This is a genomic window from Pyxidicoccus xibeiensis (assembly GCF_024198175.1).
In the GTDB taxonomy this organism is placed as follows: Bacteria; Myxococcota; Myxococcia; order Myxococcales; family Myxococcaceae; genus Myxococcus; species Myxococcus xibeiensis.
Genome location: NZ_JAJVKV010000002.1, coordinates 518,610 through 632,746, shown reverse-complemented (window position 1 = coordinate 632,746; position 114,137 = coordinate 518,610). Strand labels below are relative to the sequence as shown.

The 114,137-nt window shown below is 71.3% G+C and carries 95 protein-coding genes and 1 riboswitch (1 of these 96 only partly in view); of the genes, 46 read left to right on the top strand and 49 right to left on the bottom strand.

Features of this window, described 5'->3' with window-relative positions:
- Positions 1-12 precede the first annotated feature (12 nt).
- Entirely contained in the window at positions 13-678 is a 666-nt protein-coding gene (gene sitA6 / locus LXT23_RS10600; RefSeq protein ID WP_253979998.1) for a SitA6 family polymorphic toxin lipoprotein, read from the bottom strand.
- A 184-nt stretch (positions 679-862) separates the two neighbouring features.
- Between sitA6 and LXT23_RS10595 the strand changes: the two genes are divergently transcribed.
- Together LXT23_RS10595 and LXT23_RS10590 are read left to right on the top strand one after the other, a co-directional pair.
- Positions 863-3,325 (top strand): Ig-like domain-containing protein, encoded by a 2,463-nt coding sequence (locus LXT23_RS10595; RefSeq protein WP_253979997.1) that lies wholly within the window; start codon positions 863-865, stop codon positions 3,323-3,325.
- 181 nt (positions 3,326-3,506) lie between these two features.
- Positions 3,507-4,841, top strand: a complete 1,335-nt coding sequence (locus tag LXT23_RS10590) for an aminotransferase class V-fold PLP-dependent enzyme (RefSeq protein WP_253979996.1) — start codon at positions 3,507-3,509, stop codon at positions 4,839-4,841.
- Between the two features lie 76 nt (positions 4,842-4,917).
- On the opposite strand, the gene LXT23_RS10585 is transcribed toward LXT23_RS10590, so the two are convergent.
- Entirely contained in the window at positions 4,918-7,152 is a 2,235-nt protein-coding gene (locus tag LXT23_RS10585; protein ID WP_253979995.1) for a M9 family metallopeptidase, read from the bottom strand.
- Between the two features lie 352 nt (positions 7,153-7,504).
- On the opposite strand from LXT23_RS10585, the gene LXT23_RS10580 reads away from it, so the two are divergent.
- On the top strand, positions 7,505-8,020 hold the full coding sequence (locus tag LXT23_RS10580; protein ID WP_253979994.1) for a hypothetical protein: 516 nt from the start codon (positions 7,505-7,507) through the stop codon (positions 8,018-8,020).
- A 67-nt stretch (positions 8,021-8,087) separates the two neighbouring features.
- Here the strand turns inward: LXT23_RS10580 and LXT23_RS10575 are convergent, their stop codons facing one another.
- A complete protein-coding gene (locus tag LXT23_RS10575) occupies positions 8,088-10,118 on the bottom strand; it encodes a carotenoid oxygenase family protein (RefSeq protein ID WP_253979993.1) in 2,031 nt (676 codons plus the stop codon).
- A gap of 155 nt (positions 10,119-10,273) precedes the next feature.
- Between LXT23_RS10575 and mtgA the strand changes: the two genes are divergently transcribed.
- The 4 genes from mtgA (at position 10,274) to LXT23_RS10555 (ending at position 13,581) form a co-directional block, all read left to right on the top strand.
- Entirely contained in the window at positions 10,274-11,173 is a 900-nt protein-coding gene (gene mtgA / locus LXT23_RS10570) for a monofunctional biosynthetic peptidoglycan transglycosylase (RefSeq protein WP_253979992.1), read from the top strand.
- A gap of 167 nt (positions 11,174-11,340) precedes the next feature.
- Positions 11,341-11,697: a YciI family protein gene (locus LXT23_RS10565; protein ID WP_253979991.1), complete on the top strand. Its 357-nt coding sequence runs from the start codon at positions 11,341-11,343 to the stop codon at positions 11,695-11,697.
- Positions 11,698-11,755: 58 nt separating this feature from the next.
- A complete protein-coding gene (locus LXT23_RS10560) occupies positions 11,756-13,036 on the top strand; it encodes an RNA polymerase sigma factor (RefSeq protein WP_253979990.1) in 1,281 nt (426 codons plus the stop codon).
- A gap of 98 nt (positions 13,037-13,134) precedes the next feature.
- Positions 13,135-13,581 carry a DoxX family protein gene (locus LXT23_RS10555; protein WP_253979989.1) on the top strand — a complete coding sequence of 149 codons (447 nt, stop codon included), beginning with the start codon at positions 13,135-13,137 and terminating at the stop codon, positions 13,579-13,581.
- Positions 13,582-13,597: 16 nt separating this feature from the next.
- Here LXT23_RS10555 and LXT23_RS10550 read toward each other — a convergent pair whose 3' ends face one another.
- From LXT23_RS10550 to LXT23_RS10540, 3 genes are read right to left on the bottom strand one after another with little or no spacing between them, the layout of a single operon-like run.
- Positions 13,598-14,905, bottom strand: a complete 1,308-nt coding sequence (locus tag LXT23_RS10550) for an MFS transporter (protein ID WP_253979988.1) — start codon at positions 14,903-14,905, stop codon at positions 13,598-13,600.
- Between the two features lie 37 nt (positions 14,906-14,942).
- Positions 14,943-15,101 (bottom strand): hypothetical protein, encoded by a 159-nt coding sequence (locus tag LXT23_RS10545; RefSeq protein ID WP_253979987.1) that lies wholly within the window; start codon positions 15,099-15,101, stop codon positions 14,943-14,945.
- On the bottom strand, positions 15,079-15,954 hold the full coding sequence (locus LXT23_RS10540; protein WP_253979986.1) for a MerR family transcriptional regulator: 876 nt from the start codon (positions 15,952-15,954) through the stop codon (positions 15,079-15,081). Before LXT23_RS10540 ends, LXT23_RS10545 begins: the two co-directional genes overlap by 23 nt.
- A gap of 180 nt (positions 15,955-16,134) precedes the next feature.
- Between LXT23_RS10540 and LXT23_RS10535 the strand changes: the two genes are divergently transcribed.
- Positions 16,135-19,221: a tetratricopeptide repeat protein gene (locus LXT23_RS10535; RefSeq protein WP_253979985.1), complete on the top strand. Its 3,087-nt coding sequence runs from the start codon at positions 16,135-16,137 to the stop codon at positions 19,219-19,221.
- 34 nt (positions 19,222-19,255) lie between these two features.
- Here the strand turns inward: LXT23_RS10535 and LXT23_RS10530 are convergent, their stop codons facing one another.
- A complete protein-coding gene (locus tag LXT23_RS10530; RefSeq protein ID WP_253979984.1) occupies positions 19,256-20,473 on the bottom strand; it encodes an OmpA family protein in 1,218 nt (405 codons plus the stop codon).
- Positions 20,474-20,558: 85 nt separating this feature from the next.
- On the bottom strand, positions 20,559-21,815 hold the full coding sequence (locus LXT23_RS10525) for a cytochrome P450 (RefSeq protein ID WP_253979983.1): 1,257 nt from the start codon (positions 21,813-21,815) through the stop codon (positions 20,559-20,561).
- Positions 21,816-22,042: 227 nt separating this feature from the next.
- On the opposite strand from LXT23_RS10525, the gene LXT23_RS10520 reads away from it, so the two are divergent.
- A complete protein-coding gene (locus tag LXT23_RS10520; RefSeq protein ID WP_253979982.1) occupies positions 22,043-22,360 on the top strand; it encodes a hypothetical protein in 318 nt (105 codons plus the stop codon).
- Between the two features lie 118 nt (positions 22,361-22,478).
- Here LXT23_RS10520 and LXT23_RS10515 read toward each other — a convergent pair whose 3' ends face one another.
- The 4 genes from LXT23_RS10515 to LXT23_RS10500 form a co-directional block, all read right to left on the bottom strand.
- Entirely contained in the window at positions 22,479-25,688 is a 3,210-nt protein-coding gene (locus LXT23_RS10515; RefSeq protein ID WP_253979981.1) for a Kelch repeat-containing protein, read from the bottom strand.
- A gap of 55 nt (positions 25,689-25,743) precedes the next feature.
- A complete protein-coding gene (locus tag LXT23_RS10510) occupies positions 25,744-28,437 on the bottom strand; it encodes a hypothetical protein (RefSeq protein WP_253979980.1) in 2,694 nt (897 codons plus the stop codon).
- 71 nt (positions 28,438-28,508) lie between these two features.
- Complete coding sequence (locus tag LXT23_RS10505) at positions 28,509-29,234, bottom strand: class I SAM-dependent methyltransferase (RefSeq protein ID WP_253979979.1); 726 nt, start codon at positions 29,232-29,234, stop codon at positions 28,509-28,511.
- A 141-nt stretch (positions 29,235-29,375) separates the two neighbouring features.
- Positions 29,376-29,738 carry a hypothetical protein gene (locus tag LXT23_RS10500; RefSeq protein ID WP_253979978.1) on the bottom strand — a complete coding sequence of 121 codons (363 nt, stop codon included), beginning with the start codon at positions 29,736-29,738 and terminating at the stop codon, positions 29,376-29,378.
- Between the two features lie 296 nt (positions 29,739-30,034).
- On the opposite strand from LXT23_RS10500, the gene LXT23_RS10495 reads away from it, so the two are divergent.
- On the top strand, positions 30,035-30,424 hold the full coding sequence (locus tag LXT23_RS10495) for a hypothetical protein (protein ID WP_253979977.1): 390 nt from the start codon (positions 30,035-30,037) through the stop codon (positions 30,422-30,424).
- Between the two features lie 78 nt (positions 30,425-30,502).
- Here the strand turns inward: LXT23_RS10495 and LXT23_RS10490 are convergent, their stop codons facing one another.
- A complete protein-coding gene (locus LXT23_RS10490) occupies positions 30,503-32,380 on the bottom strand; it encodes a CBM96 family carbohydrate-binding protein (RefSeq protein WP_253979976.1) in 1,878 nt (625 codons plus the stop codon).
- Positions 32,381-32,974: 594 nt separating this feature from the next.
- Here LXT23_RS10490 and LXT23_RS10485 point away from each other — a divergent pair.
- Positions 32,975-33,124: a hypothetical protein gene (locus LXT23_RS10485; RefSeq protein ID WP_253979975.1), complete on the top strand. Its 150-nt coding sequence runs from the start codon at positions 32,975-32,977 to the stop codon at positions 33,122-33,124.
- 11 nt (positions 33,125-33,135) lie between these two features.
- Here LXT23_RS10485 and LXT23_RS10480 read toward each other — a convergent pair whose 3' ends face one another.
- Together LXT23_RS10480 and LXT23_RS10475 are read right to left on the bottom strand one after the other, a co-directional pair.
- Positions 33,136-36,216: a serine/threonine-protein kinase gene (locus tag LXT23_RS10480; RefSeq protein WP_253979974.1), complete on the bottom strand. Its 3,081-nt coding sequence runs from the start codon at positions 36,214-36,216 to the stop codon at positions 33,136-33,138.
- Between the two features lie 14 nt (positions 36,217-36,230).
- A complete protein-coding gene (locus LXT23_RS10475; RefSeq protein ID WP_253979973.1) occupies positions 36,231-37,115 on the bottom strand; it encodes a sigma-70 family RNA polymerase sigma factor in 885 nt (294 codons plus the stop codon).
- A gap of 433 nt (positions 37,116-37,548) precedes the next feature.
- Between LXT23_RS10475 and LXT23_RS10470 the strand changes: the two genes are divergently transcribed.
- Together LXT23_RS10470 and LXT23_RS10465 are read left to right on the top strand one after the other, a co-directional pair.
- Entirely contained in the window at positions 37,549-37,962 is a 414-nt protein-coding gene (locus LXT23_RS10470; protein ID WP_253979972.1) for an MAPEG family protein, read from the top strand.
- Between the two features lie 235 nt (positions 37,963-38,197).
- Positions 38,198-39,451, top strand: a complete 1,254-nt coding sequence (locus LXT23_RS10465; protein WP_253979971.1) for a C-type lectin domain-containing protein — start codon at positions 38,198-38,200, stop codon at positions 39,449-39,451.
- On the opposite strand, the gene LXT23_RS10460 is transcribed toward LXT23_RS10465, so the two are convergent.
- From LXT23_RS10460 to LXT23_RS10445, 4 genes are read right to left on the bottom strand one after another with little or no spacing between them, the layout of a single operon-like run.
- Positions 39,442-40,185, bottom strand: coding sequence for a tetratricopeptide repeat protein (locus LXT23_RS10460; protein WP_253979970.1), 744 nt, complete (start codon positions 40,183-40,185; stop codon positions 39,442-39,444). The two genes, LXT23_RS10465 and LXT23_RS10460, sit on opposite strands and share 10 nt — an antisense overlap.
- Positions 40,182-42,338, bottom strand: coding sequence for a serine/threonine-protein kinase (locus LXT23_RS10455; protein ID WP_253979969.1), 2,157 nt, complete (start codon positions 42,336-42,338; stop codon positions 40,182-40,184). Before LXT23_RS10455 ends, LXT23_RS10460 begins: the two co-directional genes overlap by 4 nt.
- Positions 42,339-42,376: 38 nt before the next feature.
- Positions 42,377-42,925: a latent transforming growth factor beta-binding protein gene (locus LXT23_RS10450; protein WP_253979968.1), complete on the bottom strand. Its 549-nt coding sequence runs from the start codon at positions 42,923-42,925 to the stop codon at positions 42,377-42,379.
- Between the two features lie 47 nt (positions 42,926-42,972).
- Entirely contained in the window at positions 42,973-44,712 is a 1,740-nt protein-coding gene (locus LXT23_RS10445; protein WP_253979967.1) for a sigma 54-interacting transcriptional regulator, read from the bottom strand.
- A gap of 73 nt (positions 44,713-44,785) precedes the next feature.
- On the opposite strand from LXT23_RS10445, the gene LXT23_RS10440 reads away from it, so the two are divergent.
- The gene (locus LXT23_RS10440; RefSeq protein WP_253979966.1) at positions 44,786-45,346 is read left to right on the top strand and encodes a GNAT family N-acetyltransferase; all 561 of its coding nucleotides are present in this window, start codon (positions 44,786-44,788) and stop codon (positions 45,344-45,346) included.
- 4 nt (positions 45,347-45,350) lie between these two features.
- Here the strand turns inward: LXT23_RS10440 and LXT23_RS10435 are convergent, their stop codons facing one another.
- Positions 45,351-46,121 carry an SDR family oxidoreductase gene (locus LXT23_RS10435; RefSeq protein ID WP_323378919.1) on the bottom strand — a complete coding sequence of 257 codons (771 nt, stop codon included), beginning with the start codon at positions 46,119-46,121 and terminating at the stop codon, positions 45,351-45,353.
- 163 nt (positions 46,122-46,284) lie between these two features.
- Here LXT23_RS10435 and LXT23_RS10430 point away from each other — a divergent pair, with 163 nt between their 5' ends.
- Entirely contained in the window at positions 46,285-47,496 is a 1,212-nt protein-coding gene (locus LXT23_RS10430; protein ID WP_253979964.1) for a metallophosphoesterase, read from the top strand.
- Between the two features lie 2 nt (positions 47,497-47,498).
- Here the strand turns inward: LXT23_RS10430 and LXT23_RS10425 are convergent, their stop codons facing one another.
- From LXT23_RS10425 to LXT23_RS10415, 3 genes are read right to left on the bottom strand one after another with little or no spacing between them, the layout of a single operon-like run.
- The gene (locus tag LXT23_RS10425) at positions 47,499-47,933 is read right to left on the bottom strand and encodes a hypothetical protein (protein WP_253979963.1); all 435 of its coding nucleotides are present in this window, start codon (positions 47,931-47,933) and stop codon (positions 47,499-47,501) included.
- A complete protein-coding gene (locus LXT23_RS10420; RefSeq protein WP_253979962.1) occupies positions 47,930-49,480 on the bottom strand; it encodes an alkaline phosphatase D family protein in 1,551 nt (516 codons plus the stop codon). The genes LXT23_RS10425 and LXT23_RS10420 overlap by 4 nt, the downstream gene beginning before the upstream one ends.
- Positions 49,481-49,536: 56 nt before the next feature.
- On the bottom strand, positions 49,537-50,061 hold the full coding sequence (locus LXT23_RS10415; RefSeq protein ID WP_253979961.1) for a hypothetical protein: 525 nt from the start codon (positions 50,059-50,061) through the stop codon (positions 49,537-49,539).
- 195 nt (positions 50,062-50,256) lie between these two features.
- On the opposite strand from LXT23_RS10415, the gene LXT23_RS10410 reads away from it, so the two are divergent.
- From LXT23_RS10410 to LXT23_RS10385, 6 genes are all read left to right on the top strand, one after another.
- Complete coding sequence (locus LXT23_RS10410; protein WP_253979960.1) at positions 50,257-51,060, top strand: tetratricopeptide repeat protein; 804 nt, start codon at positions 50,257-50,259, stop codon at positions 51,058-51,060.
- Between the two features lie 188 nt (positions 51,061-51,248).
- Complete coding sequence (locus LXT23_RS10405; RefSeq protein WP_253979959.1) at positions 51,249-52,361, top strand: S-(hydroxymethyl)glutathione dehydrogenase/class III alcohol dehydrogenase; 1,113 nt, start codon at positions 51,249-51,251, stop codon at positions 52,359-52,361.
- Positions 52,358-53,209 carry an S-formylglutathione hydrolase gene (fghA, locus tag LXT23_RS10400; RefSeq protein ID WP_253979958.1) on the top strand — a complete coding sequence of 284 codons (852 nt, stop codon included), beginning with the start codon at positions 52,358-52,360 and terminating at the stop codon, positions 53,207-53,209. The genes LXT23_RS10405 and fghA overlap by 4 nt, the downstream gene beginning before the upstream one ends.
- A 54-nt stretch (positions 53,210-53,263) precedes the next feature.
- Entirely contained in the window at positions 53,264-54,001 is a 738-nt protein-coding gene (locus LXT23_RS10395; RefSeq protein ID WP_253979957.1) for a hypothetical protein, read from the top strand.
- A 124-nt stretch (positions 54,002-54,125) separates the two neighbouring features.
- Entirely contained in the window at positions 54,126-55,079 is a 954-nt protein-coding gene (locus LXT23_RS10390; RefSeq protein ID WP_253979956.1) for a glycosyl hydrolase, read from the top strand.
- A gap of 150 nt (positions 55,080-55,229) precedes the next feature.
- On the top strand, positions 55,230-55,910 hold the full coding sequence (locus LXT23_RS10385) for a head GIN domain-containing protein (RefSeq protein ID WP_253979955.1): 681 nt from the start codon (positions 55,230-55,232) through the stop codon (positions 55,908-55,910).
- Positions 55,911-55,917: 7 nt separating this feature from the next.
- Here the strand turns inward: LXT23_RS10385 and LXT23_RS10380 are convergent, their stop codons facing one another.
- From LXT23_RS10380 to LXT23_RS10370, 3 genes are all read right to left on the bottom strand, one after another.
- Positions 55,918-56,136: a DUF3185 family protein gene (locus tag LXT23_RS10380; RefSeq protein WP_253979954.1), complete on the bottom strand. Its 219-nt coding sequence runs from the start codon at positions 56,134-56,136 to the stop codon at positions 55,918-55,920.
- Positions 56,137-56,543: 407 nt separating this feature from the next.
- Positions 56,544-60,170 (bottom strand): ribonuclease R, encoded by a 3,627-nt coding sequence (rnr, locus tag LXT23_RS10375; protein WP_253979953.1) that lies wholly within the window; start codon positions 60,168-60,170, stop codon positions 56,544-56,546.
- Between the two features lie 107 nt (positions 60,171-60,277).
- Positions 60,278-61,678 (bottom strand): protease inhibitor I42 family protein, encoded by a 1,401-nt coding sequence (locus tag LXT23_RS10370; RefSeq protein WP_253979952.1) that lies wholly within the window; start codon positions 61,676-61,678, stop codon positions 60,278-60,280.
- 199 nt (positions 61,679-61,877) lie between these two features.
- On the opposite strand from LXT23_RS10370, the gene LXT23_RS10365 reads away from it, so the two are divergent.
- The 3 genes from LXT23_RS10365 to LXT23_RS10355 all read left to right on the top strand — a co-directional run bounded on the left by LXT23_RS10365 (position 61,878) and on the right by LXT23_RS10355 (position 64,788).
- Positions 61,878-63,110 carry a molybdopterin molybdotransferase MoeA gene (locus LXT23_RS10365; RefSeq protein ID WP_253979951.1) on the top strand — a complete coding sequence of 411 codons (1,233 nt, stop codon included), beginning with the start codon at positions 61,878-61,880 and terminating at the stop codon, positions 63,108-63,110.
- Between the two features lie 117 nt (positions 63,111-63,227).
- Positions 63,228-63,905, top strand: a complete 678-nt coding sequence (gene ribA / locus LXT23_RS10360; RefSeq protein WP_253979950.1) for a GTP cyclohydrolase II — start codon at positions 63,228-63,230, stop codon at positions 63,903-63,905.
- A gap of 49 nt (positions 63,906-63,954) precedes the next feature.
- Positions 63,955-64,788 (top strand): MBL fold metallo-hydrolase, encoded by an 834-nt coding sequence (locus tag LXT23_RS10355; protein ID WP_253980425.1) that lies wholly within the window; start codon positions 63,955-63,957, stop codon positions 64,786-64,788.
- A 5-nt stretch (positions 64,789-64,793) separates the two neighbouring features.
- Here LXT23_RS10355 and lipB read toward each other — a convergent pair whose 3' ends face one another.
- The 5 genes from lipB to lpdA form a co-directional block, all read right to left on the bottom strand.
- On the bottom strand, positions 64,794-65,873 hold the full coding sequence (gene lipB, locus LXT23_RS10350) for a lipoyl(octanoyl) transferase LipB (protein ID WP_253979949.1): 1,080 nt from the start codon (positions 65,871-65,873) through the stop codon (positions 64,794-64,796).
- Positions 65,870-67,447, bottom strand: coding sequence for a ClpX C4-type zinc finger protein (locus tag LXT23_RS10345; protein WP_253979948.1), 1,578 nt, complete (start codon positions 67,445-67,447; stop codon positions 65,870-65,872). Before LXT23_RS10345 ends, lipB begins: the two co-directional genes overlap by 4 nt.
- Positions 67,448-67,834: 387 nt before the next feature.
- Positions 67,835-69,112: a dihydrolipoamide acetyltransferase family protein gene (locus LXT23_RS10340; protein WP_253979947.1), complete on the bottom strand. Its 1,278-nt coding sequence runs from the start codon at positions 69,110-69,112 to the stop codon at positions 67,835-67,837.
- A gap of 80 nt (positions 69,113-69,192) precedes the next feature.
- Positions 69,193-70,122, bottom strand: coding sequence for a lipoyl synthase (lipA, locus tag LXT23_RS10335; protein WP_253979946.1), 930 nt, complete (start codon positions 70,120-70,122; stop codon positions 69,193-69,195).
- 286 nt (positions 70,123-70,408) lie between these two features.
- On the bottom strand, positions 70,409-71,806 hold the full coding sequence (gene lpdA / locus LXT23_RS10330; protein WP_253979945.1) for a dihydrolipoyl dehydrogenase: 1,398 nt from the start codon (positions 71,804-71,806) through the stop codon (positions 70,409-70,411).
- Positions 71,807-71,886: 80 nt separating this feature from the next.
- On the opposite strand from lpdA, the gene LXT23_RS49645 reads away from it, so the two are divergent.
- Positions 71,887-73,029: a hypothetical protein gene (locus LXT23_RS49645; protein ID WP_323378877.1), complete on the top strand. Its 1,143-nt coding sequence runs from the start codon at positions 71,887-71,889 to the stop codon at positions 73,027-73,029.
- Positions 73,030-73,048: 19 nt separating this feature from the next.
- On the opposite strand, the gene LXT23_RS10320 is transcribed toward LXT23_RS49645, so the two are convergent.
- From LXT23_RS10320 to hisG, 10 genes are all read right to left on the bottom strand, one after another.
- Positions 73,049-73,498: a DofB protein gene (locus LXT23_RS10320; protein WP_253979944.1), complete on the bottom strand. Its 450-nt coding sequence runs from the start codon at positions 73,496-73,498 to the stop codon at positions 73,049-73,051.
- 284 nt (positions 73,499-73,782) lie between these two features.
- Positions 73,783-74,388 carry a bifunctional phosphoribosyl-AMP cyclohydrolase/phosphoribosyl-ATP diphosphatase HisIE gene (hisIE, locus tag LXT23_RS10315; RefSeq protein ID WP_407692883.1) on the bottom strand — a complete coding sequence of 202 codons (606 nt, stop codon included), beginning with the start codon at positions 74,386-74,388 and terminating at the stop codon, positions 73,783-73,785.
- An 8-nt stretch (positions 74,389-74,396) separates the two neighbouring features.
- On the bottom strand, positions 74,397-75,179 hold the full coding sequence (hisN, locus tag LXT23_RS10310; RefSeq protein WP_253979942.1) for a histidinol-phosphatase: 783 nt from the start codon (positions 75,177-75,179) through the stop codon (positions 74,397-74,399).
- Complete coding sequence (hisF, locus tag LXT23_RS10305) at positions 75,176-75,937, bottom strand: imidazole glycerol phosphate synthase subunit HisF (protein ID WP_253979941.1); 762 nt, start codon at positions 75,935-75,937, stop codon at positions 75,176-75,178. The genes hisN and hisF overlap by 4 nt, the downstream gene beginning before the upstream one ends.
- On the bottom strand, positions 75,937-76,473 hold the full coding sequence (locus LXT23_RS10300) for an imidazoleglycerol-phosphate dehydratase (RefSeq protein WP_253979940.1): 537 nt from the start codon (positions 76,471-76,473) through the stop codon (positions 75,937-75,939). Before LXT23_RS10300 ends, hisF begins: the two co-directional genes overlap by 1 nt.
- Positions 76,470-77,186 (bottom strand): 1-(5-phosphoribosyl)-5-[(5-phosphoribosylamino)methylideneamino]imidazole-4-carboxamide isomerase, encoded by a 717-nt coding sequence (locus tag LXT23_RS10295; protein ID WP_253979939.1) that lies wholly within the window; start codon positions 77,184-77,186, stop codon positions 76,470-76,472. The genes LXT23_RS10300 and LXT23_RS10295 overlap by 4 nt, the downstream gene beginning before the upstream one ends.
- Positions 77,183-77,776 (bottom strand): imidazole glycerol phosphate synthase subunit HisH, encoded by a 594-nt coding sequence (hisH, locus tag LXT23_RS10290; protein ID WP_253979938.1) that lies wholly within the window; start codon positions 77,774-77,776, stop codon positions 77,183-77,185. The genes LXT23_RS10295 and hisH overlap by 4 nt, the downstream gene beginning before the upstream one ends.
- Positions 77,773-78,813: a pyridoxal phosphate-dependent aminotransferase gene (locus LXT23_RS10285; protein ID WP_253979937.1), complete on the bottom strand. Its 1,041-nt coding sequence runs from the start codon at positions 78,811-78,813 to the stop codon at positions 77,773-77,775. The genes hisH and LXT23_RS10285 overlap by 4 nt, the downstream gene beginning before the upstream one ends.
- Positions 78,810-80,120 (bottom strand): histidinol dehydrogenase, encoded by a 1,311-nt coding sequence (hisD, locus tag LXT23_RS10280; protein WP_253980424.1) that lies wholly within the window; start codon positions 80,118-80,120, stop codon positions 78,810-78,812. Before hisD ends, LXT23_RS10285 begins: the two co-directional genes overlap by 4 nt.
- Positions 80,120-80,980 carry an ATP phosphoribosyltransferase gene (gene hisG / locus LXT23_RS10275; protein WP_253979936.1) on the bottom strand — a complete coding sequence of 287 codons (861 nt, stop codon included), beginning with the start codon at positions 80,978-80,980 and terminating at the stop codon, positions 80,120-80,122. The genes hisD and hisG overlap by 1 nt, the downstream gene beginning before the upstream one ends.
- 325 nt (positions 80,981-81,305) lie before the next feature.
- Here hisG and thiO point away from each other — a divergent pair, with 325 nt between their 5' ends.
- From thiO to moaA, 3 genes are all read left to right on the top strand, one after another.
- Complete coding sequence (gene thiO, locus LXT23_RS10270) at positions 81,306-82,424, top strand: glycine oxidase ThiO (protein ID WP_253979935.1); 1,119 nt, start codon at positions 81,306-81,308, stop codon at positions 82,422-82,424.
- Positions 82,425-82,694: 270 nt separating this feature from the next.
- Positions 82,695-83,936 carry an HD-GYP domain-containing protein gene (locus LXT23_RS10265; RefSeq protein ID WP_253979934.1) on the top strand — a complete coding sequence of 414 codons (1,242 nt, stop codon included), beginning with the start codon at positions 82,695-82,697 and terminating at the stop codon, positions 83,934-83,936.
- A 60-nt stretch (positions 83,937-83,996) separates the two neighbouring features.
- A complete protein-coding gene (gene moaA, locus LXT23_RS10260; protein WP_253979933.1) occupies positions 83,997-85,016 on the top strand; it encodes a GTP 3',8-cyclase MoaA in 1,020 nt (339 codons plus the stop codon).
- A gap of 105 nt (positions 85,017-85,121) precedes the next feature.
- Here the strand turns inward: moaA and LXT23_RS10255 are convergent, their stop codons facing one another.
- Complete coding sequence (locus LXT23_RS10255) at positions 85,122-85,511, bottom strand: DUF4870 domain-containing protein (protein WP_253979932.1); 390 nt, start codon at positions 85,509-85,511, stop codon at positions 85,122-85,124.
- Between the two features lie 141 nt (positions 85,512-85,652).
- The gene (thiC, locus tag LXT23_RS10250; protein WP_253979931.1) at positions 85,653-87,527 is read right to left on the bottom strand and encodes a phosphomethylpyrimidine synthase ThiC; all 1,875 of its coding nucleotides are present in this window, start codon (positions 87,525-87,527) and stop codon (positions 85,653-85,655) included.
- 44 nt (positions 87,528-87,571) lie between these two features.
- A riboswitch (TPP riboswitch) is annotated at positions 87,572-87,681 on the bottom strand.
- A gap of 204 nt (positions 87,682-87,885) precedes the next feature.
- Between thiC and LXT23_RS10245 the strand changes: the two genes are divergently transcribed.
- The 8 genes from LXT23_RS10245 (at position 87,886) to LXT23_RS10210 (ending at position 95,823) form a co-directional block, all read left to right on the top strand.
- Positions 87,886-88,317: a CBS domain-containing protein gene (locus LXT23_RS10245; protein WP_253979930.1), complete on the top strand. Its 432-nt coding sequence runs from the start codon at positions 87,886-87,888 to the stop codon at positions 88,315-88,317.
- A 93-nt stretch (positions 88,318-88,410) separates the two neighbouring features.
- On the top strand, positions 88,411-89,817 hold the full coding sequence (locus tag LXT23_RS10240; protein WP_253979929.1) for an SLC13 family permease: 1,407 nt from the start codon (positions 88,411-88,413) through the stop codon (positions 89,815-89,817).
- A gap of 117 nt (positions 89,818-89,934) precedes the next feature.
- Positions 89,935-90,438, top strand: a complete 504-nt coding sequence (locus tag LXT23_RS10235) for an OsmC family protein (RefSeq protein WP_253979928.1) — start codon at positions 89,935-89,937, stop codon at positions 90,436-90,438.
- Positions 90,439-90,455: 17 nt separating this feature from the next.
- Positions 90,456-91,877, top strand: coding sequence for a sigma-54-dependent transcriptional regulator (locus tag LXT23_RS10230; RefSeq protein ID WP_253979927.1), 1,422 nt, complete (start codon positions 90,456-90,458; stop codon positions 91,875-91,877).
- A 65-nt stretch (positions 91,878-91,942) separates the two neighbouring features.
- Positions 91,943-93,076 (top strand): hypothetical protein, encoded by a 1,134-nt coding sequence (locus LXT23_RS10225; protein ID WP_253979926.1) that lies wholly within the window; start codon positions 91,943-91,945, stop codon positions 93,074-93,076.
- A gap of 21 nt (positions 93,077-93,097) precedes the next feature.
- Positions 93,098-93,403 carry a hypothetical protein gene (locus LXT23_RS10220; RefSeq protein WP_253979925.1) on the top strand — a complete coding sequence of 102 codons (306 nt, stop codon included), beginning with the start codon at positions 93,098-93,100 and terminating at the stop codon, positions 93,401-93,403.
- A 125-nt stretch (positions 93,404-93,528) separates the two neighbouring features.
- Positions 93,529-93,924 (top strand): BlaI/MecI/CopY family transcriptional regulator, encoded by a 396-nt coding sequence (locus LXT23_RS10215; protein WP_253979924.1) that lies wholly within the window; start codon positions 93,529-93,531, stop codon positions 93,922-93,924.
- 3 nt (positions 93,925-93,927) lie between these two features.
- Positions 93,928-95,823 carry a M56 family metallopeptidase gene (locus LXT23_RS10210; RefSeq protein WP_253979923.1) on the top strand — a complete coding sequence of 632 codons (1,896 nt, stop codon included), beginning with the start codon at positions 93,928-93,930 and terminating at the stop codon, positions 95,821-95,823.
- Between the two features lie 18 nt (positions 95,824-95,841).
- Here LXT23_RS10210 and LXT23_RS50095 read toward each other — a convergent pair whose 3' ends face one another.
- The 4 genes from LXT23_RS50095 to LXT23_RS10185 form a co-directional block, all read right to left on the bottom strand.
- On the bottom strand, positions 95,842-96,945 hold the full coding sequence (locus LXT23_RS50095) for an ATP-binding protein (RefSeq protein WP_267146689.1): 1,104 nt from the start codon (positions 96,943-96,945) through the stop codon (positions 95,842-95,844).
- Positions 96,942-97,655 (bottom strand): response regulator, encoded by a 714-nt coding sequence (locus tag LXT23_RS10195; RefSeq protein ID WP_253979922.1) that lies wholly within the window; start codon positions 97,653-97,655, stop codon positions 96,942-96,944. The genes LXT23_RS50095 and LXT23_RS10195 overlap by 4 nt, the downstream gene beginning before the upstream one ends.
- Positions 97,630-98,820: a protoglobin domain-containing protein gene (locus tag LXT23_RS10190; RefSeq protein ID WP_253979921.1), complete on the bottom strand. Its 1,191-nt coding sequence runs from the start codon at positions 98,818-98,820 to the stop codon at positions 97,630-97,632. Before LXT23_RS10190 ends, LXT23_RS10195 begins: the two co-directional genes overlap by 26 nt.
- A gap of 80 nt (positions 98,821-98,900) precedes the next feature.
- Complete coding sequence (locus LXT23_RS10185; protein ID WP_253979920.1) at positions 98,901-99,737, bottom strand: hypothetical protein; 837 nt, start codon at positions 99,735-99,737, stop codon at positions 98,901-98,903.
- A gap of 256 nt (positions 99,738-99,993) precedes the next feature.
- On the opposite strand from LXT23_RS10185, the gene LXT23_RS10180 reads away from it, so the two are divergent.
- A complete protein-coding gene (locus tag LXT23_RS10180) occupies positions 99,994-101,823 on the top strand; it encodes a sensor histidine kinase (RefSeq protein ID WP_253980422.1) in 1,830 nt (609 codons plus the stop codon).
- A 14-nt stretch (positions 101,824-101,837) separates the two neighbouring features.
- On the opposite strand, the gene LXT23_RS10175 is transcribed toward LXT23_RS10180, so the two are convergent.
- Together LXT23_RS10175 and LXT23_RS10170 are read right to left on the bottom strand one after the other, a co-directional pair.
- Positions 101,838-102,983: a TPM domain-containing protein gene (locus LXT23_RS10175; RefSeq protein ID WP_253979919.1), complete on the bottom strand. Its 1,146-nt coding sequence runs from the start codon at positions 102,981-102,983 to the stop codon at positions 101,838-101,840.
- A 60-nt stretch (positions 102,984-103,043) separates the two neighbouring features.
- Positions 103,044-104,225: an SRPBCC family protein gene (locus tag LXT23_RS10170; RefSeq protein WP_253979918.1), complete on the bottom strand. Its 1,182-nt coding sequence runs from the start codon at positions 104,223-104,225 to the stop codon at positions 103,044-103,046.
- Between the two features lie 235 nt (positions 104,226-104,460).
- Here LXT23_RS10170 and LXT23_RS10165 point away from each other — a divergent pair, with 235 nt between their 5' ends.
- The 9 genes from LXT23_RS10165 to LXT23_RS10125 all read left to right on the top strand — a co-directional run.
- The gene (locus tag LXT23_RS10165) at positions 104,461-104,700 is read left to right on the top strand and encodes a hypothetical protein (protein WP_253979917.1); all 240 of its coding nucleotides are present in this window, start codon (positions 104,461-104,463) and stop codon (positions 104,698-104,700) included.
- A 143-nt stretch (positions 104,701-104,843) separates the two neighbouring features.
- Positions 104,844-105,527, top strand: coding sequence for a phosphoribosyltransferase (locus tag LXT23_RS10160; protein WP_253979916.1), 684 nt, complete (start codon positions 104,844-104,846; stop codon positions 105,525-105,527).
- A 61-nt stretch (positions 105,528-105,588) separates the two neighbouring features.
- Positions 105,589-106,398, top strand: coding sequence for a hypothetical protein (locus LXT23_RS10155; RefSeq protein WP_253979915.1), 810 nt, complete (start codon positions 105,589-105,591; stop codon positions 106,396-106,398).
- Positions 106,395-107,315, top strand: a complete 921-nt coding sequence (locus tag LXT23_RS10150) for a type VI immunity family protein (protein WP_253979914.1) — start codon at positions 106,395-106,397, stop codon at positions 107,313-107,315. Before LXT23_RS10155 ends, LXT23_RS10150 begins: the two co-directional genes overlap by 4 nt.
- A 121-nt stretch (positions 107,316-107,436) precedes the next feature.
- The gene (locus tag LXT23_RS10145) at positions 107,437-109,560 is read left to right on the top strand and encodes a PAS domain-containing sensor histidine kinase (RefSeq protein WP_253979913.1); all 2,124 of its coding nucleotides are present in this window, start codon (positions 107,437-107,439) and stop codon (positions 109,558-109,560) included.
- Complete coding sequence (locus tag LXT23_RS10140; RefSeq protein ID WP_253979912.1) at positions 109,557-110,918, top strand: sigma-54-dependent transcriptional regulator; 1,362 nt, start codon at positions 109,557-109,559, stop codon at positions 110,916-110,918. The genes LXT23_RS10145 and LXT23_RS10140 overlap by 4 nt, the downstream gene beginning before the upstream one ends.
- Positions 110,919-111,026: 108 nt before the next feature.
- Positions 111,027-111,410: a response regulator gene (locus tag LXT23_RS10135; RefSeq protein ID WP_253979911.1), complete on the top strand. Its 384-nt coding sequence runs from the start codon at positions 111,027-111,029 to the stop codon at positions 111,408-111,410.
- Positions 111,411-111,414: 4 nt separating this feature from the next.
- Entirely contained in the window at positions 111,415-113,397 is a 1,983-nt protein-coding gene (locus tag LXT23_RS10130; RefSeq protein WP_253979910.1) for an OmpA family protein, read from the top strand.
- Positions 113,394-114,137, top strand: partial view of a FecR family protein gene (locus LXT23_RS10125; RefSeq protein WP_253979909.1) — the 5' portion only. The gene runs 426 nt beyond the window's last position; only the first 744 of its 1,170 coding nucleotides appear in the window; its start codon is at positions 113,394-113,396; the stop codon falls past the right edge of the window. The genes LXT23_RS10130 and LXT23_RS10125 overlap by 4 nt, the downstream gene beginning before the upstream one ends.

Sequence of the window (114,137 nt, the reverse complement as noted above, 5' to 3'; positions counted from 1 at the left end):
TGTCTAAAGTCCTCATGCCCCGGGGCGGACATGGTAGGGCCTGACGGGGCCACCCATTAGCTCGAAGCGGTGGATGAGCTCTCCCGCGTGCTTGTAGATATCCTCGGGGCTGGCGTTCCCGTTTCGGGCCTTGAACTCGCGCCAGGCTTGGTTCCACGGCCCTCCACGCCCGTCAGTGCCGTGAATCCTCCGGTGGAGGTCGCGCGGAATGAGGAGGGTGTAGTCGTGAACCGTGACCCCTTGCAACTTGAACCAGTCCGCCAGCCCCTTGGCCTGGGGGAAGATGTGGTGCTTCTCCCAGCGTCCGGCCGTGAGCTGGCGTGAAGGGGGGATGATTCTCTCTGGGCCGCCGTTCCAGTTGGGGAAGACCATGACGGCGCCACCGGGCAGCTTCCCCGCGCCTCCCCAGTTCCTCCGCGGGCCACTGCCCGGCGCCGCCGCTGGAGACCGAGCCCCTGGGAAGCGTGCCAGCTCGACGTCGCTGGGCATGTCCTCGCAGCGGTAGAAGCAGCAGGCATCACCCAGGCACAGGAGGGTGACGCACGGGCCCTCCTCGACGTCGTCGCACTCCACCGCAGCCTCGTCCCACGACTGCTGCAAAGGAGCGCGAGGAGTCGTGGAGCAGCCCAGCAACGACGCGGCCAGTAGCGAAAACCACAAAACGTGACGAGTTCGCATTGCCAGCGAACCCTAGCACCCTGGCGTCGCTGCCATGGACGCCCAGTGCGAGAGGTGCCCCCACCCACCCGTCCCTCCCGGACCCAATACCTGCGCGGGCCTGGCGAACCTCCTGGACTGAACGGTGAAGATTTCCGCCCGTCACCGTTGTAGGGGTGCCACCCGCTTCACTCCCGAGTGAACCGTGCCCCCACGTCCGACACCTCCGCGCTACCTGCTGGCACTCCTGGTGGCCCTGGCCGCCTGCTCCGACTCCAACAACGGCGGCGACAAGGACCCCGATGACCCGGACGCCGGCTCCGACAACGCGAAGGTGGACCGCATCTTCGTCACCCCGAACCAGGGCTTCCTGTGGGTGGGGGAGCAGCTGACGCTGGCGGCATTCGCCTACGACGAGGACGGCACGCTGCTGGAGGACGTGAGCTTCACCTGGTCCAGCACCGACGCCGCGGTGGCGGGCCTCGAGGACGGGCGCGTCCAGGGCACCTCCAGCGGCATGTCGCTGGTGAGCGCTTCCGCCGGTGGCACCGCCAGCCCGCCGGTGGCGGTGCTGGTCTTCGACGCCCCGGAGGACAGGCGGACCACCGAGGAGGCCCTCGCCGAGGCCGCCGAGGCCGGGCTCCTGACGCCGCACGAGCTGCTCACGTACCGCGTCTATGCCACCTTCTCCGACCCGCGCCTGCCGCTCCAGTACAAGGGCCGCGCGACGGGCGCCTTCGAGACGGAGGTCCTCCAGGACGTCATCGACCAGTACGACACGCTGCCCGCGGAGACGAAGGCCGCGCTGGCCCCGTTCCTGGTGCCGCCCGCCGACGGCGCGAGCTGGCTCGCACCTCCCGGCAGTGGCGGCCAGGGGCTCGGCAACAGCCGCCCCACCTGCAAGGCCAGCACCGATGGGTGGACCTTCGTCAACTCGACGCAGGCGAAGGTCAACGTCTGGTACCAGTTCGCCGTCACCGGCCACAAGGAGAAGGCCGCGCTGGTGTCGGAGGCCATCGAGAAGGAGATCTGGCCCAAGCTCTTCGGGACGCTCGGCTTCCCCGAGCCCCTTTCGGACCTGGGCACGGGCTGCCCGCTCAACAGCCCGAAGCTCGACGTGTTCCTCGTGCGCAACGTCGACTTCCGCGGCCTCTCCGTCCCCGAGTTCGGCGCGCCCCATCAGTCCTCCGTCTTCATCATGCTGAATGAGTCGCTGCCGCCCGACGAGCTGAAGGCCGCCGCCGCGCACGAGCTGATGCACGCCAGCCACTGGGCATACCGGACACAGTCATTCCAGATGAGCTACGGGTGGCTTCGCGACGCGGTCGCCAACTGGGCCATCGACGCCGTGTACGGCAAGAGCCTCCAGCTCGAGCAGGACTTCGCGAGCTGCTACCTGAGCTCGGTGGAGCTTCCGCTCCAGGACCGCTCCAAGGGCCACTGCAGCGCGAGCAAGGCCGGCGTGGAGCGCGACTACGGCGCCTACCTCTGGTTCCAGTATGTCGCCAACACGCTGGGCCCGTCAGCGGTGAAGAGCATCCTCGCGGCGACACAGTCCGTGGACACCGGCGTGGAGGCCATCGACAACGTGGTGCCCGGAGGCTTCCAGAAGCACTGGCCCCTCTTCGGGAAGATGCTGTGGAACCAGGCTCCGGTGGACTCGAAGCCCGCGTCCTTCACCACGTGGGACACGCTGAACGAGGTGGTGAAGAGCGTGGACGCGAGTGGAGACCTGGGCGGCGCGGCGGAGAAGAAGAACGAGCTGGAGGCGGAGCTGAAGAACCTCTCGCACCGCGTCTACTACTTCGACTTCAAGGACCCCCAGACGCGCTCGGTGCTCTTCTACAACGGCTTCTTCGAGCCGAAGAAGGCGGGCAAGCACCTCAAGGTGCAGGCGATGTGGATGGACGGCGCCGGCGCCTGGCACGAGGAGGACTGGTCAGACTACGAGTACGTCGGGCTCTGCCGGGACCTGAAGGGCCAGCGCGCGCAGCACCTGGTCCTCGTCGTGAGCAACGCGGAGACGCAGGAGGGCGGCAGCGTGACGGCCCCCCGGGCGCCCTACCTGAAGCGCAACAACGTGGGGTGCTGGAAGATCCAGGGAGTGGTGAACGCCATCAACATGCAGTCGGGCTGGACGGGGCTGGGGCGCAGGGGCGTGTCCACGGTGAGCTTCGAGGTGGACAGCGCTGCGACGCAGCTGGACTTCAAGAGCCCGCTGCTCCCGGACACGCTCCGTGTCGGGGCGAACCTGCTCATCTCCCCCCGCGGCACCTTCACCTTCGAGGTGGCCTACGGCGACGGTGGGTGCGCATACAGCTTCGGCCCGGCCAACTTCACGCTGGCTCCACTCTCCGGCTTCTTGATGACGAACCCCTTTCCCGAGCTGCACAGCCCCGACGCCGCGGCGGCGGCGTGGCTGAAGACGCCGGCGCGTGCGTACTCCGGCGTGCTGTTCGACCACACGGGGTTCGTGGAGCGGGTCTCGGGCCCGGGCTGCCACACGGCCCAGCAAGACGTCCCGGGAGGACTCCTCACCACCAATGATGTGCAGAACGACGTGCACGTGAATCCGCCCACCGTGCTGCCGGATGGGCGCTTCATGCAGACCTTCTCCGAATCGGGGTTCACCTTCGACTGGAGCTTCACCCCCCAGACGCAGCCGTGAGCTTCACGGGTATCATCTCCCGTGTCTGCTGAGCGTCACCCGCTTCTGTGGACAGGTTGACGACGCTGCCTGCCGCCGCACCTCAGCCGTTCGTTCGTCCTCGGCGGGACTGACGCGCGGCGTTGCCCCCGCGGGCGGTATGGTGTGACTCCTCACGTCAGTCCAGACCAGGAGTCATGTCATGATGAGTCGGCGCAACTTCCTCGTGACCGGTGCGCTCGCGGCGGGGGCGGGCGCGGTGCCCACCACCGGAATTGCCGCGGACAAGAAGCCGCGGCCCTCCGCCAATGACTTGCGGGACTGGGGGGCCGTGCGGCGGCAGTTCGCGCTCGACCCGGCGTACACGCACCTGGGTCTGTTCTACATGGCCGCGCACCCGCGCCCGGTGCGTGACGCCATCGAGGACTACCGGCGGCAACTGGACGCCAACCCCTTCCGCACCGTCGAGCACCTGGTCTTCGAGAACGCCGAGCCGCAGCGCATGACCGCCAAGGTGTGCGGCGCCATCGCCTCTTACATCGGTGGCCGGGCCGACGACATCGCGCTGACACACAACACCACCACCGGTCTGGCGCTCCTCTACCAGGGCCTGCCGCTGAAGCCGGGCGACGAAATCCTCGTCACCACGCACGACCACTTCGTGCACCACGAGTCCATCCGCCTCGCCTCGGAGCGCAGCGGCGCGTCCTGGCGGAAGGTCCCGCTGTTCGACACGCATGACGCCATCGACGCGGACGCCATGGTGGAGCGCCTGCGCAAGGCGCTGCGTCCCAACACGCGCGTGCTGGGTGTCACCTGGGTGCACTCGGGCACCGGGCTGAAGCTGCCCATCCGGCGCATCGCCGACGTCGTCGCCGAGGCCAACCGCGACCGGCCGCCGGACCGCCGGCTCCTGCTCATCGTGGACGGCGTGCATGGGCTTGGCGTGGAGTCCCCGGACATCGTTGCCATGGGCATGGATGCCTTCGCCGCCGGGACGCACAAGTGGATGTTCGGCCCGCGCGGTACCGGCTTCGTGTGGGCGAAGCCGGAGGTCTGGGCCACGATGAGACCGCTGCTCCCCAGCTTCTCCGCCGATGAGCTGTTCGCCGCGTGGGGCCAGGACAAGGCGCCGGCCCAGCCCGCGCGGGCGTCCTGGTTCTCGCCGGGCGGGTTCCAGGCCTACGAGCACTTCTGGGCGCTGCCGGCGGCGTTCGAATTCCACCGGACCGTCGGCTCCCAGCGCATCACCCGGCGCATCCACGAGCTCAACGGGCAGATGCGCGAGGGCCTGGCGAAGCTGCCGCACGTGACGCTGTACACGCCACGCACGGAAGCCCTCTCCTCCGGCATGGTCTGCTTCGACGTGAAGGGGATGACCCCGAAGCAGGTCATGCAGCGGCTGCTCGACAAGCACCGCATCATCGCCTCGACGACGCCCTACGCCGTGTCCTACGCGCGGGTGGCCTTCGGCATCCAGAACACGCCGGAGGAAGTCGAGAAGACGCTCGCCGCGATTCGCGCCATGGCCGCCTGACCCCCTTCCGTCTCGTGCCAGTGTGCCCGCCGGTGTCCATGACCGTGGATGACAGGCGGGCCCCTGCATATCCGCGTCAGGGTGTCCTGTCGAAGCGGGCCTCCAGCTTCACGTCCGAATAGGGCGTGCGGGCCACGAGCATGAGGTAGTAGTAGCCGCCAGTCGCAGGGGTGGGGATTTCCACCGCCTCGTCATTGCCTGGCAGGTAGGGCCGGTAGTCATACGCAGAGCTCGTGGGCCACGTGCCAGCACGGACGTACAGGTCCGCGTTGCCGGTGCCGCCGCTGGCCTGGAAGCGCAGGTTGCGCGCCCCGGTGGGCACATAGAGATAGAAGTAGAGCACGCTGCCGGTGGAGGCGAGCGGTCCCCGGTAGCAACCATTGTCGAGCTTCCGGAGATCGGAAGCCGTGCAGGGCGGGGTCGTGCCAGGGCCAGGCCCGGGTGGCACGCAGGTGCTCGGGTCCGGGGCCGTCGCGACGCAGTCAATCCACTGGTGGAACTCCGCGTCGTTCGCCGTGCCCAGCGCATCCAGGGACTGGCGATAGGCGCTGTAGTCGCCCGCGCGGAACTGCGCGAGGAAGGTGCCCACCTGGTCCGCGTGCCGCTCGAACATGAAGCGCGCGGCCAGATAGCCCCACGAGTACACGCGGTCGGTGCCGCTGTTGTAGTCATTGCGCAGGACCTGGCTGAGCTGGAAGGCCTTGCTCGTGCCCAGCGCCACCGCGCTGGCGTTGTCATTCTTCCTGGAGAGGTACTCGGCCAGGCCCTCAATCCACCAGACCGTGGGCTGGCTGGTGCTCGTGGTGAAGTCTCCCTTCATGTCGAAGCGGCCGTCCAGATAGTGGACGTACTCGTGGCTCAGGTTCCAGATTTCGAAGGCGGGCCGCAGCCACTCCGCCTCGTAGGCGATGAAGCGGGCCTGATTGCCGGAGGCGGCGGGATTTCCCTCCAGGTACATGCCGCCATTGTTGGTGCTGATGCCGAACAGCACGCCAGCGTACGACTGGTAGTCAAACCTGCTGTCGAAGACGACCATCTCCAGGGACGTGTTGTTGTCGCTGGCCACCGGCATGCGGTTCGTCTTCAACGTGTCGTGGAAGTACGCCTCCTGCGTGGCGAGCTGGCTGCAGCTCTGCGCGAGCTGCGAGGCCGTCATGTCCTGCACGCGCATGCGCAGGGTGGCGCCGCAGGGATGGGTGATGCCGAGCACCGTCTGCTCCAGCGTCCGGCGGAAGTCGCAGATGCCGTAGTAGGCGCAATTGGCTCCATCGTAGTATTCGGCCATCTCCGCCGAGCCCACCCAGAGCCCCGCCGTGGGGCCCGTCATCGAGTGGTTGTCGATGACCGCCTTCACCATGAGGCGCGTCTTGCTCTGGAGGGGTCCGGAGTGCTGGAGGAAGCGGGCCAGCTCGCGTGCCGCGTTGACGGTGAGGTACTGGTTGGAGGTGGCCAGCAGGTGCCCGGTGCGGGTGATGAAGGACTCGAGCGAGTCGAGGATGGACGCGTCCGCCCGCACGGCCGCCACGAAGTCCGTGTTGTAGTGGCCCCGATAGAGGCCATTGAAGACGTTGTTGGTGGCGCCACGCATGTACGAGGAAGCCACGGTGGTGTCATTGAAGCGGTCCAGCAGGCCTCGGAAGGTGCCCAGGTGCTGGGCGGTCTCTCCGGCGCTGTCGATGAGGGTGACGAACTCCCGCAGCACCGTGCCGTGCGCATCGTTGACGTCCGTGAAGTGGCTGTTGGCGATGAAGGCCGCGAGCGCGGGACGGATGGCATTGCGCAGCGGGGTGCCGTAGCTGCCCACCGCGCCCGACTGGTAGAACTGCACGTAGTAGCCGGCTCGCAGGAACAGGATGAGCTGGAGCGTCTGGACGGTGTTGTCGCCCACGTACTGCTGCGCATTGGAGGTGAGCGCGTTGGCGACGGTGACCATCTTGCTCTCGATGAAGACCTGGCCTGCCTGGGTTCCCGTGACATGGAACAGCGTGTTGAGGCAGTCCGCCGTGGAGCCCTTCACCCGCGAGACGAGCTCGACGCCACTGGCGGATGCGAAGCTCGCCGTGTCACAGGCCAGCAGGGCCCGTGAGCGAGTGTCGGAGGTGTGCTGCCGGTGCAGTTGTTCGGGGGCGACATCTGGTTCGCGCTCGTGAGGCTGGATGCGTTGATGGGTGTGCTCCAGCCCGTGGACCTTCCAGTCGGACTCCGCGGGCGGCGGACTCCGCGGGCGGGCGAGCGCTCCCGTCGCGATGAGGGTGAGACCGACAGCCAAGGCGATGCGACAGTGATACCCATCCGTGACAGGACAGCGCATGGACTCATGCTCCTCGGGGGGAACTGCTGCGCGATGTCAGCCGTTCCGGCCGACTCGGCTTGCGTTGGAGAAATTCGTGACAAACCAGTATTAACAACAGGGTCTGACATGCCAGCGCAGGCCGATGCCGGCCACCTGGATCACGCCGTCCAGCGAGACCTGCTCGATGAGCTTGAGCTTTCTCAGTCGCGGGTGCCAGGCGCCGTCGACCTCGGGAAACGTTCCTGAACCCACCCCTGCCACCGCGGCCTCTCGCGGGCGACGGTTTCGGCCGCCTGTTCGCTGTAACCGATTGCGAGGGTACGACGTACCGGGCTCACAACCCAGCGAGGGGCGACCTCGGAGGCAGCGTATGAGCTTGAAGCGTTGGAGTCTCGTGGCGGCAGTGACCTGCTCGATGGCGGCGTGCGGCGGTGCGGAGTCGCCCGAGGAGATGGTGGACGAGTCGATGACGGTGGAGATGGACGCGTCCGCGCCGGACTTCGCGATGGACGAGGCGGGGGTCCAGGCTTCGGCGGAGGCAGCCAGGGGCAACGGCCCATGCGGTGACGCGTACACGCGGCTCGTGCGGCACACGCCCATCGGGGACCTTGCCCACCTCGACATCTATTACTCGCCTTCCAACGACCGGTACTGTGCCGTGAACATGGCGACGGCCAATACCTGGGACTCGCGGCGCGGCCGCTCCATCGCAGTCCGTGAGGGGCGCAATCCCTCGCGCCAGTCCGACTCCGGGCGCTACCTCATCTATGCAGGGCCCATCTACGTCAGCAAGGCGGCCTCGGGCTGCATCAAGCTCGCGGCCAGCGTCCAGGTCACGCCCACGTCGGACCTCGGGATCGGGTCGTACGCGCGCGTCTGCGACTGACGCACGGCCGGGCTGCCGCCCGGACGTGCCGTGGAGGCCGAGGCCGTAATGAGCATGTGACACCCGGTCAGCGCTCCAGCAGTTGCTGAAGGGCACGGCGCAGGAAGCTGCCCGCCATCACCCCGGTCTCCGCGACCTTGACGTAGAGCGGCAGGTCGACGATGGCCGTGCGCAGCTCGGGGCGCGACCATGCGTCGATGCCGGTGCGGTCCACCCAGGAGCCGTGCAGCGGGAAGCCGGGGCGCAGCCCTCGCTCCCCGGGCGCCGGCATGAGCTTCGAGACGGGCCCCACCGACAGCGGCTGCTGCCCATCGAAGATCCACACCTCGACATGCGACGCGTCCGGCCCCCACACGCAGCCGATGAGCCAGCCGTCCTTCATCGTCGTTCCGCCCGCGCGTGGCACCCAGACGGGCGCCCCCATGAGCCAGCCGGGCGGGAACGCATACGCACTCTCGAGCGCGAGGTCCGCGTCGAGCCGGAACAGCTTCGTCGTGTTCGATGAGTCGACGAGCCGCTCGAGGTACTCGGCCTCGGGGACGAGGCGCTCACCCGGCACCCGGTGACGGCGAAAGTCGTCGAAGGGGCGGACCGCCAGGGTCTCCGGCAGGTACCCGCCCGCGACCCAGTAGGTGTGGGTCTGCACCCGGGTCTGCGCCGCGAGGCTGCTCGCCGCGCTCGCGCCGCCAGCGCGCTCGTAGGCAAGCGGCTGACACGGCGGCAGCAGGTTCACGCCGAAGCGGAAGTCGCTCGCGCGCGTGGGGTCCGGGAACGCGTGGGTGGAGCCCAGCACCGCCGAGGTCTTGCTCACGTGCACGACGTGCTTGCGCACCTGGTTCAGGTCCGTGGAGCTCGTGAAGAGCCCGAGATAGTCGGGGTGGACGCGGTCGCCGGTCGCGAGCACGTCCTCCTCATGGAGCTGATCCGCGGGGTCGGCACCGAGGTTGTGCTGCGCGTAGATTCTGAGCTGCCCCGCGGTGTCGTCCCAGTCCACCAGGGCGTGGCTGAGCTCGCCCGGGAGCCGGACGCGGAGTGCGTCGACGCGGCGTGCCCCCCTCGCAATCGCGCCGCGCAGCGCGTCCTTGCGGATGACGTAGAGGTCGCAGTGCGTGCTCGGGACCGGCGGGCGCATGAAGTGCTCGAGCGGCTTCCAGAGCGCGTCGAGCTTGGGCCGCGCGAGCGCGGGCAGCTTCCGCCGCAGCTCCTCCGTGAGCAGCCCGAGAATCGGCTCGACGAGCGCCCAGGTGTTGAGCACGAGGTTCGAGTTGAAGACGAGCAGGTGGTCGCGCGTGAGGCTCAGCTGGTGCGCCGACGCCTGCTCCATCGTGACCGGCTCGCCATCGACATGGACGCGCAACGGGCGCGCCGGCCCGTGCGAGCTGCCGTCCCACGTCGTCACAAACAAATCGCCCCGCACGGCGCGCTGGGAGCTCGGGGTCAGGAAGTCGAGCACGCGCGGCACGACGTTGGTGAAGAGGAGCGCCGGCCGTCCAGAGTCGAAGTCGGGGTCGTAGACCGGGTGCCCCGTCGTCAGGATCATCGGGCTGAACGAGCTGCCGACGGAGGACTCGTAGTCCTGCGTGCCGCCCACCGGCCCCACCTGCGAGAGCTCGCGGGGGTTCACTTCGGTGGGGCGCCCCGCGTCGTACGAGACCACCAGGCGGCGCCCGCCCGAGCCAATCTCGAAGGTCGGAATGGGCGCCGTGTTCACGAGGTTCGCGATGCCCAGCCAGCTCACCTCGGCGAAGTCGGTGCGCACCGACGCCGCGGGCGCGAGTGCGCGCAGGTGCTGGGACTGCACGTCGAGAAAGCGCGTCGCGAGCACGTGCTCGCCGTCCACACCGGCATCGAGGTCGATGGACAACAAGCGCCCCGGGGCCGTCAGCAGGTGCGGGTTGGCGAAGCGCGCGGTGTTGACGTCGAAGATGGCCGCATGGGGGAACGCGGTGAAGAGCACGCGCCCCGAGAGCCCGGCGGGCAACGGCGACGTCGGCACATACCGCGTGACGCGGTCCGCGAGCTCACCGTGATAGACGTGCTTCAGTCCCGCGGCCATGGCTGCGCGGTAGGCGGGCTCGGGGATTGGGATGGGCGGCATGGGTTCTGCATTCGCGTAACACAGGCCCCAGCGCCATGACCCCGGGCGCCGACGACGACGTCACGTGCACAACGGCGACGGGGTGAAGCCCGGCGTGGCCGCCCCGGCCGTCTTCTGGACAGCAGGCGCTTACCGGGGCAGATGTGTGCACACCGATGGCCTCCCGTCCGCCCTCCACGCGCAACTCTACCGTCCGGACGCAGAAGACGAAGCAGCTCCCCACTGCCGCCCGGCGCGTCGTGGCGAAGCGCTCTGGCCCGAGCTGGGGTCGCTGGGCGCTCGGCGGGTGGCTGCTACTCGTCCTCTGGCTCAGCGTGGAGTTCGCGCGGCTGCCCGACGTGAGCCTCCTGCAGACGCAGAACCCGCGCACCACCGCGCTCATGGCGCAGCGAGCCGAGGAGGCGCACGAGGCGGGCAAGAAGCCTCGCGTGCGCCAGGCCTGGGTGTCCCTCGGCGCGGTGGCCCCGCACGCGGTGGACGCCGTGCTGACCTCCGAGGATGCGCGCTTCTACAAGCACGAGGGCGTGGACTGGACGGAGGTGGAGAACGCCCTCGAGCAGTCGGTGCGCGAGGCGCGCCTGGGGCGCGGCGCGTCCACCCTCACCCAGCAGCTGGCGAAGAACCTCTACCTCTCCACGGACCGCAGCCTGCTGCGCAAGGGCAAGGAGCTGCTGCTCGCGCGCCAGCTGGAGACCCACCTGTCCAAGCAGCGCATCCTCGCGCTGTATGTGAACGTCGTGGAGTGGGGAGACGGCGTGTACGGCATCGAGGCGGCGGCGCGCGAGCACTTCGGCACCTCGGCGCGGGCGCTCAGCGTGGCGCAGGGCGCGATGCTCGCGGGCATGCTGCCCGCCCCGCGCCGCTGGCTGCCCGCCCAGCGCCCCGAGGCCCTGCGCAACCGCGCCGGCATCATCATCGGGAGGCTGGAGCGTGAGGGGCGCATCACGGGTGCGCAAGCCCGCGAGGCCCAGGCCGAGCTCGCACGCTTCTTCGGCGCCCCTCCCCTGCCCGGCTCCGTGGCGGGGGCCATCGCCGGGTTGCCCGCGGGAAGCTGAGCCGCACGCCCCGCCGCTGCCCTCCGCAGGTGTCCAGGCCTGCTGCCCATGAGCGGCAAGGTGAAGAAAAATGCCGGCCCCTGTCGATTTCGAGGGGGCTCGTTTGACGTCATTCCAGGGACCCCGATGTTTCGCCGCACCCAGACCCGGGGGTCCGAGGAAAGACCATGAAATTCCTGATGATTTTCGAGGCCAACCCCAGCGCGCCTCCTCCCTCGCCCGAGACTCTCGCCAGGCTCGGGGCCTACACCGAGAAGATGCTCGCGTCGGGAAAGGTCGTACTGACGGGCGGGCTCGTGCGGCCCTCGCGCGGCCTCCAGATCAAGAACGAGGGCGGCAAGGTGACCGTGACGGACGGGCCGTTCACCGAGAGCAAGGAGCTCATCGACGGCTTCGCGGTGGTCAACGTGAACAGCCGGGAAGAAGCCATCGCGCTCTCCACCGAGTTCCTGCACATCGCTGGGGATGGGAAGGGAGAAATCCTGCAGCTCTTCGAGCCCGGCGGTCCGCCGCCCGCGAAGTAGGAACCGGCCGCACCGGGCGCGCCTTGTCCCTCCCGGCCTCGGATGGTGTAGTCGCACAGTGTCTGCTTCGAAGGCGCACGAGGCGCTCGCCGAGGTCTGGAAGAACGAGTCGGTGAAGCTCATCGCAGTGCTCGCGAGGTGCGTGCGCGACCTCGGACTCGCCGAGGAGCTTGCGCACGACGCGCTGGTGGCGGCGCTGGAGCAGTGGCCCGCCACCGGCGTTCCCGAGCGCCCCGGGGCGTGGCTGATGACCGCCGCCAGGAACCGCGCACTCAATCTGCTCCGCCACCGGCGGATGGCGATGGACACCCACGAGAGGTCGGGACCGGGGCTCGACTCCCACCTGCCTCTCGAAGCCGTCGAAGCGGCACTGGAGGCGGCCATGGACGAGGATGTCCACGACGACGTGCTCCGGCTGGTGTTCACGGCCTGCCATCCCGTGCTGTCCAGGGAGGCCCGCGTCGCGCTGACACTGCGGCTCCTCGGCAATCTCTCCACCGGGGAGATTGCCCGCGCGTTCCTCGCGACCGAGCCCGCCATCGCGCAGCGAATCGTGCGCGCCAAGCACACGCTGGCCGAGGCGAAGGTCCCCTTCGAGGTGCCGCGTGGCCCCGAGCTGGGTGAGCGGCTCGCGTCGGTGCTCGAGGTCGTCTACCTCATCTTCAACGAGGGCTATCTCGCCAGCGCGGGGGACGACGTGATGCGCCCGGCCCTCCTGGGGGAAGCGCTGCGCCTCGGGCAGTTGCTGGCGGAGCTCGCGCCCGAGGAGCCCGAGGTGCTCGGCCTGCTGGCGCTGATGGAGCTCCAGGCCTCGCGCGCCGGGGCGCGCACCGACGCGAGCGGCGAGCCGGTGCTCCTCATGGAGCAGGACCGCGCGCGGTGGGACCGGGCCCGCATCGAGCGCGGACTCCTCGCGCTGGAGCGCGCAGGAGGACTCGGCGGCGTGGCCGGGCCGTACCAGCTCCAGGCGGCGATTGCCGCGTGCCACGCCCGGGCACTCACGCCCGAGCAGACCGACTGGCCCCGCATTGCCTCGCTCTACGCGGAGCTCGCCGAGCGCCACCCTTCGCCGGTGGTCCACCTGAACCACGCCATCGCGGTGTCTCGCGCCGTGGGGCCCCTGGAGGGCTTGCGCCTGCTGGACGCCCTGGAAGCCCAGCCTGCGCTGGCGCGCTACCACCTCCTGCCCAGCGCTCGCGCGGACCTCCTCGAACGGCTGGGGCGGCACGAGGAAGCACGGGCGTCGTTCGAGCTCGCGGCGTCGCTCACCGACAACGCCCGCCAGCGCCAACGCCTGCGCTGGCGCGCCGCCACCTGCACCCGCGCGGGCAGGGGGTAACGCCCGCTCCCAATAAATTCGAGGCACCGTGTCGATTCCGGCGGACCCCGGGTGTCGTGCTCCAGACGGCACTCGGCCGTCCCTACTCCGGAGCCCACATGAGCCTCTCCAGCAGCCGAATCGACACGTCTTCTGCCCCCCGCAGCCCCGAGGTGCTCGCCCCCAGCACCCGGGTCCGCTGGACGGCACGCATCCTGACGGGCCTGGCGGTGGCGTTGCTCAGCTTCGACACCGCGCTCAAGGTCTTCCAGCTCGCGCCTGCGGTCGCTTCGGCCGCGGAGCTCGGCTTCACGCCGGGCGCGTTCTGGTGGATTGGGCTGTTCGAGGTGGGTTGCCTCGCGCTCTACCTGATTCCCCGCACCGCCCCACTGGGTGCGCTCCTCTGGACGGGCTTCCTCGGTGGGGCGATTGCGACGCATGTCCGGCTGGACAACCCTCTCTTCAGCCACGTCCTCTTTCCCATCTACGTGGCCATCCTGCTGTGGTTGCCGCTCTGGCTGCGCGACGCACGGGTCCGAGCCATGGCCGGGCCCGTTGCCCGCTGAGCCACCGGGAACGGCGTCAGGGACGCCCGCCGACGGACACGGGCGCATCCGAGATGTCGCGGATGCGCGAGGTGGCGAGCGCCACCAGCACGGCGCCCACGAGGCAGCAGCCACTGACCGCGAAGACCTGCGCCAGCGCCACGCCGCGCATCACCCACCCCGTCACCGCCGCGGAGATGGGCGCCAGCCCCATGAAGATGAACATGAAGATGCTCATCGCGCGGCCCAGCATGGCGGGCGGCACCCGGCGTTGAATCCAGGTGAAGACGGCCACGTGCATGAACCCGCTCAGCAGGCCGATGCCCAGCAGCAGCGCGGCGCCCTGCCACAGCGCGGTGACGAACCCCATGGGGATGAACAGCACCCCGACCACCGCATCCACCAGCAACAGCGTGGTGCCGAGGTTCCGGACCCGCATGGAGGGCCGTGCGCCGGCCACGGCCATTCCGGCCAGCGTGCCCGCGCCGTGCGCCCCCATCAGCAGGCCGAAGCCCGCCGCGCTCGAGCCGGGCAGCTGGCTGGCGAGCACCGGCAGCGCAATCTGGATGGGTCCGGTGATGAGCAGCGCGACCGCCGACCAGTAGAAGAAGCACATGCGCAAATCACGGTCGTTCCAGCACCAGCGCAGGCCCTGCACCACCGACTGCCACACCGCCTGCCCCACGGGAGCGCCGGCGGGACTCGCGGGCGCGGTCGTCCTCACCCGCGACAGCGTCCAGGCGGACACGGCGAAGCTCGCGGCATCCAGGAGGAAGGCGACGCCCAGGCCCCGGTTGTCCGACACCCTCTCGGTGCGGCCGTCACCGAACGCGGCGATGAGCCCGCCGGCCAGCAGGGGGCCCGCGAACATCGTCAACTGGCGCAGGCCCAGCAGCACGCCGTTGGCTGCCTGGAGCTGCTGGGGCGGCACCACGTGCGGCAGCAGTGAGGTGCCCGAGGGAATGCTGAAGGCCATGGCCAGGCCGAGGCCGAACGCGAGCAGGTAGAGCGCCGGGAGCGAGATGCGGCCCGCCAGCACCAGGCCGGCCAGCACCAGGAGCAGCCCCGTGCTCACATGCTTGGTCCACATCAACACCCGCTTGGGCGAGTGCCGGTCCACCACCGCGCCGCCCACCAGCATGAACACCGCGCGCGGCACGCTCATCACCCCCAGCACCAGGCCCAGCGCCAGCGTGTCGCCGGTCATCATGAGCACCAGCCACGGCAGGGCGATGGTGGTGAACTGGTCGCCCAGCATCGAGATGAAGCTGCCGCTCAGCATCCAGGTGAAGTTGCGGTCCCGGAACAGGCCGGCGGGGGCGGTATCGCTGCGTCCTCGAGTCATGAGGTCTCTGGCTCCTTGAGGGACGCAGCCTCCAGCCTCACGCAGCGACAGGGTCAAGCGCCGAATGAATCGCCTGCCGCAGGTACTGTCGGGCCGGGGCATCCAGCATCGAGCCGGCGGCCACCACCGGCTCATGGCGGTGGGCCGCCAGCAGCTTGTCGCGCAGCACGGTGTCATGGCCCGCCATGCGGTCCATCAGGCCCAGCCACTCCCGCCCGAGCGCTCGCGCCCGGAGGCCGTCGGGCGGCACGCGCTTTCGCATCAGCCCCCCCCACCGCCCGGTACAGCGCCTCCCACTCCTCGGGGGGCACGCGCTTCATGCGCATCATCTCGTCGATGCTCAGGTGCCGGCCGAGCGCCGCCAGGCGGAGCTCGATGGCCCGGTCCACGTACTCGACCATGCGCAGGTCGGGGCCCTGTTCGGAATGGACCGACGGCTCGCGCTTGTACATGTCACCCCAGCGGCGGATGAGGTCGAAGTTCCCATCCATCCAGAGGCCCATCAGCATCATCCAGCGGTGCGCGAGCGGCTGCACCTCCAGGCTGTCGGCCGGAATGCCAGCCTTCATGGCCTGGCGCACCTGGGCCATCAACGCCTGCAGCTCGGGGGCGATGCGCTGCCAGTTGCCGAAGATGGTCTTCAGCTCGTCGGTGCTGAAGTACTTGTCGCAGGCGGTCATCATCCGGATGGTGGCGAGCCAGTCGCGCGACTCCGGCACGTGGCCGTCCGACAGCTTGGCCTGGAGCAGCTCCAGCCGCGTGCGGAGCTTCTCCGCCTGCGCTATCTGCCTGTCGAGCGCCCGCAGCTGCTGTTCCACGATGACGGGGAGCGGGGCGCCGCCTCCGTCCAGCAGCCGGCCGACGTCCTCCAGCGCCAGGCCCAGCTGGCGCATGGCCTGGATGGCATGCAGCCGCGCGATGTCGGCCTGCCCGTAGAGGCGATATCCGCCCCCGGAGCGCGCCGACGGCTTGAGCAGGCCGATGGCGTCGTAGTGGTGCAGCGTCCGCACCGTCAGCCCGGCGTGCCGGGCCAGCTCCCCGATTCGCATCCCGTGTCCTCCCATCCTGGCCGCCAGGATGAACCCTGACGTTACGTCAGGCTCAAGTCCTGGAAGCAAGTCGCAGTGCCCAGGTGGGAAGCCGGGACTGACCCGCCGAGCAGGCGGCCCACTCGCACGGTGAAACCGTCGGCCGGGGAAGAAAGGGAATCCTGGTACGTTTGCCACCGGATGACGCAGTGCCCGGGCGAGACGACGCTGAGTGATTTGCTGGCGGGGCTGCTGCCGGAGGAGCAGCGCGCCGAGGTGCTGGCACACGTGGAGCGCTGTGCCTCATGCCAGCGGGTGCTGGCGGTGGGGGACTCCGCCAGCCCGGAGGAGGCCTCACCGGACGTGGCGGCCACGCCGCTGGCGCGCGGCGCCACGCTGGCGCGCTACGTGGTGCTGGAGCGCATCGGCGCGGGGGCCATGGGCGTGGTGTACGCAGCCTATGACCCGGAGCTGGACCGGCAGGTGGCCCTCAAGGTGCTGCGCCCGGCGGGCCGTGGCGTGGAGGAGCTGCGGCTGCGGCTGCTGCAGGAGGCTCAGTCCCTGGCCCGCCTGTCCCACGCCCACGTCGTCGCCGTGCATGACGTGGGCACGTACGGCAGTGGCGTCTTCCTGGCCATGGAGCTGGTGGATGGAACCACGCTGGCGGAGTGGCTGCGCCAGCCCCACACCTGGGAAGAGGTGCTGCGCGTCTTCCGGGAGGCGGGACAGGGGCTGGCGGCCGCACACGCGGCGGGGCTGGTGCACCGCGACTTCAAGCCCGCCAACGTCCTCGTCGGCCGCGACGGCCGCGCGCGGGTGACGGACTTCGGCATGGCCCGTCCCCTCAACCGCGAGGCCAGCGCCCGGACGGCGGCCTCGCGGGAGCCGGGTGGGGTCGACGCCAGTCCGCTGACGCGCACGGGCGTGCTGCTGGGCACCCCGGCGTACATGGCGCCGGAGCTGCTGGAGGGCCAGCGGGCCGACGCGCGCTCCGACCAGTTCAGCTTCTGCGTTGCGCTGTACGAGGCCCTCCACGGCATGCGCCCCTTCGAGGGGGACAGCCTGGAGGCGCTGGCCCAGGCCGCGCGCGAGGGCCGGGTGCGGCCCGCGGGCCGCGAGGTGCGGGTGCCCGACTGGGTGCGGCGCGCGGTGCTGCGGGGGCTGCGGGCCCGCCCGGAGGAGCGCTTTCCCAGCATGGAGGCCCTGCTGGCGGCACTCGTCCCGGCGCCCCGGCGCCTGCGGGCCCGGGTGGCGGCGGCGGTCGGCGCGGCGGCCCTGCTGGGCGCGGCGGGCGCCTACGGCGTGGCCCACCGGAACGAAGCGCGCTGCGCCCGGGAGGTGGAGAAGCTCGCCGTGGCCTGGGGCCCCGAGCAGCGCGGGCGAGTGCACGCGGCCTTCCTCGCCACGGGCGCGCCCTTCGCGGCGGTGGCCTGGGAGAAGACCTCCGCCGCGCTGGATGCCTATGCCGCCCAGTGGCGCGAGCTGCGCGCCGAGGCGTGCGTCGCCGCTGGCTCCAGCCCCACGAGCACCGGGTGGCAGACGACCGCGTGCCTCGACACGCGGCTGTGGCAGCTGGCCTCCGTCACCGAGGTGCTGGAGCGGGCCGACGCGCGAACGGTGCAGCACGCACAGCAGCTCGCCGCCTCGCTGGAGGGGCTCAGCGGCTGCCGGGACGCTCCCGCGCTCTCCACGAGCCCGCAGCCCCCGGACGCGCTGCGTCCCCAGGTGGACGCGGCCCGGCGGAAGCTGGTCGACGCCCAGGCCCAGCTCACCGCGGGTCGCTACGCCGAGGGGCTGAAGCGCACCTCGGCGCTGCTCGAGGAGGTGCGCACGCTGGACTACCGGCCGCTGGAGGCCGAGGTGCTGCTCACCCACGGCCACCTCCAGGCCCAGGACGGCCGGCCGAAGGATGCGGAGGACCTCCTCTACAAGGCGCTCTGGGCCGCGGAGGCCGGGCGCGACGACGAGACGGCGGCGCGCGCGTGGAACCTCCTGCTGTGGGTGGTGGGAGACCAGCTGGCGCGCCCGGCGGACGCGGAGCGCATCGCCCGGCACGCCGAGGCCGCGGTGGACCGCCTGGGCCGCGAGCGCTTTCCGGGCCTCGCCGCGGACCTGCACCTGCGGCTGACCGCGGTGCTCCTCCAGCAGGGCAAGTACCAGCAGGCGGACGCGGAGGCCGTCCGCGGACTGGAGCTGGCGCGCCGGGCCCATGGCCCGGAGTGCCTGCGCACCGCCCACTTCCTCCATGGGCTGGGACGGGTCCGCTACCGCCAGCGGCGGCTGGAGGAGGCCGTGACGCTGCACCGCCAGGCCCTGGAGATGAGCGAGCACATCCTCGGCCCCAATCACCCGGAGCTCGCCGCCTTCCTCAACGGCCTCGCCGCCAACCTCGAGCGGCAGGGCCACACCGAGGAGGCCATCGCCGCCCTGCGCCGTGCCATCGCCCTCCAGCAGAGCGCCGGGGCGACGGACCAACCCGCCGCGGGCTTCCCCCTGGTCACCCTCGCGTCCCTGCTGGAGTCGCGGGGCGAGCTGGCCGAGTCCCGCGGGCACCTGGAGCGGGCGCTCGCCCTCTTCGAGCGCAGCTACGGGGCCGACCATCCCCAGACGGCCATCACCCTCGCCAACCTGGGCCGGCTCGCCAGTGAGGAGGACCGCCTCGACGACGCCCTCGGCCTCTTCCAGCGCTCGCTGGAGCGCTTCCAGCGCTCGCTGGGCGCGGACACGCCCCGGCGCGCCACGGTGCTGCTGCTGCGCTCGAATGCGTTCGTGCGCGCGGGCCGCTACGCCGAGGCACGCCGGGACAGCATGGAGGCGCTGGCGGTGCTGGAGAAGGCGCACGGCCCCGACAGCGTCAACGCCGCCATGGCGCTGGGCCTGCTGTCCGACGTGGACCTGGCCAGCGGCGCGCCCCGGCAGGCACTCGCCCACTGCCAGCGCGCCCTGCGAATCCATGAGCGGCTCCAGGGCGGACCCGACTCCATGGCGGTGGCGAAGTACCGCACCTGCATCGCCGAGGCACACCTGGGGCTCGGGGCACCGGACAAGGCCCTTCCGCTGCTGGAGGAGGCCCGGGAGCGCTTCGGCACCACCTCCCTCGAGGCGCGAAACCACGCGCAGGCCTCCCTCCTCCTGGCGCGGGCCCTGGTGGCGCGGCGTCCCCCGGACCGCGCGCGCGCCGAGGCGCTGGCCGAGGAGGCCCGGCGGAGCCTCGAGCCCCTGGGCGTCCTGGGGCGCCCGGAGCTGGAGAAGGTGCGGGCCTTCCAGCGGCGCGAGGGCCTCCGGTGAGCGGACGCTGGCGGCAACACCCCCACCCGTCCAGCTACCCGCCCGAGCGCACCACCTCCACGCGGCGGTTGGCGGCGCGTCCGGCCTCCGTGTCGTTGGGCATCGTCGGCTTGCTCATGCCCAGGCCCTCCGTCTGCAGCTGCTTGTCCGGGATGCCCTTGCCCACCAGCCACTTCTTCACGCTGGCGGCGCGCTTGTCGGACAGGCCCTTGTTGAAGGCCTCCCCTCCCCGGTCATCCGTGTGGCCCTCGATGCGGTAGGACACGTCCGGCGTCTCCTTCATCGCCGCGGCCAGCGCCTCCAGCACCGGCACGGACTCGCCACGAATCGTGTCCTTGCCCGTGTCGAAGAGGATGCCGTGCAGCACCACCCTCCCCTTGTTCTTGAGCTCCTCGCTCAGCCCCGCCTCCGGCCGGGTGCAGGTGATGGTGGCCTTCGCCAGCTTCTCCCCGTCCCACCGCGTGTTGCTCTCCGACTTCCCGCTGCCATACACCCCCGCCAGCCCACCCTCCTGGGTGAGCGCGAAGGCGATGGGGCCCGAGCGGTCGTTGCCGCCGTCCTGTACCTCGCGCCAGAGGCCGAAGAAGACGGTGCCCTCCAGCGTGCCATCCACCGTGTTGTTGCCCGCCTTGCTGCCTGTCTGGCCATAGCAGCCCGTGATGCGCTGGCCCGTCTGGGTCAGCTGCATCTCGCCATAGGCCGTCCGCCACGTTCCGGTGAAGTCAATCTTCCGGGCCTCCGAGCGCTGGCCCCATGCCCGCAGCGCGCTCAGGCCAATCCACTCCTTGCTGCCGTGGTTGGCCACCAGCGTCACCCGCAGGTAGCGCACCTTCTTCGCCGACACTGGCTTGGACTGCGGCTCGCGCCCCTTCTTCAGCTCCAGCTCGGCCAGCGGCTGCCAGGGGCCCTTGTGGCTCGGGCCGTGCTCCACGCGCAGCGTCTTCACGGAGATGCCCGGGTAGTTCTTCTCGTCCTTGGAGTTGATGACCTCCAGGCGCGTCAGGTCGAACGGCTCGGCCAGCTCGATGACCCGCGGCGGATTGCTGGAGACGGCGGGGTCGTACTGGCTGTCCAGCTCGCCATCGAGCATCCCGTAGGCGTCGTTCGTCGGCCGGCCCTGGCCATCCAGCACCCTGGCTCCCGTCAGCAGGGCCAGGGCATTGACCTCCGGGGCGGCGGCGGCGGGCTCGGGCGACGCGGCCGAGGCTTGGAGGGTGAGCAGCAGGGCAGGCAGCAGGGCGAGGCGAACCATGGAGTGAACCTCGGTGAAGGTGGCTGTAGAGGCCCTACATGGTAGCGAAGCGCGCCCGAATGCAACCTCCTTCGCGCCCGTGCCGCTAGGCCGGCACGTCCCAGGCGATGGGCAGGTGCTCGAAGCCGCGCAGCATGAGGTACGGCCGGCGCACCGCGGGTTCATCCGTGCGCAGCCGCAGGTTGGGCAGGCGCTGCAGGAGCAGCTCGAAGGCAATCCGTGCCTCCAGCCTCGCCAGCGCGGCGCCCACACAGAAGTGGATGCCCTTGCCAAACGCCAGGTGGTTCTTCGCGTCGGCGCGGCGGATGTCGAAGCGGTCCGGCTCGGAGAAGCGCGTCTCGTCGTGGTTGCCGGACTCGTACAGGATGAACGTCCGCGCACCCTTCGGAAGGGAGGCTCCGCCGAGCGTCGTGTCCCGCGTCACCTGGCGGAAGAAGCCACGGACGGGTGGCTCCTTGCGCAGCATCTCCTCGATGGCGTTGGGCAGCAGGGTCGGGTCCTCCCGCACGGCCTTCAGCTGCTCGGGAGACTCGAGCAAAAGCCACATGCCGCCGCCGAGGAGGCTCGTGGTCGTCTCGTGGCCGGCGGAGAACAGGTCCATGGCGTTGCAGACCGCCTCCTGCTCGCTCAGGGGCGCGGTGCCGCCCATCGACTGCGGCACGAGCATCGTGAGCAGGTCCTCGCGCGGCTTGCGGCTGCGCGCCTGGAGCAGCTCCTTGAAGTAGCGCTCCATGGCGATGAAGCCGTGCGCGCTCTCGACCTGCTGCGCGATGGGCGCCGTCGCCGACATCAGCAGCGTCTTGTCGTCCGACCAGCCCTTGAGCTGCTGCATGTCCGAGCGCGGCACGCCGAGCAGGTCGCAGATGACGAAGCCGGGCAGCGCGAAGGCGAACTGCTGAATCAGGTCTCCCTGCCCGTCGCGCACGAAGCCGTCGATGAGCCCGTTCGCCGTCGCCCGGATGGAGGGCTCCATCGCGGCGATACGCTGGGGGCTCAAGGCCCGGCCGAACACGGCGCGCATGCGAGCGTGGTCCGGCGGGTCGCTCTGCACGAGCGAGAGGAACTGGGGGTAGCCCTGCTTCAGGATGTCGCGCACCTGGGGGTGCGGCTCGGCGCGCGCGTCGAGCGCTCCCACCGAGGAGAAGCGCTCGGTGTCCTTCTCCACCTCGGAGATGTCCGCGTACCGGGTGACGACCCACAGGTCGAGCATCGGGCTGTAGAAGACGGGCCGCTCCTGGCGCAGCCGCGTGTACAGCGGGTACGGGTTCTCTATCTGCTCGGGGGCCATCGGGTTGAAGGCCGCGGCAACATCGTCCTCGGGGTGCATGTTCTGGGAGGGCATCTCCTTCCACCATAGAACGCCGGACCTGCGGGATTCACCAGGAGTCGCCATCCGCCAGGGCTTGGGCTCCCAGCAGCCGTTGGCTTCAGGCGGGCACCGCACTGGATATTTTCATCCTGACTGGCCCGTCCCGAGAGAGGGGGTCAAGCCGACCCGGCGTCCAGGCAAGGCCCTGCCCGGTCGACGCCGCCGGTGATGACCGAAATCGTGGTGCTAGGGTCTGGCGCATGGCTCCCGTTGCTCCGCTTGGCAAGAACCACGCGCTCGCGCTGCTGCGGGCGGGAAAGCTGCCGTTCTCCTTCGGCTCACCGCACCCCTTCGTCGCCATCCTCGAGCAGGACGGCGTCTTCCGCGTGCGGGAGCTGGTCGTCGACCCCGCCGAGGCCTCGGCGGCCGCAAAGGCAGCCATGGCCGCGGGCGGTGCCTGGATGCCGGAGCACCACTACGACCTCGGCAAGCCGACCGGGCGCGTGTTCCTCGAGGCGCCAACGCGCGAGGTGCTCGCCGAGAAAATCGAGGCGTATCCGTGGCCGCGGGACTGGTGACGTCTGGAGTTGGCTATTGACAGACATCGCCCCCCCCGCTGAGCGCGGACACCGGAACGGCCGCCTCGCGCGAGAGGCGAAGCGACCGTTCCAGGCATGAGCAGGTCCTGTTTCCGCTTCAGTACAACTCGGCGCTCGCGAGGTAGGGAATGGCGGTGCCGTTCTCGCCGCCCACCACGAGCACCCTGCCATTGGGAAGCAGCGTCGCCGTGTGGCCGCGGCGGACATGGAGCAGCGAGCCGCTGGCGGTCCACAGGCCGGTGGCCGGGTCATACAGCTCGGCGGTGCCGAGGATGGCGGGGGTTCCCGTCCCACCCACCACGAGCACCTTGCCATTGGGAAGCAGCGTCGCCGTGAAGCGGGCCCGGGCTTGATTGAGCATCTGCGGTGCGGCGTCTGCAGGGTTCCCGAAGAACGGAGCGTACACTTGGGCCGTGGCCAGGGAGCCGCTGGCGCCCGTCCCGCCCGCTACGAACAGCCTGTTGCCGGGCAGCAGCGTCGCGGTGTGTGAGTACCGAGCCTGGGGCGTGGAGGTGGTGCGCGATTCGAACCAGGTGCCGGTGGACGGACTGTACTCCTCGGCCGTGGCGAGGGCGGCGGTTCCATAACCTCCCACCACGAGGACCTTCCCCTGAGACGAGGGCCCGGAGTTGGGCGAGGGCACCAGCGTTGCAGTGTGGCTGTGGCGGGCCGCGGTCATCGAGCCGGTGGCGGTCCAGATGCCCGTCGCCGGGTCATACACCTGGGCCGTGGCGAGGGAGCCGCTGGCACCCGAGCCGCCCGCCACGAGCACCCTGCCATCCGAGAGCCGCGTCGCGCTGTGGGCATGACGGGCCGTGGCCAGCGAGCCCGTAGCCGTCCAGACGCCAGTGGCCGGGTCATACACCTGGGCCGTGGCGAGCCGGGCAGTGGCACCATGGCCGGCTGCCACGAGCACCCTGCCGTCGGTCAGCAGCGTCGCGGTGTGACTGTGCCGGGCCTGGGCGAGCGCCCCCGTGGGCGTCCAGGTGCCGGTGGCCGGGTCATACAGCTCGGACGTCGCGAGGACACCGCTGCCCCCCTGCCCTCCCACCACGAGCACCCTGCCGTCGAGCAACAACGTGGCCGTGTGGTAGCGGCGGCCCTGCACGAGCGAGCCGGTGGTGCCCCACGCCTCGGACGCCGGGTCATAGGCCTGGAAGCTGAGCATGATACCGCTGGGGCCCAGCCCGCCCGCCACGAGCACCTTGCCGCTGGGCAGCAGCGTCACCGTGTGCTGCGCACGGCTCTGTGCCAGCGGAAGGAGTGAGCGCCAGGCGCCCAGGGCCGGCTCGAAGCGCTCGGTGGTGGCGAGGAAGCCGGTGGGGCCCTTGCCGCCCGTCACGAGCACGTGGCCATCGGGCAGCAGCGTCGCGGTGTGGTGGGAGCGGGCCGTCGCCAGCGGGCCTGTCGCGGTCCACGCGCCGGTGGCCGGGTCATAGAGCTGGGCGGTGGCCAGGGGTGCGCTGGCGCCAGCGCCTCCCGCGACGAGCACCTTGCCGTTGGCCAACAGCGTCGCCGTGTGGTGGGAGCGGGCCGCCAGTGCCCCGGTCGCGGCCCAGACGCCAGTGGCCGGGTTGTAGAGCTGGGCGGTGGCCAGCGGGGCCGTGGCGTTCCTGCCGCCGGCGACGAGCACCTTGCCGTTGACCAGCAGCGTCGCCGTGTGGCTGTGGCGGACCGCGGCCAGCGAGCCCGTGGAGCTCCAGGTACCGGTGGCCGGGTCATACACCTCGGACGTCGCGAGGGGCGCGGTGGGACCTTGACCCGCGACGACGAGCACCCTGCCGTCGGGCAGCAGCGTGGCCGCGTGGTAGCGACGAGCCTGTGTGAGCGAGCCCGTCGAGGCCCAGGTGCCGGTGGCCGGGTCATACACCTCGCAAGTCGCGAGCGGTCCGCTGGCATCCTGGCCACCGGTGACGAGCACCCGGCCATCGGGCAGCAGCGTCGCCGTGTGGCTGTCGCGGGCCTGGGCGAGCGCACCGCTGACGGAGCGGGTGCCGGTGGCGGGGTCCAGGAGCTCGGTGCTGGCGGTGGCGCCGCCAGGCCCCGCCCCTCCCACCAGGAGCACCTGCCCATCGTACAGCGTCGTCGCCGTGTGCAGCTGACGGGCCTCGGAGAGGACGGGCGTCGGAGCCCAGGCGCCCGTGGCCGGGTCATACACCTCGGACGTCGCAAGCGGGCCGCGGAGGCCGGCGCCGCCCACGATGAGCACCCTGCCATCCTGCAGCACCGTCGCCGTGTGGCCGCGGCGGAGCTGCTCGAGCCTGCCGGTGACGGAGACACCCGTCGCCGGGTCATACACGAGGACACTGTCCACGAAGTTGCCGAGGGTGGCGTCGCTTCCACCCACGAGGAGCACCCTGCCATTGGGCAGCAGCGTCGCCGTGTGGCTCATGCGGACCTGGGTGATGGAGGCAGTGGCGGCCCAGGTGCCGGCGGTCGGGTTGTACGCCACCGCGGTGGCAAGCGCGGGGTTCGTCTGGGTCCCCCCCGTCACGAGCACCCGGCCATCGGCCAGCAGCGTCTGGGCGGCGTTGCTGCGGTAGTGGGGAAGCGCGCCCGTCGCCGCCCAGGTGCCCGTCGCCGGATTGTAGAGCAGGCACGAGGAGTAGATGCCCGTGGCGGCGCCCCCGCCCACGACGAGCACCTTGCCGTTGGTGAGCAGCGTCGCCTTGTGACTGTAGCGGACGCCCGGGAGCGAGCCGGTGTTGGCCCAGGTGCCGGTGACCGGGTCGTACAGCTCGGCCGTGGCGAGGGCGGTGTTGGTCCCGGTGGCGCTGACGCCATGTCCGCCCGCCACGAGCACCTTTCCGTTGGGCAGCAACGTCGCCGTGTGCATGATGCGCGCCTGCGCGAGCGGGGGGGCGGCGGACCAGGCGCCGGTGGCCGGGTCATACAGCTCCGCGGTGCCGAGGCGCAGGCTGCCGTCATCCCCACCCGCGACGAGCACCCTGCCGTCGGGCAGCAGCGTCGCCGTGTGGCTGTAGCGGCCCTGGCCGAGCGCGCCCGTGGGGGACCAGGTGCCGGTGGAAGGGTCGTACAGCTCCGCGCTGGCGAGCGGGGTATAGACAGGCAGGCCGCCAGGCTCGGACGTGGTGCTGATGAACCCACCCACGACGAGCACCCTGCCATCGGCCAGGCGCGTGGCGGTGTGACCCACACGGGCCGTTGTCAGGGGCGCCGTGAGGGGGCGCGCCGCGGTCCCGCCCTCGGTCCACGTGCCCTCGTAGGCCAGGTCGGGTCCGCAGGCGACGAGTGCGAGCGCGAGTGCTGCGGTCAGGTGCGTCAACGTGAGTTGTCGAATCATCATGGTGCTGCCTCCTGAACGGATGACACAGGCAGGCGCTCGGACGTCGCGGGAAATCTCACGGAGCCTTGGCGGCGGCCTCGCGCAGCGCGCGCTCCAGCGCGTCGATGGTGGACTGGTGCTCGGGGCCCAGCTGCTGGCGCATCCCGTTCAGCACGGCCAGCCACTGGCCCTGGTCCTGGGCAAGGCCTCCCGTGGCCGCGAGGTTGCCGAGCACCGCGAGGGTGCTGTCGGGAGGGTACGCGGAGCTCGAGGCCATGGTGCTCAGCGCCTGGAACGCGGCCTCCCCCTCCAGGCCGAACGCCTGGGCCAGCTTCACGAAGGAGTCCAGGGAGGTGCCCCTGCCGCTCTCCAACAGCCATGGGTACTGCAGCGCGAGGCGCTGGACGTCGGCGGGGGCGATCTTCAGCTTGGTGGCCAGGTTCCTGACGAGCGTGGGGTCCGCGCCCAGGAGGATCTGCAGCAGCGGGTCCCTCACGCCCGCCTTCTCGAGGAACTCGCGGCGCTGCGCCTCGAACTCACCCTGCTCCAGGCCCCAGCTGATGCTCTCCCCCAGGAAGGTGATGGCCGCGGCGATACCACTCACCAGCACCCCCACCGGCTGGCCGCCGGGGATGAGCTCGACGGCGGCGCCGAGCACGCCCACTGCGTCCCCCACCAGCGCGATGAGCTTGCCGACGTTGGGTTCGTCCTGGAGGTCCTGCAGGCGCAGGCCGAGGGAGGTGGCGCTGGCCACCAGGCCCAGCACCGGCGCCAGGCGGGTCGCGAAGGAGGCGAAGCTGCGCGCCGTGGCCCCGTGGTCCACCCCGAACAGGGCGAACTTCCCGGCGTCGGCGAGCGCCTCCGTGGTCTCGGCAAGCATGGAGAGACCGCCCTTGGAGCTCGCGGCAATCTCCTTGAGCACCGTCCCGTAGTCGCCTTCCCTGCCGGCGTTGACGGCCGCCATCCCTCCGAAGGCTACGCCCGCGATGCCCAGCGCCTTCACCCAGCCGCTGCAGCTCTCCCACTTGCCCGCCAGGTCCTCCAGCGCGCCGAGGTCCCCGCCGGCCATCTTCCGGAGCTCCACCATCCCCTCGAGGATGTCGCCGCCAGCACCGGTGGTGTCGGCGAAGGCGAGCTTGAAGGGCGTCAGCAGTCCCTCGAGCTGCTGGAGCCCGTCCTGGGGGTTGTCGAGCTGGCTGAGGATGTCCACGGCCGCGTTGGGGATGGCTTCCTGGATGGCCTTCGTCTCGAAGTCGGGGAAGCCCATGAACGTCCGGGCAAGCACCGAGTCTGCGGGGGTGACGAGACGGCCCGCGACCTCCAAGGCCACCCTGGCCCGCGGTGAGTCGGCGAGCTGTATCAGCGCGGTGTTCAGCGCCTGCCCATCCGTGGCCGGACGGCTGATGGCCGCGGTGCGGAGGGCCGCCTCGTTGCGCTCCACCACGTTGGCCAGGTTCTCCGTGGCCGCCGTCAGCGCGTCATAGATGCGCTTGTTGTCCGGGTGCTGCTGGAAGGCCTGGATGTAGGCGGAGCGCTGCTCGTTCGTCAGCGCGGGACCGAAGGCGGCCAGCTGCTTCGCCAGCTCCTCGTCCCGCCCCGCGGCGCTCGCCTTCGCGCTCTCGTAGACGCCGGACGCCGCGTTCAGCTCGCGCACCGCCGCATCCGCACCGAGCGGGGGCGCCACCGGGCTCGCGTTCATCGCCCGCTTCACCTCGCCCCAGGGGGACGGGCCCCACCCCGCGTACCGCTGCAGGTCCGCGGCGGTGAAGGTGCCGGCGTCGCGCGCGGCCTTCAGCGCGTCGATGAACGTCTGGCGCTGCCCGAGCTGCTCCGCGGACAGCCCTTGCGCACCCCCGAAGAAGAGGCTGGCCCCGACGTTGAAGAGCACGCTGTCACGGCCGCCCTGTGCCATCAGCGAGATGAGGTGGGCCTGGTAGTCCGGGTCGTGCTTGTGCTCCTCGAGCATCCGGGCCACCTCCGGCCCATGCGCCAGGGGGGACATGCTCGCCAGGCGCTGGTAGTCCGCCTCCGCATGGGCCTTCGAGCCGGCGTTGAGCTCCCGTGGAGCGGCGGCAAGGCCCGGGGCCGGCGGGTCCGCCACCAGCATGTGCTGGAGCGCGTCCGGCACCTTCGCCTGGGCAATGGCCCGCGCCCGCTCCGCGCTGCCCGGAGGCGCCGCGAAGATGCGCGCGGCCTGGGGGCCCCTGAGGCTGCCCACCTCCTTGTACTGGGGCTGCGCCTTGCGGAAGGCCTCCATGTCCGCGTAGCTCTTCCCGGTGGACGGGTCGTAGATGCTGTTGCCCTGGCGGATGACGACATGGCCGCTCTGCCCCTCCACCCCACCCCGGGTGTCCTTCAGGAAGACCAGCTCCGAGCGGGCGCGCAGCTCCGGGCTGGCCTTCGCCAGCCAGTCCGCGGCCACATCCAGGCAGTTGGCCTTTCCGTCCCTGGCGTTCTCGGTGAGCAGCGTGCTGGCGGGCGCCGTGGTGCCTCCATCCAGCTGCATGGGCTGCTTGGACGCGCCCGCGTCGAAGCCCGAGGTCGTGAACCGCGACGACCGCGCAATCTGGCGAAGGGCCTCCGCTGCCTTGCGCGAGGCCTCTTCCGTCGCCTTGCGCGCGGCCTCCTCCGCTGCCCTGCGCGCGGCCTCCTCCGCTGCCCTGCGCGCGGCCTCCTCCGCTGCCCTGCGCGCAGCCTCTTCCGCCGCCTTCCGCGCGGCATCCGCCACCACTGCACCGCCCCCGAATCCGTCAATCCGCTGATTGGACATGTCTCTGCCTCCCCAAAGGGATGACAGAGGCACGCGAATGGACGTCGCGGGAAATCGACCGGGGGCGCGTCTCAGCCCGCGGAGCCGGGCTCGAAGCGCGAGAGGAAGACCTTGAACTGCAGCGAGACGAAGAGCGGACGCGGCGCCACCAGTCCGACCTGGGCGAACATCGCGGCCAGGGCAGCATCCGACGCAATGGGTTGCATCGTCGCCATCGCCTGGCGGCGACGCTCCAGGTCATCCGGCTGGATGCCGTACGCACGCCACCGCCGCAGCTCCACCCTGGACAGCTCGGGGTCCTTGCCGACGCGGCAGCCCAGGACGAGGGGCGCTCCGGGCTTCAGCCGCCGGGTCACCTCGCGCAGCAGCGCGAGCCGGGCCTCTTCGCCCTCCACATGGTGCAACACCCCCATCAGCTGCGCCCCGTCGAATGGAGGGCCGGGAGGCAGGGTGTGCAGCTCGCCGAGGTGCAGGTGTGTCCGGGAGAGCAGTCCCTCGGCGTCCAGGCGCGTCCGGGCGACGGCGAGCATGCCCTCGGAGGGCTCCACCCCCGTGAAGCGCCAGCCCGGCACGTCGAAGCGGTTGTAGGGCACCAGCTCCGCGCCCGTGCCCACCCCCACGAAGAGCAGCGACGCCGCGTCCTGGCCATCGAGCATCGCGGTCAGCGCGCTGACGCCGAGCTCGTAGGCATTGCCCGCGAGCATGACGGACGCCTGGGCGTCATAGTGGGCGGCGCGGTCTGCGCCGAAGCCCGGTACGTAGGGGTGGGCCGCGTGGTGGGCGTGTTCGTGGGCCATGAGGTGTCCTCCAGAGGCTCGCGCGAGGCGGGCGGTATGACTGGAAGATGCGCGCGGAGCCGAGGCCGCGGCAGAGCGGGGATTCTCGCGGAATCGGCGGGGATTCGGGTCACCCCCACGAGCAGCGACGGCAGGCCTGGACTACGGCGCGGGAGGCACCGTGCCGGACGGGTCGCGCCAGCGCGCCGGGCCAATGACCGTTCCCGGCGGCCCGTCCAGGTGCAGCGTGCGCCCCTGGCTGTCGACGGCGAGGGCCCCCATGGGCGGGCGGCCCAGGGCACGGCCCCTTTCGAGGTCGACCACGAGCCACCGGCCATCTGGCGCCACCGCCCGCAGCCAGAAGGGAGCCGCCGTGCCGATGGCCTCGCCCGAGGGCAGCGCGGCTGGCGGCAGCACGGGTGCGGCCGAAGCAGTCTTCCGTGGCTCGGCCGTGCGGCACCCCGCGAGCAGCAGGCCCAGTGCCGCTACCGCGAGGCCTATTGCATACCCCGCAGCGCCCCGCATCGAATCTCCCGCGCATGCCGACCCCATGACGCCACGACGCCGGCCGCACGCACGATGCGGGCATGTCGCTCGACGGGGCGCATCCGAAGGCCCTCAAACGGAAAGTAACGCCGGCTTCCGCTGAAGCCGCACCGGCCGGGTGCCCACCGCGCCTGCACTTTCAATGCATGGCAGGCGCGGGTCCTCCAGACCACGAAACGGACCGGGCGCGGCCTCGGCGTCAGTGCAACCCTGATACCCTTGCCGCGGCCCTCAGGCCCCGCACCGTCGCGGGGCTGGCCTCGAAGGAGTCCTCCATGTCCCCCCGTCGTGCCCTCCCCTGGAGCTTCGCCCTCCTCCTGTCGTTCGCCGCCGCCGTCTCGGCGGAGCCCTCCACCACGGAGGCCAGCCAGTCCGAGCCCGCGCTCTACTCCAGCGAGGAGCTGCGCTCGGAGACGAGCGAGCCCCAGGACGCCTCCAGCCTCATCTGCCTCTCCGTCCGGTGTTCGTCCGCGAGCGAGTGCTGGAATGCCTGTCCGAGCGCGAGCAGCGTGAGCTGCACCTTCAATGCGTGCCGCTACACCTATCCCGGCGGTGGAGGTGGAGGTGGCGGTCCGACCTGCCCGTCGTCGCGCTGCATCGACGACTCCGACTGCGTGTGCAGCGGGCGGCAGGGTTACTGCGATATGCGGGCCTGCCGGTACTGACTGCCCTCCTCGAAGGACGCAGAGCGGACAGCCTGCACGCCGCCCGCAGGCAATCCTTCGAGGAGGTCCGGAATGGCGTCAGGGTGCGGGGGTGATGGTCACCGCCGCGCTGCCGCTGGAGGGGATATTGACCTTGGCGAGGACGGCCGTCTTCGAGCCCGGCACGTCGTACTGCGCCTCCACCGTCGCTCCCGACAGGGCGTACCGGCCCCGGGCCATCACGAACTTGACGCGCCCGTTGTAGAAGTTGAGTGGCAGGCCGTTGGTCACCCGCGCCACGTTCGTCGTCTGCGTGCCGTCATTGGCCCGGTCGAACGCGAGCGACACCTTCGGCGCGCCCCAGTCACCGTAGAGCGTGAAGACATTCTTCCCCGTGCCGTGGTTGGTGGCCTGCGGGGCCTGCCAGCCGCCCGCCGGGGTCCGCTCGAAGTTGAAGAAGGCCGAGGTGTAGTAGTTCTGGGCCGAGCCGACGCTGAGCTTCGGGAAGGGCGACGTCCCGAGGACGGTGGTGCTGTGGTTGTGCCCCACGAGCAGCAGGTTCGCGGGGTACGTGGCATCCGCCACGTCAATCCACGCATCCGGGTAGTGCTGCGCGACGAGCCGGTACTTCACGGTGGGGTCCGAGAAGGTCGCCTGGAAGTCCGCCTTCGCCCAGTCGTAGTAGTCCCGATACGTCAGCTCGTTGGACATGACGTAGAACGAGCCCATCCGGAACGAGTAGACGCGCTGGCCGATTTCACGCTCGTACACCGGACGCCACTCGGCGCTGAAGATGTAGCTCGAGTACCCCACGTCGTGGTTGCCCGTCGTCGAGGCGGTGGCGACGCGCCAGGTCCTGAGCCCCTCACGCCACATCCGCAGGCGCCGGGTGGACAGGTCCATCCCTCCCCACCCGGTCGCATTGTAATAGACGTGACTGTTATCACCCGTGATGAGGACGAAGCGGGGGTTGATGACATTGAAGACGGGGGCGGCCCACTTCATCGCGTCCACGCTGCCGTTGCCCGGGCCGGTGGCCCCGTTGGGGCTGACGGCGGTGACGTCCCCCACGTGCTGGTCGCTGATGTGGAGGATGTAGAACGGCTCCTCGAAGCTCTTCACCGCCTGCAGCGAGCGCTCGGACTTCGTGCCCGGGCCCGTGGCGTGGACGACCTCCACGTCGAACAGCTCGGGCGGCAGGTCCGCCGGGACGGCCAGGGTCAGCCGCCAGCCGTTCTCCTTGCCGTGGTGGATGGGGCCGTACGTGGCGGCCGTCACCGCCGCGGGCCAGCTCCGCAGCTCGTTGCGCAGGGCCGCGGCAAACCCGGTGGGCGACAGCGTGGCAGGCCCCCGGACCTCCGCCGAGAAGCTGCCTCCCGGCGTCGCGAAGGCCGGGTTGTGCGGCCGGGGCACCCAGAGGTCCAGCGCGCCCGCCGCGCACACGCCGCAGTCCGCGGGGCACCCGGTGCAGGCCTCCCCCGCCGAGCACGTCTGGTCGCCGCAGCCCTGGGCCGCATCGTCGGTGACGACCACGAGCTGCGGGCTCTGCGCCCCCGTACGCGACGAGAAGTCCGCCCCGTCCTGGGACATGGGGATGAGCGCGAAGTCGATGCTGCTCCTGCCGCGCACCTGCGCCGTGACGTCGTACTCCACCCAGGTGTTCAACGTGACGGCGCCCAGGTCTCCCACGGCGGCGCCGACACGCGCGGGCCGCTGGTTCCAGGTGATGCCCGTCTCCGTCCAGCCCGCACCTGCGAGGAAGAGCTGCGGTCCATCCGGGGACGGGTCGACGACGTAGAGCCGCAGCGTGGCCCGCTGGATGGGCGCCGTCCCACCCGCCAGGTTGAAGCGCAGGAAGGACTCGTAGGCGATGGCGGCCTGGTCCACCAGCAGCGTGGGGGTGGTGCCGAAGTTGGTGTCCGGGTTCGAGGCGTCCACCGTGGCATCCGCCACGGGCTGCAGCACGGTCGTGCTCACGCCTTGCGAGACAGCCTCCACGGACGAGGGGGCCTCCGGCGCTTCCGCCGGAGAACAACCTGCCAGGAGACTGAATGAGAGGGAGAATGAGAGGAATTGCCTGACAGGGGTGTGCTTCCGATGTCCGAGCATGATGCCTCCTGAGGGGCATGAACCGGGGGGGCGAAAACTAGAAACACGTGAACAACCTGTCAATCGCTCACATGAAATCCATTGCTCTTGCACTTGTGAAACACGACACCCTCCGCGGCAGTACTGACCGGCGCCCGAGAAACCGCGGCCGGGCTCACTCCGTATCGGTCATCTGGCCGAGCTGTACACTTGCAGGTGGATTGCGTGCATACTTCCGGTACGGGCGGCGGCAGTCAGGCTCAGTCCGCTCATGAACCGCAGTCGCAGAGGGGGAAGCAGATGTCGAATCGGATTTCGCAGGGAGGCACTTTCCAACCCGCGCTGTTGAAGAAGGCTGACGGTCCCAGCGCGCCCTCGTCGGCGACGCGCCCGACTCCGCAGCCAGGCGTGCAACCCGCGCCCACTTCACCGTCCGATGGGTTCGACCTCGGTGGGCCCGTCGACTTCTCAAAGGTGCTCGGGATGCCCACCTCCGCGGTGGGGGGCGGAGTCCAGGCCGCCTGCGGCCGCGGTGGCCACGTCACGGGCCCCAAGGACGGGAAGTCCAGCGACACCAACATCAGCGATACCGGGCAGAGCGGCGTCTGCACCTTGCCGCCCATTGCCCATTGATGAGTCCCAGGTCAGCGCGGTGGTACGCGCGCCGACAGCCACTTCGCCACATCGGCGGCGGCCAGGTCGTGCCGCTGACGTGACCGCCCGTAGTCGGTCACCGCGCCGCGCGCCTCATCCAGCGCGGCGCTGCGCTGCCCGTTGAGCCAGAGCGCCCGGGCCAGGACGAAGCGCGTCTCGGCCACGTCGGCGGGGTCGGCGCCTTGGGTGCCCCACAAACCGAGGGCCCGCCGCGCGGACTGCTCGGCCGCCGCGCCCTGCCCCTGCTCCACCTGCGTCCGCGCCAGCCCGGTGAGGATGTCCGGCAGCGATCCGCCTCCCGAGGCAGCCGCCGCCTGCTTCATCCGGGCTGCCGACTCGAACAACCGCTGCGCCTCCGCCCATCGCCCGCGCGCCGACAGCGCATGTGCGAGCACGGACTCGTAGTACGTGAAGTCCACGTGCCCCTCGGGAAGCTTCGCGCGCGCCATGCGCAGCGCACGCTCCGCATACTCGAGCGCCTGAGCGAACTCGCGGCCGCGCAGCTCCACCAGCGACAGCTCGGCGTAGGCTTCCGCGACCTCCAGGCTGTCGTCACCGGAGCCCCGGCGCGCGAGCTCCAGCACCCGGCGCAGGTCGACACGGGCCTCGTCAAAGAGCCCCATGTCCTGGAGCAGGATGGAGCGGTTGGTCAGGGGGATGGCCAGGTCCGGGTGGTCCGGGCCATCCAGCGCCTCCAGGAGCCGAATCGACCGGTCGTAGTACGCCCTTCCCGCGGAAGCATCGCCCTGGCGCCGTGCCACACGGCCCAGGCTGGAGAGCAGCGACCCCACCGCCGGGTGGCTGGGCCCCACCGAGCGCTCCAACGCGGAGAGCGCCTGCTGGAAGACCTCCTTTGCCTCCGCGTCGCGATTGGCGGCGTAGAGCAGCGTGCCCCACTGAAGGAGGGCCCGCGCCGTGTCCGGGTGCTCATCGCCCAGCAGCCGGCGGTAGGCGGCGACGGCCTCCGCGTTGAGCTTCACCGCCTCCTCCGCGTTCCCCTGCGCCGACTCGAGCCCGGCGCGGTTGGTGAGCAGCCGCGCCGCGAGGACCGGCTCTCCGCCCACGCGCTCGAGCGCCGCCGCCGCGAGCTCGACCGCCAGCCGCGCCTCGTCGAAGCGCTTGAGCCGCCGCCCCGTCGTGAACACGTAGTCCGTCCACGCTCTCGCCGCGAGCAGCTCGTGCCGCCCCGCCTCCGCCGCCACCGCCGCGCGCCGCAGCGTCTCCACCGCGTCGCGGACGAGCCCCGCATCGTGCTGCGCCAGCGCGTGCAGGTGCAGCACCTCCGCCTCCACCGGCCGGTAGCCCAGGGCCTCCACGTCCTTGCGCAGCGCCTGGACGGGCTCCATCACCTGGCGGAAGCGCCCTGCTTCGCGCTGCGCACGCAGCTCGACCAGAGCCAGGCGCGCCTCCTCCACCTTCGTCCGCAGCGCGGCGTCGGAAGGAGGGGGCGTGGGCGAGGCGGTGAGCACCGCCACCTCGCCACACGCGTCCAGGTCCGGGAGCGCATGGGCCATGCTCAGCGAGCGGGAGACGACCTCCCGGTCCGCCGCGCGGTACAGCGAGGACAGGGACTTCAGCGCCTGAAGGCTCCGCGCGAGGCAACGGTCCTGCTGCCAGAGCGTCTCTTCGGGCAGCCGGTCCTCCACCGCGGCGCGGCACACGTCCCGGCGCAGGCCCAGCCACCGGTCCGCGTAGCCGCCCACCACGTCCCGCGCGGCGCCCCAGGCCGCGTCCGCGTGGGGCAGCCGGGTGCCGGAGAACGCCTGGGTGATGGCACCCACCGCCGCCGAGTCCCAGATGCCACCGAGCGCCTGCTGCTGCGAGTCGCAGGCCGCCAGCCGGCTGTGCCGCGAGTACTCCGGCGCGGCAAAGGCGGTGGCGGCCCCGAGCACCACCACCCCGGCGACCGCGAGCCGCGCGCGCCTGCGCCCCGCGTCCCGAGAGAGCTGCCGCAGCAGCTCGTGCATCGACGGATGACGGCGCGACGGGTCCGGGACCAGCCCCCGCAGCACCACGGCCTTCAGCCAGCCGGGGACCCGGGCCCCCTTCCCCGCCGGAACGGCGCTGACCCTGCCGAGCGTGATGTTCTGGCAGACCTCGTCCACGCTGTCGCCGCTGAAGGGGCGCGCGTCGAAGAGGGCTTCGAAGAGCGACGCGCAGAAGCTGAACTGGTCGGAGAGCGCGTCGACGGTGCGCCCCGCGAGCTGCTCGGGCGGCATGTAGGCCGGCGTCCCCATGATGCGCCCGGGACGGGTGAGCTTGAGGTCCAGCGCGCCCGAGCTGGCTCCGGCGACGGCGGGCTCGGGGCGCGCGGCGTGGGCCCCCGAGGCCTGCAGCACCAGCCCGAAGTCGGTGAGGCGCGCGCGGCCGTCCTCCCCCACCAGCAGGTTGTCCGGCTTGATGTCGCGGTGAATCAGCCCGTGGGCGTGCGCGGCCTCGAGCCCCCGTCCGACCTGCACGAAGACGTCCACCACCTCGCGCCAGCCTCGCGGCGCCTGGAGCAGCCACTCGCGCAGGTTCCCTCCGCGCACGTACTCCATGGCGATGAACAGGCCACCGTCCCACGTCCCCACGTCGTGGATGCCCACCACGTTGGGATGCGCCACCCGCGCCATGGCCTGGGCCTCACGCTGGAGCCGCGGCTGCGCCTCGTCCCCCAGCAGCGCGACCAGCTCGCTTCGCAGCAGCTTGACGCACACGGTGCGGTCCAGCTCGGGGTCCCACGCGGTGTAGACCACCCCCATCCCGCCCTCCCCCAGCGGCCGCAGCACGACGTAGCGACCTATCCGGGTGCCCTGCGCCAGTCCCCCGCGCGGGGCCTGCGAGGGCTCACGGGCACTGTCGGGGATGGCGGCCGGCCGGGCCCTGCGCGCGCGCCCCGGCGACAGCGGCACCGTGCGCTCCGGGTCCCCCGTGTCGTCCACGTCAGCAGCGCCGGCATTCAGCCACTGCGCCAGCAGCTCGCGGCAGGAGGCACAGGAAGCGACGTGCGCGTCGATTTCCGCGCGCGTCGCTTCAGACAGGTGGCCACCGGCGTAGTCCAGCAGCGCGTTTTCATCGAGGCAGCCCATGGGTGCGCGCGGGCCTACCGCTGGAACAGCTGACTCATGCGCAGGTCCAGGTCGCTGCGCAGCAGGCGGATGATGCTCTGCAGCTCCGCGGGGCTCAGCCGGTAGCGGTCCTTCATCAGGCGCAGCGTGTGCTTCACCATGGCCTCGCGGGCCGAGCCCAGCCGGCGGCTCATCGTGGCGCGGTGCACCTGGTAGTACTGCGCGAGCTGCTCCACCCCCACGCCATCCGCGAAGTGGAGCCGCAGGAGCGTCTTCTCCTGCGGGTCCAGTGCCTCCAACGCGGCCCGGAAGCACTCGGCGAACTCGCGCTGGTGACGGCGGCGGAGGTAGTCGAGCTCCGGGTCCGCGCGGTCCGCCGGGAGGTTGAGCAGCGCGTCATCTCCCTCCTGCTGGCGGGCGGGGCCCTTCAGGTTCAGCGCGTCGCGGATGACCGCGGCCCGCACCCAGCCCACCAGCGGGCCGCGGCCCGAGTAGTCCAGGATGCGGGGCCGCTCGCCCACGAACAGCTTCTGCCGGAGCTGCTGGGTGAGCTCCTCCCGAAACTCGGGTGACGTGGCCATCCGCTCCGCGGCCCTGACGGCTTGTGCCAGGACCTTCTCGTCGAAGCGGCGCAGGGCCAGCGGCACCTTCCGCGCGCACGCGAAGGCGAGCAGCAGGTCTCCCACGTGCAGGGTATCGAGGCTCTGCTCCACCGGAGTACCGGGCAGGAGCCGCTCCGCCATGAAGGCGACGAAGTCCCCCGCGGGAACCTCCAACTCCGGCCACGCCTCCGCCGCCTGGGTGAGCCGGGCCTGGAGCCGGGCCTCGAGCGCCGCGCCGTCGAGGCCGGTGGGGGCCACACCGTCCGGGAGGTGTTCGGCGAAGACGGCTGCCAGGTTCTGGGCCGGCGTGGGGAGCACGGCCGCACTCTAGTGGATGCGAGGCCGGCACCTGCAGGAGCCTGGGCGCCCTGCCGTACAAGCCGCGCTGAGGCCGCGGAACCCACGAGGTCACCCCGGCACGGGCGTTCAGGCAATCCTGAGGAGGCGGTTAATTCTTCCGCCTCTGCTAAAACTTGACACCCGAGATGAACTCGATTTCACTTGGAACTTCCAACGGTGCAGGCAGCTCGCTGCGCTGTTGGAAATTGCAGTCCCACACCAGGCAAGGAGCATCCCATGCAGATCAAGACCAAGGTTCGCGGCGGTCCCCGTAGCTGTGGCGGCACCCTCTGCCCCAACTGCCAGATCCCGTAGTCTGCGGCGCGGGAAACCGCGCATGTAGCGCAGTTCAGTCGCCGGTGGGCCTCGTGCCTGCCGGCGACTTCGCTTTTTCAGGCCCGAGGGGCACACCATGGACAGTCCTCTACTCGGAACGGCCCTGTTCGCCGTCCCCGTTACGGCGCTCTACGGGGCGCTCAACGCCTTCCTCACGATGGGCCTCGGCGTCAACGTCAGCCGCGTGCGCGGCAAGTACAAGACGTTCCGCGGGGACGGTGGCCATGCCGAGCTGCAGGCCGCCATCCGCGCGCACGGCAACAACGTGGAGCACGTTCCCCTGGCGCTCTTCCTGCTGTTGGTGGCCGAGCTGAGCGGCGGAGGCTCGGCGGTGCTCCATGTCTTCGGCGGCGCGCTGCTCGTCGCGCGGCTGGCGCATGCCTTCGGCCTGCTCAGGACCAGCCGCGTGCAGGTGGTGGGCGCGCTGCTCACCCTCCTCGTCCAGGCGGGGCTCGCCGGCTACGCGCTCTGGCTGCGGCCCTGGGGCTGAGCGCGGCCGCCTCCCGGCGCGAGCTGACGCGCCGCGAAGGGCTCTGACACGCGTGTCCCCAGTGGAGAGGGCTCGCGCGTGCCAGGGCTGGCACGTTCCCCGCCACGCCGGAGCGCTGCCTCCGGCGCGTGCGCGCTCAAGTCCCCGGAAACGCGGCTCCGCGCGGCCATGAAGGCTCCTGGCACCGACCTTGCCCTGGGCAGGGCTCAGCACCCCAACCCAGGAGCGACACACGATGCGCAGAGACAGAACCGGAACCTCCCCGAACCCCCGCTGGACGTCGGGCCTTGCCCTGCTGATGGGCGCGGCCGCCCTGTGGGGCTGCGACGGAAGCGGCGCCGCGAGCGCCGTGCCCTACGGCCAGGAGGAGGTTCGCACGACGTCCCAGCGGCTGAGCTACGGCGACCACACCTATGTCATCTCCGCCACGCCGAAGGCCTGGCCCGACGCGGTGAAGGCCTGCGCCGACCTGGACATGGGGCTGTTGACGCTCGACAACGTCGAGGAGGAACAGTGGGTGGCGACGCAGGCGGCCACGGTCTCCAGCGAGCTCTGGACCGGGTTCAACGACCGCGGCAGGGAGGGCACGTGGACGTGGTCGGAGGCCCCGTCGAGCTACGTCCACTGGACCCCGGGCGAGCCCAACGGCGGCACGAACGAGAGCTGCGCAGTCCTCCTCACTGCCACGGGCACGTGGAACGACCTCCCCTGCACCGCCCCCCGGCCCTTCATCTGCGAGAGCGCTCCCCCCACGCCCGCGCAGTTCAACGGGCACCCGTACCTCTTCTACACGCTGAAGAAGCCCTGGGCGCAGGCGCGGACCACCTGCCTGAACCAGGGCTACGACCTCGTCTCCATCAACGACGGCGCGGAAGACACCTGGCTGAAGTCGCAGGTCCCCGCCGGTCAGGCGTCGTGGATCGGCTTCAATGACCAGTTCAGGGAAGGGACCTGGCGGTGGTCGGACGGAATGGCGCCGACCTATCTCAACTGGCGCCGGAACGAGCCCAACAACACGGGCGGCTACGAGCACTGCGCCGTCAACAACGTGCCGCCCGTGGGCACGATTCCGGGGGGCGGCTGGAACGACATCCACTGCGGCGAATACACCACCTTCGTCTGCGAGCGCTCCAATCCGCCCGAGGGCTACGAGCACTTCGTCTACGAGGCCACGGGGACTGCGTCGGCGACCCAGGCCACGGCGGACTTCGAGTTCCTGCTCGAGGCCGGACAGACGCTGGAGATTGGCACCTGCGGCATACCGACCGCGTCTTCGACGGGCGACACCTTCCTGCGCATGCTGGGACCGGACGGCCTGGAGGTGACGGCGAATGACGACGACTGCAAGAGCGGGGGCTCGCGAATCCGCTACCGGGTGCCCGCCTGCGGCACCGGTGCCTACGTGCTGAAGGCCGGCTGCTTCGAGAACGGCACGTGCAGCGGGCGGCTCGTCTTCCGGGTCCTCCCGCCGCCGCAGCCTCAGCCCTGAGGGCCTCGCGGCGCGACCGGCTCGGGCGTCAGGACGAGCCCGTCCAGGACGCCATAGGCGTAGAGCGCCGCGAAGGCATAGGCCCCGACGAGGTAGGAGATGTTGAGCCCCCGGGCCGTGCGCGCGTCCTCGGCGGAGTACCTGCCGTCGGGGCCTCGCAGCGACAGCGCCGTGCCCAGCGAGGCCGCGGACACGGCGAAGGTGAGCCCCTGCGTCACGGCCAGCACCGTGCCCTTCGTGGGCCGGCCGTGAATCAGGTGTCCCACGCCGAAGGGCACCAGGTACCAGCCACGCGAGGGCGGACGTGGTTGGTACAGGGCCATGCTCGTCGTCGCTGGCCGGGGCCTCACGGTGGCCGGGGGCGGTACGAGCACGGGCGGACGGCGCTGGGCCGCCCGGTCGGAGATGCGTTGCCGGTGTACGGTGCGCACGCGCTCGACGAAGGCAATGAAGTCGGGCGGGTATACCAGTGGGTCCAGCTTCGCGTCGGGGTCCACCGCGAGCCCCTCCACCACTTCCTGCTCTGCCCGGGCCGGGTCTTCACCCGCGTGGTACGTGGCGGCCAACAGCAGGTGGGCCTCGGCCTCCTCGGTGGGGTTCTTCAGCTGGAGGGGGTGGAGCAGCGCCTCCAGCGCCGTGCGGGCCCGCGCCAGCTCACCGGACTGATACGCCTCGCGGGCGGGCCCGAGAGCAGAGGAGGACGCCAGCACCAGGGCGACGACGAGTCCCGTCATGGCCCGCGCCCCAGCACCACTTCGGTCCGCGCGCCCGCGACCACCTCGATGTCCTTTCTCAGCACCGCTCCTCCAGGTCCCCGGGCCGAGACCACGTGCCCCCCATGCCCGAGCCGCACGGGCCCGCGAAGCGGCGCCACGCCGACTTCCACTCCGTCGACGAAGACCCGCGCACCGGCGGGCGCGAGGATGGACACCTCCGCCTTGAGTACCTGGAGGTTGAGCTCTCGCGACACCGTCTCTCTGGCCGAGACCTGGATGACCTCCTCCACGGCTTCACACAGCGGGTTCTCGAAGCGAAGCCGGTGCGTGCCCGGCGACAGGCGCACCTCGCGGACGCGGGGCGTGTAGCCCCGACTCTGGCCGTCCACGAAGACCTCCGCCCACGGACGTGCCACCACGGTCAGCGTCGCATACGCCTGCGGCTCGGTGAGCGGAGGAGCGACAGGTGCCGCAGCCGGCTCCACCGCGCGAGGGTCGATGGGCGCTGACGCCACGGACTCGGGACGGCTGGGCTCCGCTCCCGCTGGCGGCGTGCGCGAGGAACGGGACGTGCGTGATGGCTGGGTGTGCGAGGCCAGCTTCGTGGGAGCGGGAGTGGACCGGACCGGCGCGGCCGTGAGCGGCGGCACGGGCTCCGTGGGGCGACCCGTGGCGCGGTCCGGCGTGAGCGAGGGAGTGGCTTGGACCGGCGCGGCCGTATGCGGCGGCGTAGTCTCCGTGGGGCGACCTGTAGCGTGAGAGGGGGCTGGCTCCGTCGTCGCGCGAGTCGCTCGCTCCGGAGCGAGCGTAAGCCCCAATGAGTTCCCCTCTGTGTCCACGCGAGGAGCCGGGTCCGCACCTGGAACGCGAGGCGAGGCGTCCCCTTCCCCGGATGTGCCATGCGCCGACCCTGACGAGCGCACGGGCGGCGAGGTGCCCTCTCCAGCATGCGTGCCACGGTCCGACTCCGACGCGGGAACCCGCGGCGACACAGTCTCCATGGCAGCAGACGCGAGAGCCTGCGCAGGCGGAGCGAGCGGCTCCGTCCCGCCGCGCCACGGCCCCCATCCCCAGACCGCGAGCGTCGCGAGAAGTCCTACCAGCGCGACGCTCCCACCGAGCACCTTCGTCCTGCGCATGCCCGGCCGCGTGCGCAGGAGCGCCAGCACCTCGGACGCGCCTGGACGGAGCATCAGCGCTGCGTTGAGGAGCCTCGCGGCGCGGGCGCCCTCCCCGGCGGCCAGCAGCGCCCTTCCCTCCCCCACCAGTCGCTGGAACCGGGCCTCCCGCCACCGGGCGGCGTGCGCCTCAGGCTCCAGGAAGAAGCCTCGTGAGACCTCGGCGGGAGGGCCGGCCAGCCGCGCCACCACCGCCTCCAGGCCCGCGGCCAGCTCCGCGCCATTCGCGGGCCGGTCGCGCGAGTCCCGCGCGAGACACCTGTCCACCAGCGCCGTCAGCGGCTCGGGAGTTCCCGGTGCAGCCTCGGCCAGCGGCGGCGCGTCCCGGGTCATCACGGAGACCGCGAGGTGCGCGCTGCCCTTGCCCGCATGAGGCGTCGTGCCGGTGCACAGCTCGAAGAGAATCACTCCCACCGCGTACACGTCCGACGCCGGAGACCACGCGCCCGTGTCGATGCGCTCGGGCGCCATGTACGCCAGCGAGCCCGTGATGGCCCCGGTGCTGGTGAACCGCTCCTGGTCCTCCAGCGCGGCGATGCCGAAGTCGGCGAGCTTCAGCGGGCCACCCTTCGACACCAGCACGTTCTCCGGCTTCACGTCCCGGTGCACCACGCCGCGCGCATGCGCGGCCTCCAGCGCCCGGGCCAGCTCCCAGCCCACCACCGCCGCCGCCTCGGGCGGCACGGGCGCGAGCCGCCGCGCCAGCTCGCGCAGGCTCTCTCCCTGGACCCACTCACACACGAGGAAGGGGCCTCGCGCGGCGTCCTCGCCGAAGTCGTGGACCTCCAGGACGTTGGGGTGCTTGAGCGAGGCCACCAGCTCCGCTTCACGGCGGAAGCGCTCGGCGCGCCGGCCATCCTCGCCCGGGTGCATCACCTTCACCGCCACCCGGCGCGCCAGCCGGAGGTCCCTGGCCAGGAAGACGGTGGCCATGCCCCCACGCCCCAGTTCCTGCTCCAACTGGTAGCGCCCGGCCAGCAGTTCGTCCTTCATCGCGAGCGGAGTCTAGAGACGTCGTGCCAGGGGGGCAATCACGGGGCCCCTTGCCCAAGTCGGCAGACGCGGAGGCTGCTCCGAGGTATCAGCTCGCACGAGCCCGGCGTGCCGCCGGGACAGTCCCCATCCGAACTGCAGGGCTGGTGGCACCGCTTCGCGCCGCCCGCGTCCGCGACGCAGAAGCCGCAGCGGGTGCAGTCCATGGAGGTCTCACAGTAGTCGCCCAGCGTCTCCGGAACTCCAGAGGTGCACTCCTCGACGCAGAGGTTCTCCGGGCCGCACCGGTAGCCTGGTGGGCAGCCGTACGAGCAGCTCATCTCGCAGCGGCTCTCCTCGCAGCTCGCGTACGGCTGGCACGAGCCGAAGCCCGAGCACGTCTCGGTGAGTCTCGGCCCCGGCACGCACACGTCTTCCAAGCCGTCGCAGCGCTGGTCGTCCGGACACTCCGCGTCCGCGACGCATGACGTCCCACAGGGCTCGTCTTCGCAGACCAGGTCCTCTTCGCGCACCTCGATGTCGAGCGGACACCCGAGCAGCGTCAGCAGGGCGAGGCACGCGAGGAGCGACAGGACGGGGTTGCGCATGAGGAGGACAGGAGTATTCCAGGCCACGGGAGGAAGGACAGCCCCGGTCACTCCTCCTCGCCCAGGTAGCGAAACACGGACCGCAGCCCGATGCCGAGCGCCCGTGCCGCCTCCTTCTTGCTGCCCCCATTCCGGGCAATGGCCTCGCGCACATAGCGCAGCACGAAGGCATCCCTCGCCTCGTCCAGGGGCAGCAGGGGCGCGGCGTCCGCCGTCAGCTCCAGGTCCTCGACGCCGATGAGCTCCGTCGAGGAGAGGATGGCCGCGCGCTTCACCCGGGACACCAGCTCGCGCACATTGCCCGGGAAGGGGTGACCCCGCAGCGCCTCGGTGGCCTTCTGGGTGAAGCCCCTCGCGCGCCGGTCCTCCTGCTTCAGCACGTGGTGGGCGATGAGGAGCACGTCGTCCCCGCGCTCGCGCAGGGGAGGCACGTCTACGCGCACCTCGTCCAGCCGGTAGAGGAGGTCCTCCCGGAAGGTGCCCTGTGCAACGCGCGCCTTGAGGGGCTGGTGCGTGGCGGAGATGACGCGCATGTCCACCTTGCGCGGCCGGCTCTCTCCCAGCCGCGTCACCTCGCGCTCCTGGACCACGCGCAGCAGGCGGGACTGGAGGGCGAAGGGCATGTCGCCGATTTCATCCAGGAAGAGCGTGCCGCCGTCCGCCGCCTCCACCAGCCCCGCCCGGTCCGTCCCCGCTCCGGAGAAGGCGCCCCGCGTATGGCCGAACAGCTCGCGCTCGATAAGGGACTCGGGCAGGGCCGCGCAGTTGATGGCCACCAGTCGCCCACGCCGCCCGCTGCGCCGGTGCAGCGCGCGCGCCACCTCCTCCTTGCCGGTGCCCGTCTCTCCCTGGATGAGCACGTGGAGGGACGTGGGGCCCAGGCGCTCCACCTGCCGGTAGAGGTGGCGCATGGCGTCGGACTCGCCGATGAGCCCTTCGAAGGTGGCCGCGGCGATGCGCTGTGTGAGGTTGTCCACGCGCGCACGCAGCTCCGTCAGCTCGTGCGAGGTGGCCAGCAGCAGCGCGGCCAGCGAGGACAGGGCCATGGCCTCCTCCAGGTGCACGGAGGAGAACGGAGCCGTGCCCACGCGGCGGCCGAGGTACACGGCGCGAAGCGGGGCCGCGCCCACGCGCAGCGGGAGCACCAGGGCGGAGGTCAGGCGCAGGGCCACCACGCTGGGCGCCCCGGCCAGCGCCGCATCCGCGGCCACGTCCTCCACCAGCACCGGCGTGCCCGAGGCCATGACCTGCTCCACCAGGCTGTCCGCCACCGCCGCCTCCGGCACCGGGCCCGTGGCGCACAGCACCTGGCGCCGGGGTCCCTCCACCGACACCAGGAAGCCCACGTCCGCGCCCGTCACCTCGGCGAGCCCGCGCATGGTGGCGTCCAGCAGTTCCTCCGCGGGGCGCTGCGCGAGCAGTCGGGAGGCAAAGCCTGTCAGCACCGCCACGAGCTGCCCGCGCGGCGCGGCCTCTCCGGGGCCACCGCGTGCCGGTGGAGGTGCCTCGCCGGAGGAGCCGAGGGTCAGCGTGGCCCGTCCCACGACGAAGGTGTCTCCAGGCACCAGGGGGGCCAGGTCCACGCGCTTGCCCCGCACGCGCACGTCACAGCCCTTGCCGGCGGTGGACACCGACCAGCCGCGCTCGTCCCGGAACAGCAGGGCGTGGCTGGCCTTCAGGCCATGCGCCGGCAGGACGATGTCACAGGCCGGGTCGGCGCCCACGGACACCACGGGCTTGTCCAGGGCGACCTGACGGCCACCGGGCAGGGTCAGCAGGAACGGCATGGCAGGTATATCGCACGGACGGGCGGGCCGCGGCACCGGCCCCGGGAGCGCGGACACGGTAGAGTGCGTCCCCATGTCCACCCGATTCTTCGACACGTACCCCGAGCTCGTGACCGACAAGTTCCGGCTGCGCCAACCCACGCTGGAGGATGTCGAGCCGCTGGCCGCCATCTACTTCCAGTCCGTGTTCGGCCGGTACATCATCGGCGACCCGCCGGGTGGCGTCGCGAAGATGCACGAGAAGGTGGCGCGGGACCTGGAAGCCATGAAGCGCGGCGAGGTCTTCCGCTGGGTCCTGTGCGAGCGCGGCCAGGAGGTACCCCTGGGAAACCTGGGGCTGTTCAACTGGAACCAGCACAACCGGAGCGCCGAGATAGGCTACGTCATCAGCATGTCCCTTTGGGGACAGGGCGTGATGAAGGAGCTGATGTCGGCGGTCCTCCGGTTCGGCTTCGAGGACATCGGGCTCCACCGCGTCGAGGCCCATGTGGATCCGAGCAACGGCGCCTCGCTGCGTGTCCTCACCCGGGCGGGCTTCCAGCAGGAGGGCGTGCTGCGGGAGAGCTTCGCCGTGACAGGGGGCTACCGCGACACCGTCGTGCTCGGAATGCTGGAGCAGGATTGGCAGCGCTGAGGCTTCAGCGCCGGAAGCGGGCGGCGGCCTCCTTCTCGTATGCCCCCACGTCGCGGTAGTAGCGCTCCACCTCCGCCTGCATCGCGGGCTGGGTGTAGACCTCCGGGCGTGGGTGCTCGATGGCGTCGAGGATGACCTTCGTCGCGTCCTCGACGCTCTGCGCTCCCGGGAGCACGCGCGAGTCCGGGCCTCCGCCCAGCGCATTGCTGCCGAACTCCGTGGCGACGATGCCCGGCATCACCACGGTCACGGTGATGCCCGGGTGTGTCGCCTGGAGCTCCATCCGCAGGCACGCGCTGAGGGCGTTGAGCGCATGCTTCGCCGCGCTGTACGCGGAGCGGTGCGGCACGGTGGGCAGCCGCGCCAGTCCGCTGGAGATGTTGACGAGCTGCCCGGCGTTGCGTGACTGGAAGTGCGGTAGCGCCGCCTGCATTCCGTAGAGCGCGCTGTTCACGTTGGCGCGCCACATGGAGTCGAGGTCCTCGTCCGTCAGCTCCGCCACGGAGCGGGTGATGCCGCGCCCGGCGTTGTTCACCCAGACGTCGATGCGGCCGAAGCGCGCCAGGGCCGCGTCGCGCAGCCGCTCCATGTCCGCGCGCCGGGTGGCATCGGTGACCACCGCGAGCGCTTCGCTTCCAGAACGGGCGGCGACCGCCTCCAGCTCCTGTTGACGGCGCGCGGCGAGGACCAGCCTCGCGCCCTTCCCTCCCGCCTGCCGCGCCAGCTCCTCGCCGATGCCCGCACTCGCTCCGGTGATGACGATGACCTTGTCCATGAACGGAATGTAGCCACGCGAGCAGGCACGCAGCGGTGCTTCGATGCCCCGGCAGGCGTGCATCCGGCGTCACTGTCCATTACCCACACCCGGCACGGGAGCCCGGAGCAGGCCACGTCGCCGTGGTACCCTCCGCTCACGCCTCACCCGAGGATGACGCCGCATGCCGTTCCGCCTCTTCTCCTTCTCTCTGCTCATCGGGCTCGGTGCCGTGCTGGGCCACCTCTACCTCTACCGGAGGCTGGTGCGGCAGCTCCTGCACGGCCGCCTGCCGAGGTTCCTGGCAATCGGGGTCTTCGTGCTGATGACGGGGGTGCTGGGTTTCCGGCGCACGTTGCTGGACGCCCTCCCCGAGGGCATCGCGGGCACCGTCACCATGGCGACCTACACGTGGATGGGCGTGGCGCTCTGTCTGGTCATCGCGCTCCTGACGCTGGACGTGGGACGGGGCCTCGTCGCCGTGGTGCGACGACTCCGGGCCCGGCCGGCCGCGGCTGCCGCTGAAGTTCCACGGGAGCCCTCGGAACCGCCTGCCGTGGATGAGGAGCGGCGGCGCTTCCTCGGACAGGCGCTGGCGGGCGGGGCCTTCGTCGCGGGTGGCGGGCTGGCCGCGTACGGGAGCTGGCGGGCCTTCTCGCCGCCGCTGGTGACCGAGCTGGCGGTGAAGATTCCGAAGCTGCCCAAGGCGCTGGACGGGCTCAGCATCGTGCAGCTCACCGACATCCACGTGGGCCACTTCATCCAGCAGCGGTACATGGACGCGCTGGTCCAGCAGACCAACGCGCTCCGCCCGGACCTCGTCGCCATCACCGGCGACCTGGTGGACGGAGACGTCCACTCTTTGGGCGGGTTCGTGTCCTCGCTCGGGAGGCTGAAGTCGCGCTTCGGCAGCTACTTCGTCACCGGCAATCACGACTACTACTCCGGTGATGACGAGTGGACGGCGTTCCTCCAGTCGCTCGGCATCCAGGTGCTGCGCAACCGCCACGTGTCCATCGGTGACGCGGGCGGCTCGTTCGACCTGGTGGGCGTGGATGACTGGAGCGGCGGGCGAAGGCGCAACAAGAAGGGCTATGACCTGAACCTGGCGCTCCAGGGGCGGGACCCGGACCGGGCCTCGGTGCTGCTCGCGCACCAGCCGGCGAACTTCAAGGTCGCGGCGGAGCGCGGCGTGGACCTCCAGGTCTCCGGCCACACCCATGGCGGGCAGCTCGCGCCGATGACGCTCTTCATCGGGCTGGCCTGGGAGCACTCGGCCGGGCTCTACCGGCACGCCGACTCACACATCTACGTCAGCCGGGGCTGCGGCTTCTGGGGGCCGCCGATGCGCGTCGGCAGCCCGCCGGAGATCGTGAAGCTGGTGCTGACGGCCTGAGCTCAGGATGCGCGCACGCGGGGCGTGTAGCGCCAGAACCGCTGCTTGTGCCCGCAGCTCCCGCATGAAATCCGTACGACGAACTCGCCGCCCTGCACGTGCGTGGCGGGCGACAGCGTCTGGCTGACCTCGTCGACTGCGTCGTGCCCGCACTTCTCGCAGGTGACACGGCGCGAGGTGGCGGTCATCGCGTGGCGAATCACGGCGCCGTGCTCGCACGCCCCGCACCACCAGACGTGATAGTCCGCCGTGCCGAGCCGCTCCTCGTGCCGCTGACCTTCGTCCAGGTGCGGGTCCTCCGACTCCTCGTCGAGGAGCACGCGCGCCTTCCCACACCGGTCGCAGCGGCTCGGGTCCGGAGTCGTGCTCCGGGAGCGCTTCCACAGCACGCCGATGACGCCCGCGGTCGCGACGGCCAGCACCGCCGCCAGCATCATGACAGGGGCTCCAGCTCCACCTGGTGCAGCGCCGCGCCGGTGAGGTCGTGGAGCGCCACCGTGAGGGCGCCCGTCTTCCCGGCGATGCGCACGCTCCCGAAGTATTGCTGCCCATCCCAGGGCGCAGCGTTCATCACAGTGCCGGGACGGTGCCAGCGCACCTCCGGGCCAAACGTCTCATCCAGCGGGTTGGGGCCGAAGGTGCCCGCGTGCAGCGGCCCCGCGACGAACTCCCAGAACGGGTCGAAGTCGCGGAAGCGCGCGCGGTCCGGGTGGTAGTGGTGCGCGGCCGGGTAGTGCACGTCCGCCGTGAGGAAGAGCACGTTGCGCACCTTGCGCGCCTTGAGGAACGACAGCAGCTCGGCCAGCTCCAGCTCGCGTCCCAGGGGCGCGCCAGGGCCGTTGGCCCACGCCTCCATGTGGTGGCCGTCCTCGTGCTTGCCGTCCGCGACAATCAGCCCCAGCGGCATGCTGGTGGCAATCACCTTCCACGTCGCGGTGGACGCGGCCAGGGCCGCCTTCAGTCCGTCCAGCTGCGCGCGGCCCAGGAAGGTCGTCTCCGGCCCGGGGCGCTCCTGACGGTTCGTCGTGTTCGGCCCCCGGAAGGCGCGCACGTCCGGGATGAACACGTCCAGGTGCGGCCCATACGCGAGCTGCCGGTGGATGCGCCCCTCGGCGCGCGCCGCACCGCCCACGGGGGCGTAGTCGAAGAACGCCTGCCGGGCCCGCGCCCCCAGCACGCCCTCGTCCGAGACCTGCGTGTAGCGCGGGTCCGCCGCGAGGCTGCGGCCCGGGTACCAGTTGTTGCGCACCTCGTGGTCATCCCACTGGTACGCGATGGGCACCTCCTTCACGAAGGCGCGCAGGTGCTCGTCCAGCAGGTTGTAGGCGAAGTTGCCGCGCAGCTCGTCCAGCGTCTCCGCCACCTTCGACTTCGCGGGGGTGACATGGTTCTTCCACACGCGGCCATCCGGCAGGCGCACCTCGGGCAGCAGCGGGTTGTCCGCGTAGATGGCGTCCCCCACGTGCAGGAAGAAGTCGGGGCGCAGCGCACGCACGGCCGCGTAGCCCCGGTACCCACCCCACTCCGGGTTGATGCCCCACCCCTGCCCGCACACGTCCGCGCTCCAGGCGAAGTGCACGTCCCTCGCCGCGTCCGGCGCCGTGAGGAAGCGCCCCTGCCACGCCTCGCCCGCGCGGCCACCGTCCTCCGCGAGCACCCGCACGTGGAGCTCGCGCCCGGCGGGCAGTCCCGTGAGGTCCACCACGCCGGTGAAGTCCGACGCACCCGTCAGCGCCGGGCCCTCCACGCGACGCACGCCCTTCAGGAGCCGGGGGTCCTCGCTCCACTCCACCACCAGCCGCGAGGCCCGGTCCGCCTTCCCCCACACCGTGACGGCCCCGGCACGGGCGTCTCCCAGCTGGGCCCCCAGCGGCAGTCCCGGCCCGGGGCGAGGTGCGGGCGCGCGGGTCGCGGACGGAGCCGCGCAGCCGGCGGCGGCGACCACGAGCCCCTGGAGCACGGTGCGGCGGGGAAGCACAGGCATGGTGCGGGCCTCCAATCGAGAGGTTCACAGGTTAACAGCCGTGCCTTCTCCTGGGCTCACCAGTCGTCCCTGGCGTTGCCGAACTTCTCCCCCGGAAACGCCTGGTCGGTCAGCTGACCCAGCAACGGGAATTTGAAGGTGCCGCCGTCGAGGCCCTCCCGCTTCTCGTTGAAGAACAGGACCTCCCCGCAGGTGAAGCACACCACCGCGTCCACCCAGGTGTCCCCCCGCTGGAAGCGCAGGGCGATGTCGTGGCTGAAGGAGCACATCAGCCTGCCCCGCTTGTCCTTCTTGACGTCCTGCGGCGGCACCCAGCTCTTCGCGAGGGCCTGACGCTCCGCCTCCGTGAGCACCGGGCCCTCGTGGGTGAAGCCGAACGAGCCCGCGCGGGTCCACTTCACCGGCTGGGTCCCGGCGTCCTGCCCCGGGGGCACGGGCACCGGCCGGGCGCTGAAGATGCGCACCGTCTCCGGCTCCCGGATGAACCGGGCCAGCTTTGCATCGGGGCCGTCTGCATCCGCACCCGGGGTGGGCGTGCAGGCCAGACAGAGCGCGAGGACGACAAGGGGGGAAATCTTCATGGTGCCAGGAGCCTGTCACGCCGGAGCGCCCGGAAACCAGGGGAGCAGGCTCGGACATGGGGGTCGGCAGACGAGCGACTTCGGGTATGCTCCCGCCACCATCAGGACCCGTGAGGGCGGGTCCGCTGGACACTCTCAATGGCAGTGCGGAACCGGGTCGGGGGGCATCTCCAGGCCCGCTCGAAAGGCTCACACATGAAGCGACTGGGAAGCGTCGGTCTGATTCTCGGAGTTCTCGCCCTGGGTCCCGTGGGATGTAAGGACGAGAAGGCGGAGGCCGCGAAGTCGCATCGCATCCGCGGCACCGACCACCTCAGCAAGAAGGAGTACGACAAGGCCACCGCCGAGTATGCCCTGTCGCTCCAGGCGGATCCCACGCAGGAGAAGGTCTGGGAGAAGAAGGCCTTCGCCCACCTCCAGCTCGGTCAGATGAAGGAGGCCGAGGAGGCCGTCCTGAAGATCCTGGCGATGAAGGCCACGCCGGCGGAGAAGGCCGAGACGTACCGGACGCTGGCCAGCATGCACATGACGGGCGGCACCACCGAGGATGCCGAGCGCAACTTCAACAAGGCGCTGGAGATCGACCCGAAGGACGAGGCCTCGCTGGGGTGGATCGCGGAGATCTACGCGCAGCGCGGCGGCGCCCGTTCCATGACGGCGGCCATCGTCAAGGCGGACCTGGAGAAGTCGCTCAACTATTACGACCAGGTCCTGGCCATCAACTCCAACTCCGCCAACACGTACCTCAACAAGCGCGTGGTGATGGGCCGCCTCATGGAGTACGAGCGCCAGCAGAAGGAGATGGCGCTGTCCGAGGCCGCGGAGAACGCCAAGGACAAGGCCGTCGTCGACGAGGCCAACGCCCGCGCCGCGGAGCACCAGAAGCGCATGGACGAGTTCCAGGTGCAGTTCGCGGAGATGACCAAGAAGTTCAGCGAGGCCCAGAAGGCCGCGAAGACCGGCGGCGCCCAGCCGGCCACGGCGACCAACAAGCCGTAGCCGTCCAAGCCGACGCCGCCACACCGGAGGGCCTGGGACCGCGAGCCGGTACCAGGCCCTTCGTTCATTGCGCGCCCTGCCCGCCCGCGCGAATGTCCACTCATCGAGCCTTGCAGAATTCTTCCCGCCTCCCCGCGCGTGCACGGCCTACGCTTTGAGGCTCAACAACCTCGCAGGGAGCCAGGCGAATGGACATCCGAGCAGCGGTGGCGCTCGCGGCGGGAAAGCCGCTGAGCATCGAGACGGTGCACCTCGAAGGACCGAAGGCGGGCGAGGTGCTCGTCGAGCTGAAGGCCACCGGCATCTGCCACACGGATGAGTTCACCCTGTCTGGCAATGACCCGGAGGGGCTGTTCCCCGCCATCCTCGGCCACGAAGGCGCGGGCGTGGTGGTGGACGTGGGGGCCGGCGTGACGTCCGTGAAGAAGGGCGACCACGTCATCCCGCTGTACACGCCCGAGTGCCGCCAGTGCAAGTCGTGCCTGTCGCGCAAGACGAACCTGTGCACGGCCATCCGCGCCACGCAGGGCCGCGGGCTGATGCCGGACGGCACCAGCCGCTTCCGACTGGGCCGCGAGCCGGTGCACCACTACATGGGCACGTCCACCTTCGCGCAGTACACGGTGCTGCCGGAGATTGCCGTGGCGAAGATTCGCGAGGACGCCCCGTTCGACAAGGTCTGCTACATCGGCTGCGGCGTGACGACGGGCATCGGCGCCGTCGTGTACACCGCGAAGGTGGAGGCGGGCAGCAAGGTGGTGGTGTTCGGCCTGGGCGGCATCGGGCTCAACGTCGTGCAGGCGGCGCGCATGGTGGGCGCGGACCAGATTGTCGGCGTGGACATCAACCCGGCGCGCAAGGCCATGGCGGAGAAGTTCGGCCTCACCCACTTCGTCAACCCCAAGGAGGTGGAGGGCGACCTGGTGCCGTACCTCGTCAACCTCACGGGCGGCGGCGCGGACTACAGCTTCGAGTGCATCGGCAACGTGAACACGATGCGGCAGGCGCTGGAGTGCTGCCACCGGGGCTGGGGGGAGAGCATCATCATCGGCGTGGCCGGCGCGGGGCAGGAGATCAAGACGCGCCCCTTCCAGCTCGTCACCGGGCGCGTGTGGAAGGGCAGCGCCTTCGGCGGCGCGCGCGGCCGCACGGACGTGCCGAAGATCGTCGACTGGTACATGGAGGGGAAGATCAACGTCGACGACCTCATCACCCACACGCTGCCGCTGGAGGACATCAACAAGGGCTTCGACCTGATGCACCGGGGCGAGTCCATCCGCAGCGTGGTGAAGTACTCATGACGGCCGCGCCCACGCTGCTCAGCGAGCACCGCTGCTTCGGGGGCACCGTCGGCTTCTACCGCCACGCCTCGGAAGCGTGCGGCGGCGACATGCGCTTCGGCGTCTTCGTCCCGCCCCAGGCGCGGGAGCGGAAGGTGCCCGTCCTCTACTACCTCGCGGGCCTCACCTGCACGGAGGACACGTTCCTCATCAAGGGAGGCGCGCAGCGCGTCGCGGCGGAGCTGGGGCTGATGCTGGTGGCCCCGGACACCAGCCCGCGCGGCGCCGGCTACCCCGGCGAGGACGCGTCCTGGGACTTCGGCGTGGGCGCGGGCTTCTACCTGGATGCCACGCAGGCGCCGTGGTCCTCGCGCTACCGGATGGCGACGTACGTCACCCAGGAGCTGCCCGCGCTCATCGCCCTGCACTTCCCGGCCCGGGCGGACCGAGAGGGCATCTTCGGCCACTCCATGGGCGGCCATGGCGCGCTGGTGTCCGCGCTGCGCAACCCCGGGCGCTACCGCTCCGTGTCCGCCTTCGCCCCCATCACCGCGCCCATGCGCGTGCCGTGGGGACAGAAGGCGTTCCGGGGCTACCTGGGCGAGGACGCGCAGGCGTGGCGCCAGTACGACGCCACCGAGCTGCTGCGCGGCTCGAAGACGCGCCTGCCCCTGCTGCTGGTGGACCAGGGGACGGGGGACAAGTTCCTCCAGGAGCAGCTCAAGCCGGAGCTGCTGCGCGAGGCCTGCGAGGCCGTGGGCCAGCCTCTGAACCTGCGCATCCACGAGGGGTACGACCACGGCTACTACTTCGTCTCCACCTTCATGGAGGACCACCTGCGCCACCACGCCGCGGCGCTGAACGCGTAGCACAGCGGGCCGGGCAAGGCTGCGGCCCTGCCCGGCTTGCGGGATGATGGGGGCATGAGGAAGAAGCAGTCCCGGACGGTGGACGTCTCGCAGGTCCTGCGCGAGAAGCTGAGGAACGCCAGGGGGCCCGTCGTCCCCCTCTCCCACGAGGGCGCGCACCCCAGCACGCAGTGGATTGCGTACGCCGTCTTCGGAGCATTCGCGGCCGGCGCCGCCGTGTTCGGGCTCCTCGTGCTCTTCGTGATGTACAGCATGCCGAGGGAAGGCGGCTACGTGCTGCTGGGGTTCAGCGCGCTCATCTTCGCCGTGCTCGTGGCGGACTGGCGCAAGAGGAAGCGCGAGGGCGTTCGGACCGCCGAGTCGCTGTTCGGGGGACGGCGCTCCCCGGAGATACAAGCCGCCGTGGAGCGCTTCCGCGCCGCCACGGACGTGCCGCTGTGCGTCGCCGTGCGGAACCACGTCCCCGGTATCGCGGCGGGCACGCTGCGCATCTTCGAGCAGCGCCAGGCCGACGGAGCCCTGGACGCGCGAGGCGTCCTCATCGTCCTGTCGGCGGCCTCGGGTGGGTATGCCCTCTGCCTCGGTGAGGCGCTCGCGAAGCAAGAGCCCGAGCTGAAGGAGCTGCTCTACTCCACGGTGAGGTTCGCACAGGGGAGACACGCAGCAGCCGTGGCGGCCTGGCTCGACGTGCTCGGCCCGCAGGCGGGCCACTTCTGGCCCGTGCGCCCGGACGTGCCACGCAAGCAGGAGGCCGTGCTCGACATCGAGGCCCCGGGGCCGCCGCCGGGCTAGCCGAGGATGACGTCGCCCTCCCCGAGCGCGTCACTGGCCTCCCTCCACCGCGGTTCCTGCCAGCGCATTGACCTGGGCAGGACGATGTTTCTTCGCCACTCGAACAAAGACTAAAGTGGCGCGCATGAACCGCTCCCTCGCGTTCTCATCGCTCGTGGTGTTCATGCTGCTGGGTTGTGACCCTGCCGGGTCCGGCCCGGAGGGCTCGAAGCCGGGAGATGCGGGAACCCAGGTGCAGGTGGATGCGGGCACGGACGCCGGCACGCAGCCGACCGATGGCGGCACTCCGCCGCCACCGCCGGCCAAGAGCGCCAAGCGCGGCATCGCCTTCGACCTGGCGACGCCGGCGGACCTGGCCGCCGTCTCTCCCGGAGTGAGCTGGTGGTACAACTGGAGCCCGGAGCCCCATCGGAACGTGCCCGCGGACTACCGGACCCGCTACGGCATGGACTTCATTCCGATGCTCTGGAACGGGAACTTCGACGCCGCGCGCATCGAAGGCATCCTCAAGGCCAATCCCCACATCCAGTACCTGCTGCTCCTCAACGAGCCCAACCTGTCGGACCAGGCCAACATGTCGCCCCAGGACGCGGCGCGGCTGTGGCCCCGGTACGAGGCCGTGGCGGCCAATACCGGCGTCAAGCTCGTCGGCCCGGCGATGAACTGGGGAACCGTTCCGGGCTATTCGGACCCGGTGGTCTGGCTGGATGCGTTCTACGCGACCTACCGCGCGGAGAATGGCAACCGCGCCCCCCGCATCGATTACCTCGCGTTCCATTGGTACGACTACGGGCTCGCGGGCCAGTTGGACCGGCTCAAGAAGTACGGCAAGCCGTTCTGGGTCACCGAGTTCGCCAACTGCCACACCCAGCGGGACGGCGCGCAGATTGACTCGGTGGCGAAGCAGAAGGCCCAGATGGCGGAGATGGTGGCCGTCTGCGAGAGCCGGGACGACGTGTTCCGCTACGCCTGGTTCACGGGACGGTGGACGAATGACCCGTGCTTCGCGAGCCTCCTCGGGGCGCCGGGAGCGCTGTCGGAGCTGGGCACCCACTACCTCACCCTGCCCTTCGAGTGACGCGCGAGGCCGGGTGACAGTTCCCGGCAAGGGCGGTGTTCCCTTCCCAGCGTCGGCCCTGGTGGCCGGGCGCCGGGAGAGCTGGAACATGCGCATGGACAGGCACGGAGTCTGGGCGGGCCTCGCACTGCTGGCCGCGGTCATCACCGGGTGTGTGGACGGCCCTATGTCGAGGGCAGCGGCCACGTGGTGGTGGAGGAGCGGCAGACCTCGGACTTCAAGGGCCTCGTGGTCGAGGACGGCATCGAGGCCGTCGTCATCGTGGAGCCCGGGCAGCCGACCCAGGTCCGCCTCGTGGGCGATGACAACCTGGTGGCGCTGCTCCGCACGGAGTCCCGGTACGGAGATGAGCTCCGCGTGCACTTCGCGCCCGGGGACGTCGGCGCATGGGACTCGCGCAACCCGCTGCGCGTCGAGGTGAAGGTGCCCCGGCTGGAGTCCGTTACCCGCTCGGGTGGAGGCGTGATGGACATCGGCGGGACGCTCGACTCCGAGTCCTTCTCGCTCACGGCGAGCGGGGGCGGGAAGCTCCGCGTGAGCGGCCTGGACACGCACGACCTCGACCTGGTCCTGAGTGGCGGGGTCGACGTCACACTGGAGGGCGAGGCCACCGAGGTGACGAGCGTCATGTCGGGAGCGAGCACGCTGCGCGCCCGGGAGCTCTCCGCCCATGAGGCCACGCTGCAGTGCAGCGGCGGTGGGGACATCCAGCTGCGCGTCTCGGACACCCTGCAGCTGAGCGCCTCGGGCGCCAGCAAGGTGCGCATCGTCGGGCAGCCCACCGTGCTCTCACGAGAGCTCAGTGGGTCCTCCAGCCTCACGTTCGAGTAGCCCGGGCCTACCGGCGCCGCCGGCCTCCGCCGAAGAGCACCATCAGGATGCCACCCGCCAGGGCGGCGCCTCCGCCCGCGAGGTACAGCGTGGTCTTCTCGGTGTTGCGGCCGGTCAGGACCTGGGTGGCCCGCTCCGCGAGCGAGTCCCTCGCCTGCAGCCCGGTCCACAGCAAGACCCCACCCGCGACGGCGAGCATCACTCCCACGAGCCGGACAACTCCCACGGTGCCTCCTTGACGTTCGCGCTGAGCATACCCGGGATGCTCCTCCTGCATGCTCCGCGCGGACAGAAGAAGCCTGGGTGGGCGGTGCTTCCGTCCCTGACACGGCTTCGCTGCCTCGCGAGCGACGGCCCGGCGCGGGCCCGTCCTCCTGCGTGCTCCGCGCGGACAGAAGAAGCCTGGGTGGGCGGAGCTTTTATCCCTGACGTGGCTTCGATGCCTCGCGAGCGACGGCCCGGCGCGGGCCCATCCTCCTTCGTGCTCCGCGGTGATTGACAGAACACGCGTGGATGGGCGGTGCGTCCGTCCCTGACGGGCTTGGGTGCATTGTGAGCGACGGCCCGGCCCGGGCCCGTCCTCTTCCAGGGAGGAGGATGGGGCCCCGAGGCGACCCGGCCGTCTGGCCCCACTCAACGCTTGCGGCGCGCCGCCGTCTTCTTGCTCGAGGTCTTGCCCCCGGCGGTGCGCGTCTTCGCGGTCTTCGCGACGCGCGCCTTGGGGGCCTTCGGGGCTGATGCCTTCGCGGGCTTCTTCGCGGCCTTGCCCGCCGCCTTCTTCGCGACCTTCGCCGCGGCCTTTTTCGCCGCCTTCTTCACGGCCTTGGCGGGCTGCTTGCGAGAAGCAGCCCCCTTCCGCGTTCCAGCAGTGGTCTTCTTGCTCGCGGCCTTCCGCTTCGGGCCACGGACGGGCGCCTCCTCGGAAACCACGGGCGAGGCGGAGCCCGCCTCCGGATCCGACACCGGCTCGGGCGCAGCGGACACGCGCGCGGGAGGCGTCGGAGCGGCCTCGTCCGTGTGAGCGGTGGGCCTGGCCCTGTGCGCAGCCGGCCGGGTCTCGGCAGCCGCGGGCCGCGCTTCGACCGCGCTCGGCCTCGACTCACTCACCACGGGTCTCGACTCCGGAACAGGGTGCCTCGACTCGGGTGCCACGGTCCTGGGCTCGACCGCGGCCGGCGACGCCTCGGGCGCAGCGGGTCCTGACTCAGCGGTCATGGGCCTCGCCTCGGGCGCGGGGGGCCTGGGCACCTGCGCATTGGGGCGTCCCTGACCAGGCTTGGGCTTGTGATGCGACGCGCCCCGAGCATCGGGGCGTCCACCCTTGCGCTGAGAGGCCAGCGCCCGGATGCGGTCGAACCCGGGATGCGGAGACCGCGAGCCCTCGTCACCACCGGCCTCGGCAGCCCCACCCGAGAACTCCCACGGCGCAACGGGCGTCTGCGCTTCCTGCACCTCGGGGGCGCTCACGTTCTCGGGCCCCTGGCTCAGCGGCTGGCGCTCCTCCCCCTCCGTCGGAGGAATGGAGGGGTGCTCGGGCCGCAGGAACATCCGGCGCTTCGGCCCCTGCGGCAAGCGCGCGTCCGGACCGGTAGCCGGCTTCGCACCCTCGTCATTCCACGGGCGCTGGAACCTGGACCCGCCGGCCCGGCTGGGCGCGGCCTCCTCGCGGCGACCTTCACGCACGAAGCGGCCTCGCGGGCCAGCCCGAGCGGGCTCCTCCCGCGGCCCCTTCTGCCACGGCGGAGCACCCTCACGCTCCCGGCGTCCGGGACGCCCCGCACGCTCGTGGCCCTGGCCACGCGGCGCTTCCGCCTCCCACTCGCGGCGGCGCTTCGGTGCGCCTCCCTCGGCGCGGGCCAGCGGCGCTTCCCCTTCGAACTGGAGCGCCTCGAAGTCGATCTTCCGCGCCGACGGATTCACCGACGACAGCCGCACGCGCAGCTTCTGGCCCACGCGGACGCGGCGCCCGCCGGCGTACACCAGCGAGTGCGTCAGCTTGTCCAGCTTGGCCGACGGGCCGAGCGTCTCCGCCTTCACCAGCCCCTCGACGTGCACCTCGTCCAGCTCGACGAAGAAGCCGAAGTCGGTGATGGCCGCAACCGTCGCGGCGAACTCCTCCCCCACCCGGTCCTTCAGCAGGAGGCACGCGTAGAAGGACACCACCTCGCGCTCCACCTGCATGGCCGCGCGCTCCCGCTCGGAGCACTGCACCGCCATGTCCTCGAGCTGGGTCTCCTCGCGCTCCAGCATCGACTCGGTGGGCTTGCGTCCCTTCCGGGCCCAGTGCGCCTTCAAGAGCCGGTGCACCAGCAGGTCCGGGTAGCGGCGGATGGGCGACGTGAAGTGGAGGTAGTGCTCCGCGGCCAGGCCGTAGTGGCCCACCCGCGTGGGCGTGTACACGGCCTGCATCATCGAGCGCAGCAGCAGCTGGTTCAGCGCCCGCTGCTCGGGATGGCCCGCCAGCTGGCTGACGAAGGCATCCAGCTCCTTGGACGTCACCCCGTCCTCGAAGCGCAGCTTGAAGCCATACGCCTGCGCGAGCGCCGCGAAGTTGGCGAGCTTCTCCGGGTCCGGCTCGCCGTGGAACCGGTACACCGTGGGCAGCCCCTCGTCGTTGAAGAACCGCGCCACCGCCTCGTTGGCGGCGAGCATGCACTCCTCGATGAGCCGGTGGCTGTCCTTGCGCTCACGCTTGTCCATGCGCACCGGCAGGCCGTCCTTGCCGAGCACCACCTTGTGCTCGGGCAGGTCGAAGTCGATGGCGCCGCGCTCCTTGCGCATCTTCGTCAGCACGCGCGCCAGCGCCATCAGCTGCTCGAACTGGGGCTTGAAGGCGTTGCGGTGCGGCACGTCCTTGCCGTCCAGGACGTCCTGCACCTCGTTGTACGTGCAGCGCGCCGCGCTGCGCATCACCGCCGGGTACAGCTCCGACGAGAGCCGCTGGCCCTGGCGGTCGAACGTCATGTCCGCCACCATGCACAGCCGGTCCTCGTCCGGCTTCAGCGAGCAGATGCCGTTGCTCAGCCGCTCCGGAAGCATGGGCAGCACGCGGTCGGGCAGGTACACGGACGTCGCCCGCCGCAGGCCCTCCGCGTTGAGCGCGGTGCCCTCGCGCACGTAGTGCGTCACGTCGGCGATGGCCACCACCAGCCGCCAGCCGCTGCCGTGCGGCTCCGTGTACACCGCGTCGTCGAAGTCGCGCGCGTCCTCACCGTCGATGGTGATGAGCGGCATGGAGCGCAGGTCGCGCCGGACCTCGCCGCGCGCCTCCTCCTGCGCCACCTGGACGGAGAAGCGGTCCGCCTCGTCCATGACCTCGGGAGGGAACTCGTCGGAGAAGCCCTGGGAGAACGCGGTGGCCAGCACCTCGGCGCTGGGCTCCCCCGGCTTGCCGAGCGAGCCGGCCACCTCGCCGAAGAGGTCCTTCGAGGGGTCCAGGAGCTGCGCGCCCACGCCCAGGCGCACCTTCACCAGGTCGCCCTCCTGCGCCATCTGCGTGAGGGGCACGCGGATGGGGCCCGGCAGGCTCGTGTCCGTGGGCAGCACCAGCCCGTGCCGGCCCTGCACCGTGTACGTGCCAACGGCCAGCTCGCGCCGGCGCGTCACCACCCGCAGGAGCTCTCCTTCGTACCGGCCGGGGCGCCCCGACACGCGCACCACCACCCGGTCATTGTCGAGCGCCCGCTGCGCCTCGCCCGGCGGCAGGAAGATGTTCTCTCCCTCTCCGGAGACGGGGTGCACGAAGCCGAAGCCGTCGCGGTGCACGTGGAGGATGCCCTCCACCGTGGGCAGTCCCGAGTCCTCGAGGTCTCCACCGCGGCGCCCGCGGGGGCTGAAGCGCTCTGCCCCACCGCCCTTGCGGAAGCCTCCGCGCCCTCCGCCGTCCTGGCCGAAGGAGGGCCGGCGGTCACGGCCCCGGCCGAAGTCGCGGCCCGGCCGCTCCGGCTCCCGGCCGCGTGCGCGGAAGCCCTGGGGCTGGGAGCCCTGAGGCGCCCGGCCCGCCGGCGGACCCTTCTGCTGCCAGGGGTTGGGCGGGCGCACGTCCGCTCCGCCATCCCCACGCCGGGTGGGGGCCTGCATGGCGACGAAGCGCTTGCCGTCCTTGGTGGCGTCGCCCTTGCGGACGAGCTCCCTCAGCGCTCGCTTGAGCTCGGTCTGCTGCCCGGGGTGCAGTCCGGCGAGCCGCAGGAGTTCCTTGATGCCCAGCGGGTGGTCGGCGTCTGCGAGGATCTGCTTGAGTTGGTCTGGAGAGAGGCTCACGGTGGGGTCGCGGCTCGGCCGCTACGGGAACGGGTAAGCCCGGAACGTCCGGACGGGAACCCCCCGGCGACCGGCCGCCTCCCGGAGCCTGCTCCGGGCGACGCCCCTCAGGGCTTGACCGTGACGTTGATCTTGAAGGAGCGGTCCACCAGGCCGGGGGCAAGTGCCTTGGCCAGGAAGAACTCCACCTCGAAGGTGCCCGGGTTGCGGGGAGTGAAGAAGAACTCGCGGGTGGCCGGGCCGCCGTTGGGGCCGGGCTCGAAGTTGGCCTCGCGCAGGCCCACGCGCTTGGCCACGGTGGGCTCGATGGCCCAGGTGAAGCCGGGCTGCTCGGGCAGCCGCACGGTGAGGCCGTGGTTGAGCTTCACGTCCACGGACGTGGGCACCTCGCCCTCGATGTGGACCAGTTCCATCTCGTCGCGAGACACGGCGCGGGCCTCGGACGGACGCGGCTCCACGTTCTCCGCGACAATCCTCCCGCCCCAGCCGGACGTCTTGTCCACGACACCCTGAATCTGGAGGGTGTGGCCCACGTGCTTGCGCAGGCCCTTGCCGGTGGCCTTGCCCTCGATGAGGAAGGACACCTGCTGGCGCGTGCCGCCGTTGGAGACGACGAGGACGAACTCCTCGCCCGTCATCTCCAGGTTGCCGCGGATGGTGGCGAAGCCCTTGACGCCCGCGCCCATGCCGGCGGCCGTCACCATGGAGACCTCGCCGGGCGACAGGTAGCGCAGCCTCGGCTCCGTGTCCGGAGGCGCGACCTCCACCACCTCGGCCTCGGGCTTCTTCGCCGAGTACTTGCGCACGTCCACCACGCCGCCGTGGTTGGTCGTCTTGCGGATCATCCCGCTGACGGAGACCTTGTGGTCCACGTAGGCCGGAAGGACCTCCTGATCAGGCCCCTGGAGGAGGAAGGTGAGCTCGCGCTTGTCGCGTCCCACCACCACCAGGTGAGGCATGTCCTGGGTCAGCACGAGGCGGCCCTTGAGGCTGCCCTCGCCCATGACGCCACGGCCCTCGCCGGCGGTGAGCAACTGCTCCATCTCCCGCTTGGTGAGCGGCTCGCCCGGCGGGGGAAGCTTGGTGGCCCGAGGCTTCGGCCGGTCCACGGCGGGCACCGAGGAGGCGCCACCGCCCGACTTCGAGCCCTTCCCTCCGGCCTTCGCGGCCGGAGCCGCCTTGCCAGCGGGAGCAGCGCCCTTCGCGGCCGGAGCCGCCTTCTTCGCCGCGGGCGCCGGCTCCGGCGCGGCCTTCTTGGCCGCGGGGGCCTTCTCCACGGGAGCCTTCTCGGTGGGTGCCTTCTCCGGCGCGGCCTTCTTCGCCGCTCCCTTGGCACCCTTCGCCACGTCCACCGCCGCCTTCACCACTTTGGTCGCCGCCTTTGCCACTCGTTTGGACGCGTTCTTGATCAGGTCCAGCCGGGCGGTGTTGTGCTTCTTCGCAGCGGGCTTTGCGCCAGCCTTGCCAGCGGGAGTCGTCTTCTTGGCCCCGGACTTGGGCTTGGCCATCGACGCAGTCTCCTGTGAGAGTTCCCGTGTCCTTTCAACGGGTTGGCGGGCCGGCCACAGACGGGCAGGCAAGCCTCGCGATCACGGCTGCTTGTAACGGTGATCAGATGGGCTGTCAAACTAACACTTGATTTTCTCACGGACTTTGTCTGGGCAAAGCCCCCGAGCCACGGGCCCGGCGCATGGCTATAAGCCGGGCATGAACGACGCAGTTCCATTGCTGCCCGTCGAGGAGGCCCGCGCGCGGGTGCTGGCCCTGGCCGCCCCGCTTCCCGCCGAGTGGGTGTCCCTGGAAGCCGCCCTGGGGCGGACGCTGGCCGAGGACGTCACGGCGCAGCGCACCCTGCCCCCCTGGGACAACTCGGCCATGGACGGGTACGCGGTGCGCAGCGCGGACCTGGCGGGGCCGCCGCCCGTGCGGCTGGTGGTGGGGGAGACTGTCTACGCGGGGGCGACGCCGAGCCGGGAGGTCGTCCCCGGGACGTGCGCGCGGATCATGACGGGGGCCCCGCTGCCCCCCGGCGCCGACGCGGTGGTGATGCGCGAGCGCGTGAGGCCGGTGCCCGACGGCGGGGTGGATCAGGTGGACATCCTGGAGCCGGTGGGGCCGGGGAACTTCGTGCGCCCCCGGGGCGAGGACGCGCGGGAAGGCCAGGTGCTGCTGCCACGGGGGACGCCGCTGGGCATCCCCGAGCTGGGGCTGCTCTGGGCGCAGGGCCTGCTGTCCGCGCCGGTGCCCCGCCCTCCCCGGGTGGCTATCCTCTCCACCGGCGACGAGCTGTGCCGCGCGGACGAGCCGCCCCGGGGCCGCATCGTCGACACCAACGCCCCCTCGCTGGCGCTGGCGGTGCGGCGCGCGGGGGGGCTGCCCACGCTGCTGGGCATCGCCCGGGACACGCGGGACTCGGTGCACGAGGCCCTGTCCCGGCTGGACGGCTTCGACGTGGTTCTCACCAGCGCGGGCGTGTCCGTGGGCGAGCGCGACTACGTGAAGGAGGTGCTCGCGGCCCTGGGCGTGGAGCAGCACTTCTGGCGCGTGGCCATCAAGCCCGGCAAGCCGCTGCTGGTGGGACGGCGCGCGGGCACCCTCTTCTTCGGGCTGCCTGGCAACCCGACGTCGTCGCTGGTCACCTTCGAGCTGTTCGTCCGCCCCGCCCTGCGCCGGCTGCTGGGGCACACCGACGTGGAGCCGGGCCGGGTGTCCGGCCGCCTGGAGGGCAGCCTGTCGAAGCAGCCGGGAGTGGCCCACTTCGTCCGCGTCACGGCCGCCTGGAGGGAGGGCGGCCTGTGGGCCCGTCCGCTGGCAACCCAGACCTCGGGTGTTCTGAGGTCGGCGGCGGCGGCCACCCACCTGCTGCACTTTCCCAGAGAGGCCAGAAGCCTGGCTCATGGGGACGCGGTAGAACTGCTTCCGCTCTCCTGGGTGGCCTGAGGAACGTACAACCGGTCAGTGCATCTTTGTGCTGATCCCGCGATGCAGCATTGAGGCCGCCTTGACTTGCGAACGTGGGGACTCCAAAGAGGAGCCCTGCACCGGAGACAACTCGATATGTCGGATACTCGCTCACCCCAGGTCCTTCCGACCCGAAAGCCGACGCAGCACCTGGAGCGCTTCTCGGAGGCGGACGTCCCCACGGAGCGTGGGACGCTGAGGACCATCGTCTTCCGGGACAAGCGCAATGGCCGCGAGCACGTCGCGCTGGTGGTGGGTGACGTCACGGGCGTGGAGGGGGTGCCGGTGCGCATCCACTCCGAGTGCCTGACGAGCGAGGTCTTCGGCAGCCTGAAGTGCGACTGCCGCCAGCAGCTGGACCGGGCGCTGGACTTCATCACCCAGGGGGGCCTGGGGGTCGTCCTCTACCTCCGCCAGGAGGGGCGCGGCATCGGCCTGGGGAACAAGATCAAGGCGTACGCCCTGCAGGCCAAGGGCCTGGATACCTACGAGGCCAACAGGCAGCTGGGCTTCGCTGACGATTTGCGCTCGTACGACATCGCGGCGGAGATGCTCCGCAGCCTGGACGTACGCTCAGTGGACCTGATCACCAACAACCCGCTCAAGATCGCGGGCATGGTGGAAGAGGGCGTGCCCGTCCTTCGTCGAATCCCTTCCCGGACAGAGCACAATCCGCATAACGTCGACTACCTGAGGACGAAGCGCGAGCGCACGGGGCACCTCATTGAGCTCTTCGCCGACGAGGACGACGACACGGAAGCCAAGGCCGGCTGAGAAGCCGCCGGCACGGCGGAGCAATGCCGTCGTGCGCAGCAAGGCCCGGGTGCCCTTCGAGGTGCGCTTCTGGGGTGTGCGGGGCTCCATCCCCGCGCCGGGTCCGCAGACGAAGCGCTACGGTGGCAACACCCCGTGCGTGGAGGTCCGCTGCGGGGACGAGCTGCTGATCTTCGACCTGGGCTCCGGCGCGCGTGCTCTGGGCGACTCGCTGCTGTCGGAGAAGAGCCCGGTGCGGGGCTCCATCTTCATCTCGCACTACCACTACGACCACCTGCAGGGGCTGCCCTTCTTCGGCCCCATCTTCGTGCCGACGAGCACGCTGACGCTCTATGGCTCGCCCCGGAACGGGCAGTCGCTGAAGCAGATCCTCGGCGGGCAGATGGTGCAGCCGTACTTCCCGGTGACGGCGGAGGGCACGTTCCGGGCGAAGCTGACGTACACGGACCTGACGCCGAGCGACACGCTGCAGGTGGGCCCGGCGAAGGTGACGATGCTGGAGCTGAACCACCCGGGCGGCAACCTGGGCTACCGCGTGGACTGCGAGGGCCGCTCGGTGGTGTACGCCACGGACGTGGAGCACGGCAGCACGCTGGATACGGGCCTCTTCGACTTCGCGCGCGGAGCGGACCTGCTCATCTACGACTCCATGTACACGGATGACGAGTACCACGGCCGCATCGGTCCGGCCCGCACGGGCTGGGGCCACTCCACGTGGCAGGCCGCGGTGCGCGCGGCGGACGCGGCCGACGTGAAGACGCTGGTGCTCTTCCACCATGACCCCGGGCGCGACGACGCGAGCATGGACAAGCTGCTGCGCCAGGTGCGCAAGCACCGCCCCGAGGCGATTGCCGCCAAGGAGTCGATGGTCATCGCGCTGTAGCCGCGCTACCCGCGGGCCACCGCGCGCTTCACCGTCTCGCGCAGGCCGCGGAAGGGCAGCCGCTCCAGGGCAGTGGGTACGTCCACCCACTCGAAGGTGTCGTGCTCGGGGCCCAGGCGCACCTCGGTGTCCGGGGCGCACTGGACGGCGAAGCCGTGCTCCTCCACCAGCTTCGGCGGGAGCGCCTCGCCCAGGGCGAAGGCGTGGCGGTAGTCCAGGTCCACCGGCGCCAGGCGCAGCCCCGTCTCCTCCTCCAGCTCGCGCGCGGCGGCCTGGGCGGGAGACTCGCCCGCCTCCACGCGGCCGGTGATGACCTGCCAGAAGCCTCCGCGCGCGGGCGTCCTTCGCACGAGCAGCACGCGGGCCTCCGGGCCATGGCCGCGCACCACCGCGACGCTGACCGTCCTCATGGGCGGCGGCGCCTCCACGCGCTCGCTGTCGAAGACCTGGCAGAAGCTCTGGGCCATCGCGTCCTCCACGTGCGCCATGGGGATGGGCTGGCCCAGCTCGCGCTGCATGGACGTGACGCCCGCCTCGCGGATGCCGCAGGGGACGATGAGCTGGAAGTGCTCCAGGTGCGTATTCACGTTGAGCGCGAAGCCGTGCGTGGTGAGCCAGCGGGACAGGTGCACGCCGATGGCGGCGACCTTTCGCGCATCCGGGGAGCCCTCCTCGCCAATCCACACGCCGGGCCACTTGGGGATGGGGCCAGCAGTGATGCCGTATTGCGCCAGCACCTGCATGACGGAGCGCTCCACGTCGCGGACATAGCGGCGCACGTCCCGGCGCTCGGGAGGGAGGAGGAAGATGGGGTAGCCCACGAGCTGCCCGGGCCCGTGGTAGGTGACGTCGCCGCCGCGGTTGGTCTCGAAGATTTCAGCGCCCTCGGCGGCGAGGCGCTCGTCACTGGCAACGATGTTCTCCCGCTTCGCGGCGCGGCCCAGCGTGAGCACGGGCGGGTGCTCCAGGAGGAGGAGCACGTCTCCGGAGAGCCCCTGGCGCCGCGACTCGCTGAAGAGGCGCATCAGCGTGAGGCCGTCCTCGTACTCCACCCGCCCGAGCCGGTAGACGGTGATGGTGTTCATGGACTCCCCTTGCGCCGGCCCTTCTGGGGCCGGGCGGGCTTCGTCGCGCTCTCGAGGCTCCACGCTCCGGTGGGAACGCGCTGGAGGAGCGCATGCAGCTCATGCCCGGCGCGTGGCGAGCGCACGGCCTCGGCCGCAAAGGCGGCGAGCACGTCCTCGGACAGGGAGACCGCGGGCTCACGCAGGGCAAGGCGCTTCCGGGCAATCTCCACGTACTCGCCCTGGGTGGGCGCCTGAAGGGGCAGCAGCACCTGGACGTGCTCCAGGAGGCTGATGGGCACGGCTCCGCGCACAGCTTGAGTGAGCGCGGCCGTGGTGGGCACCGGCAGCCGGCCCGAGGCCCCGCGCAGCACGGGCCCGAGCGGCTCGGGACGGAGGCCGCGCGCACTGAGCAGCACGGTGTGCCGGGGGTGCCGGGTGAGAAAGGCGGCGAGGACGGAGTGCCCTTCGGCGTCCAGCCGGTCCACGTCCTCCACGAGGACGGGGCGCGACGAGGCGGGCGGCTCCAGGTCGGCGAGCGACGTCGGTGTGCCCCGGCCCTGCCGCTGCAGTTGCTGGAACCAGGTGCTCTTGCCGCAGCCCTCGGGCCCGACGACGAGCAGGCACCGCGCACCGGATTGGAGCCCGGCGTCCAGCAGGGTCCGGGCCTCCGCCTGCCCCACCAGCTCCATGAAGGCGCCGGGGGAGGGCTCTTCGCGCGGACGCGCGGGCGGAGGGACAGGAGTGACGTCGCCCAGGAGGGACACGGACTCGGCCAGGCAGCCGGCACAGATGAAGGCTCCGGCGGGACCGGCGACCAGCGCGCCGACCTCGTCACGGGGCCGGCAGCAGAAGGAACACCACGCATCCAGCGCCGCGTCCGCGCGCGTCGGGCCCCGCTCGATGAGGCGCTTCTCGCGGCGGCGACGGGGTGCGGCCTCGGGAGCGGCCTCCTCCGGCAGGTATGCGTCGAGACTCGTGTCCCGCTCCAACGGGGGAGCGGATGTAGCGGGGCTATCGCGAGCAACTCCTGATGGCGCCACCGCGGTCGCAGCCGCCTTCACGGCCTCCACCGGAGCCACCCCTACCCCACCGGCCAGCTCCACCTCGGAGGTGTCGACGGAAGCAGCCACGCGGGCGAGCTGGGCCTCCAGCCGGTGCAGGTCCTCGGCCACCTCGGTCTCGATGACCCACGTCTTGACCTCGCCGGGAGCCTCCGCCTCGGCCGCGCGCATGCCGGCTTCACGGAGCGCGTCCTCGATGAGCCGCTGTCGCCGTGCCAGCTCCGGCAGGGGCTCGCCTTCCAGGGAGCGCTCCAGCTCCGAGGCAAGACGCGAGTCTTCATCGTCCTCCCGCCCGGGGCGCGCGAGCAGCGTCTCCGGCATCCACTCCAGCCGCTGGACCTCCTCGGCGATGTCCACGCGACTTCCGTCCAACCTGCGCGCATGACGGAGGAGCTGAAGGGCGCGGGTCGCATTGCCGGCCTTCCGGTAGACCTCCGCCGCCTTCTTCAGACAGTCCACCGCGCGGTCCACGTCCCCTTGCAGCTCGGCGGACTGCGCGGCACGCAACAGGTCGCGAGGGTTCTCAGCCATACGACGAGAGCCTAACCGTCTCGGGCCAGCGCCGCGCGGCTTCCCAGGGCAGTGAGCAATTCCGAGCGCTGCGCGGCCAGGCGCCAGGGCATCCGGGCGTCCACGGCGGCGGCGCCTCGGAGCTGGCGGCCACCGAAAGAGACGCCCCCCAGAAGGGCGCGGCCATTCGAAGGAGGCGCCCCCAGAACGTGGCGGCCCCTCAAACGAGGCGACCTCGCGGGAGGAGGCGGCCACCTGAAGGAGACGACTCCCCAGAAGGACGCGGCCACCCGCCGCGTCACCCTTCGCGTCCGTCCCGCGGCACCGCGCCATCGCCCGCCGGAGCGCGATCCGCGCTCCAGACAACAGCACGCCTTCCGCGGCGCTCACGGGCGGGGCCGGCGCACCTCACGCCATGGCGAGGAACAGCAGGTCCGGCTTCTCCAGGTACTTGATGACCTCGTACACGAAGTCCGCCGCCACCGAGCCGTCGATGACGCGGTGGTCGCACGACAGCGACAGGTTCATCATGTCGCGCACGACGACCAGGCCGTCCTTCACCGCCGGGCGCTGCTTCAGCTTGTGCACGCCCATGATGCCCACTTCAGGGTGGTTGATGATGGGCGTGGCGAAGAGGCCGCCGCTCTGGCCCAGCGACGTAATCGTGAAGGTGCCGCCCGTCAGCTCCTCCATCTTCAGCTTCCGCTCGCGCGCGGCGGCGCCCAGGCGCGCCGTCTCCTGCGCCAGCTCGGCCAGCGTCAGCCGGTCCGCGTCCTTCACCACCGCCACGGTGAGGCCGTCCGGCGTCGCCACCGCCATGCCGATGTTGTACTCGCCGCGCACCACCAGCTCCTGCGAGGCCTCGTCGAAGTTCGCGTTGAGGTGCGGGAACTTCTTCAGCGCCGCGATGGTCGCCTTGATGATGAACGGCAGGTAGTTGAGCTTCGTCTTCTCACCGGCCGCTGCCAGCTGCGCATTGAGCCGCGCGCGCAGGGCCACCAACTCCGTGGCGTCCACCTCCTCCACGAAGGCGAAGTGCGGCATCGTGAACTTCGACCGCACCATCTTCTCGGCGATCTTCTTGCGCAGGCCGCGCAGCGGGACGCGCTCGTCCGCGCGACCAGTGGACACGGCCGGCGCCGCGGGACGGGCCGCCTGGGGCGCCTTCTCCGCCACCACGTTCTTCTCCGAGCCACCCTCCAGCGCCGCCACCACGTCCGCCTTCGTCACCCGCCCCTGCGGGCCCGAGCCGGCGATGGTCGACAGGTCCAGCCCATGCTCACGCGCCATGCGCCGCGTCACCGGCGTCGCCAGCACCTTCGTCGCCGGAGCACCCGCGCCATTCGCCCCCGCCGCCGCAGCGGCCGCAGGAGCCGCCACCGCCGCGGCCGGAGCCGCCGCCGCGCCATGCGCACCGTGGCCCGCGGACTGGGCCGGCGCAGCGCCTTCGATCTCAAGGGTGACGAGCAGCTGGTGGACCTTGGCAATCTCCCCTTCCTTGCCGTGCGTCTTCACGACACGGCCCGCCTTGGGGCTGGGGACGGTGACGGTGGCCTTGTCCGTCATGACCTCGGCGAGCACCTGGTCCTCCTTGACCGGGTCGCCCTCCTTCACGTGCCACTTCACCAGCTCGCCCTCCATCACGCCTTCACCGAGGTCGGGGAGCTTGAATTCGAAGATCGCCATGGGGTCGTCTTTCCGCGAGGGATGGGGTGTGCGTCAAGCCACGAATCGAAAGGTCTCGTCCACGCGCGGCCACGCCCCGGTCAGCCGAGGCGTTCGATGCGCTCGCGCTCCATCAGGCCCTTCATGAAGAACTCCGCCGCGCGGTAGCTGGAGCGCACGAGCGGACCGGAGGCCACGTAGAGGAACCCGTAGGACTCGGCCAGCTTCTTGTACGACTCGAACTGGGCCGGAGTGACGAAGCGCTCCACCCGCAGGTGGTACTGCGACGGCTGGAGGTACTGCCCCAGCGTCAGCACGTCCACGCCCACGCCGCGCAGGTCCTTGAAGGTCTGCTCCAGCTCCGCGTCCGTCTCGCCCAGGCCCACCATGACGGACGTCTTGGTGTAGAGCCCCTCGGGGCGATTCTTGAGGTACTCCAGCACGCGCAGCGACTGGCGGTAGGTGGCGCGGCGGTCTCTCACCGTCGGGGTGAGGCGCTCCACCGTCTCCACGTTGTGGGCCACCACGTGCGGCCTGGCCTCGGCCACCGTGGTCAGGTCCTTCTCCACGCCCTTGAAGTCGGGGATGAGCACCTCGACGATGGTCTTCGGGCTCTCGCGGCGCAGCTCGCGGATGGCGGACGCGAAGTGGCTGGCGCCACCGTCCGGCCGGTCGTCACGGTTCACCGATGTGACGACGATGTACTCCAGGTTCATCTCCTTCACCGCCTGGGCCAGATGGATGGGCTCCATCGGGTCCAGCGGCGGAGGCGCGCCCACCTTCACATGGCAGAAGCGGCACGCGCGCGTGCACACCTCGCCCATCAGCATGACGGTGGCCGTGCCGCCGCCCCAGCACTCGGCGATGTTCGGGCAGCGGGCCTCCTCGCACACCGTGGCCAGCTTCGTGCGCTTCACGATGGCTTTGACCCGCTCGTACCCCTCACCGTGCGGGAGCCGCACCTTCAGCCACTCCGGCTTGCGGGTGGTCTCAGTCACCTGGGGGAGAGGAAACCGGTCGGGAGTCGCCATGGATCGCGGGCCTTCTATGGGTTGGGCGAAAGACGTTCAAGCGGGAAGCCTCTAACGCGAGGCGTCAGCACCCGCCAGCGGCTTCCATGTTGTCGTCTCCCTACTAATGCCCTGGCGGCGGGCAGGCAGCCCAGGCGGGGGAAGCACCGCCACGCCCGGATGCCCAGGCTGCGGGCAGGGCCTGCCGGTGCACGTGCCCCCGGAAATGGACAGGCCGCCCGCGGGCGTGGAGCCCGGGACGGCCTGATGGACCCACCTGGGGGCCCGGAAGCGGCGCGGCGCGCGACTAGAAGTGGCGCGGGTGGCCCAGCGTGGCCTCGGCGCCCTCGTGCATGATCTCCGACAGGGTCGGGTGCGCGTGGATGGTGCCCGCCAGCTCCTCGGTGGTGATCTCCAGCTTCAGCGCGACGCACGCCTCGGCCAGCAGCTCGGTGGCGTGCGGGCCGATGAGGTGCACGCCCAGCACCTCGTCGTACTTCTTGTCGGAGATGATCTTGATCATCCCGATGGACTCGTTGGAGATGGCCGACTTCGTCACCGCGCCGAACGGGGCGACGGTGAACTTCACGTCGTAGCCGCGCTCCTTGGCCTTCTTCTCCGTCAGGCCCACCGAGGCGACCTCGGGGTAGCAGTACGTGGCGGACGGGGTCAGGTCGTAGTTGATGGGCTGCGGGTTCTTCCCGGCGATGTGCTCCACCGCCACCACGCACTCGGCGCTGGCCATGTGGGCGAGCATCGGCGTGGGGATGACGTCACCGACCGCGTACACATTGGGCTCGGTGGTGCGCATCATCGAGTCGACCTTGATGTAGCCGCGCTCGGGCTTGATGCTCGTCTTGTCCAGACCGCAGTCCTCGGTGACGGGCGCGCGGCCCACCGCCGACAGCAGCAGCTCCGCCTCCAGCGTCTTCGTCTCGCTGCCCACCTTCATGGTGACGCGAACGCCATCCGCCGTGTGCTCCACCTTCTCCACCGCGGAGCCGGTGTGCACGTCGATGCCGCGGCGCTTGAAGATCTTCTCCAGCTCCTTGGAGATGTCCGCGTCCTCGATGGGCAGCAGCGCGGGCATGTACTCCACGATGGAGGTCTTGCTGCCCACGTGGTTGAAGACGGAGGCGAACTCGCAGCCCACCGCGCCGGCGCCCAGGACGATGATGCTCTTGGGGATGCGGTCGATCTCCAGGATGGAGTCGCTGTTCATCACCCGCTTGTGGTCCACCGGGACGTTGGGCAGGGACTTGGGGACGGAGCCGGTGGCGATGATGATGTTCTTCGCCTCGAGGACCTGCTTGGTGCCGTCCTCGGCCGTCACTTCCACCTTGCCCTTGCCGGCGATGCGGCCATGGCCCTTGACCACCGTCACCTTGTTCTTCTTCATCAGGAAGTCGATGCCGCCGGCTCCCTTGGTGACCACCTTGTTCTTGTGCTTCATCGCGTTCGCCCAGTTGATGGTCGGGCTGGAAACGTCGATGCCGAAGTCGGCCGCCTCCTTGACGTGGTGGAACAGCTCCGCGGTCCACAGGAGGGACTTGGTGGGGATGCAGCCCCGGTGGAGGCAGGTGCCGCCCAGCCGCTTGTCCTTCTCGATGATGGCCGTCTTCAATCCGAGCTGACCCGCGCGGATGGCGCCCACGTAGCCGCCAGGGCCCGAACCGATGATCACCACGTCGAACGTCTCAGCCACGCACGCCTCCGTAACTCTTGCGGATGTAACCCGGGGGGGCTGATAACCCCCGGTCCCGGTAGGAATCAAGGAGTTTGCTCGTGCGCCGTTTCCCGCTCCGAACCCTCCTCTTGATGTTGGTAGCGCTCATCGCTTTCGGACGCCTGTGGTGGGTGACGCACCAGGATGTGACGCCTGGGCCACGGCCAGAGGAGCGCGCCCCGAAGACCGCCACCGGCGACGCCTCCCAGGCCGCCCCCCTCGTCCCCTCCCCCGAGTGTCGCCCCCTGGAGCGCGCCCTGGACGCCGCCCTGCGTGCCCCCCAGGACGCCCGCGTCCAGGCCGAGGCCCGCCAGCGGATGGACGCCTGCCCCCAGCCGCCCCCCCGCGCCTGTGAGCTCGGCACCGCGCTCTCCGTGCGAGCGCCCCTCGCCGCGGGTGAGGACGCCCCCTTGAGGGGGCTGCTGGCCTCGCTCTGCGAGCGCTGCCCGGCCACCGCCAACCACTGCGCCCAGAGCGTGGCGCAGGCGCTGCTCGAGGCGGCCATCGGCCGGCAGCCGGACCTCGCGGACCTGCGCTGGAACCTGCGGCACGCCGGAAGCGCCGCGGCGGCCGCCTGTACCTCGCTCGTCCGCCTGGCCCTCGTGCCCGCCGCCCAGTCCGACGTCCCCCTGGAGCCCGCGGTGCGCGCCATCCTCCTGGAGCTCGCGCCGGAGTGCGGCAGGGGCGACCACCTGCCCGCCGCCGTGGTGCGCGCCGCCGCGGTGCAGCAGGGCGTCAAGGAAGCGCCGATGCTGGTGGCGATCGCCGCCGCGCCCACCGTGGAGAGCGGCGCCGTGGAGCCGGACCTGGTGACGGGCGCGGAGCCCGCGCGGCAGGCCTTCGACCGGGACGTGAATACGGGCGTCCCGGTGAGCAACGCCTCGCCTGGGAAGCGCTGGGCGGCGGACGGGGCGCTGCGCGCGGGGTACACCCCCACGCTGAAGCAGCTCACGTCCCTCCGGATTCGCGCGAAGGGCCCCGGCACGCTGAGGGCCATCGTCCGCACGCCCGAGGGCGCGGGGATGAAGGACCCGGAACGAGGCTTCTCCTTCGTCAACCCCACCGTGTGCCGCTACCAGGGCACCGGCCAGTGGGAGCGCTGCGAGCTGCCCGTGCCGCTGCTCGACGTGGACGCGGTGAGCGTCTTCCCGGAGCGTGCGGACGGGCAGGTACAGGAGCTGGAGGTCCACGGCGCTCGTTGAGCCCCGGGGACCGCCGACCTCAGCCGAGGAGACCCTTCTCCTTGGCCATCGCGAAGATGGGGGCCGCGTCCTTCTTCAGGACGGCGCTCACGTCCTTGACGATGGAGTCGCCCGACTTCGCCACCGACAGGAAGTTGTCGAAGGTGCGCGTGAGGATCAGCACGCCGGAGATGATGACGCGCTGGAGGTTGTGCTGCAGGTCCGTGCCCTCGTAGATGAGCCACGCCTGCTCCACGCAGGTGCGGCGCGCATCCAGGAGGAACTGGTTGAGGACGGCGCGCTCGGACGCGTCGGGGACCTTGGACTTGGGGCTGACGGAGCCGACGTAGATGAGGTTCGCGTTGAGCCGCTTGGACGCGTCCTGCATCTGTCCGAGCATCGCCGTGACATCCTCCTTGGTCGGAGGATTCGGCCAGCGGGAGAAGATGACGCGGTCGATGATTTCAGCCTTGTAGGTGGGGCCGTTCACGATGCCTCCGGTGAGGCGGACGGTTTGCAAGCGCCCGGCCGGCGATCTCCACTCCGCCAGCGGGGGAATGTGTAGCAGGAACACCCCTCACGTTGAAGAGAGTGGGAGCAACCCCTGATCCACATTGCGTGGCAGCCATGCTGTCAGGCTGCAGTCCTGGCGGACAAAACGTCCGGGTCGGGGCTGACACGGGGCCTCTATTCCCTCTGAGACTCAGGAAGCCCTTGAAAGTCCCGACCCTGGCGCGTGCGCGGCGGCGCCTGATCCGCTCACGGCGGAGCGGCTCAGCGCGTGGCGCGCCGGGCGAGGACGGCCTTCACGTCCTCCAGCGTGAGGCCCAGCGGCTTCACCGCGACGAGCACGTGGTAGAGCACGTCCGCCGCCTCCTCCACGGCGCGCGGCGAGTCGCCATCCGCGCACGCCGTCACCAGCTCCGCGGCCTCCTCGCCAATCTTCTTCAGCCTCAGGTTCCGGTCGTCCAGCAGGCGGCGCGTGTAGCTCGGCTTCTCTCCCGCGGGTGGCGCCTGCGTGGCGCGCGAGGCGATGGTGGCATCCAGCGCGGCCAGCGCATCCCAGCGCACCGGGCCGAAGCAGGTCTCCTCGCCGGTGTGACAGGCGGGCCCGGCCTTCTCCACGCGCGCCAGCACCGCGTCCCCGTCGCAGTCGCGGCTCAGCGACACCACGCGCTGCACGTTCCCGCTGGTGGCGCCCTTGTGCCACAGGCCCCGCGTGCGGGAGCGGTAGTGCATCTCCCCGGTAGCCAGCGTGCGTTCGAGCGCCTCGCGGTCCGCGTGCGCCACCATCAGCACGTCCCCGCTGCGCGCGTCCTGGGTCACCACCGTCACCAGGCCGTTGCCCTTGCCGAAGTCGAGCGCGTCCAGGTCCAACAGGGGCGCCGTCATCGGGGCTGCTCCGTCGCGCCGAGCCGCTCGCGCACCACGCGCGCCAGGGCCCCGTTGGTGGCGATGCAGTTGCCGCCGAAGGACGTGTGCCTGCCCGTCCAGTCGGTGAACACGCCGCCGGCCTCCTCGATGATGGGCTGCAGCGCCGCCGCGTCCCAGGGCGACAGCACCTCGTCCACCATCACCTCCGCCCGCCCCGTGGCCACCAGCAGGTAGCCGTAGCAGTCACCCCAGGTGCGGTCCATGGCCGCCTCCTTCGCGAGCCCGCGCCAGGCCTCGCCCCGCTCCGGGTGCAGCAGGAAGCGCTCATCCGTGGACAGCACCACCGCCCGGGACAGCTCCGCCTGGGTGGACACGCGCGTGGGCTTGTCGTTCCAGAAGCAGCCCTGCCCCGGGGCCGCCACCAGCAGCTCGCCCACGGCGGGGAAGTACGCCGCGCCCGCGAGGATGCGCTCGCCCTTGGCCAGCGCCACCAGCGTGCCCCACAGCGGCACGCCCCGGATGAACGTCTTCGTCCCGTCGATGGGGTCCAGAATCCAACGGCGCTCGGCGCCCGGCCGCGTCTCGCCGAACTCCTCGCCGAGGATGCCGTCCTCCGGGAAGCGGGCCTCCAGCCAGTCGCGCGCCGCCTGCTCGGCCGAGCGGTCCGCCACCGTCACCGGCGTGCCGTCCGACTTGGTGTCCACCGCGATGCCGCCGCGGAAGAAGCCCAGCGCCACGTCCCCGGACAGCCGGGCCACCTCCGCCGCCGCCTGCATCAGTGCCTGCCTGTCGTTCATGTCCCGCTCCGGATGTGGAGGCCGCCCTCGCGCAGCAGCGACTTGATGGCGCCCACCGTGGTGACGCCGTCGTGGAGGATGCCCGCCACCAGCGCCGCGTCCGCCCCGCCGCCCGTCAGGGCATCCCGCACGTGCGCCGCGCTGCCCGCCCCTCCCGAGGCAATGACGGGCACGTCCACCGCGTCCGCCACGGCCCGCGTCAACTCCAGGTCATAGCCGGAGCGCGCCCCGTCACGGTCGATGCTGGTGAGGAGCACCTCCCCTGCCCCGCGCGCCACGCAGTCCCTGGCCCAGGCCACCGCGTCCAGGTCCGTGGGCTTGCGCCCGCCGTGGGTATAGACGCGCCACCGGTCGCCCTCCCGCTTCGCGTCGATGCTGGCCACCACGCACTGCGCGCCGAAGCGCTCCGCGCAGGCCGTCAGGAGCGCGGGGTTGGCCACCGCCGCCGAGTTGATGCTCACCTTGTCCGCGCCCGCCCGCAGCGCCCGGCCCACGTCGTCCACCGTGCGCACGCCGCCGCCCACGGTGAGCGGAATGAACAGTCGTTCCGCGGTGCGCTGCACCAGGTCCCACAGGGTGCCGCGCTCCTCGGCGCTGGCGGAGATGTCCAGGAACGTCACCTCGTCCGCGCCCTCCTGCTCGTAGCGCCGGGCCAACTCCACCGGGTCGCCCACGTCGCGCAGGCCCTCGAACTGCACGCCCTTCACCACGCGCCCGCCCTTCACGTCCAGGCAGACGATGAGTCGCCGGGTGAGCATCACTTCACCTCCAGGGCGACAGAGCCCTTCATGCTGAACACCGTGCCCGAGTCCACCATGGCGTCCCGCAGCGCGAGGCCCAGCGCCTTGAAGGCGGCCTCCGTCGCGTGGTGGCTGTCCTTGCCGCGCAGCACCCGCAGGTGCAGCGTCACCTTCGCGTGCTCGCTGAACGAGCGCATCCAGTGCTCGTAGAGCCGGTTCTTCAGCGGGCCCTGGTAGTAGAAGCGCCCGCCCGCATCCAGGCACGCCTGCACCAGCGCGTCGTCCATGGGGATGGTCCGCTCCGCGAAGCGCGCCGCCGTGGCGGGAATCACCCGCTGCACCGCCGTGCCCAGCGTAATCGCCACGTCCTCCATCAGGTGGTGCGTGAGGTCTCCCCGCGCGTGCAGCTTCATGTCCAACCCTGCGTAGCGCGCGAAGGTGGCCAGCATGTGGTCGAAGAACTTCAGGCCCGTGTCCACCTGCGTGACGCCCTTGCCGAGGGCCAGCTCGACGTGGATCTTCGTCTCTTTCGTCTCTCGAGTGACGGTGGTCATCCCGCGAACTCCCGCGCGACCGCGCGCGCATCCAGCCTGCCCGTGTAAAGCGCCATGCCAATGACCGCCCCGTACGCGCCCGCCTCGGCCAGCGCGCGAAGGTCCTCCAGCGTCGTCACCCCGCCCGAGGCGTAGAGCCGGTGGCGGCTGGTGCGCGCCACCTCCTGCATCAGCGGCAGGTCCACGCCCGACAGCTGTCCCTCCTTGTGCACCGCCGTCACCAGCAGCCCCGCCAGCGGCAGGGGCTCCAGCGCCGCGAGCACGTCGCGGATGTCCCGCGCGCTGCCCGCCGTCCACCCGCGCGTCACCACCTCGCGCCCCTTCACGTCCGCCGCCACCACCACCCGGCCCGGGAAGCGGCCCGACACCTCCGCCAGCCACGCCGTGTCTTCAATCGCGCGCGTGCCCACCACCACGGACGAAGCGCCCCCTTCGAGCACCGCCTCCACCCGGTCCGAGTCGCGCACGCCACCGCCCACCGTGAAGGTGAGCCCCCGCTCCAGCGAGGTCAGCCGGAAGATGGCGTCCGCGTTGGAGCCCTTGCCCAGCGCGGCGTCCAGGTCCACCACATGGAACGTCCGGAAGCCGTGGCTCCTCCACTGCTTCAGCGCGTCCAGCGGGTCGTTCACCCGCACCTTCTCCGCGTCGTAGGAGCCGCCCACCAGTTGCACGCACGCGCCCTCGCGGAGGTCGATGGCCGGAATGGCAATCACGGCGCCACCTCCTTCAGGAAGGCCCGGACGAAGCGCACGCCCGCCTCGGACGACTTCTCCGGGTGGAACTGCACGCCCACCACCTTCCCCCGCCGCACCGCGGCCGGGAAGCGGTCGCTCTCGTGCGTCGTCCAGCCCGTGACGACGGAAGCATCGGTCGCGCGGCAGACGAAGCTGTGCGCGTAGTACACGGAGTCCAGCTTCGCGCCCGTCAGCGTGCGGTCCTCCTCCACGCTGTTCCAGCCAATCTGCGGCACCCGGCGCGCCGTCAGCCGCGTCACCTGGCCGGAGAAGAAGCCCAGCCCCCGGCCTCCGCCCTCGTCGCTGCCGTCGAAGAGCAGCTGCATGCCCAGGCAGATGCCCAGGCACGGCAGGCCGCGCTCCAGCGCCTCGCGCATGGCCTGGCGCCCCGGCTCCAGCCGCGCCGCCGACGCGCCGAAGGCTCCCACGCCGGGCAGCACCAGCACGTCCGTGTCCAGCGCGCGCACCGGGTCCTCCTGCACGCGCACCTCCACGCCGTCCGCCGTCGCCAGCGCCTTGGCCAGCGAGTGCAGGTTGCCGGCGCCGTAGTCGAACAGGGTGACTCTCATCGCAGTGACTCCCGCAGCGCCACCAGCGCCGCTTCCAAGAGGGGCCAGGGTCCACTGCCAATCCGGAGGGCGTCCCCCACCCCGGTCAACCCCTGGAAGGCCCGCACATTCACGTCCCGCTCCCGCATCCGCTCCGCCACCTTCGGCGCGCCCGGCAGGGGCACCATCAGGAAGTTGGCTTCCGAGGGGAGCGCCTTCAGCCCCAGCGCCTCCAGCTCGCCGCGCAGCCGCTCGCGGTTCGCCACCGCCTCCGCCGCGCGGGCCTTCACCCAGCCTGTGTCCTCGGTGAGCACCGCGGAGGCCATGGCCTCCGCCAGCGCGGTGAGCATGTACGGGCCCCGGGCCTTCTCCACCTCGGCCACCAGCGCCGGGGCGCCCACCGCCCAGCCCACCCGCATGCCCGCCATGCCGAAGGCCTTGGAGAAGGTGCGCGTCACCAGCACGTTGGGCCGCGTGCGCGCCAGGTCCAGGAAGCCCGGCCCGGACGCGAAGTCCGCATAGGCCTCGTCGAGGATGACGATGCCGGGGGCCTTCTCCACGATTCGCTCCACCGCCGCGCGCGACAGCGCCGTGCCGGTGGGGTTGTTGGGAGCGCACAGGTAGAGGACCTTCGCCCCGGTGGCCAGCAGCGCGTCCGCGTCCACGTCGAAGTCCGCGCGCAGCGGCACCGGCGCGGCCTTCACCCCGTTCATCTTCGAGTACAGCGGCACCATGACGAAGGTGGGGTCCATGAAGCCGAGCACGTCGCCCGGCTCCAGGAAGGCCCGGATGGCGCTGTCGATGATGCCGTCCGAGCCGCACCCCGTCGTCACCGCCTCCGGCGCCACCCCGGCATATGCGGCCACCGCCTTGCGCAGCTCCGGCGAGTAGCCCGCGGGGTAGTGCGTCACCAGCCGCGTGGAGGCCTCGCGCAGCACGCGCCCGGCGGCGGGAGGAATGCCGAAGAGGTTGGTGTTGTCGCTCAGGTCCACCCGGCACGGCTTCTTCGCCGGCTTGTAGAGGGGGATGTCCCGATACGACGCACGGGTGGGAATCACGGGCGCCTCCAGGCGCGCGCCGCGTCCGCGTGGGCGAACAGGCCCTCGCTGTCCGCGAGCAGGCCCACGTCCTCGGCCAGGCCCGCCGCCGCCTGACGCTCCACCCGCTGGTAGGTCGTCCACCGGTAGAAGTCGAGCAGGTTGAGCCCCGAGTACGCCCGCGCCAGGCCCGCCGTGGGCAGCACGTGGTTGGAGCCCGTCATGTAGTCGCCGTACGCCACCGAGGAGCGCTCCCCCAGGAACACGGTGCCCGCGTTGCGCACGCGCTCCAGGTCCGCCTGCGGCGACGCGGTGGCCAGCAGCAGGTGCTCCGGCGCGAAGTCCGACACGAAGGGCCAGGCCTCCTCCAGCGACTGCACGCTCAGCACCGCGCCCCGCGAGCCCAGCGCCGAGGTGACGATTTCCCAGCGCTTCGCCCCCTCCGCCAGTCGCTCCACCGCGGCGGCGATCGTGTCCGCCAGCGCCTCGCCCAGCGCCAGCGTCACGCACGCGGCCTCCGGGTCGTGCTCGGCCTGGGCCAGCATCTCCCGCGCCACCGCCTCCGGGTTGGCCGTGCCGTCGGCAATCACCAGGATTTCGCTCGGCCCGGCGGGCGCTTCGATGGCCACCGAGCCCACCACCTGGAGCTTCGCCTCCGCCACGTACGCGTTGCCCGGCCCGACGATGCGGTCCACCCGGGGCACGCTCTCCGTCCCGTACGCCATGGCCGCCACCGCGCCCGCGCCGCCCAGCGCGAAGACGCGGTCCGCTCCGGCCAGCGCCGCCGCCGCCATCACGCTCGCGTGGGGCAGGCCGTCCGGCCCCGGCGGCGAGCAGACGATGACCTGGCCCACGCCCGCCACCTTCGCGGGCACCACGCCCATCAGCACGCTGCTGGGGTACACCGCCCGGCCGCCCGGCGCGTACACCCCCACGCAGCCCAGCGGGTCCGGCCGCCGCCCCACCAGCACGCCCGGCTCCGTCTCGACCTCCACCGCGCGCGGCTTCTGCGCGGCATGGGCCCGGGCGATGTTGCGCGCCGCACGGGCCAGGGCCTCGCGCAGGCCGGGCTCCAGCGCGGCCAGTGCGGCCTGGCACCGGGCCATGGGCACCTCCAGCGCCGTCAGCTCCACGCGGTCGAACTGGCGCGCCATCTCGAAGAGCGCCCGGTCGCCGTCGCTGCGCACGCGGGCGATGAGCTCGCTCACGCGCAGGGCCACTCGCGCATCGGAGCCGCCCACCCGGTCCAGCAGCCGGCGGAGGTCCTCCGGAGCCAGCTCCGACAGCGGGCCGCGGTACCTGAGGATGGAAGAAGTCAGGGTGTCCATCACGCCATCAGCCTTTCGATACGGGTGACCAGGATGCCCTCGCACCCCAGGGCCTTCAGCGCGTTGATGGTGCGGTAGATGGTCTTCGCGGGCACCACCGCGTGCACCGCCACGAAGTTGCCGCCGTCCAGCACGTCCACCACCGTGGGGCCGTTGAGGCCCGGCAGCACCTCGCGCACCTGCTGCAGCGCCTTCTTCGGCACGTTGGCCATGAGGTAACGCTTGCCGCGCGCCGCCAGCACCGAGCCCAGCGCCAGCTTCAGCTCGTCCAGCTTCCGCTGCGCCTCCGGGACGTTGCCCTTGCAGGCCACCAGTCGCGCGCTGGACTCCAGCACCGTGGCCACCTCGCGCAGGCCGTTCATCTTCAGCGTGGAGCCGGTGGACGTCAGGTCCACCACGATGTCCGCGATGCCCAGGTGGGGCGCAATCTCCGCCGCGCCCGACACCGGTACCACGGTGACCCGCTGCCCACGCTGCGCGAAGAACTTCTGCGTCAGCCGGGGGAAGCAGGAGGCCACGCGGCTGCCGTCCTTCACGTCGTCCGCGCTGGTGAGGCCACTCTCCTCGCGGGCGGCCACCACCAGCCGGCACCTGCCGAACTCCAGGTCCATCAGCGGCTCCAGCTCGCGCCCGGCCTCGTTGACCAGGTCCCAGCCGGTGACGCCCGCGTGCGCCGCGCCGTCCGCGACGAACTCGGGGATGTCCTGCGCGCGGACGAAGATGGCTTCGAACTCGCCGCCCAGCGACGCGGTGAGGGCTCGCTCGCCTCGGGCGCGGACCTCCAGGCCCGCATCGTTGAACAGCTCGCGCACCTCTTCGGAGAGGCGACCTTTGTTGGGCAGGGCGATCTTCAGCAGCATGGGTGGGCCTTTGGGGGCTGCGAGGGGGCTGCGGGGGAACGGTGGGGGTGCGCGGAAACGAAAAAAGGCCCGTCCTGGGGGGACGGGCCTTCGGTCGCTGCGGCTCTTGCCGGGTGGGGTGTGCTCTAGCGGCTCATCACCCAGGCATGCGCATGTCGATCGAACCCGTCCGGGCCGAGCGGATGATGCACATGGTGGTGATGGACGAACGCGGAAAGCACGGCTCCATCAGTAACGAGAAAGCCCCCCGCCGTCAATCGCGCCGCGCGTCAGGGCTCTCGTGACGCTTGCAAACCCGAGGGTGAGCGAGCAGGAAACGGGCCCTATGCGACACTCGGACGTCATCATCGTGGGTGGGGGCATCATGGGCTGCGGCATCGCCCTCCGGCTGCGGCAGGCGGGCGCCCGGGTGACGGTGCTCGAGCGCTCGATTCCCGGCGCCGAGGCCTCCAGCGCCGCCGCCGGCATCCTCGCCCCGCAGATGGAGTCCGACGGGCCGGGCCCCTTCCTGGAGCTGTGCCTGCGCAGCCGGGCGCTCTACCCCGCCTTCGCCGCCGAGCTGAAGGAGCTGACCGGCGTGGACGTGGCCTACCGCCCCTGCGGCGTCCTCAAGGTGGCCTTCAGCGAGGCGGACGTGCACCACCTGGACTCCACCGTCATCTGGCAGCGCGGAGAGGGCCTGCGCGCGGAGCTGCTGGATGGCGCGGGCGCCCGGGCGATGGAGCCCCGGCTGTCCCCGAAGGCGCTCGCCGCCGCGTGGTTCCCCGACGACCACCAGGTGGACAACCGGCTCCTGGTGCGCGCGCTCACCATGGCCGCCGCCCGCGTGGGCGCGGAGTTCCGGAGCGGCTACGTGCGCGGCGTGGTGCACGAGCAGGGCCGCGCGGTGGGCGTGGACCTGGACGGAGAGGTGCTGCGCGCGGACGCCGTCGTCCTCGCCGCGGGCTCCTGGTCCGCGCTGGTGCAGGGCGCTGGCGTCGAGGCGAAGGCCGTGCGCCCCGCGCGCGGGCAGATGGTGCAGTTCCAGACGCGGCTGCCCCTGCTGGAGCGCATCCTCACCTCGGAGAAGGGCTACCTCGTGCCGCGCGCGGACGGGCGCATCATCGCCGGCAGCACCATGGAGCTGGTGGGCTTCGACAAGCAGGTGACGGCGGCGGGGCTGGCCCGCATCCTCGAGATGACCCTGGAGCTGTGCCCGGAGCTGGCCTCCGCGCCCGTGGTGGAGACGTGGGCGGGCTTCCGGCCCTGGACCGAGGACCACCGCCCCTATCTCGGCGAGGGCCCGGTGCCCGGCCTCTTCCTGGCCACCGGCCACTTCCGCAACGGCATCCTCCTGGCCCCCATCACCGCGAAGCTGGTGACCCAGGCGGTGCTCGGACAGAAGCCCACCATGGACCTGGCCGCCTTCCGGTATGACCGGCCCTCCGCACGGGCCCACGGCTGACCCCTCGGACGTGCCGGCTCCCTCGCACGCCGGGTGCACAGCGCACCCGGGTGGGGCCCGCCCGTCCTGTCGTACCCCAGCCGGGCGAGCAGCCCCTCCGGGACGGTCTCCCTCGGAAGGAACGTTCATTCCGCGCCTGGTCCCCCTCCCCGCCGCCCGGGGATGGCCACCCCCCATGTCCGCTGGACGATCAACCGGCAAACGCAGGAAGGTGGTAATTTCTCTCACTCGTTCGCCATTGAAACCCGGAAACCTCTAGAATCGGCCGCCGTGGAAGCCATCCCCCCTGCCCCACCCAGAATCCTCATCGTCGATGATGACGACTCCGTCCGCGACGTCATCTCCGTCCTCCTTCGGGAGGAGGGCTACAACTGTGTCGTCGCGAGTGGTGCCGAGATGGCGCTCGACGTCGCCGGCGAGGAGGACACCCCGCTCGTCATCAGCGACATGAAGATGCCGGGCAAAGACGGCCTGTGGCTCCTGGAGAACCTGCGCGAGCGGCTCCCGGACACCTCGGTCATCATGCTCACCGGCTACGGCGACACCGAGTCCGCCGTGGACTGCCTGCGGCGCGGCGCGGTGGACTACCTCCTCAAGCCACCGAAGCTGACGGACCTCATCCGCGCGATAGAGCGCGCGCTGGCCAAGCGCCGCATCGAGATGGCCCGCAAGCGCTACCAGAAGAAGCTGGAGCGCAAGGTCCGCGACCGCACGGCGGAGCTGCGCGCCGCGCTGCGCGACATCGCCAACACCTACCAGAACACCCTGCTGGCGCTGGTGGCCGCCCTGGACGCGCGCGAGCACGAGACCAGCGACCACTCGCAGCGCGTGGTCAGCTACACCACGGCCATTGCCCAGCGCATGGGCATCCAGAGCAAGGAACTGGAGGAGATTGGCCGCGGCGCGCTCCTGCACGACATCGGCAAGATTGGCGTGCCGGACGCGGTGCTGCTCAAGCCGGGCAAGCTCACTCCGGACGAGTGGATGGAGATGCGGAAGCATCCGGAGATTGGCTTCCAGATGATCCAGAACATCCCCTTCCTGGACACGCCCGCCTCCATCGTCCTGTCGCACCAGGAGCGGTGGGACGGCGCCGGCTACCCGCGCAACCTGCAGCGGCACGAAATCCACATCGGCGCGCGCATCTTCGCCGTGGCGGACACGCTGGACGCGATGACGAGCGACCGCCCGTACCGCAAGGGCACCTCGTTCGCCAACGCCATCCAGGAGATCCGCCGCTGCGCCAACACGCAGTTCGACCCCGAGGTCGTCCGCGCGTTCCTGGACATCGGCGAGGAAGGCCTCATCCGCATCAAGGAGGAGATGAAGCTGAAGAAGCTGCAGCTTCCCCAGGCGGAAGCCGAGGCCTCCGAGGCCGAGGCCGAGCTGGCCCGCCTCACCGACCTGGACGACGACGCCGACGCCCCCGCTCCCAGCCGGAGCACCTCCGCGCCCGAGCCCACCGAGGTCAAGGTCGCGGTGATCCGTTCGGCAACGGGCAGCGAGGGCTGAAGCGCGCGAGACAGTGATGATTGGCCGGGACGTGGCTGTTATGAGGACGGGACTTCCGTGATGACCGCCGCCACTTCCCAGCCCCCGACGAGTCCGCTCGCCCCGCCCCTGCTCGATGCCCAGGGGCGGCGGATGACGTACCTGCGGCTGAGCATCACGGACCGCTGCAACTTCCGCTGCACCTACTGCTCGCCGGCGTCCTGGGGCGGCAAGAAGGACCTGCTCGACGCGGCGGAGCTGGAGCGCATCACCTCCGTCTTCGCGAGCATGGGCATCCGCCGCGTGCGCCTCACCGGCGGCGAGCCGCTGATCCGCCCCGACATCCTCGAAGTCTCCCGGCGCATCGCCGCGCTGCCCGGCATCCAGCACCTGGCCATCACCTCCAACGCGAGCCACCTGGCGGCCCTGGCCGTCCCGCTGCGCGAGGCCGGCGTCACCCAGCTCAACCTCAGCCTGGACACGCTCTCCCCGGAGACGTTCCGGCGCATCTCCAAGCAGGGGGACTTCGCCGCCGTGCTGCGCGGCATCGACGCGGCGGCCGCGGCGGGCTTCTCCTCGCTCAAGCTCAACGCCGTGGTGGTGCGCGATGTGAACGACGCGGAGGTGCCGGCGCTAGTGGAGTACGCCCACGCGCGCGGCATCACCCCGCGCTTCATCGAGCTGATGCCCTTCGGCCAGGGCACCCCGGTGCCCACCGCGGAGCTCGTCTCGCGGCTGCGGGCCGCGGGCCTGCCGCTGGAGCCCGAGCCCGAGGACACGGCGGACGCCGCCACCTCCGTCACCTCCGGCCCCGCGCGCTACTGGCGCGCCCCCGGCGGCCGCGTGGGCTTCATCTCCCCGCTCACCCAGAACTTCTGCGGAGGCTGCAACCGCGTGCGCGTGGCCTCCAACGGCGACCTGCGCAGCTGCCTCGGTGGACGCGCGCAGGCCCCGCTGCACCAGCTCATCCGCGGCGGCGCCACCGACACGGAGCTGGCCGTGGCCATCCGCCGCGCGCTGGGCGACAAGCCCGAGGGCCACCGCTTCACCGAGCCCGGCAACGGCGCCACCCTGCTGACCATGATGGGCATCGGCGGCTGAGGAAGCGCTCCGTCCCCTGGAAACACGAAGGGCGGGCCCGCGCACTCGCGCGAAGACCCGCCCCGTGAGGTCCGGGCCCTCTCGCGAGGGCCAGGGCCGCGTGGTCTACTTGATGAGCCGGATGTTGACCGGGTACTTGTAGAGCTGGCCCTCGTTCGCCTTCAGGCCGGCGATGATGGAGAAGACCAGCGCCGCCACGAAGACGATGGGCAGCAGGATGGCGCCAATGCCGATGCAGAGGGTGATGGCGCTGACGAACCCGGCGATGAAGACGGTGATCTGGAAGTTCAGCGACTCCACCGAGTGAGCGCGGACGAAGGACGACTCCTTGCCCTTCGTCAGCATCAGCACCAGCGGCACGGCGAAGCCCAGCCCCACCATGTTGGCCAGGATGGTGCCCATATGCGCCAGCAGCGCCATCGTCTTCTCATCCTGGGTCGGCATCGGTGAGCCACTGATGAACGAGCCCATCTGCTCCCGCGGCGGAGTCTCCATTGAACGTCCCCTCCAGATTTTTCAGGCACGAACATCGCGCCGTTGCCTACCTACCATGACACGCACCCGCGACGATTGTCACGTCTGCGACAGGTGATCTGACGGGTCGTCCCCTGCCGTACCGGCCCGGGTCCTGGCGCTTCAGCGATACAACTGGCCTCCGGCTTTTCTGAATTCCTCGCTCTTCTCCTCCAGGCCCGTCTTCAGCGCCGCCTCCTCGGAGACGCCCACCTTGTCCGCGTAGTCGCGCACGTCCTGGGTGATCTTCATGGAGCAGAACTGGGGGCCGCACATGGAGCAGAAGTGGGCCACCTTCGCTCCCTCGGCGGGCAGCGTCTCGTCGTGGAAGGCGCGGGCGCGCTCCGGGTCCAGGGAGAGGTTGAACTGGTCCTCCCAGCGGAACTCGAAGCGGGCCTTGGACAGGGCGTTGTCGCGCGCCTGCGCGCCTGGATGCCCCTTGGCCAGGTCAGCGGCGTGGGCGGCAATCTTGTAGGTGATGACGCCTTCCTTCACGTCGTCCCGGTTGGGCAGGCCCAGGTGCTCCTTGGGCGTCACGTAGCAGAGCATCGCCGTGCCGAACCAGCCGATCATCGCCGCGCCGATGCCGCTGGTGAAGTGGTCGTACCCGGGCGCGATGTCCGTGGTGAGGGGCCCCAGCGTGTAGAAGGGCGCCTCGCCGCACACCGCGAGCTGCTTCGTCATGTTCTCCTGGATGAGGTGCATGGGCACGTGGCCCGGGCCCTCAATCATCGTCTGCACGTCGTGCTTCCAGGCAATCTTGGTCAGCTCGCCCAGCGTCTCCAGCTCGCCGAACTGCGCCGCGTCGTTGGCGTCCGCGATGGAGCCCGGCCGCAGCCCGTCCCCCAGGCTGAAGCTGACGTCGTACGCCTTCATGATCTCGCAGATCTCCTCGAAGTGCGTGTAGAGGAAGTTCTCGCGGTGGTGGGTGAGGCACCACTTGGCCATGATGGAGCCGCCGCGGCTGACGATGCCGGTGAGGCGCTTCGCGGTGTACGGCACGTAGCGCAGCAGCACGCCGGCGTGGATGGTGAAGTAGTCCACGCCCTGCTCGGCCTGCTCGATGAGCGTGTCGCGGTACAGTTCCCACGTGAGGTCCTCGGCCTTGCCGCCCACCTTCTCCAGCGCCTGGTAGATGGGCACCGTGCCGATGGGCACCGGCGCGTTGCGGAGGATCCACTCGCGCGTCTCGTGGATGTTGCGACCGGTGGACAGGTCCATCACCGTGTCCGCGCCCCAGCGGATGGACCACACCATCTTCTCCACCTCTTCTTCGATGGAGGACGTGACCGCCGAGTTGCCGATGTTGGCGTTGATCTTCACCAGGAAGTTGCGGCCGATGATCATCGGCTCCAGCTCCGGGTGGTTGATGTTGGCGGGGATGATGGCGCGGCCCCGGGCAATCTCGTCGCGCACGAACTCGGGCGTAATCACCTTGGGGATGGACGCGCCCCAGGAGTGGCCCGGGTGCTGCGCCGCGAGCGAGGCCTCGGCCTTGAGGTTCTCCCGCAGCGCGACGTACTCCATCTCCGGGGTGATGATGCCGCGGCGGGCGTAGTGCAGCTGGGAGACGTTGCCGCCCCGCTTCGCCACGCGGGGCTGGCGGCGGTGCGTGAAGCGCAGGCCCGCCAGCCGGGGGTCCGCCTCGCGGGCGCGGCCATACTCGGAGGTGATGCCGGGCAGCGCCTCGGTGTCACCCCGGCCGAGAATCCACGCCTCGCGCAGCGCGGGCAGGCCCTGGCGCAGGTCGATGTCCGCCGACGGGTCCGTGTACGGGCCGCTGGAGTCGTAGACGTGGACCGGCGGGTTGGGCGTCACCTTCGCGTCCGGCCCCGGGCCATGGCGCGTGGGCGTCTGGCTGATCTCCCGCACGGGCACGCGGAGGTCCGGGTGCAGCACGCCATTCACGTACACCTTGCGCGAGGCCGGCAGCGGGCCCCGGCTGATTCCCTCCAGCACCTTCCCATCGACCTTGAGGCTCCTGGACGCTCCGCTCATCTCGCAACTCCTCTTCGGGCGGATGGCGAGCGCACGGGGATGGATGGAGCCCCGGGCCGCTTCCCTCCGCCGGAATGACCCGGTTCAGGTTCCAAGGGTTGGCCGTTCACCACGGCCGTCTCAGCCCCATCCAGGGGCACCCCTAGCGACTGGGTGAGCACTTAGCGCACAGCAGGCCGGCCTTCAACCCGTCCCCAGGGCCGGGGAGGCGCAAAGGCTGCGAGGGCACCGGGTGCGGCGCAAGGGTTGCGCCCCGGAGTGCCCGTTTTCACATCTTTCAGAGGGAGCGCGGGCGTGGCCCCGGACCTGCAATGGGGTTGCAGCGTCGAGGGGACGCCACGAACGAGGAGATTCGCACATGCAGATTGTCGGAGAGCTGATGAGCCGTGAGCTGGTCACCCTCAAGGAGACGCAGAACCTGTCGAAGGCGGAGGAGCTGCTGCGGCTGCACCGCATCCGGCACCTGCCCGTGCTGCGGCAGGGCAAGCTGGTGGGGCTCGTCACCCACCGCGACCTGCTGAGGGCCTCGGCGATGCACGCCACCGACCCCGCCTCGCAGCCGCTGTGGGCCGCGGACATCATGACGCGCGACGTGGAGACCGTGGGCCCGGAGACGCCGCTGAAGGAGGCCGTGGGGCTGATGCTCAAGCACAAGTACGGGTGCCTGCCCGTGGTGGACCCGAGCGGCGTGCTGCTGGGCATCCTCACGGAGGCGGACCTGGTGCGGTATGCCCACCACCTCATCGGCGAGCTGGACCGCCGGGAGATGGCAGCCGAATACAGCGCCTGAGCCGCCCGCGCGTGGCACGTCGCGCGAGTCCCTGTTCCCCCCTTTTCCGAGCGCACCTCCCAGGGAGGTGCCGGCTGTACGCACGAGGCCCCGATGCTCGCTCCTGGAGACGTGCCCGCCGCCTCGCCGCTCCAGCCGGAGCCCGTGAGCGCCAGCACCGGGGCCGGGCCGCGCCGCCACTGGCTGCGCCCCCTGCTGGCGGTGGCCGGCGTCGCCGCCGTGGCGCTGGTGGCGGCCTTCTGGGCGGAGGGCCCGGTGGCCTCGCGCGCGGTGCTGATTGGCGGGGTGTGCCTGGTGCTGTGGCTCACGGAGGTGGTGCCGCCGTTCGTCCCCAGCCTGCTGCTGCTGGGCGCCACGCCGGTGCTGCTGGGGCCGCTGGACGCGGACTACCGCCTGCCCGCCGTGCTGGCGTGGGGCGCGGACCCGGTGCTGGTCCTCTTCCTGGGCGGCTTCACGCTGGAGGTCGCCGCCATGCGCCACGGCCTGGACGCCTCGGTGGCCGGGCACGTCGTGCGGCTGTCACGGGGACGGCCCCGGCTGCTGCTCCTCCTGGTGATGGGCGGCGTGGCCTTCCTCTCCATGTGGATGTCCAACGTGGCCGCCGCCGCGATGATGCTGGCCGCGCTGCGCCCCATCCTCCAGGCCGCGCCCGCCGGCGCGGCGCTGCGCCCCGCGTTGCTCCTGGGCGTGGCCCTGGGCGCCAACTTCGGCGGCATGGCCACCCCGGTGGGCAGCGGGCCCAATGCCCTCGCCGTGTCCGCCGCCAGCGCCTACTCGCGCGTCACCTTCGCGGAGTGGATGGCCCTGGCCCTCCCCCTCACCGCGCTCATGCTGGCGCTGGGCTTCGGGCTGGTGCTGCTGCGCTTCCGCCTGGGCGGCCGGGTGGAGCTGCCCGCCCAGGCGCCCCGGCCGCTCAGCCGCTCCGGGCGGGCCGTGCTGGGAGTCAGCGCGGCGTGCGTGGTGGCGTGGCTGTCGGAGCCGCTGCACGGTGTGCCCGCGCCGGTGGTGGCGCTGGGGGCCACCGTGCTGCTCTTCGGCGGCGGCCTGCTCGAGCGCGAGGACCTGGGGAAGCTGGACTGGTCCACGCTGCTGCTCATCGCTGGCGGCATCTCCCTGGGCCGGCTGATGGAGCACTCGGGGCTGGTGGCGGGGGCGCTGGCGGGAGCGGACCTGGGCGGCTGGCCGGTGGCGGCGCAGCTGGCCGGGCTGGTGGTGGTGGCGGCGGTGCTGTCCGCGCTGATGAGCAACACCGGCACCGCGGCGCTCCTCATCCCCCTGGCCCTGCAGCTGCAGCCCGCGGCCTCCACTTCCATCCTGGTCGCCATGGGGTGCTCGTTCGGCATCCCCTTCGTCATCAGCACCCCGCCCAACGCCATGGCCGCGGGCGAGGGGCTCGACTCCTCCGAGCTGCTCCGGGTGGGAATCCCCCTCATGCTGGCCGGCTGCCTGCTGGTCAGCCTCACCGGAGCCACCGTGCTCCACCTCTTCGGGCTGCCATGAGCTACCCTCCGAGGACAATCCTGTACCCAGGTACCACCTACACGTTCCAGAAGATGCACTCGCGAGGCACGGGGGTTGAAAGGTCAGTCCCCGCACCGGCATGGCTGGAGGTCGACCATGACAACCGTGACCATCACTGAGTACGAAACGCGCCTGTACTGGCAGGGCGAGCGTGGCGCCGTCCTGACGAGCGACCAGGCGCCCCCGCTCCCCATCGGCCGGCCGCTGGCCGAGCCCGGCACGGCGGACGACGGCCGGTGGGCCCCTGAGACCTTGCTGGTGGGCGCGGTGGAAGGACGCACGCTGGTGGCCTTCATGGACCGGGCGCGCGAGGCGGACGTGCCGGTGCTGTTCTACCAGAGCTCCGCCATGGCCCGCGTGGTAGGCACCAGGGGCCAGGCGCCGCACTTGACCGACCTCATCGTCCGCCCGCACGTGGCAGTCTCCACCGAGGCGGACGCGGAGGCGGTGCGCCTCATCTTCGCCGAGCTGCCCGCCCACTGCTTCCCCAGCTCCATCATCCAGCTCACCCCACGCATCGAGCCCGTGGTCGAGACCTGGCACGTCCATCCTGGCGCCGAGGGCCGGGACGACACGCGCCTGGCCCTCCCCGCGACCTGACCGAAAGCACACCCCGAATGTCTCCACAGCGCATCCTGGTCGTCGACGATGAGGACAACGCCCGCCGGGCCATCGCCACCATCCTGACCGAGGAGGGCTACGAGGTCGCCGAGGCCTCCAATGGCAGCGACGCCCTGGCGCGCCTCGCGGAGTTCTCTCCCGCGGTGGTGCTCACCGACGTGCGGATGCCGAAGATGGACGGGCTCACGTTCCTGAAGACGGCGCGGGAGCAGGGCAGCGATGCCACGTTCGTGATGATGACGGCGTTCGCCAGCGTGGAGACCGCGGTGGACGCCATGAAGGCCGGCGCGGACAACTTCCTGCTCAAGCCGCTGGACGCGGAGCAGGTGCTCGTCATCCTGGGCAAGGCGCTGGAGAAGCGCAGCCTGCGGCAGGAGGCGGAGGCGCTGCGGGACCAGGTCCGCTCGCGGGTGCGGCGCTTCCACGACATCATCGGCGAGTCTCCGCAGCTCCAGGGCATCTACGACGTCGTGCGACGCGCGGCGGGCACGCGCGCGACGGTGCTCATCCTGGGCGAGTCCGGCACGGGCAAGGAGCTGATTGCGCAGGCGCTGCACCAGGAGTCGCCCCGCAAGGACAAGGCCTTCATCCGCGTGCACTGCGCGGCGCTGTCGGAGAGCCTGCTGGAGAGCGAGCTGTTCGGGCACGAGAAGGGCTCGTTCACCGGCGCGGTGGCGCGCAAGGAGGGCCGCTTCGAGCTGGCCGACGGCGGCACGCTCTTCCTGGACGAGATTGGAGAGATTTCCCCGGCGGTGCAGGTGAAGCTGCTGCGCGTGCTCCAGTCGCGCGAGTTCGAGCGGGTGGGTGGGACGCAGACGCTGAAAGTGGACGCGCGCATCGTCGCGGCCACGCACAGAGATCTGGTGGCGGAGGTGAAGGCGGGCCGCTTCCGCGAGGACCTCTACTACCGGCTCAACGTGGTGAGCGTGACGCTGCCGCCGCTGCGCGAGCGCAAGAGCGACATCCCCGCGCTGGTGAACCACTTCGTGGAGAAGTACGGCGAGGCCTACGGCAAGCAGGTGCGCGGGCTGGCCCCGGGCACGCTGCAGGCGCTGCTGTCCCACGACTGGCCGGGCAACATCCGCGAGCTGGAGAACGCCATCGAGCGCGCGGTGGTGCTGGTCCAGGGGCAGGAGCTGACAGCGGACGACCTGCCGCCGGTGCTGCGCGGGCCCCGGCCCAATGACGCGTCCACCCACGCGCTCATCCCCGGCGCCACGCTGGCCGCCATCGAGCGCGAGGCCATCCTCCGCACGCTGGAGATGGTGCGGGGCTCCACGTCGCGCGCGGCCGAGGTGCTCGGCATCAGCGTGCGGAAGATTCAATACCGCCTCAAGGAGTACGGCATGAAGGCCGGCGACGCGCCCCTGCGGGCCGTGCAGGACGACGACGAGGACGACCTGGCCGCGGAGTCGTAGGGCCACCGCCGGGACTGCTAGAGTCCCGGCCCATGCATCCGAACGCGCGGCGGTCCCGTGGAAGCGTGCTGCGAGTCCTGCTGTGGCTCGCGAGCGGAGCCCTCCTCTTCACCGTCATCGCGCTCGTCGCCATCGACGTGTGGCTGCGTGGGAAGTACGAGCCCACGCTGGACGCCATGCGCCAGGACCTCACCGCGCACGTGGACCGCTTCTGCGAGGAGCAGGCGACGCTCGCCACGGACCCGTGGTTCCACGAGCCGCGCACCCCGGGCGACGCGGGCCCGCTCCTCAACCGGTGGACGGGCTGGGACCCCTCCCCCGCCATGCCCGCGGATTCGCCCCTCCAGCTCCCCGCTGCGTTGTTGGAGAAGAAGTCCCTGGAGGAGTGGCTCGCCTCGGACGTGGACCTGTCCGGGCTGGACTTCGGCTGGATGCGCGAGCTCCAGCGCCATGACCGCTGGGACCTCCTCCGGAACACCCCCGTGCCTCCGGCGGACCCGTACAACCTGATGACGGCCTCCGTGCCGAACTTCCTCCCCCTCCAGCAGTGGTCGAAGCTCCGGCTCGTCCACGGCCTGCGGACCGGCCAGCCGCTGGAGGCCGCCCGGGACGTGCGCCACCTCGCGTGGCTCTCCTACCGGACGGACACCGTCCTGGGCGCGATGATTGCCACCGCCCTCCTCGGGCTCGAGGGCACGGCCCACTCGCTGATGAAGGAGCCTCCGCGGGAGTGGAGGCCCCAGAGCGCCGAGCAGAACGCGCGCATGCGCGCCGTCCTGTGGGCCAGCATGAGCTTCTCCAGCGTCGTCGCCCCCGTGGAGGTGGGCCGGAAGGCACGGACGTGCGGGTCGGCCATCAGCCGCTGCATCGGTCTGGTGGAGGCCGGCAACATGGCCCGCTACGTCCGGCCCCTGGCCGCAACCTCCTACCGCGAGGCCTATGCCGCCCTGGACGAGGCCGTCGCCGCGGCATCCTGCTCCAACACCCTCCTGCCAACGGTGTGGTCGCGCGGCGTCACCATCGACGACCGGCCCCCTTCCGGTGGCCCGATGCCCGAGCAGCCCGAGTGGATGCGCAAGCTCCCGCGCCGGTACATCGGCAGGCACATCGCCGGCATCCTCCTCGCCATCGCCCACCAGAACATCGACCTGCTCAAGCAGCTCCCCGACACACCGGCCACCGCCGGAACCGTCCCCTGACGCGGGCCCGACAACCCTCTCGTGCCGCTGCTCGCCGAGCTGTGGGTCCACCACGCGGGCCGGCGCAGCACGTTCCTCTGGTCCGCCGCGCCCTTCAACGTGCGCGAGAGCAATGACTCCTGGCGCTTCACTGTCCCCGACGCCCACCACAACGACTCGCGCATCCGCCGCCTCCCCGATGCCGAGCGCGCGCTCGCCGCGCAGCGCCTGGCCGAGTGGATGAACGCCCCCGTGAGGCACCTGCCCTCGCAGGGCGCGCTCACCGTGTTCTCGGCGTCGGACGACGGCCCCGTGAACGAGCCCACCGACGGCCGCCGGCGGCGGTAGGCGTCCGGACCCCGCCGGGGACTGAACCTGCGTCCCGGTGGCGCGAGAATCGCAAGGGGTCCGGGGGACAACATCTACGACGCATGTCGTTGACACTTACGACATACGTCGTAATACTTTTACTCATGACCCCTGTTCCGCCGCCGCAGCCCACGCGCGCCGAGCTGGCCATCCTGCGCGTCCTCTGGAAGCTGGGACCGTGCACGGTGCGTCAGGTGCACGAGTCCCTCCGTGACACGCAGGACAAGGACACCGGCTACACCACGGTCCTCAAGCTCCTGCAGAACATGACGGAGAAGGGCATCGTCCAGCGCGACGAGAGCGAGCGCACCCACGTCTACGAGGCCGCCATCAGTGAGAAGCGCACCCAGCGTGACCTGCTTCGCGACCTGATGGACCGGGCCTTCGGCGGGTCGGCCACCAGCGTCGTGGCCCAGGCCCTCTCCATGAAGCGGGCGTCCGCCGAGGAGCTGGCGGAGATCCGCAAGCTGCTGGACGAGCACGAGAAGCGGGGGAAGTGACTGATGGAATCACTGCACATGCTCGCGCGGCATCCGGTGTTCCTCGCTCTCGAGCACGCCCTGCTCGGGTTCCTCTGGCAGGGCGCGGCCGTGGCCCTCGTCGTCGCCGGCCTGCTCGCGCTGATGCCCGAGCGCGCCGCCCGTGCCCGCTACGCCATCTCCTGCCTCGGCCTGCTCGCCATGGCGGTCCTGCCGGCGGTCTCCTTCTTCTCCGCGCTCGCGGACGCCGCCCGCTTCGTCTTCTCCGAGGGCCTCTCCGCCCCCGTCGACCCCAGCGTCCCCGCGGACGTCTCCATCACGGTGCTGACGGCCTCCGAGCCGCTGGGCGACTCGCCCTGGCTGGAGTCGCTCCGCCCGTGGCTGCTGCCGGCCTGGTGCTGCGGTGTGCTCGTCCTCTCCTGCCGCACCCTGCTGGCCTGGAGCATGACGCAGCGCATGTCCCGCCGTGACACCTTCGAGCCCGCGCTGGCCTGGAAGGACGCGCTCGTCAAGGCGCTGGTCCGCATGCGGATGACCGGCCCGGTGCGCCTGCGCGCGTGCGCCAGCATCGACGTGCCCATGGTCATCGGCCTGTGGCGCCCCCTCATCCTCGTGCCCGCGGGCGCCCTCACCGGCCTCAACCCCGCCCAGCTCGAGGCCATCCTCGCCCATGAGCTGGCCCACATCCGCCGGCACGACTACCTCGTCAACCTCCTGCAGTCCCTCGTCGAGACCTTCCTCTTCTACCACCCGGCCGTCTGGTGGCTGTCCCACCGCATCCGCGAGGAGCGCGAGCACTGCGCCGATGACCTCGCCGTGCAGTGCTGCGGTGACGCCTACCTCTATGCCCGCGCCCTTGCCCATATCGAGCAGCTGCGCGTCAGCCCCTCGCCCCACCCCGCCCTGGGTGCCAGCGGCGGCTCGCTGCTGACCCGCGTGCGTCGCCTGCTCGTCGCGCCAGAGGCGGGCATCCCGCGCCGTCCGTGGCGCATGGCCAGTGGCATCAGCGGCGTGCTGCTCGCCGCAGTGCTGGGCAGCTCGCAGCTTCCCGAGACGGCGCGCGCCGAGGAGCCGGCCCCGAGCCCCGAGCCGGAGCTCGAAGCGCCCGCCGCCCCGGACACGCGGGCCCCGCGGCACACCGCCCAGCTGCCGCGCCCGTTCGTCGCGCCCGCCCCGCTTCCGGCCGCCCTCAGCCAGGCGCCTGGCCGCGCCGCGCGCCCGGCCGTGCGGACGGCCCCGAAGGAAGCCCGCGCACCCGCCGTGAAGGCCCGCGCTCCCGGCCCCATGCCGCTGCTCATCCCCGACACGCAGGCCATCGCCCGCACGGAGCTGCCCCGCGTCCCATACTCGCTGGACGCCGAGCCCGCCGAGTCCGCCGTTGCCAGCGCCGAGCCCATGATGGAGGAGGAGGCTCCGACCATCGCCGTGGCGGCGCCCGTCCTCATCAGCGCCGCCCAGCGCACCCGGGTGATGGAGCTCGGCCCGGACGTCACCCCGCCCCGCTTCATCTCCGGGGAGCGCTTCCACTATCCGAACCTCACCTACGGCCTCCGGGCCCAGATTGCCTCGTTCCCCCGGGGCGCGGTGGTCACCCGCTGCACCATCACCACCGAGGGCACCGTCACCGACTGCAAGCCCCTCCAGGGGCTGAGCGGGTTGGAGGACGCGGTCATCCGCACGCTCTCCACGTGGCGCTATGAGCCCGCCATGCTCGACGGCAAGCCGGTGGCCGTGCACTACGTGTTCGACATCCTGTTCACCAACACCCCCGGTGGCGGCCGAGCCGAGCCCCCGGAGAGGAAGCTCGCCGCCCTCGACGTCAACCAGTACCGGGGCGCCGCGGGCAACCACTCCTGCATGATCTGCACGAGCTACAAGCCCTTCGGCCCCGTCCGCTTCCGGTCGGGCGGCAACTTCTGACGGGCGGGCGGTAGCCGCCTACCGCGCCGCGGGCAGGTGGAGGATGAAGCGGGCGCCCCCACCGGGCGCCGTGCCCACCTCCAGCGTGCCCCCGTGCTGGGTGACGATGGCGTGCACAATCGGCAGCCCCAGCCCGGAGCCCTGGGCCTTCGTGGTGAAGAAGGGCTCGAAGAGGCGGTCTCGAATCTCCAGCGGCACGCCCGGCCCGGAGTCATCCACGGTGAGCCACACGCGCGCGCCCTCGTGGCCCGCGGACAGCGTCACCTGCCCTCCCTCGGGACTCGCCTCCAGGCCGTTGAGGCACAGGTTGATGAGCACCTGCCGCAGCCGCTCCTCCTCGCCGGCCACCGGCGGCACCGGCTCCTCCTGCACCGCGCGCAGCGTCACCTTGCGCGTCTCGGCCTGACCGCTGAGCAGGTCCACCACCCGGCGCATCAGCTCGCGTACGTCCACCACGACCGGGCGGAACTCGCGGGGACGGGCGAACTGGAGGAAGTCCTCCAGGATGTGGTCCAGCCGGCGAATCTCGTCGCGCACCAGCAGCAGCGGCTCCAGCAGCGGGCCCTGCTGGCCCTCCGGCAGCTTGCGCAGCCGCCGCTCCAGCACGGACAGCTGCAGCGCCGCCGCGTTCAGCGGGTTGCGAATCTCGTGGGACAGGCCCGCCGTCATCGTCCCCACCGCTGCCAGCTTCTCCGTCACCTGCGCGCGCCGGGCCAGCTCGCGCTTCTCGCCGTGCAGGCGCACCTGGCGCATGGCCTGCTCCAGCGTCAGCAGCAGCTCCTGCGGCGCGCACGGCTTCATGAGGTACGCGCACGCGCCCGCGCGCACCGCCGCCACCGCCGTCTCCAGCGTGGCGAAGCCGGTGAGCAGCACCACCTCCGAGTCGGGCGCGCCCGCCTTCAGCTCCGCCGCCAGCGCGGTGCCGTCCCCGTCCGGCAGGCGCAGATCCACCAGCGCCACGTCGAAGCCTTCCCTCGCGCGCTCGCGGGCGGCCCGGCAGCTGGAGGCCCCCAGCACCGAGTACCCCGCGTCACCCAGCAGCTCCTGGAGGTTGTCCAGGAAGGCGGCGTTGTCATCCACCACCAGGACGCGCGGTGGGGACTTGAGGACGGGCTCGCTCATGGCGAACGAGGGGCGCGCTCGGCGTGCGCCGTCTCCAGCGCCCGCAGCAGCGCGCCGGTGTCGAAGGGTTTGGAGAAGACCCCCGCCGCACCCTCCACCAGGGACTCTTCCGGGTAGGCGGTGATGACGTAGGTGGGCAGGCCCGGGTAGCGCGCGCGCAGCCGCCGCAGCGCTTCCCCATCCGGGCCGCCGGGCACACGCAAATCCACCAGCGCGGCGAAGGGCTCCGCACAGGCGATGAGATCCGTGTCCAGCACGGTGCCGGCCGTCACGCACGAGAAGCCCCGCGAGCGCAGCAGCTCCGTGAGGTTGTCGCTCAGCGCCGGGTCGTCCTCCACCAGCACCACCAGCCCGTCGCGCCGTGCCCCGGAGAGCAGCGACACCAGCATGGGCACCGGCACGGGCTTGGGTAGCACCGCCAGCAGCCCCTCGCGCCGCGCCGTCTCCAAATCGCCCTCGCGGGGGTAGGCGGTGACGACCACCGCGGCCAGCCCCGGGTCCACCCGGCGCAGCTGCTGCACCGCGTCCGCGCCGCTCATCCCGGGCATGCGCATGTCCGTCAGCAGCACGTCGAAGCGCGTGGTGCGTGCCAGGCGCACGGCCTCGTCACCCTGGGTGACGACGGTGGCCTGGTCGCCCTCGTCGCGGAGGATCTCCGCGAGGTTCTCCGCGAACGCGCGGTTGTCATCCAGCAGAAGGTACTGGCGCATGAGCGTCCTCCACGGGAGTGAGGGGAAGCCGGAGCACGAAGCGTGCACCAGCGCCATCGCGAGGGGAATAGGCGATGCTGCCCCCGTGCCGCTCCAGGATGCGCCTGACGAGCGGCAGCCCGAGCCCGATGCCGCGCGCCTTCGTCGTCATCAGCGGCTCGAAGAGGCGGCGGCGGATGCTGTCGCTCACGCCCGGCCCCGAGTCCTCCAGCACCAGCTCCGCCACGCCGGGCTCGGGGGTGCTGGCCGTGAGCGACACCGAGCCGCCCGTCTCCTCCAGCGCCTGCACCGCGTTCTCCAGCAGGTTGACGAACACCTGGCGCAGCTGGCCCGCGTCTCCCCGCACCGCCGGCAGCGAGACCAGGCCCTCCGCGTGGACCGTGACGGACTCCGGCCGCTGTACCGCCTTGAGCGCCTCCTGCCAGACCTCGTCCAGCCAGACGTCCTGCCGCTGCAGGGGCCGGTCGCGAATCATGTCCAGCAGGTCGGTGACGATGCGGTTGGCGATGGAGACCTGGTCGCCGATGCGGTCCAGGTGCTTCGCGGTGCGCTCGTCCACGGCGCCGGGCCGGCCGCGGAGGATGTAGAGCGAGGTCTCAATGACGCCCAGCGGGTTGCGCAGCTCGTGGCCGATGGAGCCCACGAGCTGGCCGAAGGTGGACAGCCGCTCGATGCGCGCCTGCTGGGTCAGCAGGTCCTCGCGGTAGGTGTGGAGCATGATGGCCAGCTCCAGGTCCAGGATCTTCCCCAGCGCGGCGCGGGCCACGCGCAGCGAGTCCGGCTGCCCGAGGTACGCCTCGTCGACGAGGGCGTTGAGCTCCCGCCGCAGGATGTTCATCGCGCCGAACATGTAGTGCTGGGGCAGCGAGATGCGCACGTGCATGCGGCCGATGCGGCAGCGCAGCTCGAAGTACGCCTCGTCCCAGGGGCCGCTCAGCAGCTGGTCCATCCACACCTGGAGGGTGCCCCGCAGGTGGCCGACCTGACTCTCCCCGCCTTCCAGCGCCTGGCGAGCGCCCTCGTGCTCCAGGATGCGGTCGTAGAAGACGCGGGCGATGCGCGGGAAGTGGGACTTCACGATGGGGTGCAGGCCGACGAGCGCGCGCTCGTCTTCCGGGCTGAAGCCCACGTACCGCTTCAATTCCTCGAACAAGGTTTCCGACATGGGTCTGGGGTGGGAGCCTAACCGCGGTCAACGTCCGGGCGCAGGGAGTTCCTTCCGCCCGGTGGAAGCCATCGAACGGATCAGCCGGGCTCGGCCGGGTTGGCCCACGGCAGGGCCTCCACCGCGCAGCCCGCCCGCCGAGCCACCTCCATCAACAGCAGCTCCCGGTGGACGCGCAGGTCCAGCCTCCGCCGCTGCTGGTGCTTGAGGAAGTGCAGCCCATGGACCACCTCCATCATCGTCGCCTCCCCCGAGGTGAGCCCCAGCAGCACGGCGCCCAGCGCCTCCTCCGCCACCGGCAGCAGCTGCACCTCCTGCAGGTCCAGCCGCGAGTCCAGCGCCGTCAGCTCCGCGAGCAGCCGGTCCACCTCCACGGGCAGCGCGGCGGCGCGGCCGGTGCGCGCGAAGACGAGCCCCGCGAGCGCCTGGCGGTCCACCACCCCGTCCCGGGCCCAGGGCGGGAAGCGCTCCCCTTCGAGCACCTGGAAGTCCGGGTCCATCCGGCCCAGCACCGCCAGCAGCTCCGTGCGCGCATCCGCCAGCGCGAGCAGCTCCGAGTCGGCCGCCAGGGCCTCCGCGTCCAGCATGACGCGCTCGTGGGAGAACACGAGCTCCGGAGGTGCCTCGGTGACGATGTCGATGAGCCGCCCCAGGAACTCGCGCGCGCCCTCCTCGATACCGCGCGCCTCGCGGTTGTGCCGCAGCCAGAGCCGCACCCGCGCCGCGTCCCGGCCCGGTGACTCCAGGAAGCGCGCCAGGGAGACTTCCGGTGCGCGCGGCGCGGCCTCGGGCTGCTTCCGGACAGCGGGACGCGGGGGCGCCTGCAGGGGGGAGCCGGGCTCCAGCCCGCTTGCCTGCCCCGCGCCCGAGGCGAGGAACACGCTGAGGATGACGGCTGTCACTTCGCGCCTGCCCATGGGGGCTCCCTTCCCGGCGTCGTCCCGAGCCGGTCCCTGCCTCTTGAGCAAGCCTCGCGCCAGGACGCTCCCCTGGCGGTGCAGGACGAGCGGGACGCAGGAAGTGCGCGGCGCCGCGGAGTCGGGAGCGGACGCGCAAGACTTGCGCCGGCCGGAGGGCAGGCAGGCAGCGGGAGTCTTCCGAAACGCGCCGGCAGGGTCCACCTCCCAGGAGGGGCTCCTTCTCCGGGCCCCGTCGTCTGGGAGGCTCTTCTTGGTGGCGCGAACGACCCGGGACGAGGACAGCATCGCCCGCGACCGGGAGCAGCTGCGGCTCGCGGTGGAGGCGACCGGCCTGGGGACCTGGGACTATGACCCGGAGACGGGCGCGCTGACCTTCGACGAGCGGGCCCTGGCCCTCTTCGGGGTGCCGCCGGACACGCGGATGGGCATGGAGGACTTCCTGTCCCGCGTCCACCCCGAGGACCGGATGAAGACCCAGGCGGCGATACGGCAGGCCCTGCGGCCGGAGGGCAGCGGGCACTTCTCCCTGGAGCACCGCATCCCCACGCCCCTGGGCGTGCGCTGGCTTGCCGCCAACGGGCGGGCCTTCTTCGACCGAGAGGGCCGCCCGGTGCGCTTCCTGGGCACGCTGGTCGACGTCACCGAGCGGGTACACAGCCGCGGCGACATCGAGCATGCCCAGCTCCAGCGGGCGCGGCTGCTGGAGAGCATGTCCGACGGCTTCTATGCGGTGGACGCGCAGTGGCGCCTCACCGACGTGAATGCGCAGGCGGAGCGGATGCTCGGCCAGCGGCGCGAGGAGCTGGTGGGCCGCACCCTGTGGGAGGCGTTCCCCGGGTACCAGGGCTCCGAGCTGGAGCAGCACTACCGCGACGCCGCCAGCCGGCGGTGCGCGGAGTCCTTCGAGACGCTCTACACCCCGTGGAACCGCTGGTTCGACGTGCGCGCCCATCCGAACGAGGACGGCGGCCTGTCCGTCTTCTTCCATGACATCACCCGGCGCAAGCGGGAGCAGGAGGAGCGCGAGCAGCTGATGCGCGAGCACGAGCGGGCCCTCGAGGTCATGGAGCATGGGGAGGCCATGTTCGTGCTCGACAAGGACTTCCGCTTCGTCATGGTGAACGAGAACCAGGAGCGCCTGTCGCGCACGCGGCGCGAGGACACGCTGGGGCGCGTCTTCTGGGACGTGTTCCCGGCCACCGCGCATCCCGGGTCGAAGTACTGGGTGGAGTACCACCGCGTGGCGGAGCAGCGGGTGCCCAGCCGGTTCGACGAGTACTACGCGCCGCTGGACCTGTGGACGAGCACGAGCGTCTACCCCACGCGGGAGGGCGGCATCGCCGCGTTCTTCCGGGACGTCACCGAGGAGAAGCACACGGAGCAGTTCCGCGAGCGGCTGCTGGGCATCGTCGGGCACGACCTGCGCAACCCGCTCGGCAACATCACGCTCACCACCCAGCTGCTCCTGCGGCGAGAGGCGGTGCCAGACGTGGTGCTGACGGGCGTGCGGCGCATCGCCACCAGCGCGGACCGCATGACGCGGATGATTGACGACCTGCTCGACTTCACGCGCGCCTCCATGGGCGGAGGCATTCCCCTGGACCGGCGGCCGACGGACCTGTGCTGGCTGGTGCAGGAGACGGTGGCGGAGTTCGAGCTGACGCACCCGGGGCGCGTGGTGCTGGCCTGCGCGCGCGGGGCCCACACGGGTGCGTGGGACCCGGGCCGGCTGGCCCAGGTGGTGTCCAACCTCGTGGGCAACGCGCTCGTACACGGGGACGAGGACTCCCCGGTGCGGGTGGAGCTCCGGGCGGACGGCCCGGACGTGGAGCTGTCGGTGCACAACGACGGGCCCCCGGTGCCAGCGGAGCTGCTGCCCCGCATCTTCGACCCGTTCAAGCAGGCAGGGCGTGACGCCGGACGCCGGGGGCTGGGGCTGGGGCTCTACATCGTCCAGCACCTCGTCCGGGCCCACGGCGGGAGCATCACCGCCAGCTCCTCCGCCGAGGAAGGCACCCGCTTCATCGTGCGCCTTCCCCTCGCCACCACGCGGGAGCTCGACGCCTCCGCCCACGCGGGGTGAGCGGGAGCAGGCTGCTACCAGCTCCCGCTGGAGCCACCCCCCGAGGAGCGCCCGCCACCGAAGGAGGACGAGGAGGAGCGGCTGCCGCTGCTGGAGGACGAGCTGGAGCGGGTGAGGCGGGGCGTGCTGTGGCGCGAGGTGGACACGTTGCCGCAGTGCTTGCAGCGCAGCGTCACCTCCACCTCGCCGCCATGGTCGTACGTGGCGGCGCGCAGGGTCCGGGTCGTCTTGTCCGACGTCACATATCTGCACTGCGCGCAGCGCGCGTAGCGCGTGAAGAGCGTCCCGTAGCGCTCCACCACGGCGTCCTCGCAGGGGTTGCACCACCAGACGTCGTAGTCCACCGAGCCCAACTTCTCCTCCCGCCGCTGGCCCGCGTCGATGTGGTCGTCATCCGCCGCTTCGTCCAGCCGCTCCCGCTTGCCGCCACACGCACGGCACTTGCGTGGGCGCCTCCGCAGCAGCGCCCGGCCGGCCAGGCCCGCCGCGCCGAGCACGCCCACGCCCCCGGCCAACAGCCCGACGTCCGGAGTCGAGGAGGTGGGCTCGGGCGCGTACACGGACTCGTACGAAGAGGGGACGGTGCCGGGGATGTACGGTGCCTCCTGGGGTGGAAGGGCCTGGGTATCCTGCTCGCCGCTCGCGGTGGCGGCCGACGGGTTGAACAGCTCCGACTGCTGGAGGAGCTGGTGCAGGCCCCTGGCGCCGTCGCGCACCGCGCCGTCCGGGTCGCCGCGCTTGAAGGCGGGAATGATGGTCCCCGACATCAGCGCGTCGCTGGCCGCCTGGTCGCGCGGGCCGTCCACGCCATCGCCGAGGATGATCTCCGCCTTGCGGTCCGACAGCGCGATGAAGAGCAGCGCGCCGTCATCCACCCCGGCGTGGCCGATGCCCCACCGGTTGAAGAGGGTCAGGGCGAAGTCGCGCGAGCCACGGCCACTGGTGGTGTCCACCACCACCACGGCGAGCTGGCCGCGTCCCTGAGCGTCCAGCTCGGCGCCGAGCCGGTTCACCTCCGCCCGGGTGTCGGCGGAGAGCTTCCCCGTCGTGTCCACCGACCACGTGCCCCTCGGAGGACGGGGAACCGCATCCACCGTGATGCCCAGGGCCGGCGTGCCGAAGACACACGCCAGCACCACCCAGCTCAGCCATGCGCGCATGGCAGCCGAGTGTAGCAGACACGTCCGCGCCCTTTCGAGACGGGGGCCCGGACGCCGCGGTCAGTGGGGCGTCGGCCACCACTCGCGGTCCGGAGCGACCTGGTCGCGCGTCACCGTCTCGTGGCCGGTGGCCTTGCCGCGCTCCAGCAGCGACTTGAAGCGCAGCAGGTCGTCGTCCATCTGCTTCTTGGGGTCGGCGCCCAGCAGCTTCGCGAAGGCGTGGCCCACGGCGCCCGCCGGCGGGTTGTACGAGAGGCGGATGTCCACCCGCGTGCCTCCGTTGGGCGTGGGCTCGAAGTGGATGACGCCAGCGTTCTTCACCAGGGTGCCCTCCACGCTGCGCCACGCGAGCAGCCGGTTGGGGATGCGCTTGGTGACGATGGCGTCCCATTCGAAGTGCGTGCCCGCGGGGCCGCGCACCTTCCAGGTCGAGCGCCCCTCCGGGCCCACGCGGACCTCATCGACGTGCGTCATGAAGCGGGGGAAGTTGTGCATCGCGCTCCAGAAGGCGAAGACCTCCTCGACAGGGGCATTCACCGTGAGGTCCTTGTGGAGCGAGATGGCACGCACGTCCGCGCCCACACCGGTGAGCCGCTTCAGGTCCAGGTTGGTGAAGGCGCGGATGCCGAGCATCCCCCCGCCCAGGCTCGCCAGCGTGCCGATGATGCCCCGCTGCCCGAGCCCCCAGCCCGCGAGCGCCAGGCCTCCGAGCGCGCCGAACAGCCGCGACGTGGGAGACCAGTGGCCCTGCATGAAGGCCCAGGCCTCGCCGCGCCGGGGCACCCCGCCCTGCAGGTCCGGGCGGCTTCCGGGCTCCGTGAAGGGCGACAGCCGGTTGTCCACCCCGCGCACCCCGCGCACGCGGCCGAGGCGGGGCACCACGCGCTTCAGCTCGCCGACGAGGATGGAGCCCTCCAGCACCACCAGGCCGTTCCTCGCGGAGACCCGGATGGCGCCGGGATGCGAGCACACGCGGCCCAGCGCCGCGCGGACGCGCTCCTCCAGCGTCAGGTCGTCCACGGGCCGGGCGCGCAGCTTGCGGAAGGACTCGAAGAAGAGGCCGCGCGTGCGGTGGGACAGGTCGCGGGCGATGATTCCCACGGCGGCGCTGGCCTCATGCACCGCGTGGACGGCCCTGCCTTGCAGGTGGGAGCGCCGCCAGCGGCCACTTCGCGGGTCGGCCCAGTACATCAATCCCATGCCCATCCCCATGCCACCGATTCCCCACCAGGCAGCCTTCATCGCGTGACTCCTTCGCTCGCCGGTTCCTCCCTGGAACGTGAACGTGGCGGTAGCGCGGTGCATCAGGCTGGAGGGAGCCCCCGGTCCGACGCCTGTCAGCGCGCCCGGCTCCCCAGCAGTCAGCCAGGCATCGGCCGCACGTTCAGTGGGCAACGGGAGCGGTGCCCGCCTGCCTGGGCGTGCCCAGTGTCACGAGGCTGAGTGAACCCTTGCCGGAATCCAGGAGAGCCGCCGCATGCCCGAAGTGCCGACGACGCCCGATTCGCCCGTGAAGGAGCCTGAGCCGGGCAAGCCTCCCAGCCGGGAGCCGCCCGCGCGCCAGCCGCCGGAAATCGAGCCGCCCACGCGCGCGCCGCCGGAAATCGAGCCGCCGCAGCCGCCCGAAATCAAGCCGCCCGGCATTCATGAGCCACCCATGCCCACGCAGCCGGGCAGGCCGGAGATCATCGCCTCGGCGCCAGACAGCCTGCGCTGAGTCCCGAAGCGTGTCGGGCGGACCGGCGGGCACGGGGTGGGTGCCCCGCGCCCGCGCGGGCCGTTCCGCTCCGCGCGCAAGGTGCCCACGTTTGTCGCTGGAGGCGTCGTTCGGAGCTGGGGGAACGGCGAAGGGAGCGGCACATGCGAGGGCCCGAGTTCCTGGACCGTTATGAAGGAGGCCGCGAGCTGGCGGAGCTGCTGCGGCCGTATGCGCACCGGCCGGACACGCTGGTGCTCGGCCTGCCGAGAGGCGGCGTGCCGGTGGCGCTCGTCGTGGCGCAGGAGCTGGGGGCGCCACTCGACGTGTTCCTGGTGCGGAAGCTGGGGACGCCCGGACACGAGGAGCTGGCGATGGGCGCCATCGCGTCCGGTGGAGTGCGGGTCATCAACCGGGAGGTGGTGGAGCAGCTCGAGATTCCCCAGGAGGCCATCAACGCCACGGCGGAGCGCGAGGCGCGGGAGCTGCGGCGGCGCGAGCAGCGCTACCGGGACGGGCGGCCGCCGCCCGACGTGAGCGGGCGCACGGTCATCCTCGTGGATGACGGGCTGGCCACGGGGACGACGATGCGCGCCGCGGTGGCCGCGCTGCGCCGGCTCGAGCCCGCGCGCATCGTGGTGGCGGTGCCGGTGGGGGCCACCGAGTCCTGCGAGGTCCTCGCGGCCGAGGCGGATGAGGTCATCTGCGCCCGCATGCCCGAGCCCTTCTACGCCGTGGGCCTCTGGTACCGCGACTTCGCGCAGACCACGGATGAAGAGGTGCGTGAGCTGCTGAGCCACGCGGCCATGGAGCGCGGTGCGAGCCTGGAGCAGCCTTCCGCGCCCTGAGGCGTGTTGTGAGGAGGTAGACTCGCCGGTGACGGGTGAACCATGCCCGTGAGGGAGGGGCATGCGCTACGCCTGGATGCTCGTCGTGAGCGTGCTGCTGGTGGGGTGCGGCACCGTGACCCCCGCGAGACGCGGAGGTACGGGGCGCTACGCACAGAGCATGGACTCCGCCACGAGCTCATGCATGCGCAGTCCCGCGTGCTACGCCGCCACGGGGGATGACGCCGTGCTGCCGTGGTTGTTGCGCGGTGCTGGCGCCGTTCGCACCACGGCCGTCGTGCTGCGCTTGCTGGACACCGCGGAACTGGGTCGTGTCGAGGAGCTTCTGGAGGAGTGCGCCAGGCAGGCCCATTTCGAGGTGAATGAACAGCAATTCGGGCAGGGGAAACGACCCACGCGCGAGCAGTGCGACGAGGTGGTGAAGAACCCGTGGAACCAGGACGTGAAGCGCGCGGTCGAGCTGGGCCGGCTCAAACATGAAGCGGCGCTGAGATGTGTCCAGGAGGCACTGGAGAAGCTCTTTCCAGGAAACTACAGCCTCGAGCCTCGTTACGCGTACGACCTGAAGACGAAGCAGACGCGGCTGATTTCCCGCGAGCAGGTGGAGGAGTGGCTTCGGTCGGGCTGGCTCCACCTGCTGGTAGGAACACTGGTGCCGGACGTGGTGCTACACGAGACAGGAAACCCACTGAAGGTACAGCGTGTTTATGACTTCAAGTTTCCATGCGCGAACGACAATCATGCCCAGTGGAGGCCCTACCCACCGAAGCACCCCTACCATCCCAAGGATCAGGGACAAATGTATAAGGATGCCCTGAACGGAGCCGATCTTCCTGCCACCGTAAGCCCTGTTTTTGGAATCAGTCGATGAACGACCCATTTCCACATATCCGTCTCTGCTCGCACTTCGACGGCTATCAGTACATGCTCCTCAGGGACAGCGTGAACATCACCTTCTACCTGCGACGTGCGCACTGCGAGGTCATGCACGCCGTCCTTGACGCCCTGGAGGCATTTCGGCGCGCCATCGGTACGAAGTCTTCAGGGTACTACCTGGACTACGAAGGCTCTCTGCAGGAACTGGATGCGAATGGATGGGCGTTCGTTCGGACCGAGCTGTTGCGACCTGAAGGCGCCCGACTCACCCTGATGGAAGTACCGGATTCAAGCACCTTCGGTCATGAAGTCCTGTACCGCGGCCTGCCGCTCGACTCCCCCGAATTCAATGCCACTCCTGAGGAACTGACCACACTCACCTTCTGGCTACGCACCGAGTATCTGGAGGAACACGGTCCGGCCCGAGTGCGCGAGCTGGCACTGGAGCTCGGCGCCAGGCTTCCATTCAACTCCGGCCATGCGGGCCTCTGCTTCCACTTCAACGAGGACCTGCTCGGGATGACCCACAAGGTCCGCGAGTGGTGCTTCAAGTACCCGGGGCTGGGCATTCCAGACCTGAGACGTGCAAACAGCGACATGGGGACCCGGGTGAACGGAGTGCACTGGCTGACCTTCCTGGGCCAGCCCGTGCTCGGAGAGTTGGGCGGCGCGGCGGGACTGCGCTCCCATCTGCGCTCCCCCGAGACCACCGTGCAGGAGTTGGAAGGCGACCGTGCCGTCGTCACCCTCGGCCGGTGTCCCGTAGCGGGTGACACCGAGCCGGAGCGCACGCTGGCCCCATACCGCGAGCTCGCACGCGTGCTGGAGCCCTGGCTCTTCCTCGGCCGCCGGCCCTGGAGCGGCTTCACCGAGGAGGACATGCGCCGCTGGGAGCGCCGGTTCCTCGACTGACGCGCGAGGAGGGCTCGCTCCCCAGCCCGCCCTCCCACCGGGGCGTCGTTCGTGACACCCCTCGACGCAAGAGTCCGCCCGGCCATTCCGGTTTAGGCTCCCGCGCTCGCGCCCCCACCCCATGCAAGAGTTCCCCTCCCGCCGCCAGCTGCTCCTGGCCGTCCTCACGGCCACGGTCCTCGCCATGCTCATCGAGTGGGCCTGGTGGAGCACGCGGGCCGCGGGTCCCCTGCCCCGCATCCTCGGCACCGCCGCGCTGGTGCTCGTCACCACCGGCACCCTGGCCCTGCTGCTCGTCCACTCGCGGGAGCGCGCGCGCGGTGAGCGGGACGCCGCCCTGCGCAGCGCCGGAGACGCCAGCGCCCTGCGCGAAGCCTTCATGGACGTCACCCCCGTGGGCTTCGCCTTCTTCGACCGCGACCTGCGCTACGTCCACGTCAACGCCGCGCTGGCCGCGATGAACGGCCTGCGCCCCGCCGACCACCTGGGCCGCCGCGTCACCGAGGTGCTGCCGGAGCTGGGCCGCCTCCTCGAGCCCCGCCTCCGGCGCGCCCTCGACACGGACACCCCCGTCCAGGACACCCTCCTCCAGGTGGAGACGCCCGCCGCCCCCGGAGAGCCCCGCTTCTGGTTCGGCAGCTACTCGCGCGTGCGCGGCGCCGGCGGTAAGGTGCTCGGCGTCATCGCCGCCCTGTCCGAGCTCACCGAGCGCATGCGCGCGGAGCAGAGCCTCCAGGAGCACGAGGGCCGCCTCGACGTCCTCACCCGCTCGCTCCCCGACTACCTCTGGGGCGGCAAGCTGCGCGGCGGCGTGCTGCGCGACTTCTACTGCACGCCCGTCATCGAGCGCACCACCGGCTACCCCGCCTCCGCCTTCACCGCGCCCGGCCCCGACGGCGGCCCTCCGCCCCTCTGGTCGGACATGGTCCACCCCGAGGACCGCGCCCGCTACCGCGCGCGCCTCGAGTCCCTCGCGCCCGGCGCGGAGGCGGAGCTGGAGCACCGCCTCATCTGCGCCGACGGTCGCGTGCGCTGGGTGCGCAGCCGCGCCGCCGCCTCCGCGCTCGACTCCCAGCACGAGGTGCACGTCGGCTGCGTCGTCACCGACATCACCGACCGGCGCCTCGCCGACGACCTGCGCCAGCGCCTCCACGACAGCTTCCGCCGCTCCGCCCAGGAGTGGCGCCGCACCTTCGACGCCGTCTCCTCGCCGCTGCTCGTGCTCGGCGCGGACGGAGTCGTCCACCGCCTCAACGCCGCCGCCATCGCCCTCTTCGAGGGAGCGGACCCGTCCGGCCAGCCGCTCGTCACCGCGCCCCACACCCCGCTGCGTCCCGGCGCCCTGCTCCTGGTGGAGGAGCTGCGCCGCACCCACGGCAGCGCCACCCGCGAGGTGACGGACCCGCAGTCGCGCCGCACCTGGGAGGTGTCCGCCGCGTGGGTGGACGAGGCCGGCGGCGAGGACTCGCGCATCATCCTGGTGGCCACCGAGGTGACACACCTGCTGGAGCTGCAGGCGAGCCTGCGCCGCAGCGAGACGATGGCCGCGATGGGCGCCATCGTCGCCGGCGTGGCCCACGAGGTGCGCAACCCCCTCTTCTCCATCTCCGCCGTGGTGGACGCGGTGGAGGCCACCTTCGGCGCCCGCGCGGAGCTCAAGCCCTATGTGGACGTGCTGCGCGGCGAGGTGAAGCGCCTCAACCACCTCACGCAGGAGCTGTTCGAGTACGGCCGGCCCACCCGCGGCGAGTGGGTGCAGGGCCCGGTGCGCCCGGTGGTGGAGGACGCCCTGTCCGCGTGCGCGCTGGCCGGTGAGCAGGCCGGTGTCTCCGTCGTGTCCCAGCTGCCGGCGGAGCTGCCCCGCGTGCGCATGGACTCGCGGCGCCTGTTCCACGTCTTCCGCAACGTGCTGGAGAACGCGGTGCAGCACTCGCCCCCGGGCACCCACGTCCATGTGGCCATGGAGGCCGTGGTCGAGGCGGGCCGCGAGTGGGTGCGCTGCACGGTGCGCGACGGCGGGCCCGGCTTCCGCGAGGAGGACCTGCCCCACGTCTTCGAGCCCTTCTTCAGCAAGCGCCGGGGCGGCACCGGCCTGGGCCTGTCCATCGTCCAGCGCATCCTCGAGGAGCACCAGGGCGTCATCCGCCTGGGCAACCACTCCGCGGGGGGCGCCGAAGTCACCCTCCTCCTTCCGGCGGTTTCCTCGCCTCCCGCCGTGCAGTCCGTAGACTCCCTGGCCTCATGACGCGCACCCGCATCCTCCTCGTGGAAGACGAGCCCGGCATCCGGCTGGGCATGAGGGGCTTCCTCACCGCGCACGGGTTCGACGTGGACGAGGCCACCACGCTCGTCGAGGCGCAGGAGGCCTTCCGCACCACCCGCCCCGACGTGGCCGTGGTGGACTACCGCCTCACCGACGGCACCGCGCTGGAGCTGCTGCCCCGCCTCAAGGACATCGACGCGTCGGTGCCGCTGGTGGTGCTCACCGGCCATGGCTCCATCGAGCTGGCGGTGCAGGCCATCAAGGTGGGCGCGGAGCAGTTCCTCACCAAGCCCGTGGAGCTGGCCGTCCTCAAGGTGGTGCTGGAGCGGCTGGTGGCGCAGCGGCGCGAGCGGCAGCGCCAGCGCGCGGAGCGCTCGGGCACGGGGCACGCCACGGTGAACCCCTTCCTGGGCACCAGCGCCGCCATCCGCACCCTCCAGGCCCAGGCCGAGCGCGTGGTGCACAGCGACAGCCCGGTGCTCATCACCGGCGAGACGGGCAGCGGCAAGAGCGTGCTCGCGCGCTGGCTCCACGAAGGAGGCCCGCGCGCGGACGCGCCCTTCGTGGACATGAACTGCGCGGCGCTGTCGCGCGAGCTGCTGGACTCGGAGCTGTTCGGCCACGAGAAGGGCGCCTTCACCGGCGCCGTCGCCGCCAAGCAGGGCCTGCTCGAGGTGGCGGACCAGGGCACCCTCTTCCTGGACGAGATTGGCGACATGGACGTGGCCGTCCAGCCCAAGCTCCTCAAGGTCCTGGAGGAGCAGCGCTTCCGGCGCCTGGGCGACGTGAAGGACAGGCGCGTGGACGTGCGCCTCATCGCCGCCACCCACCAGGACCTGGGCGCCGCCGCGCGCGAGAAGCGCTTCCGCAGCGACCTCTACTTCCGCATCAGCACCCTCATCCTCCACGTCCCCGCGCTGCGCGAGCGCCCCGAGGACATCCCCGTCGTCGCCCAGCACTTCCTCGGGGAGCTGGGCAAGGCCCGGGGCCGCGGCGCCGTGGGCCTGCTGCCGGACGCCGAGACGGCCCTGGTGCGCTACCCCTGGCCCGGCAACATCCGCGAGCTGCGCAACGTGCTGGAGCGCGCCGTGCTGCTGTCCGGCGGCGGCCCCCTGTCCCGGAGCGACCTGCGCTTCGAGGCTCCCTCCGACGAAGCCAGCGCCGACGAGGACCTCACCCTCGAGGAGCTGGAGCGCCGCCACATCGAGCGCGTGCTGCGCCGCGAGAATGGCCACGTGGAGCGCGCCGCCGCCCGGCTCGGCATCCCCCGCTCCTCCCTCTATGAGCGCCTGAAACGTTTGGGCATCAACCGATCCGGATTCCAGAAGTCGGATCCGTAACCTGGACAATTCCAGTCGGGGCGGTCCGAATCCGGCGCCCAAGCCCTGGAAATTCCAGGGGCCGGGGCGGAGCGGACCCGTGGCCCCGCGCTTGCTCACGGTGCGGCCGTGGGCCAGAACCAGAACCTCCTGATTGTCGATGACGAGTCCGCCCTGTGCTGGGTGCTGGGGCAGTTCTTCGCCAGCGCCGGGTACCGGGTGGACTCCGCGCAGGCGCTGGACGAAGCGCTGGGGCTGATGACGACGGGGCGGTACGACCTGGTCATCAGCGACCTTCGCCTGAGCGGCACCCAGTCCGAGGAAGGGCTGATGCTGGCGGACTTCGTGCGCCGCTACGCGCCCGACACGCGGGTGGTGCTGCTCACCGCCTTCGCCACGCAGGAAATCAGCGACCGGGCGAGGGAGCTGGGCGTGGACCTGGTCCTGCCCAAGCCCCAGCCCCTGCCCGCGCTGGCCCAGCACGTCTCCGAGCTTCTCATGGCCTCCCGGTGATGACATGAAGGGGCAGGTCATCACGGACACCCGGGAGAGCGCCGGCATGAGCACGGGGGACATGCGAGGGGAGGAGCCGCGCGGCGGCGCCACGTGTCCTCCGGACGCGGACGCAACGCGCGGGGGCGCGGACCCGGCCGAGGAGGGCCCGGACGCGGACTCCATCGCCTCGTTCTCCTGGGGCTGGCGCGCGGTGGTCGACGGCTGCTTGCGCGCGAGGCGCCGGGCCTCGGTCCTGCTGGGGATGGTGGTGGCGCTGGCGGTGCCCGGCGGCGTGGCCCTGGCCCAGCCCGCGGCGTCGGACGCCATCGACGTGCAGCAGTACAAGCCGGGCCCGGGCGCGTACGACGTGCTCGGGCTGCATGGCGCGCGCGTGGCACCGCACCAGGCGTGGAACGTGGGGGTGTCGCTCAACTTCGCGAACGACCCGCTCAACTTCCTGGACCCGCGTCAGGACACCTTCGTCTACCGCATCGTCGACAGCCAGCTCACGCTGGACCTCATGGGCGCCGTCGCCCTGTTCGACCGGCTGGAGCTGGGCGTGTCGCTGCCCCTCTCCACCACCACGTCCGAGCCGGCCGGCGCCATTGCCCCCGGCTTCGCCAACGGTGCGCAGGCCACGGGCGTGGGAGACCTGCGCCTGGTGCCCAAGGTGCGGCTGCTGTCCACCGACGGGGGCCTGCACCTGGCCGTGGCGGCGCCCTTCACGCTGCCGACGGCGGGAGGCGCCAGCTTCCTGGGCTCGGACAGCCTGACCTTCCAGCCGCGGCTCGTCGCGGAGTGGGCCGGCCCGTCGCTGCGGCTGCTGGCCAACGTGGGCCTCAACGTGCGGCGCGAGGCCCAGCTGCGAAACCTCCGCGTGGGCAACGAGGTGGCCTACGCGGTGGGCGCGGAAGTGCCGCTGACACAGGCGCTGTCGGCGGAGGGCACGCTCGCGGGCGCGCTGGGCCTGAAGGAGTCGAACACGGAGGAGCGCCCGCTGGAGGTGCTCGCCGCGATGAAGTACCGCTTCCGAGAGGGGCTGGCCGCGCACCTGGGCGCCGGACCGGGGCTCACGCGCGGCTACGGCACGCCGGGCTTCCGTGTGCTCGCGGGGCTGGCCTGGACGCCCGCGCCGGCCTCCACGCAGCCTGCCGCGGTGGCGTGCGCCCTGGGGCCCGAGGACTTCGACGGCTTCCAGGACGAGGACGACTGCCTGGACCCGGACGATGACGGGGACGGCATCCTCGATGGCCCGGACGTGTGCCCGGGCGAGGCGGAGACGCGCAACGCGTTCGAGGAAGCAGATGGCTGCCCGGACGACCCTGACGCATGGCGCCCGGTGGGCGAGGACGGCCAGCCCGCCCAGGCGCCAGCCCCCATGGTGCTTCCTCCCGCGCCGGTGGACACGGACGGGGATGGGCTGCTGGACGGTGAGGACCGGTGCCCTCGCGTGGCCGAGGACGTGGACGGCTTCGAGGACGCGGATGGCTGCGCGGAGGCCGACAATGACCGCGACGGCATCGCGGACGCGTCGGACGCGTGCCCGCTGGAGGCGGAGGCCATCAACGGCGCGAAGGACGAAGACGGGTGCCCGGACAAGGGCAAGTCCCAGGTGCGCGTGGACGGCTCGCGCATCCTCATCCTCGACAAGGTCTACTTCGCCACGGGCAAGGACGTCATCCTCGCGAAGTCCTTCCCGCTGCTGGGCCAGGTGGCGTCGGTGCTCAAGGCCCACCCGGAGCTGGAGCGGGTGCGCGTGGAGGGCCACACGGACGACCAGGGCGCCGACGCACAGAACCTGGACCTGTCGCAGCGCCGCGCCAGCAACGTGCGGGCCTTCCTGGTGAACGCGGGCATCGCGGCCGAGCGGCTGGAGGCGGTGGGCCAGGGCGAGACGAAGCCCGTCGACACCAACGCGACGGCGAAGGGGCGGGAGAACAACCGTCGCGTCGAGTTCAACATCGTGAAGGTCGCCGACCCCTCGGCGGAGGGAGGCTCGCCGTGAAGCGGACTGCTGCCTGGATGATGGCGCTGGTGCTGGTGGCCTCCCCTGCCCTGGCGGCGGAGGCCGATGGGCCCTGCGGCAGCCTGCGCTTCGAGGGCGGGCTCATCGAAACCGGCCGGCCGCTGGCGCCGAAGGGGCCACAGACCGAGGCGTGCCTGAAGCAGGTGGCCGAGGCGCTCAAGGCGCGGCCCGCCATCCGCTCGGTGACGCTGGCGGCGCGGCTGCCGGACGCGGAGCGGCTGGACGGCCAGGGGCTGGCGGTGGCGAAGGCGGCGGCAGACGTGCTGGTGGCGGCGGGGCTGCCGCGCACGCGCGTCTCCGTGGTGGCGCCTCCGTCGGTTCCGGGAGAGGCGGCCCGGCTCCAGCTCGCATACCTCGAGCGCCCCGCGCAGCCGGCGGTGGCGCGGGTGCGGGCAGCCAGCGGCGAGGTGTCCGCGGGCACGGCCGCGGCGGAGCTGCGCCCCCGGGCTCCCGGCGACGCGCTCTACTCGGGCGAGCTGCTGCACACGGGGCCGGGCGCACGCGTGGAGCTGGCCCTGGCGGACGGCAGCAGGGTGCGGCTGATGGCGGACAGCTCGTTGCGGCTGGGCACCATCGAGCTGATGGCGAACCTGCGGCGCAAGGTGCAGTTGGAGCTGCTGCGCGGCACGGTGGAGGCGGACGCGGCGCCCAGCGGGGAGGGCTCCCTCTTCGAGGTGCGCACGCGCAGCGCGGTGGCCGGCGTGCGGGGCACGCACTTC

Excerpts from the sequence above, each read along its gene's own strand:
- sitA6 (WP_253979998.1), bottom strand. The coding sequence starts at position 678 with ATGCGAACTCGTCACGTTTTGTGGTTTTCGCTACTGGCCGCGTCGTTG.
- LXT23_RS10590 (WP_253979996.1), top strand. The coding sequence starts at position 3,507 with ATGATGAGTCGGCGCAACTTCCTCGTGACCGGTGCGCTCGCGGCGGGG.
- LXT23_RS10585 (WP_253979995.1), bottom strand. The coding sequence starts at position 7,152 with ATGCGCTGTCCTGTCACGGATGGGTATCACTGTCGCATCGCCTTGGCT.
- LXT23_RS10580 (WP_253979994.1), top strand. The coding sequence starts at position 7,505 with ATGAGCTTGAAGCGTTGGAGTCTCGTGGCGGCAGTGACCTGCTCGATG.
- LXT23_RS10575 (WP_253979993.1), bottom strand. The coding sequence starts at position 10,118 with ATGCCGCCCATCCCAATCCCCGAGCCCGCCTACCGCGCAGCCATGGCC.
- mtgA (WP_253979992.1), top strand. The coding sequence starts at position 10,274 with ATGGCCTCCCGTCCGCCCTCCACGCGCAACTCTACCGTCCGGACGCAG.
- LXT23_RS10565 (WP_253979991.1), top strand. The coding sequence starts at position 11,341 with ATGAAATTCCTGATGATTTTCGAGGCCAACCCCAGCGCGCCTCCTCCC.
- LXT23_RS10555 (WP_253979989.1), top strand. The coding sequence starts at position 13,135 with ATGAGCCTCTCCAGCAGCCGAATCGACACGTCTTCTGCCCCCCGCAGC.
- LXT23_RS10550 (WP_253979988.1), bottom strand. The coding sequence starts at position 14,905 with ATGACTCGAGGACGCAGCGATACCGCCCCCGCCGGCCTGTTCCGGGAC.
- LXT23_RS10545 (WP_253979987.1), bottom strand. The coding sequence starts at position 15,101 with ATGGACCGCATGGCGGGCCATGACACCGTGCTGCGCGACAAGCTGCTG.
- LXT23_RS10540 (WP_253979986.1), bottom strand. The coding sequence starts at position 15,954 with ATGCGAATCGGGGAGCTGGCCCGGCACGCCGGGCTGACGGTGCGGACG.
- LXT23_RS10535 (WP_253979985.1), top strand. The coding sequence starts at position 16,135 with ATGACGCAGTGCCCGGGCGAGACGACGCTGAGTGATTTGCTGGCGGGG.
- LXT23_RS10530 (WP_253979984.1), bottom strand. The coding sequence starts at position 20,473 with ATGGTTCGCCTCGCCCTGCTGCCTGCCCTGCTGCTCACCCTCCAAGCC.
- LXT23_RS10525 (WP_253979983.1), bottom strand. The coding sequence starts at position 21,815 with ATGCCCTCCCAGAACATGCACCCCGAGGACGATGTTGCCGCGGCCTTC.
- LXT23_RS10520 (WP_253979982.1), top strand. The coding sequence starts at position 22,043 with ATGGCTCCCGTTGCTCCGCTTGGCAAGAACCACGCGCTCGCGCTGCTG.
- LXT23_RS10515 (WP_253979981.1), bottom strand. The coding sequence starts at position 25,688 with ATGATGATTCGACAACTCACGTTGACGCACCTGACCGCAGCACTCGCG.
- LXT23_RS10510 (WP_253979980.1), bottom strand. The coding sequence starts at position 28,437 with ATGTCCAATCAGCGGATTGACGGATTCGGGGGCGGTGCAGTGGTGGCG.
- LXT23_RS10505 (WP_253979979.1), bottom strand. The coding sequence starts at position 29,234 with ATGGCCCACGAACACGCCCACCACGCGGCCCACCCCTACGTACCGGGC.
- LXT23_RS10500 (WP_253979978.1), bottom strand. The coding sequence starts at position 29,738 with ATGCGGGGCGCTGCGGGGTATGCAATAGGCCTCGCGGTAGCGGCACTG.
- LXT23_RS10495 (WP_253979977.1), top strand. The coding sequence starts at position 30,035 with ATGTCCCCCCGTCGTGCCCTCCCCTGGAGCTTCGCCCTCCTCCTGTCG.
- LXT23_RS10485 (WP_253979975.1), top strand. The coding sequence starts at position 32,975 with ATGCCCACCTCCGCGGTGGGGGGCGGAGTCCAGGCCGCCTGCGGCCGC.
- LXT23_RS10480 (WP_253979974.1), bottom strand. The coding sequence starts at position 36,216 with ATGGGCTGCCTCGATGAAAACGCGCTGCTGGACTACGCCGGTGGCCAC.
- LXT23_RS10470 (WP_253979972.1), top strand. The coding sequence starts at position 37,549 with ATGGACAGTCCTCTACTCGGAACGGCCCTGTTCGCCGTCCCCGTTACG.
- LXT23_RS10465 (WP_253979971.1), top strand. The coding sequence starts at position 38,198 with ATGCGCAGAGACAGAACCGGAACCTCCCCGAACCCCCGCTGGACGTCG.
- LXT23_RS10460 (WP_253979970.1), bottom strand. The coding sequence starts at position 40,185 with ATGACGGGACTCGTCGTCGCCCTGGTGCTGGCGTCCTCCTCTGCTCTC.
- LXT23_RS10455 (WP_253979969.1), bottom strand. The coding sequence starts at position 42,338 with ATGAAGGACGAACTGCTGGCCGGGCGCTACCAGTTGGAGCAGGAACTG.
- LXT23_RS10450 (WP_253979968.1), bottom strand. The coding sequence starts at position 42,925 with ATGCGCAACCCCGTCCTGTCGCTCCTCGCGTGCCTCGCCCTGCTGACG.
- LXT23_RS10445 (WP_253979967.1), bottom strand. The coding sequence starts at position 44,712 with ATGCCGTTCCTGCTGACCCTGCCCGGTGGCCGTCAGGTCGCCCTGGAC.
- LXT23_RS10440 (WP_253979966.1), top strand. The coding sequence starts at position 44,786 with ATGTCCACCCGATTCTTCGACACGTACCCCGAGCTCGTGACCGACAAG.
- LXT23_RS10435 (WP_323378919.1), bottom strand. The coding sequence starts at position 46,121 with ATGGACAAGGTCATCGTCATCACCGGAGCGAGTGCGGGCATCGGCGAG.
- LXT23_RS10430 (WP_253979964.1), top strand. The coding sequence starts at position 46,285 with ATGCCGTTCCGCCTCTTCTCCTTCTCTCTGCTCATCGGGCTCGGTGCC.
- LXT23_RS10425 (WP_253979963.1), bottom strand. The coding sequence starts at position 47,933 with ATGATGCTGGCGGCGGTGCTGGCCGTCGCGACCGCGGGCGTCATCGGC.
- LXT23_RS10420 (WP_253979962.1), bottom strand. The coding sequence starts at position 49,480 with ATGCCTGTGCTTCCCCGCCGCACCGTGCTCCAGGGGCTCGTGGTCGCC.
- LXT23_RS10415 (WP_253979961.1), bottom strand. The coding sequence starts at position 50,061 with ATGAAGATTTCCCCCCTTGTCGTCCTCGCGCTCTGTCTGGCCTGCACG.
- LXT23_RS10410 (WP_253979960.1), top strand. The coding sequence starts at position 50,257 with ATGAAGCGACTGGGAAGCGTCGGTCTGATTCTCGGAGTTCTCGCCCTG.
- LXT23_RS10405 (WP_253979959.1), top strand. The coding sequence starts at position 51,249 with ATGGACATCCGAGCAGCGGTGGCGCTCGCGGCGGGAAAGCCGCTGAGC.
- fghA (WP_253979958.1), top strand. The coding sequence starts at position 52,358 with ATGACGGCCGCGCCCACGCTGCTCAGCGAGCACCGCTGCTTCGGGGGC.
- LXT23_RS10395 (WP_253979957.1), top strand. The coding sequence starts at position 53,264 with ATGAGGAAGAAGCAGTCCCGGACGGTGGACGTCTCGCAGGTCCTGCGC.
- LXT23_RS10390 (WP_253979956.1), top strand. The coding sequence starts at position 54,126 with ATGAACCGCTCCCTCGCGTTCTCATCGCTCGTGGTGTTCATGCTGCTG.
- LXT23_RS10370 (WP_253979952.1), bottom strand. The coding sequence starts at position 61,678 with ATGGCCAAGCCCAAGTCCGGGGCCAAGAAGACGACTCCCGCTGGCAAG.
- LXT23_RS10365 (WP_253979951.1), top strand. The coding sequence starts at position 61,878 with ATGAACGACGCAGTTCCATTGCTGCCCGTCGAGGAGGCCCGCGCGCGG.
- ribA (WP_253979950.1), top strand. The coding sequence starts at position 63,228 with ATGTCGGATACTCGCTCACCCCAGGTCCTTCCGACCCGAAAGCCGACG.
- lipB (WP_253979949.1), bottom strand. The coding sequence starts at position 65,873 with ATGAACACCATCACCGTCTACCGGCTCGGGCGGGTGGAGTACGAGGAC.
- LXT23_RS10345 (WP_253979948.1), bottom strand. The coding sequence starts at position 67,447 with ATGGCTGAGAACCCTCGCGACCTGTTGCGTGCCGCGCAGTCCGCCGAG.
- LXT23_RS10340 (WP_253979947.1), bottom strand. The coding sequence starts at position 69,112 with ATGGCGATCTTCGAATTCAAGCTCCCCGACCTCGGTGAAGGCGTGATG.
- lipA (WP_253979946.1), bottom strand. The coding sequence starts at position 70,122 with ATGGCGACTCCCGACCGGTTTCCTCTCCCCCAGGTGACTGAGACCACC.
- hisN (WP_253979942.1), bottom strand. The coding sequence starts at position 75,179 with ATGAACGACAGGCAGGCACTGATGCAGGCGGCGGCGGAGGTGGCCCGG.
- hisF (WP_253979941.1), bottom strand. The coding sequence starts at position 75,937 with ATGCTCACCCGGCGACTCATCGTCTGCCTGGACGTGAAGGGCGGGCGC.
- LXT23_RS10300 (WP_253979940.1), bottom strand. The coding sequence starts at position 76,473 with ATGACCACCGTCACTCGAGAGACGAAAGAGACGAAGATCCACGTCGAG.
- hisH (WP_253979938.1), bottom strand. The coding sequence starts at position 77,776 with ATGAGAGTCACCCTGTTCGACTACGGCGCCGGCAACCTGCACTCGCTG.
- hisD (WP_253980424.1), bottom strand. The coding sequence starts at position 80,120 with ATGGACACCCTGACTTCTTCCATCCTCAGGTACCGCGGCCCGCTGTCG.
- hisG (WP_253979936.1), bottom strand. The coding sequence starts at position 80,980 with ATGCTGCTGAAGATCGCCCTGCCCAACAAAGGTCGCCTCTCCGAAGAG.
- thiO (WP_253979935.1), top strand. The coding sequence starts at position 81,306 with ATGCGACACTCGGACGTCATCATCGTGGGTGGGGGCATCATGGGCTGC.
- moaA (WP_253979933.1), top strand. The coding sequence starts at position 83,997 with ATGACCGCCGCCACTTCCCAGCCCCCGACGAGTCCGCTCGCCCCGCCC.
- LXT23_RS10255 (WP_253979932.1), bottom strand. The coding sequence starts at position 85,511 with ATGGAGACTCCGCCGCGGGAGCAGATGGGCTCGTTCATCAGTGGCTCA.
- thiC (WP_253979931.1), bottom strand. The coding sequence starts at position 87,527 with ATGAGCGGAGCGTCCAGGAGCCTCAAGGTCGATGGGAAGGTGCTGGAG.
- LXT23_RS10245 (WP_253979930.1), top strand. The coding sequence starts at position 87,886 with ATGCAGATTGTCGGAGAGCTGATGAGCCGTGAGCTGGTCACCCTCAAG.
- LXT23_RS10240 (WP_253979929.1), top strand. The coding sequence starts at position 88,411 with ATGCTCGCTCCTGGAGACGTGCCCGCCGCCTCGCCGCTCCAGCCGGAG.
- LXT23_RS10235 (WP_253979928.1), top strand. The coding sequence starts at position 89,935 with ATGACAACCGTGACCATCACTGAGTACGAAACGCGCCTGTACTGGCAG.
- LXT23_RS10230 (WP_253979927.1), top strand. The coding sequence starts at position 90,456 with ATGTCTCCACAGCGCATCCTGGTCGTCGACGATGAGGACAACGCCCGC.
- LXT23_RS10215 (WP_253979924.1), top strand. The coding sequence starts at position 93,529 with ATGACCCCTGTTCCGCCGCCGCAGCCCACGCGCGCCGAGCTGGCCATC.
- LXT23_RS10210 (WP_253979923.1), top strand. The coding sequence starts at position 93,928 with ATGGAATCACTGCACATGCTCGCGCGGCATCCGGTGTTCCTCGCTCTC.
- LXT23_RS50095 (WP_267146689.1), bottom strand. The coding sequence starts at position 96,945 with ATGAGCGAGCCCGTCCTCAAGTCCCCACCGCGCGTCCTGGTGGTGGAT.
- LXT23_RS10195 (WP_253979922.1), bottom strand. The coding sequence starts at position 97,655 with ATGCGCCAGTACCTTCTGCTGGATGACAACCGCGCGTTCGCGGAGAAC.
- LXT23_RS10190 (WP_253979921.1), bottom strand. The coding sequence starts at position 98,820 with ATGTCGGAAACCTTGTTCGAGGAATTGAAGCGGTACGTGGGCTTCAGC.
- LXT23_RS10185 (WP_253979920.1), bottom strand. The coding sequence starts at position 99,737 with ATGGGCAGGCGCGAAGTGACAGCCGTCATCCTCAGCGTGTTCCTCGCC.
- LXT23_RS10175 (WP_253979919.1), bottom strand. The coding sequence starts at position 102,983 with ATGCGCGCATGGCTGAGCTGGGTGGTGCTGGCGTGTGTCTTCGGCACG.
- LXT23_RS10170 (WP_253979918.1), bottom strand. The coding sequence starts at position 104,225 with ATGAAGGCTGCCTGGTGGGGAATCGGTGGCATGGGGATGGGCATGGGA.
- LXT23_RS10165 (WP_253979917.1), top strand. The coding sequence starts at position 104,461 with ATGCCCGAAGTGCCGACGACGCCCGATTCGCCCGTGAAGGAGCCTGAG.
- LXT23_RS10160 (WP_253979916.1), top strand. The coding sequence starts at position 104,844 with ATGCGAGGGCCCGAGTTCCTGGACCGTTATGAAGGAGGCCGCGAGCTG.
- LXT23_RS10155 (WP_253979915.1), top strand. The coding sequence starts at position 105,589 with ATGCGCTACGCCTGGATGCTCGTCGTGAGCGTGCTGCTGGTGGGGTGC.
- LXT23_RS10150 (WP_253979914.1), top strand. The coding sequence starts at position 106,395 with ATGAACGACCCATTTCCACATATCCGTCTCTGCTCGCACTTCGACGGC.
- LXT23_RS10145 (WP_253979913.1), top strand. The coding sequence starts at position 107,437 with ATGCAAGAGTTCCCCTCCCGCCGCCAGCTGCTCCTGGCCGTCCTCACG.
- LXT23_RS10140 (WP_253979912.1), top strand. The coding sequence starts at position 109,557 with ATGACGCGCACCCGCATCCTCCTCGTGGAAGACGAGCCCGGCATCCGG.
- LXT23_RS10130 (WP_253979910.1), top strand. The coding sequence starts at position 111,415 with ATGAAGGGGCAGGTCATCACGGACACCCGGGAGAGCGCCGGCATGAGC.